Raw genomic sequence first — 112207 nt, 5'->3', positions numbered from 1 at the left:
CGACCTCGCCCGCCGGGGGCTGCTGCCCCACTCGGTGCGGCTGCTGTTCCAGCCGGCCGAGGAGGTGCTGCCGGGCGGCGCCACCGACGCCATCGAGGCCGGGGTGCTGGACGGCGTGGGGCGGATCGTCGCCGTGCACTGCGACCCCAAGGTCGAGGCGGGCCGGATCGGCCTGCGCGCCGGCCCCATCACCTCCGCCTGCGACCGCCTGGAGGTCTCCCTCGACGGCCCCGGCGGCCACACCGCGCGCCCCCACCTCACCACCGACCTGGTCACCGCGGCGGCCAAGCTCGCCACCGAGGTCCCCGCGCTGCTCTCCCGCCGCGTCGACACCCGCACCGGGCTCGCCCTCACCTGGGGACGGCTGGAGGTGGGCCACGCCCCCAACGTCATCCCGCAGCACGCCGAGCTGTCCGGCACCGTCCGCTGCCTGGACCTGGCGGCCTGGCGGATCGCGCCCGACCTGGTGCACGCCGCGATCGACGAGGTCGCCACGCTCCACCGGGCCAAGTTCGAGATCAACTACATCCGCGGCGTCCCCCCGGTCGTCAACGAGCAGACCACCGCCGAACTGCTGCGCGACGCCATGGTCGCCCGGCGCGGCGCGGGATCGGTCGAGGACACCGAGCAGAGCCTGGGCGGCGAGGACTTCTCCTGGTACCTGGAGCACGTCCCCGGCGCGATGGCCCGCCTCGGGGTGCGACCGCCGGGCGACCGCACCCCGCGCGACCTCCACCAGGGCGACTTCGACGTGGACGAGAGCGCGATCACCGCGGGCGTCGAGCTGTTCACCGCCGCGGCCCTGCTGGACGCGGAACGCGAATAACGCGAACGGCGCCGCGCCCGGGCCGGGCCTGCCCGGTCCGGCGTCCTCACGGTGTCCGGCGCCGACGGGCGGCGCGTTCCGCCGCGGCGTGCCACCAGCCGGGCGGGGACGGCCCGGTGACCCGCGCCGCCGGCTGACCGGGGTGGAGCCCCAGCCGCCACAGGGCGTCGGCCCGCACCCGCACCGCGTACCGGCCGTGCCAGTGACCGTCCTCGCCGACGCCGCAGGCCAGGTCCCAGCGGACCTCCTCGGGCGCGAAGGGCGCCCAGTCGATGCCGCGCTCGCGCAGTCAAGCGCGCAGGGCCGCCGCGGGACCGGGGCGCCCGGGCAGGTTCTCCCCGGACGCCACGGTGATCCAGTCGGTGGTTATGGCGGTGCTCGGGCCGGAGCGGGAAGAGTCCATGGCGCCATGGTGGCGCGGCGCCGCCCGCCTGTCACGGGGCGCGGCGCCGGACTCCGCCGCCCTCCCGCGCCCGCCGCGGCCCGTCCGCCGTGCTCGCGGACGGGCGGGTACGGGCTTCCGCCGTCTCCGTCAGCCCCCTCCGCGCTTTCCGTAGCGGCGCTCGAAGCGTTCGACGCGGCCGGCGGTGTCCAGGACCCGCTGGGTGCCGGTGTAGAAGGGGTGGCTGGCCGAGGAGATCTCGACGTCGACGACGGGGTAGGTGTTGCCGTCCTCCCATTCGACGGTCTTGTCGCTGGTCATGGTGGAGCGGGTGAGGAAGGCGAAGTCGGCCGCCCGGTCGCGGAAGACGACGAGGCGGTACGGCGGGTGGATTCCCTGCTTCATGAGCGCTCCTTCCGGGTTGTTCCCCTGCTTCCGATGGTTCCTCTTTCCTCCGGATTCCGGGAGGGGGCGGCGCTCCTCTTCGAGAGGGATCGAGCACGGGGATGCGGGCACCCCCGTGCCCGTCCGCCGCCGACCGGTCGGCGTGGAGCCGGGCTTCGGCTACCGCGCTCCCGCCCCCGTCGGCGGGCCTCCCGTCGGCTCCCGTACGAGCTGCGCCGCCGGTGCCACCCGGGCGCGGACGCGGCAGGACGTCCACGCCGGCCTCCCGGGACCGTCCCGGTGACGTTCCCACCGGGCGGAGTCGTTCCGCACGGCGGTCATCCGGCGGGCGACGGGTGTTCGCCCCCGGTCGGTGACGCGTTCCACGTCGTGCGGAGCCGGGGAGGCCAGACGTCCGCGGCGAGCAGCCCGGCGACGTAGGCCCTGGCCACCACGGCGGTGCGGCCGCGTACTCGCAGTTTCCGGCGGAGGCGGTCGATGTGGTAGTCCAGCCCCTGGCGGCTGAGATGGAGTCTCCGGCTCAGTTCGACGTTGGTGAGGCCGTAGGCCAGGCCCTCGACGATGCGCGCTTCCACGGTGGAGAGCCTGGGAGGCGCGGGGAGCGCCGGGGAGCCAGGGCGGGGTACGAGCGGCAGCAGGCAGCACACCGCCTCGGACTCGGGATCCCCGGGTACCGCCAGCCAGGCCACGACCCGTACCCGTACCCGTGCCCTGTCCCCGCCGACGGCGTTCCGGGCCGCGGTGCCGAGCGGGGTGGTGGCATGGAAGTACGCGCCGCGGTCGGAGCCGAGCCGACTCCAGAGCGTGACGCACAGTGCCTCCGGCAGGTGGTGGTGGGCCGGTGAACCGGTCAGTTCCCCGAGGGGGCGGCCGGTGAGCCGGGCCGCCGACGGATTGGCGTCGACGACGACGCCGGAGCGGTCGACGACGAGGAGCGCCATCCAGGCGCGCGCGAACAGCGTGCGGTGTGCCGACGTCCGGGCGGGCATCGCTCTCACCCGCGCCGTCGTGGTGCGATCAGGGGCCGGGGACCAGGGGGGTGCTGATGGTCGTGACGGCTCATGAGCACTTGTGTAGTGGAATTGTCCGGCATCGTCCGAAGAACATGAACTTCGCACACGAACAGGCCTGTTCTGAGATTGTCGTTCCATCATCTTTCCTGGTGAGCCATCAGATCGGCTTCTCGAGCCGCCTGTGCAGCGACGCGCGGTGGGGTCCGAGCCTGCGCAGCAGGGCGGGGCCCAATCGGTCCCCCTCGTCCCGTTCCAGCGCCGCCGTCACTTCGCGGGAGAGCTCGGGAGGCAGGTCGTGGACGACCCAGGTGCGTACGGCCCAGCGCAGCAAGGCGCGCTGCGCCAGCACGGCCGGATCGCCGTCCGTGTCCCCGGACGTCTCGACGGCGCCTTGTGCCGCCGCGTCCTGGTCCGCCGTGAGCAGGGACCGGCCCAGGACGACGGGGACCACCCCGCCCCTGGGGCTCACCCGGCGTGCGATGGCGAACCGTTCGGCCGGGGTCAGGGAGCGGCGCAGCCGCTGCGTCTCGGCCTCCACACGGGCCAGGTACGCGGAACGGGCCCGCCGCTCGCCGCGGGTCAGCGGGTCCGCGGCGCGGGCCGCGGTGCTCCAGGCGTTGCGGAGGCGGGCCTTCAGCAGCGCGGGCCAGACGTCGTACCGCTCCCAGTCCATACGGCGGACCGCCTGGAACACCTCCCACAGGACCTCGCTGTGCACCGCGTCCCGGTCGGCCCCCGGCGGCAGTCTGGCCGCGCACGTCCGGGCGGTGCGCAGGGCCCAGGGCCACAGCGTCTCCAGCAGTCGGTCGCGGGCCTCCCGGGGCGCCCCCCGCCGCGCTCTTCCGGCGAGGCCCCGCAACTCGGTCTCCACCCAGGTCCGGTCGAACGGATTGGCTTCTCGCGACGGGCCGGTCCCTCGGCGAGGTACCGGCCTCTTCCGGCGTTCCGACATGCGTCCCTCTTGATCACTCCGGAGAACCGACGTGTGTCGTCCTCGTGTCTCGATGGCGGATGTGTCGGGCGGGCGCCTGGCGGGGGAGGGCGCACGCCCTCCCCCGGGCGGTGACGGTGTCGTCGTGGTTCACGGCGTTCCGCGTGCCGCCGGATCCCGGGAGGGGACGATCAGCGAGTCGCGGAACGCGTCCAGGGGGATCGGGGCGGCGTAGGGTCCGTCCGCCGACCAGCCGGCGTTGATGTCGTAGCGCAGCCCGGCCGGGCAGGCCCGTTCCAGGTCGACCAGGACGGTGGGGCCGAGGACCCGGTCGACCGGGCTCCCCGCGTACAGCGGGCGGGTGGTGAAGGTCAGCGCGACCCTGGGCAGGGGCGCGACGAACACCAGGTTGTTGCCGTACAGGGGGAAGGCGCAGTACGGCGCCGGCGCCTCCCGGGCCGCCGGAGCGGACTGTGCCAGGCCGCAGGAGAACGGTGTGCCGGTCAGGTTCCGTACCGTGATGTACGGGGATTCGCCCTGAACGGGCGCGACGGAGGCGAGGGCGTTCGAGGCGACGTCCACGACCTGCCCGGGGCCGGCCTTGGCGAAGGACCGGCCGGTGACGACGGTGTCGCGCACCGGCTCGTCGGTCGAGGCGTACGCGTAGGTGGTCTCCTGCCACGACAGCGTCGTCGACGGGGCGTACGAGGCGGTCGTGGCCCAGACCAGCGGGCTGCCGCCGCCCTGGTCGCACTCGACCGCGTGGAACAGGCAGAGCCGGTAGTTCCCCTCGGCCAGCAGACGGACGGTCTCCTGCGGCATCGTCAGGTCGACCATCAGGGTCCGGGCGCTCCCCGCGCCGGGCGGCGGCATTCCGCACACCTCCTTCCGCGTGCCCGCCGGGTGCCGGGAGCGCCGCGGGGGACGTCCGACGGTCCCCCGCGGCGCTCGGCTCAGGGCGTGATCTTGCTGACCTTGGCGAACTGGTACGGGGTGGTGCTGTCGCCCGTCCGGGTGCACCTGACCTTCCAGAGTTCGGTGACCCGCGAGCTCTGGAAGGTGTAGGAGAGGTAGTACTCACCGTCCTGCCGGATCACGGGGGCGCCGCTCACCGGCGTCAGAGAGGCGCTCACGGTGCTCGGGGTGACGTCCCCGGCGTTGCTGTGGGCGAGGAGCGTCCTCGGCGTGTTCGCCCCCGTGAGGCTCTGGTAGACGGAGATGCTGTTGGCGGGGTCGCCGGAGCCCGGGGAGCGGAGGCCGCCGCCCTGGAGCTCGGGGGGTGCCACCAGGGTCTCGACGAAGGCGTCGTCGGGGATGTTGGTGGCCACGTTTCCGGCCCAGGACCAGCCGCTGTCCGCGTCATAGGACAGGTCGGCATGGCCGGTGCCGGTCAGGTCGACCAGGACCGCCGGGCCGATCGCGCTCTCGATGACCGTGCCGTCGTTGTGAGGGCTGGTGGCGAAGACGAGCGCCACCTTCTCCACCGGGGTGATCAGGTCACGGCTGGACCCGAAGAGGGGGAAGGCGCAGATCGGGGTCGGGGGCTTGGTGCTGCCCAGGGGGTTCGGCTGGGAGAGACCGCAGCTGAACCGGGTCTTGGTCCGGTTGTGGATCGTGACCGCGCCCGCCGTGCCGCCCTGGTTGCTGACCGAGACGACCGCGTTCTCCTCGACCTCGAGGACCTGGCCCAGGTCGATCTGGCTGTGGTCGCTGCCGGTGAAGTCGACTCCGTTCTCGATGGCGTGCATCGAGGCGTAGGCGTAGTACTTCTCCACCCAGTTCAGGGAGGTGTCGGGCGAGTAGTTCGCGGTGGACGCCCATACGGTCGGCCTGCCGCCGCCCATGGCGCTCTCCACGGCCTTGAACATGAACAGCTTGAACCCGCTGTCGTGCAGGGCCCGGACCGTGTCGCCGGACATGGTGAGGTCGATCGAGTAGTGGGTCCCCTCCACGTTGCGGAGCCGTGGTACCGGAACGGGGCGGGGGGACGGGTGTCGGCGGATCATGCCGCTCTCCTTCGGTGCGGGTCCGGGCCGGGTGCCCGGACGCTCTCCGCCTCTTCCAGTAGGCAGAGCCGCTCCGCCGCACCGTCCCCCGTTGCTCGCACATATGCTCGGTAAACCCCTGTCACCTGCGGTTTCACTGCCGCGTCCGCCCGTGGCCGATGCGCGGTACGGGCGGAGAACCAGGCAAACGCCAAAGAACCGCGCACCGGGAACGGCGATCGGGTCGTTCTGGGTGCGGACGCGTGGACGGGCCCACGCCGGTTTCCCGCTCGGAGTCCGGGTGCTCAGGGTGAGGCGCGTCACCTCCCGGACGGCCCGGGGGGTGCCCGGGAGGACGAGGGGAGGACGCCGGGACGGTGAGCGCGCAGGTCGCGGGCGGGCAGCCGGAACCTCCGCGTCACGGTGTAAAAGAGTGGGGACACACCGTGTTGACACCGAACTGATAACGGCTCCTCGCAAGGACTTTTCCTGGCATCTACGCGCGTTACGATGCGGCGGAAGCCAGCGCCAACGGAGGCGCTTCGAGCGAAGGGAAGTCCTCTTGCGCCGGGTAAGCAAGCTCGTCGCCGCGGCCGGCACCGCCGCGGCCCTCGCCCTCAGCGCCACCGCGTGTGGCAGCACGTCCACGGAATCCTCTTCCGCCTCCTCGGGCTCCTCGGAGAAGAGCAAGGGCATAGCCCTCGCCTATGACGTCGGCGGCCGCGGCGACCAGTCGTTCAACGACGCCGCCTACGCCGGCTTCGAGAAGGCCAGGAAGGACTTCGGCATCGGCGGCGAGGACGTCGAGCCGTCCGACGGCGAGTCCGACGCCGACAAGGTCCAGCGCCTCACCGACCTGGCCAGGCAGGGCTACAACCCGGTGATCGGGGTGGGCTTCGCCTACGCGCCGGCGATCAAGGAAGCCGCCGAGAAGTTCCCCAAGACCACCTTCGGCCTGATCGACGACGAGACCGTCAAGGGCGAGAACATCGCCAACCTCGTCTTCAGCGAGGAGGAGGGCTCCTACCTGGCGGGCGTGGCGGCGGCCAAGGCCACCGAGAGCAAGGTCGTCGGCTTCGTCGGCGGTGTCGAGGTGCCGCTGATCAAGAAGTTCGAGGCGGGCTTCGTCCAGGGCGTCAAGGACACCGACCCGTCCGTCAAGATCAAGACCCAGTACCTGACCCAGCCGCCGGACATGGGCGGCTTCTCCAAGCCCGACCTGGGCAAGGAGGCCGCGCGCGGCCAGCTCGACGCCGACGCCGACGTGATCTACCACGCCGCCGGCCTCGCCGGTCAGGGCGTCATCGAGGCGGTCGCGTCCAAGGACAAGTGGGTCATCGGCGTCGACTCCGACCAGTACAAGCAGAAGACGCTGGACAAGTACAAGGACAGCATCCTGACCTCCATGACCAAGGACGTCTCCGGCGCGGTCTACAACCTGGTCAAGTCGGTCCACGAGGGCGAGCCGAAGACGGGCGTGGTCCGCTTCGACCTGAAGTCCGACGGGGTGGGCCTGTCCGACTCCAACCCGGCCTTCGCCAAGATGACCGAGCTCCAGGAAGCCGTGGAGAAGGCCCGCGAGGGCGTCGTGAACGGCGACATCAAGGTCAAGACCGCTCCCTGATCCACCGGCCCTCCGGATCCGCGACCGGATCCGGTCCGGCGCGGTACGGCCGGAGCGGCGCCGGCCGCCGGACGTCCCCCTTCCCCGGGCGTCCGGCGGGCCGGCCGCCCGGTCCGGTCCCAGGGCCCGGCTGCGAGGACCTCACGAGGGTCCCGCTGCCCGGGCCCGACTTGCGGAGCGGGCTCTACGCGCGTAGCCGCCCGTCGACGCACCCCCTGACGCGATAGCGTCGCCTCCGCCCACCACGGCCCGGCGGCACGACCGGCCCACACCCGGCCGGCCCCCCGCCCCGCCGAGCCCTCCTACGAGCCACTCCTTAGCCCCGAGGAGAGTGCACCATCAACGCGTCCAGCCCTCCCGCCGTCGAACTGGCCGGGATCACCAAACGCTTTCCCGGAGTCGTGGCCAACCACGACATCCACCTGTCCGTCCGCAAGGGCACCGTCCACGCCGTCGTCGGCGAGAACGGTGCGGGCAAGTCGACCCTGATGAAGATCCTCTACGGCATGCAGAAGCCGGACGAGGGCACCATCGCCGTCGACGGGCGGGAAGTGAGCTTCTCCGACCCCGGCGACGCCATCGACCGGGGCATCGGCATGGTCCACCAGCACTTCATGCTGGCGGACAACCTCACCGTCCTGGAGAACACCGTCCTCGGCAGCGAGAAGCTGTACGGGATCGGCTCGCGCGCCCGCGCCAGGATCAAGGAGATCTCCGACGCCTACGGCCTGGGCGTCCGCCCCGACGCCCGCGTGGAGGACCTCGGCGTCGCCGACCGCCAGCGCGTGGAAATCCTCAAGGTCCTCTACCGGGGCGCCCGCACCCTCATCCTCGACGAGCCGACCGCCGTGCTCGTGCCGCAGGAGGTGGACGCGCTCTTCGCCAACCTCCGCGAACTGAAGGCCGAGGGCCTGACCGTCATCTTCATCTCCCACAAGCTGGGAGAGGTCCTCTCGGTCGCCGACGACATCACCGTCATACGCCGCGGCACCACCGTGGCCTCCGTGAAGCCGTCCGAGGTGACCGTCAAGCAGCTCGCCGAGCTGATGGTCGGCGCGGAGCTGCCCTCGCCGGAGACCCGCGAGTCCACCGTCACCGACACCCCGGTGCTGGAGGTGAAGGGCCTCACCCTCACCGAGAACGACGCGGTGGACGGCGTCCGCACCGTCCTGGACGACATCACCTTCACCATCCGCGAGGGCGAGGTGCTGGGCCTGGCCGGCGTCGAGGGCAACGGGCAGACCGAGCTGATCGACGCCCTGATCGGCACCCGCCGCCCCGACGGCGGCACCGTCGTCCTGGGCGGCGAGGACATCACCTCCTGGGCCACCCGCAGGCGCCGCGAGGGCGGCGTCGGCTACATCCCCGAGGACCGCCACCGGCACGGACTGCTGCTGGAGGCCCCGCTCTGGGAGAACCGCATCCTCGGCCACGTCACCGAGGCCCCCAACAGCAAGGGCGCCTGGCTCGACATCAAGGCCGCGCGCCGCGACACCGAGCGGATCGTCGCCGAGTACGACGTGCGCACCCCCGGCATCGACGTCACCGTCGGCTCCCTGTCCGGCGGCAACCAGCAGAAGCTGATCGTCGGCCGCGAGATGAGCCACACCCCCCGTTTCCTGATCGCCGCCCACCCCACGCGCGGTGTGGACGTCGGCGCGCAGGCCCAGATCTGGGACCAGATCCGCGCCGCGCGCCGGGAGGGCCTGGCCGTCCTGCTGATCTCCGCCGACCTGGACGAGCTGATCGGCCTGTCCGACACCCTGCGCGTGATGTACCGCGGCCGGCTCGTCGCCTCCGCGGACCCCGCCACTATCACCCCGGAAGCCCTGGGGTCCGCCATGACCGGCGCGGCCTCCGGCCACCTCGACAACGAGGGCCAGGACGGGGGAGAGGACCGATGAAGAAGTTCGACAAGGACCGGCTGATCCTGGCGCTCGGCGGGCCGGCGCTCGCCATCGTCGTCGCCGTGGCGCTGACGTCGGTGGTGCTGCTCGCCTCCGGCAGCAACCCCGTCCAGCCGTACGCCCTGATGGCCGAGTACGCGGTGCACTCGGACATCCAGGTGCTCATCGTCAACCAGGCCGGCACGTACTACCTGGCCGCGCTGGCGGTGGCCGTCGGCTTCCGGATGAACCTGTTCAACATCGGGGTCGACGGCCAGTACCGGCTCGCCGCGATGGTCGCCGCGCTGGCCGGCGCCTCGGTCGCCCTCCCCAAGCCGCTGCACATCCTGCTCATCGTGGTCGTCGCCATGCTGGTGGGCGCCTTCTGGGCCGGTGTCGCGGGCATCCTCAAGACCACCCGCGGGGTGAGCGAGGTCGTCTCGACGATCATGCTCAACGCCATCGCCACCAGCGTGGTCGCCTACCTGATCCTGCCCGCCCAGTTCGGCGAGCAGCGCGGCAACAACCTCACCACCGGCGAGATCCCCGAGTCGGGCTGGTTCCCCGGCATCGACCTCGGCGCCGCCGGCGAGATCTACGGCTTCGTCGTCGTCGCCGCGCTCTGCGGCGTCCTGTACTGGCTGATCCTCAACCGCACCCGGTTCGGCTTCGACCTGCGCGCCACCGGCGCCAGCGAGAGCGCCGCGATCGCCAGCGGCGTCGACGCCAAGCGGATGGTCCTCACCAGCATGCTGATCTCCGGCGCCGTCGCCGGCCTGACCGGCATGCCCGTCCTGCTCGGCGACTCCCACACCTACAGCCTCGACTTCCCGGTCGGCGTCGGCTTCATGGGCATCACCGTCGCCCTGCTCGGCCGCAACCACCCGGTCGGCATGGCCCTCGGCGCGCTGCTCATCGCCTTCCTCGAGAAGGCGTCCTCGACGCTCGACTACAACGGCTACGAGAAGGAGATCGCCACGATCATGCAGGGGCTGATCGTGATGGCGGTCGTCATCAGCTACGAGTCCGTACGCCGCTACGGCCTGCGCCGCCAGCAGCAGAAGGTCGGCGAGGAACTCGCCGCCGAAGCCGCGGCGGCGGGCGGCACCGACCCGAAGAACCGCAAGGAGGTGTCGGCGTGAGCGCCACCCTCGCCAAGCCGGCCGCGCAGCAGCCGAAGAAGACCGCCCGCCGCCGCCTCACCCTCGCCGAGTGGATGCTGGTCGTCGCCGGCTTCCTGGCGCTGGTCTCCGCCGTGCGGCTGATCACCGACGCCCACGGCATCACCTCCGTCGGGCAGACCTCCACCGCCCTGCGGCTGGCCGTCCCCATCGGGCTCGCCGGACTGGGCGGCCTGTGGGCCGAGCGGGCCGGTGTGGTCAACATCGGCCTGGAGGGCATGATGATCCTGGGCACCTGGTTCGGTGCCTGGGCCGGTGTCCAGTGGGGTCCGTGGGCGGGCGTGGTCATGGGCATCGCCGGCGGCGCCCTGGGCGGCCTGCTGCACGCCCTCGCCACCGTCACCTTCGGCGTCGACCACATCATCTCCGGCGTAGCCATCAACATCCTCGCCGTCGGCGCCACCCGCTACCTGTCCAGCTTCACCTTCGACACGATGGAGGGCGGCACCAGCAAGCAGTCCCCGCCGATCGAGTCGATCGCCCAGATCACCGTCCCCGGGCTGTCCGACGCGATGCGGGACCTCAACGACAAGCACTGGTTCCTCGTCTCGGACGTCGCCGGGCTCGTCGGCGGCCTGGTCACCAACCTCTCGCTGCTGACGGTGGTGGCCGTCGCCATGGTCCCGCTCAGCCACTGGGTGCTGTGGAAGACGTCCTTCGGCCTGCGGCTGCGCTCCTGCGGCGAGAACCCGATCGCCGCGGAGAGCCTGGGCGTCAACGTCTACAAGTACAAGTACATCGCCGTGATGATCTCCGGCGGCCTCGCCGGACTGGGCGGCGTCTTCCTCGCCGAGGTCGCCTCCAACATCTACCAGGAGGGCCAGACCGGCAACCGCGGCTACATCGGCCTCGCCGCGATGATCTTCGGCAACTGGATGCCCGGCGGCCTGGCCCTGGGCGCCGGACTCTTCGGCTACACCGACAGCCTCAACCTGCGCGGCGGCGGCCAGAACGTCCACGCCCTGCTCCTGCTGCTGGCGATCCTCCTCGTCCTGGCCACCGCCTGGGCGGTCTGGCGGAGGAAGCTCGTCACCGCGGCGGTCGCGGCGGCCGGCGGACTGCTGCTGTCCGTGTGGTACCTGTCGGTGGACGAGGTGCCCAGCCAGTTCGTCACCGCGGCCCCCTACGTCGCCACGCTGCTGGTGCTGGCGATGTCCGCGCAGCGGCTGCGGGCGCCGAAGGCCGTCGGCAAGTCCTACCGGAAGGGCGAGGGCAAGTGATGAGCGAGTCCCGTACGGCGGACGCCGTCGACTGGACGGCGCTGCGGGCGAGGGCCCGGGAGCTGATGTCCCGGGCCTACGCCCCCTACTCCGGCTACCCCGTCGGCGCCGCCGCGCTGGTGGACGACGGCCGCGTGGTCGGCGGATGCAACGTGGAGAACGCCGCCTACGGCGTCGCGCTGTGCGCCGAGTGCGGCCTGGTCTCGGACCTGGTCGCCACCGGCGGCGGCCGGCTCGTGGCCTTCACCTGCTGCGACGGCCAGGGCCGGGTGCTGATGCCGTGCGGCCGCTGCCGCCAGCTGCTGTGGGAGCACGGCGGCCCGGACATGGCCGTCGACACGGCCTCCGGCATCCGCCCCCTGTCCGACATCCTCCCGGACGCCTTCGGCCCCGACGACCTCGCGGACCGCTGACCCGTCCCCCACCCACCAAGGAGCCGCACCCCCCGATGGACGCCATCTCCGTCATCCGTACCAAGCGTGACCGGGGCCGCCTCGGCGACGACCAGATCGACTGGATCGTCGACGCCTACACCCGCGGCGAGGTCGCCGACGAGCAGATGTCGGCCCTGGCCATGGCGATCCTGCTCAACGGCATGGACCGCGGGGAGATCGCCCGCTGGACCGCGGCGATGATCGCCAGCGGGGAGCGGATGGACTTCTCCTCCCTGTCCCGCCCGACCGCCGACAAGCACTCCACGGGCGGCGTCGGCGACAAGATCACCCTGCCGCTGGCCCCGCTGGTCGCCGCCTGCGGGGCGGCCGTCCCCCAGCTCTCGGGCCGGGGCCTGGGCCACACCGGCGGCACGCTCGACAAGCTGGAGTCCATCCCCGGCTGGCGGGCGCTGCTGTCCAACGAGGAGATGCTCGGCGTCCTGCGCGACGTCGGCTGCGTGATCTGCGCGGCGGGCGACGGGCTGGCGCCGGCCGACAAGAAGCTCTACGCCCTGCGCGACGTCACCGGCACCGTCGAGGCCATCCCGCTGATCGCCTCCTCGATCATGTCGAAGAAGATCGCGGAGGGCACGGGCTCGCTCGTCCTGGACGTCAAGGTCGGCTCCGGCGCGTTCATGAAGAACCTCGACGACGCCCGCGAGCTGGCCCGCACCATGGTCGGACTCGGCACCGACCACGGCGTGCGGACCGTCGCCCTCCTCACCGACATGTCCACCCCGCTGGGCCTGACCGCGGGCAACGCCCTGGAGGTCCGCGAGTCGGTGGAGGTCCTGGCCGGCGGCGGCCCGGCCGACGTCGTGGAACTCACCCTGGCGCTGGCCCGGGAGATGCTCGACGCGGCCGGACTGCCGGACGCCGACCCGGCCAGGGCCCTCGCCGACGGCTCGGCGATGGACCACTGGCGCCGCATGATCGCCGCCCAGGGCGGGGACCCGGACGCGCCGCTGCCCGTCGCCCGCGAGCGGCACACACTGCGCGCCGAGACCTCCGGCGTCCTGACCCGGCTGGACGCGTACGCGGTGGGCCTGGCCGCCTGGCGGCTGGGCGCGGGCCGGGCCCGCAAGGAGGACCCGGTGCAGGCCGGGGCCGGGGTGGAGATGCACGCCAAGCCCGGCGACCGCGTCACCGCGGGCGCCCCGCTGCTGACCCTCCACACCGACACCCCCGAGCGCTTCGACTACGCGCTCGAAGCCCTCGCCGGCGACGCGGTCGAGATCACCGACACGGACTCCTTCGAGCCGGTCCCCCTGATCCTGGACCGCATCGCCTGACACCACCGCCGGACCGGGGAGGCCGGAGGCGCCGCGGCGCCTCCGGCCTCCGCCGTTCGGGCTCGTCCGGGCCCGCTCGGGGCCGTCCGGTCACCGGCCCAGCGACTGCCAGAGCGTCAGCGCCAGCGCCGCGCACGACGTGGCCGCGGCCAGGGACGGCAGCGGCCAGCGGGCGCGTTCCAGGGCGTCGAGGCGGGACTCGTGGTCGTCGAGGGTCTTGTCGGTCTGGTCGGCGCGCTGCAGCAGCAGGGCGAGATCCCCGCGGGTGGTGGCGAACCCCACGTCGACCGAGCGGCGCAGGCGCTCCAGCTCCAGGGCGACGCCCTCGGTCTCAGTCGCGGCCATCTTCGTCCCCCGCCGCTCCCGCCGCCCCCGCCGCCGTGCGGGCGGCGCGGGCCCGGAACCCCGCGCGCGGGGTTTTGCGCGTGGCATCGGTCATGGTGGTGCTCCTCGCTGTGTCTCGGCCGTGCCCCGGCGGCCGGCCGTCTCCGCGGGCCGCCGGTCCTCGCCCCCACCGGGGTCACCTCCGGCGCGGCACGCGCAGCCGGTCCCAGCTCGCCCGGCCCGGAACGCCGTCGGCCGCCGCGCCGGTGTAGCCGAGCCTGCGCTGCCAGGCCGCGTACGAGCGGATGTCGGCCCGGCCCCACACCGGCCCGGGGCCGACCGCGTACCGTCCGCAGCCCTCGGCGACCAGGCGCTCGCCGACGGCCGTGATCAGCTCGCTGCGCCGGCCGGGGACGAAGAAGGCGGCCCCCGGGAACGGCTCGTACGCCCCGGGGCGCGGCTCCGGCCGCGGAGCGGGAGCGGCACGGAGACGCGCGGCGACGCGGGCGCGCATCGGGGCCATCGGGAACGACGGGTCGATCTTGCGGCGGGTCCACTCCTTGTGGGCGATCACGCTCGCCGCCGTCCAGCCGTGGGCGCGGCAGATCGCCGCCGACAGCCGCTCGACGGCGTCGAGCTGGGCCGCCGGATACGGGTCGCGGCCGGTGCCGAGGTTCTCGATCTCGAAACCGTAGAACCGGGCGTTGCCGTCCACGGTGTCCGGGCCGGGCGGGGGCAGCGCGGACCGCTCGGCCCGGACGGCGTCCAGGACGGCGGCCGAGCCGGCCCCGGCGTGGTTGGTGCGGCCGTACCCCACCAGGTGCACCGTGCCGTCCTTGGAGACCAGCCCGGTGCACAGCGGGCCCGGCAGCGCCGCGGTGCCGTCACGGCACAGGCGGAGGCTGTCGGTGCCCGCGGTGTGGTGCAGCATCACGCCGTGGACGGGGCCCCACAGGCCCTTGTGGTTGCGGTTGCGGGAGCGCCAGGCGCCGTGTTCGGCGAGGGCGACGCCCTCGGCGCGCAGGGCGCGCACGAGGGCGTCGGCGGTCAGGGGCGTTGCCATGGGCGTCGGTTCCTCACAGGACGGGTGTGACGGTCACGAACCGGTTGGCGAAGGTCGCCGTGCTGCTGGTGACGGCCGACCGGTAGGCGGCGGTCGCGGTGCAGGTGCCGCCCGCGGTGAGCCCGGTGACCTGGAACTGCGTGGAGACCGAGCACTGGGCGGTGCCCACGCCGGTGGCGCCGCGGGCGTCGGCGGCGCCCAGGGCCACCGTGGTGCCCAGCCGCACGACCGCGGACAGGTGGCAGGCGGTGGCCGCGCTGCTGTTGACGCGCGCGCCGACGGTGACCAGCACGGTGCCGGAGGGCGGGGCGGTGAAGGACACGGCCAGGGGGTCGGTGGAGCCGGTGAGCGTCTCCACGTAGGAGGTGGAGGTGGTGGTGCCGGCCGTGGCGACGGCCTTGTGGGCCGGCCCGGGGGCGACCGGCGCCCAGTGGGAGCCGGTGTAGTAGTAGAGCCGCCCCGGCGTGGTGAGCCAGGCGAGCATCCCCGCGACGGGGGCGTTCACCCTGGCGTCGCGCGTCGCGGCGTCGGTGAAGCGCAGCACGGTCCGGCCGTCGACGGCCTCCGCCAGCGACTGGATGTGCAGCGGGACGTTGGCGGCGTCGGTGGGCTGGGGGTAGGGGAGACTGCCGAGCGGAGTGAGCAGGGCCATGGCGGAGAACTCCTCGGTGGGCGGGGATGGCGTCCGGGCGGGGTCAGCCGGCCGGCGGGGGCGGCAGGGTGTCCGGCGGTGCGCCCACGTCCCCGTCGCGGGTCAGAGGGCTGTCGACGGGGACGGGCGTCGCGACGTTCCCGCCGCCGGGCTCGCCGGATCCGCCGGCGCCGCCGTCCGGTCCGGACGGCGGCTCCTCCGGCGGTTCCGGGGGCAGTTCGCTCATGGGGCACCTCCTGCGGCGCTCACGCCGGGCCCGCGGCGGCCGTCAGCAGGCCGCGGTAGGTGAGCTTGGTGTTCGTCAGGTCGTCGAGGGTCGCGTACTGGGCGGTGACCTCGGTGTACCTGCGCTGCGTCCCGTACTGCGGGTCCAGCGGGGCGTCCGGGGTCAGGCCGGGGTCGCGCGGCACGCCGTTGTAGGCCGTGCCGCGCAGCGTCAGGGTCTGCTGGGGGGCCGAGCCGGCCTGGCAGGTGGTGCGGATGCCCACCACCCAGGCGAGGGTGTCCAGGGCCGCGCCGGTGGTGTCCACCACGCGGACGACGTCCCCGAGCTGGATGCGCGGGTCGTGCAGCACCTCCACCTCGCCCAGCAGCGGCACCGGGTAGCGGCCGGCGTCGAGCATCCGGTAGGCCAGGCCGGAGGCGGCTTCGGCGTCCTGCACCCAGCCGCTGGCGGGCGCCAGGTACTGCTGCTTGCCGTAGTGGAGCTGGCTGGTGGTGTTGTACCAGACCCGGGTGCGCTGCCGCGGATCGGCGGACCGCTTGATCGGCACGATCCGCACCGACGGCTTGCCGTCCTTGGTGACCGTCCACACGCTCGACGTGCCGTGGTTGACGAACCGCACGATGTAGTACGGCCCGTCGCGGCGCGAGCTGACGGTGACGCCGCCCTTGACCGACGTGCCCCCCTCCTTCGCGGACCCGAAGCGCACCTTGTGGCCGCTGATGGGCGAGGCGTCGTCGTCGATCTGCAGCGGTCCGATGTCGCTCTCGTCCTCGGCGAGGTTGTAGTACACCTCCACCGGGACGCCCGGCTTGATCTCCCGTACGACGGTGTCGACCACCGCCTCGCCGGCGACCGGGCCGATGCCCTTCCAGTCCTGGTAGGGCTGCTCGCAGTAGTTGCGGCAGGCGTCGATCTCCTCGGAGACGGTCAGGGCCGCGACGGAGCGCCGTGTGGTGACCGTCAGGTCGGGGGTCTGCGGCACCGTCGCGAACCGGCCGGGACCGCGCCAGCGGAACACTCCCTGCTCGTCGAACTCGGCCGTGGAGAGCGTGGCCTTGGCGATCTCGGTCAGCGCCTCCCACTGCGAGCCCGACACCTGCGGCACGTCGTACAGCGGCACCGTGGGCTCGTCGAGCACCGCGCCCTTGCGCCACCGGTCCCTCTGGTCCCACTCGGCGGCGGTGTACGAGTCCAGGTCCGGCCAGGAGCGGTCGGTGACCTGGAGGCACTCCACCGCCATGTCGGTCCTCAGGTCGACGCGGTACAGCTCCGACGGGGGCTGCGCCGCCACGGCCTCCGTGTAGGTGCCCGGGTTGGCCCCCAGGAACGTGCCGTCGGGGGCGGTCAGCCGCGGCTCCACGGACGCGAGGACGCCCGGGCCGCCGGCCCGGGTGTCGACCGTGAACCCCAGGTGCCAGGTGCCCCTGAGCGCGGCCAGCTTGCCGAACGTCCAGTAGAAGTACCAGTACCCGCCGTTCAGCGTGCCCGAGGAGATCCTCACCTGGCCGGTGGAGATGTCGAAGAGGCCGCTGTAGTAGCCGTACGCGCCCGCGCTGCGGTCGAAGACCAGCTTGATCTCGACCGTGCTGTCCCTGGCCAGCGCGGTGTTGACCCAGCACTCGGCCTGGAACACCCGGCCGGAGACGGGGAAGCGCGAGCGCGGCATCCACGACGCGGTCAGCCCGGCGGCCGCGGGCATCAGGGCCATCTCGTGCGGCGCGCCCTCCCGGACCCACGAGTACGACGCCGGGGCGGGCAGCGTCTCGGGCTGGCCGTGGGAGGCGTTGAACCCGCCGTGCAGCGAGGCGTACAGCACCGTGAGGGGCTGGTTCACGGCGTCGAGGTCCTTGACGTCGGGGACGTCCGGGGCGCGCGGCGGCGGGCAGGTGTGGATGCCGCCCTGGCGCAGCAGTTCGTCCACGCACCAGACCTCGGTGGCCACGGGCCTGCCGTGGTAGTAGCCGTGGTACGGGCGCGGCAGCTGGGCGGGGCCGCGCAGCCGCTCGGCGCCGTCCAGGGCCTGCACGGTCACCGTGTCGCTTCCCGACGCGGCCGTGCGGGAGCGCACGGTGCCGCGGAAGGCGGGGAGCGTCCGCCCGTCCACACCGGTCGCGTGGACGACCGACTGGCCCGGGCGCACGACGTCACCGGTGGCGCGCGGGGCCCACGCCGAGTACAGCTCGGGCGCGCTGACGCCGCCGGCTCCGCCGAGCTGCACCTCCAGCTGCGCCGACGCGCTGCCGTTGAAGGCGCGCAGGGCCTCCGGCACATCGGTGCTGTAGGCGCGTTCGACCTTCCAGGACTGCACCTGGCGGCCCAGTTCGACGCCGCCGAACCGGGTGGAGTGCGCCGGCGTGCGGTGCGGGGCGTCCAGCGCCGCCCCGAACTCCTCGTCAGACGTCTGCACCTGCCACCTCCACCAGGTCGATGCTCACGTTGCGGTACGGCAGGCGGGCCGCGGGGACGTCGCTGTAGCCGGTGACCGACATCGCCGGGCAGCCGTCGCCGAGGGCGAAGGCCGCCGGCGGCTCGCCGACGGTCAGGCACGCCCCGGCCAGCCCGATCATGCCGGTGGTGCCGGGGCCGCCGACGGGGGTGACGAAGGCGGCGCCGGCGGGGGCGGTCCCGGTGACGGCGGTGCCGCCGGCGCCGGTGGTGCTCAGGTAGGCGCCGTCGGCGTCCTTCCAGTCCAGCTGCGCGGTGGCCAGGCCCGGGCTCCAGTCCGGCGGCAGCAGCCAGGACACCTCCATGCCGGGCATCACGGGCCAGCCCGCCCAGGTGTTGTGCCGCCAGCCGATCCGGGTGGCCGGGTCCTGGCAGTCGCCCACGACGGCGTCGCGGACGAACGGGTTGATGGCGACGGAGCCCTGCACGGTGAACCAGTGGTCCGCGCCGCGTGCCGAGGTGCTCTGCCCGGCGGCCTGGTAGGGGTCCAGCAGGTTGACCGAGGCCGGGTCGAGCAGGGCGACCGGGCCGTGGGCCGTGCGGGGATCGCCCTGCATGCCCGGCCCGTCGACGCGCCGCGCGAGCCGTACCAGGTGCTGGGCGTCGCCGGGTTCCAGCCACTCCCACGACAGCTTCACCCGGCGGGCGGTGCGCCGGGGGGCGACCGTGGTGATCTGCCCCTCCAGCGACTTGAACTCGGTGACGTTCAGCTCGGCCGTGCGGTCCCAGCTCTTGGCGGCCTGGGTGATCTCGCGCAGCAGACCGGGCTTGCCGATCCACAGATTCCTGGCCATGGGGGCCTCACCTCCGGGCGAGCTTGCGCTGGCCGACGAACACGGCCCGCGCGATGGTCTGGGAGTCGACGTCGATCTGGACGGGCCGGTCGGCGAGGGCCTCGACGGCGGCGGCCAGGCGGCGCACGGGGCCGCCGGAGCCGAGCATCCGCTCCAGCTTCGACAGCGGGATGACGGCCTCGTGCTCGCCGGCCTCGCCGATGAGCGCGAGTGTGCCGCCGGTGCGGGCGCGCACGATGCCGCCCTGGGCGAGCTGCGGCACCGGGATGGTGGGCAGGTTGAACGCGAAGCCCTTGCCGCCGATGGCCGGCACCCAGTCCGGGACCTTGAACTTCACCCGGTTCAACGCGCCGATCAGCATGTTCAGCCCGCGGACCAGCATCCGCGAGGGCGTCAGGAAGCCGTTGACGACGCCCTTGAAGAGCGGGCCGAGCATCCTCGCGGCGGACGAGGAGGCGCTCTTGATGTGGTTCCACGCGGACGTGAGGCCCTTGCGGACCGTGGCGGCGACCTTGTTCATGTCGACGAACCGGGCGATGAGGGGCGCGAGCAGGGCCATCACCAGCCCGAAGGGGCTGGCGGCCATGGCGAGGTTGAGGCCCCGCTGCGCGACGGACGCGCCCTTGAGGCCCTTGCCGAGGTTGCCCATCGACTTGCCGCCGCGGTCGGCGTTCCGGCCGGCCTTCCCGACGGACTTCTCCACCGCGTCGGCCTGCCGCTTGACGTCCCGCAGGGCGTTCCTGGTCCGGTCGGCGGAGGACTTGAGCCGGTCGAGGGAGGACTTGAACCTGTCGGTGGCGGTCCTGGACTTGGCGAAGGCGCCGTCGGCGCCGCGCAGTCCGGTGCGCAGCCTGTTCAGCGCGCTGCTGCCGTTGACCGCGGAGGAGCGGAACCTGCCCATGGCGGAGTCGGCCTGGCCGACGCGCGTCCTGAGGGTGGCGACCGAGTTGCCGGTGGTACCTGCTGCGGAGCGGAAGCGGTTGACGGCGCCGGAGGCGCGGGCCAGTGAGGAAACGAGGGACACGGGATTCTCCGATCAGGCAGGCCCGCTCTAGCCGAGCGCGGCTATGAGCGTGTTGACGCGGTTCTCCAGGCGGTTGATGTGGGACGCGGCCTCCGAGAAACTCCCCAGGTTGGCGAAGTTCGCCGTACGCCCGGCGGCGACGTTGTTCCCCACCCGACTGCGCATCGAGCGCAGGGAGGATTCCACCGCGCCGACCCTGGGCTGTATCCGGTCGAGACGCTCGTGAGCCTTCCGGGCGGTCTGCCTGACCTCGGGAAGCTGGGTGTTCAGCCGGGCGACGACCGGATACAGGCGGTCGACGCTTGCCTTGATCTGTTCCGGGAGGAGGCCCCTGCGGCGGTCCAGCTGCTCCTTGAGGTCGAAGACCGTGTGTTCGGCGTTGAAGAGCTTGAGGCCCGCCGACGCGCCGGTGAACTCCCCGGAGATTCCGGTGGCCGTGGCGGATCCGCCGACGGCCGCGGCGGCGCCGCCCACGGCTTCGGCTTTACCGTAGCCGTATTCGAGTTTCTTCTGGAAGCTCTGCACCCACTTCTTCGAGTCTTCCATGTCGCTTTTCAATTTCTGAACGTCTTCGTTCAGCTTTTTGAGGTCGATTGCCATGGGTGTGTACTCCATCCCTGTTAACATGCGCGGCAGGCCGACGCGGGGGAGGGCGGGGATCGTGGCGGGCAGCCGCAGGTTCGGACGCTGGGAATTACTGAACGTCGTGGGCACCGGAGTGCTGTTCGCGGCCGTACCGGCCGGTTCCGTCGCCGTCTACCGGCTTGCGCAGAGGAGTTCCTGCGGCGGGCGGCTGCGGCACGGCTGCGATGCCGCCACGGGGAGTCTGGTCTTCACCGCGGTCGTCGCCGGGTTCCTCGTGATAGGACTCGGCATCTGGACCGTGGTCGCCTACCACGTGTTCTCCGGGCGGAGAATACCCGCCGGCCGGTTTGTGCCCACCTATGTCTCCCTCTGCGGCACGGCCCTGTGCACCGGAATCGCCGTCACGCGCGATTCCCCGGCGCCGCGGCTGGTCTTCGGTGCGGTGGCCCTCGTGGTCCTGGCCGTGGAGGTGACGAGGATCCTCCGGCTCCCGGACCGGAAGCGGGGCGCCGCCCTCCTGCGCGCGGCGAGCGTGCCGCTCCACGGCGGGGGCCAGGAGAACGAGCGGCCCTGGGAAGGGCCGCTCAGCGGTTTCGAGATCGCGCACTACGCGGCCATGGGGGTCGGCGCGGTGGCGGGTCTGCTGTCGGCCGTCTCCCTCTGAATCACTCGAAGAAGGCCGCCAGTTCGGCGTGCGTGGGGAGCCGGCGCGGAGGCGCGTCGTCCGGCTGTGCCGCCTCCCCGGGACCGGCGCCCGGAGGCCCGCCCGGCCGGGGGACCGGCTCGGGGTGGTCCAGCGGGTCGGAGTCCTCGTCGCGGTTGACGGTGGCGAACATCCAGTTGGACTCGGCGAGCTGGTCGACGACCGTGGCCAGCAGGTGGTCGGTCACCGACCAGTCCGCCGCCTCGCCGTGCAGCTCGCGGGCGAGCGCGCTGTCGCGCGGCAGGTGCCGGAGGAGCACCGCGAGCCGGCGCGAGGAGAGCCGGCCGCGGTGCCAGTCCAGCAGGTCGACGCCGTAGTGGCGGAGCAGGTCCGACTCCAGGGCCTCGGCGTGCTCGTCGACGAGCACGCCGAGGCTCAGTCTTCCCCCAGGCCCAGCCCCGTCTCCTTGCCGTAGGCCTCCAGGATCGCGGCGATGTCCTGCATGGTGACGTCGTGCCGCTCGAAGCGGGCGAACTGCCGCTCGCCCAGCAGCAGCCGCAGCAGTCCGTCGACGTCGTTGTCGTCGAGGTCGCGCAGCTTGCGCGCGGTGGTGCGGGTGAGTTCGGTCGGCAGCGTGAAGCTGTCGCCGTCCAGCTCGAAGGACCAGTCGCGGCCGAGCGCCTCCAGGCGCTGGGCGCGGGCGGCGTTGACGTTGAAGGCGGCCATGGGAACTCCCGGAGTGGTGGTCGTGGGGCGGGCGCCGTGCGACGGCGGCGGGGGCCGGGGCGGCGGGCGAGGGGAGCCCGCCGCCCCGGGGGACGGCACCGCGAGGGGAAGGGGGGCGGTGCCGCCGGAGGGGGTGGATCGGGGCCGCCCGGCCGGCGGGGCCGTACCGGGCGGGTGCCCTACGGCGGGTCAGAGCGCCGCGTACGCCTTGTCCTTCATGATCCACTTGGCCAGCTCGCGCTTGGCGGAGTCCGCCTCCAGCGCGGTGAAGGTGATGCCGAGCTTCACCGAGCCGGTGCGGGTGAAGCCCATCTCCTCGGTCTCGGTGACCTGGCCGCGCGGCAGGATGAACCGGTAGGTGGCGTCGGTGCCGTCGGTGAACTCGATGCCCAGGGCCCGCTCGTCCTTGACCGGGGTGCTCGAGATCAGGAACTCGTAGGTGTCCGCGACGGCGGTGCCGCTCACCGTGGTCTGGGCGATGTCGGCGGCCGGGATGCCCATGAAGAACGACAGGGTGCTCTTGTTCATCTGGAGCAGCTGGAACTTCACGGTCAGGTCGCGGTCGGAGTAGATGAACCGCGCCGGGCTGGCCGACTGCCAGGTGTCGACCGGGTCGATCTTGTCCTTCTTGTTCAGCTTGATGCCGTCGGTGGAGGTGTAGCCGAGCTCGACCCAGCCGGTCGGCCAGGGGTCGTCCGACTTGACCGGCGCGGTGGTTCCGGCCGGGGCCACCAGGACCCGTCCGGTACCGGCGACGCGGATCTCCTTGCCGTTGTTCGTAGCCATGCGAACTCCTAAGTGAGAGCGGTGGGTTGGGTGGGACGGGCGGCGGCTGCGGGGCTCATGCCAGGCGCAGCAGCAGCCGGATCGTGGACCGGTAGCGGTTGCCGGCCGGCCGGTTGTGGTCGGGCAGCCAGCGCGGCCCGTCGGCTTCGGAGACGTCGACGACGACCGCACCGCCGTACACGGTGTCGGCCAGCTCCAGGACGCAGGCACGGGCGGACAGGGCCACGGTGTGCGCCGTGGTCTTGTCCGGGCCGTAGACCTCCAGGTCGACCAGCGGCTCGTCGAGGTGCTGGTCGTCGACCCACGCGCCGCCCATCCGGGAGACGAGGACGGCCTTCTGCGTCCCGTCGAACCCGGCGGGCGGACGGTTGTCGACGACGACCCCGGCCAGTTCGGCCCGGTTCTCCAGGAAGTCGACGACGAGCCGCTCGACGTCGGGAAAGGTCAGGATGGCCACATGAACGCTCCCTTCGGTGAAGGCGGGAGCCGCCCGGATGAGTTTCCGGGCAACACGAAGCGGCAGATCCGACGCCCGGCGGTGCGGGCGCAGCTCTGCCGCTGCATCCAGTGTGACGGCGACCCCCGGAACCCGCAACCGAGGTCCGTACGGCCGGCGGCCGGGCCGCTTCGCCGGGGCGGACCGGACGCGCACCGGGCCCCGCCGCTGGTCGCGGCGGGGCCCGGTGCGGGTGGGGAGGGGGCGGGGGTCAGCGGTGGCGGGCGCGGTGGGCGGCGCGCTCGGCCGCGAAGACGTCCTCCAGGCGGTAGAGCCGTCGGCGGCCCTGTGCGCCCGCGGGACGGAGGTGGCCGCGCTCGACCCACTTGCGGATGGTGGCGGGCGTGACGCCGGCCTCGTCGGCGGCCAGTTCGGCCGTGATCAGCGGGGCGCCGGCGGGGGTGCTCGGTTCGGTGCTCACCGTGCGTTCCCCTCCGCGTCCGTCCCGGACGCCGGGCCCGCGCCCGGTTCCGGGTCCGGACCGGCCTCCGGGACGGCCCGGCAGGCCGGGTTGACGCAGCGCACCTCGGCCCGTTCGGGGAAGGCGCGCAGCGACACCGAGTCGCAGGCGGGGCAGCGGCCCGGGAGCCGCACCATCTGCTCGGGGTCGCCGAGCGCGCGGGCGCACCGGGCGGCCATCCGCCGGGTCTCGTCCTCGACGTGGGCGGCCAGGACGGGGTCGCCGGCGATCCGGTCCAGGAGTCCGGCGATGCGGCGGAGCCGCACGGGGACGGCGGCCGGCGGGACCGGGCGCAGTCCCAGCCGTTCGCGCACCGCCTCCTCGAGTTCCATCACGCCGTCGGTGATGTCCCGCAGGGCGTCGGAGACGTGCAGCCGCACGGGGGCGGTCGTCCCGCCGACCGGGCCGGAGCCCCGGTGCTCCCGCAGTCCTCCGCGGGGCGAGGGGGCCAGTTCCGCGACCAGGTCGGGGAATCCGCGGATGAGGGAGGCGATGGAGACGGCCGCTCCCTGCCGCCGCGCCGCCGTCACCGGGCCGCCGCTCGCGCCGCGCGTCCGGCAGTCCCGCTCCCGGCGTCCTCCCCGACGGCGACCTCGCGCCCGTTGCGCCACAGGCGGCCCCCGCTCACACCGTCGAACCAGGTGCGCTCGGGGTCGACGACGGCCTCGCACTCCCGGCGGATCGGGCACTTGTTGCACGCTCGCAATACCGTTGCGGCCTCGGACGGGTCGCGGGTGAACACGGAGCGCTCGGGAAGGTGGGCGCAGGCAGCGGCCCTGCGCCAGTCCAGCCCGCCGTCCCGCGTGTTGGGGAACACCTCGAAAGGCCAGTTCAGAAGCGAATCAGTAGTGGCGGAAGACGTGGTCGACTCGTAAGACACGTGCATCCCCTCCCCGTATGTGGGAACATGCGTTCGAAAGTTGCGAACGCGCGATCAGAGTCGCATGGTGCGAGTGCGCGCGCAAGTGACTGTGGATCGTGGAGGTGTGATGGGAGCCTTTTCCGCCGCTTCGCCCGCCGGTTCCCGGTGCGGGGGGCGGCCTCGCGGAATCTCCACCGTCACGCGCGAGCACGCACACATATGAGTGCGCGCGCGCTCGGTACGCTGTCCCCGCGACCGAGGGGAGAGTGCACACATGGGTTCCAGCGCACGGGCCGGTGCTCGCACCGAACACGGCTACCGGGCCGAAGGACTCGACGGGTTCGCCGCCTGGATCGAGGGCCTGCTCCGCGAACGCGGCTACGACATCGACAGCCCGCGCGGCGGCGGCCGCTCGAAGCTCGCGGACGACGCCGGGGTGCACCGGGCCGCCGTCAGCCGCCTGCTGCAGCGGCAGTCCATGCCGGACCTGGAGACAATGCGGCGCATCGCCGTGGTCCTCGGCGTCCCGCTGCGCGAGATGCTGATCCGCTCCGGGCGGCTGACGGCCGAGGACCTGCCTGTTCACGGGGTTCAACCGGATGCCGGAGGGGATGATCGTTCGAGGCTGAGCCCCGAGGAGGCGGCTCGCAGAATGGGGGTGCCGCCGGAACTGCGCGACCTGTTCGTGCGTGTGGCCAGACAGTTCCTGCCAGAGGACGGTTGACGGCGCGAGGACCCGCGGGACCTCGCACGACGGGGCCTTGAGGGAGTGGGTCATGGGAAAAACAGGGGGCGAGGACGAGGAGGCGGCGCGTGTCTCCAGGCTCGTGGGGGACCTGCTCGTCGGACTGGGCGAGAAGGTCCGGGCGGCGGGCGTCGACGGGGTGCGGATCCTCACGGAGGAGGAATTACAGCGTCACCAGCTGAACTGGTTCCGCACCGGCTGGGAGGAGCACGCCCGTGCCGCCGCCGCCGAACGTCCCGCCCCCGGAGCCGGGCAGCACCCCGACAGCGAGGACTTCCCGGCGCCGCCGTCCCGGCTCCTCCGCTTCCCGGACCGCCGGCCGCCCGCCGGGGCACGCCGTCCGGAGGCTGCCGAAGGCCCAGCGGAACACGGCCGTCCGGACGGGTCCCGGGGAACGTACCCGCTGCCCATCGTCGGCGCGGGGGAGGCCCGGGTCCGCGATCTGATGCCGCACCGCCCGCGCTCCGGCCACCGCCGGCGGCGCGAGTCCGAGGGCCCCGCGGGGCCGGGCGGCGCGAGCCGTCCCTCAGGCCCGCGGGACCCCGGCGAGGACTGACGCCGGGGGAGAGGGCGCGGTACGTCCTCCGGCCGCGGAGGCGGGTATTCCGGGTAGGCGGGGGCGCGCGGTCAGCGGATGTCCCCGACCCGGACGAGGGAGAGGCTGACGCGGCGGCGCCGGCGGTCCACCTCCGCGATCCGCACGGTGAGCCGGTCGCCCTCGCGCACCCCGCCTTCCGGCAGTCCGGACGTGTGCACCAGGCCCTCGATGCCGTCGGCGACGCGGACGAAGACCCCGAACGGGACGATCCTGGTGACGGGACCGGCGACGGTCTCGCCCACCCGTTCGGCGAGCCGGACCAGCGGATCCTCCTCCAGGGCCTTCAACGACAGCGCGACCTGCCCCCGGCGGGTGTCCGAGGCGAGGACCTCGGCGGAGACGCGCTGTCCCGCCCGGACGACCTCCGAAGGGCGGCCGACATGCCTCCAGGTCAGTTCGGGGACGTTGACGAACCCGGTGCACCGGCCGGGCGGTTCGCCGTCCAGGTGGACGAAGACGCCGAAGTTCCGGACGGCCGCCACCGTTCCGGTCCGGATCTCGCCCGGCCGGACGCCGAGGAGGAAGGCGCGCAGCTCCCGGTCCTCGCACGCCCTCGCCGACAGCGGGACGCGTCCGCGCCCCTCGAGGACGCCGATCACCTCGACCGCGATCTCCTGCCCCACCCGGACGATCTCGGAGGGGTGGTCGAACGGCTTCCGGGACAGTTCGTGCCGTGCGATGGATCCCGAGGTGAGCCCCGGGTCCACCGGAGCGTCGAGTTCCACGAGGACCTCCGTCTCCCCGACGTCGGTCACCGTGGCGGTGCGGGTCTCGCCGCCCCGCGCCAACGCGTCGCGGAGGGCCTCCAGCCGGGAGTCGGGAGAGGGTTCGGCCATGCCCGCGACCCTAGTGCCGGGCGCTCCGGCCGCGGAAGCGCCCGGCACGGGCCGCCGTTCAGAAGCGGGCGCCGACCGCCGCGCCGTTCGCCGGGACCAGGAAGCCGGACGGCCGGATGGAGCCGTCGGACGCGCGCGGGCCGGTGATCACCGACGGGTCGGTGCTGCGCACCGACGCGGCGTTCCAGGTACCGCCGAGCTGCCAGGAGTTGCCGGACGCGCTCACCGCGCCGCCCAGCGAGGCCGCGGTGCGGTCCTCGACCGACAGGTTGCCGGTCACCGTGGCGTCGGCGGTGCGGATGTCGAAGCCGGTGGCGCCGTTGCGGAACGCGGTGGTGCGGGTGATCTTCAGCGCGCCCGGGTTGCCGTTGTCGGTCACGCCGTCCGCCGCGTTGCCGAAGGAGGCGGAGTTGTGGAGGGTGTGGGCGGCCGGCGGGTCCTCGTCGCCTCCGCCGCCCATCTTGAAGCCGTTGCCGTCGCCGGCGAAGTCGGGGAAGTTCCAGCGGTTGAAGCCGTTGCCGTGGGCGACGGTGTTCTCCAGGCGGATCGGCGAGGTGAACTCCCAGGCGTCGAAGCCGTCGTCGACGTTGTTCCACAGCCGGGCGCCGACGACCCGGTTGCCCGTCCCCGAGCCCTCCTTGATCCCCAGGCCGTCCGCGCTCTCGCCGTTCTTGCGGGGGTCGCGGTTGCCGTAGGAGTCGAGGTTCCGGATGGTGTTGCGGCTGGAGGCGCCCTGGAGCTGGAAGCCGGTCTCGTAGTTGTCGCGGGTCACCAGCCGGTCGAAGACGTTGTCGCTGCAGCTGTCGGCGTAGACGCCGTACGGGCCCCGGACGATCTCCAGGCCGCTGATCCGCCAGTGGGACGCCTTCTCCAGGTGGATCGCGCCCCGCTCGGCGCGCGGAACGCCTCCGCCGACCGGGGTGTGGCTCGCGGGCAGCCGCTCGCCGTCGATGATCACCCGCTCGCCGTTGTGGGAGGTGAGGGTGATGGGGGCGCTCGCCGTGCCGGACTTGCCGATGGTGATGTTGTCCTTTAGGACGTAGGTGCCGCCCCGGACGGTGATCGTGTCGCCGGGGGCGGCGCGGTCCACCGCCTCCTGGACGGTGGCGAGCGGATCGGCCGCCGTGCCCGCGCCGGCGTCGTCGCCGTTCACGGCCACCACGATCACCGTCGCCGCGTGGGCGGTGGGGGCGGGCGGCAGCGCCGCCGCGGCGGCCGTCATCCCCAGCAGAACCGTCGCGGCCCTGAGTAATCTCATCCCGGTTTCTCCCGTCTCTCCGTTCCGTGCCGTCCGGCGTCCTCCCCCCTTGCGGCCGTGCCATCGGACCGCGGTCGCCGCGCCGCTGTGCGGCCCGCCGATGGTAAGCGTTTTCGAGCCCGATGAACCCCTCCTGTCGGCAACCCGGCGGGAGGGAGTCACCGATCCGGTACGACCGGACGGGTTTGACGTCATGGCACGGCGGCCCGCGGGAGCGCCGATCGGACCTGCGACTCAGGCGCCGCCAGAAAGCCTTTGCCGCGCGGGGCATTGACGACCCCTCCTGGCGTGCCTATCTTCGCGTTCGAAGTTCTGGTCAGTGTACGAGATTTCGAACATATCGAGTCCGGGAGCCTCATGCCGCGCACACGACCCAGATCAGCCCCCGCCATCGGCCTCCTCACCGGCGCCCTCCTCGCGGGCGCGCTCGCCGCCGCCCCCGCCTCCGGCGCCCCGGCGCCGGAGCCGGCCGACTACACCCTCGCCATCGACCCCACCCGCGCCGGCCCGGAGATCGACGACCGGATGTACGGCGTCTTCTACGAGGACATCAACCGCGCGGCCGACGGCGGCCTGTACGCCGAGCTGGTCCAGAACCGCTCCTTCGAGTACGCCCCCGTCGACAACCCCTCCTACACCGGTCTGACGGCCTGGACCGAGACCGCCGCCGGCGGCGGGGGCGGCACCGCGCGGGTCGTGGACGACGAACACCGCCTCAACGAGCGCAACCGCAACCACCTCCGGCTGGAACTGGACGGCACCGGCGGCGACGGCGCCCGCTACGGCGTCGTCAACGCCGGCTACAACTCCGGGATCGCCGTCGAGAAGGGCGGGAAGTACGACTTCTCCGTGTGGGCCCGCACCGACCGGAGGCAGGGCACCCCGCTGACCGTCACCCTCCACGACGCCTCGGGCGAGCCGCTCGCCACGCCACTGCGCCGCACCGTGCGCGGCGACCGCTGGACGAAGTACACCGGCACCCTCACCGCCCGCGCCGACAGCACGCGGGGGCGCCTGGCGGTGACCGCGGGCGGCGCCGGCACGCTCCGCCTCGACATGGTCTCCCTCTTCCCCCGCGACACCTTCAAGGGCCGCCCCAACGGGATGCGCAAGGACCTCGCGGAGAAGATCGCCGCCCTGAACCCCGGCTTCCTGCGCTTCCCCGGCGGCTGCCTGGTCAACACCGGCAGCCACGAGGCGTACGAGGCGCCGAACTGGGAACGGCGCCGCTCCTACCAGTGGAAGGACACCATCGGCCCCGTCGAGGAGCGGGCGGTCAACGCCAACTTCTGGGGCTACAACCAGTCCTACGGCCTCGGCTACTACGAGTACTTCCAGTTCGCCGAGGACATCGGCGCGATGCCGCTGCCCGTCGTCCCCGCCCTCGTCACCGGCTGCGGCGAGAACAAGGCCACCGACGACCCCGAACTGCTGGAGCGCCACGTCCGGGACACCCTGGACCTGATCGAGTTCGCCAACGGCCCCGCCACCTCCGACTGGGGAGCCAAACGCGCCGAGATGGGCCACCCGGAGCCGTTCGGCCTCACCCACATCGCCGTCGGCAACGAGGAGAACCTGCCCGACGCGTTCTACGAGCGCTTCGCCGCCTTCCGTGAAGCGATCGAGGCCGAGCACCCCGAGATCACGGTGATCGCCAACTCCGGCCCCGACGACGCCGGCGCCACCTTCGACCGCGCCTGGGAACTGGCCCGCGCCTCCGGCGTGGAGATGGTCGACGAGCACTACTACAACAGCCCGGGCTGGTTCCTGGAGAACAACGAGCGCTACGACTCCTACGACCGCTCCGGCCCCAAGGTGTTCCTCGGCGAGTACGCCTCCCAGGACAACCGCTTCCGCAACTCCCTCGCCGAGGCCGCGTTCATGACCGGCCTGGAGCGCAACGCCGACGTGGTGAGAATGGCGTCCTACGCCCCGCTGCTGGCCAACACGGACTACGTGCAGTGGAGCCCGGACCTGATCTGGTTCGACAACGCCCGCTCCTGGGGGTCGACCAGCTACGAGACGCAGAAGCTGTTCATGAACAACGTCGGCGACGAGGTCGTCCCGAGCCGCTCCTCCGCCACCCCCGTCGTCAGCGGACCGATCACCGGCGCCGTCGGCCTGTCCACCTGGGCCACCAGCGCCGCCTACGACGACGTGCGGGTGGTCTCCGCGGCCGGCGGGGAACTGTTCGCCGACGACTTCTCGGCCGGCGCGGGGAAGTGGACCGAGGCCGCCGGGCGCGGCGCCTGGACCGTCGAGGACGGCGCGTACGTCCAGACCGACACGGCCGCCGAGGACACCCTGGTCACCGCCGGCGACCCCGCCTGGCGCGACTACGACCTGCACGTGAAGGCCACCAAGCGGGCCGGCCGCGAGGGCTTCCTCGTCGCCTTCGGAGTGAAGGACACCGGCAACCTCTACTGGTGGAACCTCGGCGGCTGGGGCAACACCCGCTCGGCCGTGGAGAAGGCCACCGACGGCGGCAAGCAGACGATGATCGAGGACGGCACGGTGATCGAGACCGGCCGCGAGTACGACATCCGGATCGAGGTCCGCGGCCGTCAGGTGACCCTCTACCTCGACGGAGAGAAGTGGGGGAGCTTCACCGACGACAAGGTCGCCGAGCCCTTCCGCCAGGTCGTCACCCGCGACAGGGCCAGGGGGGAGCTGATCGTCAAGGTCGTCAACGCGCAGGAGACCCCCGCCCGTACGCGCATCGACCTGGGCGGCGGAACCCGGGTGGCGCCGACCGCGCGCCTGACCGTCCTCCAGGGCGACCCGGACGCCGTCAACACCGCCGACGGCCGGCCCGTCAGGCCGGAGCGCTCGATCCTCCGGGGGGTGGGCACCACCTTCACCCACACCTTCCCGGCCCACTCGATCACGTTCCTGCGCATCAAGGAACGCTCGTCCTGACACGGCGACGGGCGGGCGCGCCCCCGGACACCCGGGGACGCGCCCGCCCGGAGCGCTTTCCTCAGCTCTCCAGGTCGTAGAGGACGAACTCCTCCCAGGAGCCGCCGATCTCGGCGGACCGGGCGCGCAGCGCGTACTGGAGGGAGCCGGTGTAACCGTTCTCCATGGCGACGAAGAGGCCGTTCAGCGTGGACTGCAGGGCCCAGCGGTCCAGCTCCTCGCTGTAGTAGAGGACGAACCGCTCCCAGCCCCCGACACCGGTGGACCGGGCGCGCAGCAGGTTCTGCGAGCTGCCGGTGAAGTTCTTCTCCACGGCCACGTAGCGGTCGTTGGCCAGGGACCTGAGGGCGTAGGTCTGGGTGTCCTCGTCCCACTCGAAGGCGAAGCCCTCCCAGGAGCCGCCGATGTCGGCGGACCGGGCGCGCAGCGCGCCGGTGTTGGGAGAGGGGTAGTTCTTCTCGGTGGCGACGAAGTTGCCGTTGCGGACGGACTGCACCGCCAGGAGGACCGTCTCCTCCGCGGCCGGGTCCGCCGAGGCGGCCAGGGACCGCTCGCCGTCCGCCGCGCCGTTCTCCTCGCCGTTCATCGCCGCCAGTTCGGCACCGTCGATCCTCTCCCAGCCGGCCGGGACGGCGGCCGGACCGCCGTCCCGCGGGGCCGCCCCGGCCGCCGGAGCGGCCAGCGTGGAAGCCGTCATCAGGGCGCCCAGCGCCAGAAGGACGGATGTCGCGCGTCGCATGGGTGTTCCTCACCTTCGGTGGAGACGAATCCGGGGCGGCGGAGGAGCGGAATACCGGCCCTTGGGACGGGAGACCGCGGTACGGAATGCGATGCCCGCTTCCGCGTGCGCCGGATTCCGCGGTGCTCCACGCGACGACTCCCCCCTATCCCTCCGCCACACCCCCTGAAACCGCTGTCGGACCGCCTTTCCCCGAGGCGGTCCCGCGGCGGCCTCGCCATCGGCGAAGCGTCCACAGAGTAATCACGGAAGGCTCTCTTTCCGCGGCTCCGTTCCGCCGGAATCCCGAATCGGCGAAGAGTTCTCCCGGCGTGGGAGTTCCCGTCATCCCGAGTTAAGGGAAAAAGAGCCGGATGTTCTTCCGGTGGCCGTTCCGGGGATTCACGTGCCCGGCGCCGCGGTGAGGCGGCGAATGCGGAGTCGATGAGCGCGCGTGCGCGGTCCGGCGTCCGGAGCGGGCCGGGCGGGCGGACCACCGTGGTGCGCCCCGGCGAGGCCGAGCGCCCCGGATGTGAGGGCGCCCCGGTGCTCCTCCCGCCGGCCGTGCGTCCGCCCGCCGGTCATCGTGGGCCGGGGCGTGTCGGCGAAGGGCGTCGACGGGCGCCCGGCCGGTGCGGGAGCAGGCCCGTGCCCGGACGGAGTTTCCGCGGCTCGGAGCCCGGGTGCCGCTGTCCGGCGGGGGGACGGTGCGCGGGGGCACGGCCCTCCGACTCTCGCGCACAGCGTGACACTTCACCCACACAGGTGAATTCGACAGGACTGTCCCCCGATTGTCGATATACCTATCAAATTCCTTCTAGGGTGTGGTCCGGCCGTTCCGGCCGGTCGTGCCGCCCGCCGGAAGCGCGCCGCCCCCTCCGCCCGGCCCGACTCCGCGCTTTTCCCTGGAGGTTCCGTGGACACCGTAGCCCCGCAGAGCAGCGGCTCCGAGCCGCACGACGGCCCCGGCGCACCATCGGGGGACTTCGAGGAGGCGCTGCGCACGATGGTCCTCGGTCTCGCTCCCCGCCAGTTCGCGGTGGTCCAGACGTGGGAGGCGGGGGACGGGCAGCGGGACGGGTGCGTGGCGGCGTGGGGCGTGGCGTACGAGGACGGACACGCCCAGCTGACCAGCCCCGACGGCAGCCTCCGGTTCACCCTCGGCTCGCCCGAGGGCGCCGTGCGGTGGTTCGGGGTGCAGCCGGGCGTCACGGCCCGGATCGTCTGGCTCTCCGGGCCGGACCGGGTGGCCGCCGCGTGACGGGCGCGCCCCCGTCCGGGCGGACGAGGCCGGTGGACCCGTGTCGGTGCCGTTCGGCACGCTGGGACCGGTGATGCACCGATAAGAGGGACCGCCATGGGCGCACTCACCGTCGATCCGGGGCCGGGGCGCGCCCACGGCTGGGACGACCTGGTCCGGCTCTGGGAGGAGACGGACTGGCCCGAGGGCTGCAAGGTGGAGATCACCTCGCCGTCCAACGCGCGGCACGACCGGATCAGCGAGGCCGCCGGCTACGCCCGGGCCGGAGTGCCCCTGTACCTGATGGTCGACCGCTGGGCGCCCGGTGGCCCGACCGTGACGCTGTACGGGGAGCCTTGAGGGGGACGTCCACCGGGTGCTGCACGCCGGGAAGTTCGGGGACAAGGTCGGCCTTCCCGAGCCGTTTGACCTCGTCGTCGACACGGGGGTCTTTCCCGTCGACTGAACCGGCGGGAAAGACCCCCGTGACGTCGGAGCTCAGCAGCTCCGCACGGCCTCCAGGCGCCGCCGGACCAGCGCCCGGCGCGTGGCGTAGAGCGTGACGCCGGCCGCCAGGACGAGTGCGCCCAGCGCGAAGGCGACCGTCGCGCTCCAGCCCGCCGCGTGATAGGCGACCGCGCCCAGCGAGGCGCCCAGCGAGCTGCCCAGGTAGTACGCCATCTGGTACAGCGCGGAGGCCTGCGCCCTGCCCTCCTGGGCGGTGCGGCTCACCGAGCTGGAGGCCACCGCGTGTCCGGCGAAGAAGCCCGCCGTGATCAGCACCAGACCGGTCAGGACGGACGCCAGGCTCTCGCCCAGGCTCACCAGCAGACCCGTGGCGGTGGTGCCGATCGCCAGGTAGAGCGCGCCGCGCCGGCCCAGCCGTCCCACCAGGCGTCCGGCGGCGGCCGAGGAGACCGTGCCGACGAGGTAGACGACGAAGAGGGAGCCGACCAGCCCCTGGGAGAGCCCGAAGGGCTCCGCCACCAGCCGGTAGCCGATCACCGTGTAGACCGCGCCGAAGACCGTCATGAAGAGCAGGCCGAGCGAGTACAGGCGCAGCAGCAGCCCGTCGGAGAGGTGGCCGCGGACGGTCCGCAGCACCGCGGCGGGCCGGATCGAGGCCGGGGTGAAGTTGCGGGCCCTCGGGATCAGCAGCCGGTAGACGACCGCGCACACCAGGGACACCGCGGCCACCGACGCCAGACCGGCGCGCCAGCCCCAGCCCTCGGCCGCCCAGCCGGTCAGGACGCGGCCGGACATTCCGCCGACGCTGTTGCCCGCCACGAACAGGCCGACGGCCCCCACCAGCGCCCGGGGCGGCAGCTCGTCCGCCAGATACGCCATCGCCGACGCCGGGATGCCGGCGATCGCCGCGCCCTGGAGGGCGCGCAGCGCGATCAGGACCTCGATGTTCGGCGCGAGGGGCAGCACCAGCGCGACGGCGACGGCGACGGCCAGCGAGCACGTCATCATCGTGCGCCGTCCGAAGCGCTCGGAGAGCGCGGACAGCGGCAGGACGGCGACGGCGAGTCCGATGGTGGCGGCGGAGACGGTCCAGCTCGCCTGCCCCGGCGTCACGCCGAAGTCGGCGGTGAGGGCGGGCAGCAGGGGCTGGGTGGCGTACAGCAGGCTGAAGGTCGCCAGGCCCACGGCGAAGAGGGCCAGACTGATGCGTCGGTTCGGCGGGACGGAACGGTCGGAGAAGGCACCTGCGCGGGCAGGTGCCCCGGTATCGACGGAAGGCATGTCCCGAACGTACGATCACCCCTTCTGATGCGTCCAATGCACAGAACCGCGGAAGATGATGCATGGGCGCATAAGGTGAGGTGGGAGGGTGCCGTGTCACCGGTCGGCAACAGAAAAGACATCTCGGTTACATCGGACACAGTGCGTCGCGCCGCCGGGAGGGGCGACTTCGGGCCCGACATCGCCCCCGAGTCCTGGGCGGCCACGCTCACCCCGCGGCTGGCCCAGTTCGTGGCCGTCGCCCGCCACGAGCACGTCACACGCGCCGCGCTGGAACTGGGCGTTCCGCAGTCCACGCTCAGCCGCGCGATCGCCCGGCTGGAGGACGACCTGGGGGTGGACCTGTTCGCCCGGCGCGGCCGGACGGTCTCCCTCACCCCGGCGGGGCTGACGTTCCTGGCCTCCGTCGAACGGGCGCTGGCCTCCGTGGAGCAGGCGGCCGAGACCGTGCGCGCCGACGCCGACCCGGCCACCGGGAAGGTCGCGTTCGGCTTCCTCCACACCCTGGGCTCCGAGACCGTCCCCGGTCTGATCCGCTCCTTCCGGGCCGACCACCCGCAGGTGCGCTTCTCCCTGGTCCAGACGTACGGCGAGGCGATGATCGAGCGGCTGCGCGCCGGGGACCTCGACCTGTGCCTGATCTCCCCGGTGCCCGACGCGCCGGACCTGGCCGCGCGCCGCCTGGACGAGCAGCGGCTGCGGCTGGTCGTCCCCGAGGAGCATCCGCTCGCGCGGCGCCGCCGCGTACGGCTGGCGGAGGCCGCCGAGGAGCCGTTCATCACCCTGGAGCCGGGCTACGGGATGCGCCGCATCTTCGACGCGCTCTGCGCCGAGGCGGGCTTCCGGCCGAGGATCGCCTTCGAGGGGGAGGAGGCCGAGACGCTGCGCGGGCTGGTCGCGGCGGGGCTGGGCGTCGCCCTGCTGCCGCCCCCGGCCGTGCCCCGGCCGGGGGTGCGGGAACTGACGGTCACGGAGCCCCGCGCGGTGCGGGAGATCGGGGTCGCCTGGGTGGAGGGCCGCCCGGAGACCCCGCCGGTGACGGCCTTCAGGAAGTTCCTGCTCGGCCGCCGCGGCCGGCTCCTGGCATGAGGCGCGAGGCGCGAGGGCGCGGAGCCCCGGGGAGACGGGGCGTCACGGCCGCTCCCGCACCGGCCGGCGCGGTCAGTGGCGCAGGGAGCGGCCGAACCCCGCGGCCAGCGGCATCCGCAGGCCCAGCGGCGGCGGGGCCGCCAGCGCGTCGGCGACCGGGCGGGCGAAGTCGTGGTCGCACAGCGTGCCGAGGACGAAGTCCTGTGCCAGGGCGAGGACTTCGTCGCGGTGCTGCCGCAGCGCGTGGCCGTCGGTGTGGACCTCGAACCGGCAGACGTCCGGGTTGACCTTCTTGGCCCGTACGGCCAGGCGGTACGACAGCTCGGGATCGGTGTGCTCGTCGTCCGTGCCGTGCACCATCAGCACCTTCCGTCCGGTCAGCTGCCGCACCGGCTCCGGTTCGCCGTCCTCGCGAGGGTCCGGCAGCCAGGGGGCCAGCGCCAGCACGGAGACCACGGCCGGGTGGCCCGCGGCCCGCAGGGCGGCCCGGGCGCCCATGTCCCAGCCGGCCAGGCACACCGGTACGTCGCCGTAGAGTTCGGAGACCCGCTCCAGCGCCCACCGCGTGTCCTCCACCGGGTGGGCCTCCCCGCCGTTCCAGCCGCGGTAGCGGTAGTGGACGACGTGCGCGGCCAGCTCCGAACCGGCCCCCGCCCGTGCCAGCCGCCGCGCCAGCGGCAGTACGGCCGCCGCGGCCCTGGAGGAACGGCGGCGCGTGCTCGCCGCCCGCCCCCCGGGAAGCAGCAGAACAACCCCCTGGACCGACCGGTCCGCCCCGAACGCCCGCCCCAACCGCGCATCCCGCCGCGGCAACGCCTGCTGAGTCACGGCAAAACCATGGCAGAAGCCCGGGTGTACCGGCGGTGTCCTGCGGTCACCATTGGGTATCGAAGGGCGGAGCACGGCGGCCCGCGCGGCGGGAGCCCGGCTCCGGGGTGATATCTACGCGCGTAGGCGCTAGGGTGTCGCAATGACGAGCGAGACTGTCACCACCGTCCCCACCGCGGACCAGATCCGCCGCGCCCCCAAGGTGCTGCTGCACGACCACCTCGACGGCGGTCTCCGTCCGGCCACCGTCGTCGAACTCGCCCGTGAGACCGGCTACGACGGTCTGCCCGAGACCGACCCCGAGGCGCTGGGCACCTGGTTCCGCGAGGCCGCCGACTCCGGCTCCCTGGAGCGCTACCTGGAGACCTTCTCCCACACCTGCGCCGTCATGCAGACCCGCGACGCCCTGGTGAGGGTCGCCGCCGAGTGCGCCGAGGACCTGGCGGCCGACGGCGTGGTCTACGCGGAGGTGCGGTACGCACCCGAGCAGCACCTGGAGCGGGGACTGAGTCTCGAAGAGGTCGTCGAGGCCGTCAACGAGGGCTTCCGGCTGGGCGAGCGCCGGGCGCGCGAGCAGGGGAGGCGCATCCGCGTGGGCGCGCTGCTCACCGCCATGCGGCACGCCGCCCGCTCCCTGGAGATCGCCGAACTCGCCAACCGCTACCGCGACGCGGGCGTCGTCGGCTTCGACATCGCGGGCGCCGAGGCGGGCCACCCGCCCACCCGCCACCTGGACGCCTTCGAGTACCTCAAGCGCGAGAACAACCACTTCACCATCCACGCCGGCGAGGCGTTCGGCCTGCCGTCCATCTGGCAGGCGCTCCAGTGGTGCGGCGCCGACCGGCTCGGCCACGGGGTGCGCATCATCGACGACATCCACGTCGCCGAGGACGGCACCGTCAAGCTCGGCCGTCTCGCGGCGTACGTGCGGGACAAGCGGGTCCCCCTGGAGCTGTGCCCCACCTCCAACCTCCAGACCGGCGCGGCCCCCTCGTACGAGGAGCACCCCATCGGACTGCTGCGGAAGCTGCGCTTCCGCGCCACGGTCAACACCGACAACCGGCTGATGAGCGGCACCAGCATGAGCCGGGAGTTCGAGCACCTGGTGGAGACGTTCGGCTACACCCTCGACGACATGCAGTGGTTCACGGTCAATGCGATGAAGTCCGCCTTCATTCCTTTCGATGAACGTCTGGCCATGATCAATGACGTGATCAAGCCCGGGTACGCCGAGCTGAAGTCCGAGTGGCTGTTCCGGGAGGCGTCCGGCAAGGGGCTGTGACCAGCGGCTCCGCCGTCCCGTGGGGCTTGGGCGGGAGGACGGGGAGGAAGTCCGGTCTGCGCCGCTCGACCGTTTCAGGGTGTTTGCGGACGGTGTGACGGCCTGGCTACCTTCGCGACGCCGCTCAAGCACCCACACGAGGACGTGACAGCTGATGCTCCAGCGAACGATCAAGACCCTCGGCGTCGCCGCTCTCGGCCTCGCCATCGCCGCCGTCGGCGCCGGAACCGCGTCCGCCGCGAGCCTCCCCGGCACCGAGAAGATCGTCAGCGGCCTGTCGGACGCCATGAACGCCTCGCAGCCCGCCAGGACGCTGCCCGCTCCCGACCCCGCCCCCCAGGCCCAGCCCGCTCCGGCGCCCGCGCCGCAGGGCCGGCCCGCTCCCGCGCCGCAGCAGGACCAGGCGGCCGCCCAGGACCCGGTGCGCGCCCTGATCGGCGGCGTTCCGGTCGAGGAGCGGCTGAAGAAGGCCGCGCCCGTCGGCAAGCTCACGGGCGCGCTGCCCGTCAAGCTCCTGGGCTGACACCCCCCTCCCTCCTCCCGGGAGACGCCGAGGGCCGCGCACCGGATCCGTTCCGGTGCGCGGCCCTCGTGTGCGCGTGTGCGCGGTGTGCGTGCGCCGCCGTCTGTCACAGACCGGCGTGCCGGGTCTTCCGCTCGTCCGGCAGCAGGGCCCACAGCGCCAGGTAGAGCAGGACCTGCGGCCCCGGCAGCAGGCAGGAGACCAGGAAGATCGCCCGCATGGTGGTCGCGGAGGTCCCGAAGCGGCGGGCCAGCCCGGCGCACACGCCACCGATCATCCGGTTGTCGCTGGGGCGGACAAGTGCGGCCATGAGGACTCCTTCGTTCTGCCCGGATCACCACCGGACGGTGGCGACGAATCCACCGTAGGAGAACGAACCAGGAGGAAGCGTCGGTCTACGGGGCTATTCCGACCCTGGGAGTTCTCGGGGTCGCCCCCTGGTCCCCGTCGTCCGGACGGAGGTCCCCGGCGCCGGAGCCGTCCTCCGCGGCGCGCAGCCGGGCCCGGAGCGCCGGGTAGCACACCAGGTGAACCAGGGCCGCCCCGGTGGTGTTGAGCAGCAGCGCGTCCACGTCGGCGACCTGCCCCGGCACGGCGGGCTGCGCCAGCTCGATGCCGAGCGAGACCATCCCCGCGGCGAAGACCGTACGGGCCCACGAGCCCAGCCGCGACGCCGGCCGGCCCGCCACCATCGGCAGCAGCACCCCCAGCGGGGCGAGCAGCGCCAGGCCGCCTCCCACGCCCTCCAGGGCGGCCCGGGGGCCGCTCACCAGATCGGCGTGGATCGAGGCGAAGGGGCGGAGGTTCGCGGGAGCGACCCACGGCACGGACAGCGGCCGCAGCGTCAGCCAGCCCACGAACAGCAGATGGCAGCACAGGAGTACGAAGCCCGCTGTACGGATGCGGTGAACGGCGGAGCCGCCGCGGTGTCGACGCTGCACGGGGACACAGACGCACGCGGCGCGGGCCGCGGTTCCGCACGCCCCCGCGTCCGCCGGGTGTGCCGGGTCACTCCGGGAGGGGGGTGCCCGCCGTCCTCGCCGCCTCGGGGTCGCCGCGCAGAGCGCGGGTGCACGAGTACTCCAGCAGCCCCCCGCCGTCGCCGTCCCGCGCGGGCCCGCCGAGCGTCACCGTGCCGTCCCGCCCGGTGGCGGCCGTGCCCGCGAACGTGCACACGACCTGGGCCAGGGCGAAGGGCGGCAGTCCGCCGGGGTCCCGGTCGAGCCGCAGCGCCTCCTTGGGATCTCCCCCGGACGGACCGCCGACCTCCAGGTCCCCGGGGACGGCGCTGCCGAAGCCGGCCTCGTCCTCGGCCCGGGACGGGGCCTCGCGCAACTCCTCCAGCAGCGCCCGGGCCGTCCGCAGCCGCGCGTCCCGGCCCGTCTCCTCCCCGGGGGGCTCCTCCAGGGGCACGGCGCGCTCCACCGCGATCACCTCGCCGCCGCAGACGAGGAAGACGGCCAGTACGGTCCCGCCGCCGGCCCGCTCCCCGTCCGGGGCGGGCGGCGTGCACGACGCCCGGGACGGCGCCGGCCCGGCGTCCACCGGCACGGGCGTCGACCGGATGCCGCACCCGCCGATCGCGAGGGCGGCGAGCACGGCGGCGACCGTGCGGACGGTGCGGCGCGCGGTGGTCATCGTTCGTTCTCCTCGTCGGTCCCGGCGTCCGCCCGGACGCCGTCCCCGTCCCGCGCGACCCGGCTCGCGTCGCGCGGCAGCCGCAGGGTGAAGACCGCGCCGCCTCCGGGCGCGTTCTCCGCGGTGATCCGGCCCCCGTGGATGTGCGCGTTCTCCTGGGCGATCGACAGCCCGAGCCCGCTGCCCTCCGAGCGGGGCCGGGACGCGCTCGCCTTGTAGAAGCGGTCGAAGACGTGCGGGAGCACCTCCTCGGGGATGCCCGGTCCGTGGTCGGCGACCCGGATCACCAGCTCGTCCTCGCCGGCGGCCGACCGGTCCGTGCGCACCGACACCCGGACCGGGGAACCGCCGTGCTTGAGCGCGTTGCCGATCAGATTGGCCAGGATCACGTCCAGCCGCCGCGGGTCGAGCCGCGCCATGACGCCGCGGTCGGCGTCGAGCTCGACCGCGTCCAGCCACGCGCGGGCGTCGATGCAGGCCGTCACCTGGTCGGCGACGTCGACGTCGTCGAGCACCAGGCGGGCGGTGCCCGCGTCGAAGCGGGTGACCTCCATCAGGTTCTCCACGAGGTCGTTCAGCCGCCGGGTCTCGCTGACCACCAGCGTGACCGCGGGCGCGATCATGGGGTCGAGGGAGTCGATCTCGTCCTCCAGCACCTCCGTCACCGCGGTGATCGCGGTCAGCGGCGTCCGCAGCTCGTGGGACATGTCCGCGACGAAACGGCGGCTGGACTCCTCGCGGGCGCTCAGTTCCGCCACCCGCTTCTCCAGGGCCTCGGCGGCGCCGTTGAACGTCCGCGACAGTTCGGCGAGTTCGTCGGTCCCCGACACCCGCAGCCGGGTGTCCAGCTTCCCCTCGCCCAGCCGCCGCGCCGCCTCCCCCAGCCGCTGCACGGGCCTCAGCACCGTCGTGGCGGCGGCCTGCGCCAGCAGGGCGGAGCCGATCAGCGCCAGCGCGGTGGCGATGCCCAGCGACCAGGCCAGGGAGCTGAGGTCGTCCCGCTCGGGCGCCAGCGACTTGAACATGTAGCCCGTCGGCCCGCCGCCGATCACGGTCGCGCCGCCCACCAGGTACGGTTCGCCCCGCAGGGTGACCCGCTGCCAGTACAGGTGGTACGGGGCGGAGTTGGACGCGTCGACCCGGCGCTTCCTGTGCACCGCGGTGCGCAGTTCCACGGGCACGTCGTCCAGGGTGAAACGGGGGTCGGACGCCGCCTCGCACGCCGTGCCGTCGCCCTGCCGGCCGGTCAGGACGACCTCGTAGCGCTGGGTGCTGCCGGACATGGCGCCGGCCGCGCCGCGCAGCGCGTCGCACGCCGGCCGGTGCGGGAGGGAGTCGGCGTGGTCGCCCAGCGACTCGCGGAAGTCGTTGAGCGCGGCGTTCTGCGCCCGGGTGAGGACGGCGTCGCGGTTGATCCAGTACGCGATGCCGGACGCGGCCGTCGCGGCGATCAGCGCGACCAGCGCGAAGACCACCACGAGCCGCATCCGCAGGCTGGTCAGCCGCAGGGACTCCATGACTCTGCCGGGGGTCGCGCTCACGGTGCCTCTCCTGGTGCGCCTCGCCGCCCGCCGGAGGCGGGCACGGATATCGCGGACGCCGGGGAGGCCGCGGACGGCCGCGCCGGACGTGCCGCGGCGGCCCCGCGGGCGCGTCTCGCGCCGGGGGGCGTCACGCCGGGGGGTCCAGCCGGTAGCCGACGCCCCGCACCGTGCGGATCAGCGTCGGGGAGGAGGGCACGTCCTCGACCTTCGCGCGCAGCCGCTGGACGCACGCGTCGACCAGGCGGGAGTCGCCCAGGTAGTCGTGCTCCCACACCAGCCGCAGCAGTTGCTGCCGGGACAGAGCCTGCCCGGGGCGGCGGCTGAGCTCCAGCAGCAGCCGCAGTTCGGTGGGGGTGAGCTGGAGGTCCCTGCCGTTCTTGGTGACGGTCATCGCGGAGCGGTCGACGACCAGCGACCCGAAGACCGCCGAGTCGCTCGCCTCGCGCTCGCCGCGCCGCATCACCGCGCGGATGCGGGCGTCCAGCACCCGCACCTGCACGGGCTTGACCACGTAGTCGTCCGCGCCCGACTCCAGGCCGACCACGACGTCGATGTCGTCGCTGCGCGCGGTCAGCAGGACGATCGGGAGCTGGTCCGTGCGCCGGATGCGGCGGCACACCTCGAAGCCGTCGATGCCGGGCAGCATGACGTCCAGCACGATCAGGTCCGGGCGCTGTTCGCGCAGCAGTTTGAGGCCGTCCTCACCCGAGGCCGCGGTCACCACACGGTGGCCCTGCCGGGTCAGACCCATCTCCAGGGCCGTACGGACGGCTTCGTCGTCCTCGATCAGCAACAGGAAAGGCACGTGCGCCATTCTGGCGCATCGCCCGCCCGCCCTTCGAGTGGCATGTACACGGAGGCCGTTTCCGGGGCGGGTCACGGCCGTCCGGGTCCTGTGACAGCCCTGTGACAGACGGCGGACTTCGCCATGAAACTGCCGCGGCAATGTATTCGCCACGAGCAACGCACCGGTTGGCTCCACGAGGGGGGCGCGAGATGAACGCACTGCACCGCAACACCACCAGCGCAGTTGTCGACACGCGCCTGCACACCCCCGCGGTTCCCGACCGGGGCGGGGAGAAGTCCGGTGCCCTGGGGACGCGGGCCTGCGTCCGCGGCACCGGGCGCCGGCGGCCGGCGTACATCGCCGCCGTGGAGGAGCCGGCCGGGGGGAACGGCCGGCAGGGGGAGGACGCGTACGGGGAGGCACCGGGGGAGCGGCGCCGGAGCGTGTCGGAGGCGGAGTTCACCGCCTACGTGCAGGAGCGCCGCGCCTCCCTCTACGCCACCGCCTACCACCTGACGGGGGACCGCCACGAGGCCGAGGACCTGCTCCAGAGCGCGCTGTTCTCCACCTACCGCGCCTGGGACAGGATCAGCGACAAGGCGGCCGTCGGCGGATACCTCCGCCGCACCATGACCAACCTGCACATCAGCGCCTGGCGCCGCCGCAGGCTCAACGAGTACCCGACCGAGGAACTCCCCGAGTCGGCGGGCGAGAACGACGCCATGCGCGGCACCGAACTGCGCGCGGTCCTGTGGCAGGCGCTGGCGCGGCTTCCCGAACTCCAGCGCACCATGCTGGTCCTGCGCTACTACGAGGGCCGCACCGACCCGGAGATCGCCGACATCCTGGGCATCAGCGTCGGCACGGTCAAGAGCAGCATCTGGCGCTCCCTGCGCCGGCTGCGCGACGACGAGGCGCTCAGCCACGGCCGGGACCTGGAGGAGAGCTTCGGCGAGCTGGTCGCCTGACGGGCCGCCGGGGACGGGGGATCACGGGGGAGAGAACGGGGGATCACGGGGGAGGACGGGAGCGGGTCCGGCCGGCCGGGGGGTCCGGTCGGGCCCGCTCCTTCGCCTGTGCGCGTTCACCTGCGCGCGGCGGGCCTTCCGAGCGCGTCGCGCGGGGCCGGCACCCGCACCGCCGGGGACGCGTCCAGGGCCGCGATCCGCGCCAGGGCCTCGTCACGGCCGCAGGCGTGGGCGCCCAGGGAGACGTGGTGCGCGACGATCGCGCTCTCCCTGCGCATCAGGAACCAGCCGCGGCGCACCAGGACGGGCAGCGACTTGCGGCCCTCGCGCACGTCGCGGACCAGCCGCCGCCGGAAGGTCGTGACGGGGCGCCCGCGCAGGCACAGCGTGTCGGCCAGCAGCCCCGACTCGCGGCAGCGGCGGGCGACTTCGGCGGCGAAGATCCCCTCGGCGACGAACAGGCGCGCGCCGCGCAGGTCCAGCACGTCCTCGCCGACGCGCGCGCTCACGGAGATGTCGTACACCGGCACGGCCGCGCGGCCGTGCTCGCACAGGGCGGTGATCGCCGCCACCGCGGCCTCGGCGTCCCAGGAGGCGGGATCGTCCCAGTCCACCAGGCCGCTCCCGGGCAGCAGGGGCAGCGACGGGTCGCCGGCCTCCTTGTAGAAGTCGTCCAGGCGCAGGACGGGCAGCCCCGTGCGGGCTGCGAGCGAGGACTTCCCGGAGCCGGAGGGACCGGTCAGCAGGATCACGCGGGCGGTGTCGGCGGAGGTCACGGGACACCATTGTCCGTGATCCGCGAGGGGAGTTGCGCGCGTGTGCGTGTGACGGCGCCTTCATATACGCTGCGTCACCGTACGATCACGCACACAGACTCATCGGGTAGGTGTCCCATGACCGCTCAGCACCGCCGCCACGCACGGACGAGGCAGACGCGCACGGCCGGAAGGGGCCTCCCCCGCGCCCTGCTGCGGGCCGGGCTGGCCGTCTCCGCGGCGGGGGCCGCGGTGATCTCGGGCGCGGCCGCGGCGTCCGCCGCCCCGGCCCTCCCCGTGTCCGGCTCCGCCGTCGGCCTCTCGGCCACCGGGCCGCAGCCGGACCCGGAGAAGGCGCTGGAGGGCGGGGCGAGCGCGCTGGACGCGACGGGGATCGCGACGGCCGGTGCGCTGCGTCCGGCCAAGGACCAGCCGCTCCACCCGCTGGGCGGCACCCCGGTGGACCCGCTGAGCAACACGGTGGGCGCCCAGGTCGCCGACTTCAAGGGGGTGTCCACCGAGCCGGTCACGGCGCCGCTCTCCAACGGCGGCACCCTGCGCACCCTGCCCGCCGTGGGCACGGTGACGGGACTGCTGCCCGGATGACGGACGGAACCGGCCGTGCCGCGGCACCCGGGAAGCACCGGGAGCCGCGGCACGGCCGGCGGGCCGTCAGACGCCGATGGGGTGCCAGACGGTCTTGGTCTCCAGGAACGCCAGTATCCGCTTCATGCCGGGATCGGCGGACCAGTCCGCTCCGCCGGCCCCCGGCCGCAGCACCCGCTTGAGGTTCTCCGCGGCGGCCGTCTCCAGCTCCTTCGCCAGCTCCGGGTCCGCGCCCGCCAGGTCGACGGCGTTGACGTCCTGGTGGGCGGCGAGCGGGGCGGCGATCTCGGCCGTCCGCCCGGAGAGGACGTTGACCACGCCGCCCGGCAGGTCGGAGGTGGCCAGCACCTCGGCCAGGGAGAGCGCGGGGAGCGGCGCCCGCTCACTGGCCACCACCACGGCGGTGTTGCCGGTGACGATCACCGGGGCGACCACCGAGACCAGCCCCAGGAAGGACGACTCCTGCGGGGCCACGACGGCGACCACGCCGGTGGGCTCGGGGGTGGAGAGGTTGAAGTACGGGCCGGCGACCGGGTTGGCGCCGCCCGCCACCTGGGCCACCTTGTCCGACCAGCCCGCGTACCACACCCAGCGGTCCACGGCCGCGTCCACCTGGGCGGCGGCCTTCGCCCTCGACAGCCCCTCGGCGGCGGCGACCTCCGCGGCGAACTGGTCGCGGCGGCCCTCCAGCATCTCGGCGATCCGGTAGAGGATCTGGCCGCGGTTGTAGGCCGTCGCCCCGGACCAGCCGCCGAACGCCTTGCGGGCCGCGACCACCGCGTCCCGGGCGTCCTTGCGGGAGGCCAGCGGAGCGTTCGCCAGCCAGTTGCCGCGCGTGTCGGTCACCTCGTACACCCGTCCGCTCTCGGACCGGGGGAACTTCCCCCCGACGAACAGCTTGTAGGTCTTGAGAACGCTCAGCCGCGTTCCGGCGGTGCTGTCAGACATCGAGGTACGCCTCCAGACCGTGACGACCGCCCTCGCGGCCGAAGCCCGACTCCTTGTAGCCGCCGAAGGGCGAGGTCGGGTCGAACTTGTTGAACGTGTTGGCCCACACGACGCCGGCCCGGAGCCTGTCGGCCATCGCCAGGATGCGCGACCCCTTCTCCGTCCACACGCCCGCGGACAGGCCGTACTGCGAGTTGTTGGCCTTGGCCACGGCCTCGTCCGGGGTGCGGAAGGTCAGCACCGACAGCACGGGGCCGAAGATCTCCTCGCGGGCGATCCGGTGCGCCTGGGTGACGTTCGTGAAGACGGTCGGCGCGAACCACCAGCCGCGGTCGGGCAGTTCGCAGGCCGGCGCCCAGCGTTCGGCGCCCTCGGCCTCGCCGCTGTCGGCGAGCTCGGTGATGCGGGCGAGCTGCTCGGCGGAGTTGATCGCGCCGATGTCGGTGTTCTTGTCCAGCGGGTCGCCGACCCGCAGGGTGGACAGGCGGCGCTTGAGCGCCTCCATCAGCTCGTCGTGCACCGACTCCTGGACCAGCAGCCGGGAGCCCGCGCAGCAGACCTGGCCCTGGTTGAAGTAGATGCCGTTGACGATGCCCTCGACGGCCTGGTCGATCGGCGCGTCGTCGAAGACGATGTTGGCGCCCTTGCCGCCCAGCTCCAGGGTGAGCTTCTTGCGGGTGCCCGCGACCGTGCGGGCGATCTGCCGGCCGACGGCCGTCGAGCCGGTGAAGGCCACCTTGTCGACGCCCTCGTGCGCCACCAGCGCGGCGCCCGTGGAGCCGTCGCCGGTGAGGATGTTGACCACGCCCCGGGGCAGCCCGGCCTGACGGCAGACGTCGGCGAAGAACAGGGCGGACAGCGGCGTCGTCTCGGCGGGCTTGAGGACGACGGTGTTGCCGCAGGCCAGCGCCGGGGCGACCTTCCAGGCGAGCATCAGCAGCGGGAAGTTCCAGGGGATGACCTGGCCCGCCACGCCCAGCGGGCGCGGGTCGGGCCCGAAGCCGGCGTGGGAGAGCTTGTCGGCCCAGCCCGCGTAGTAGAAGAAGTGCGCGGCGACCAGTGGCAGGTCGGCGTCGCGGGTCTCGCGGATCGGCTTGCCGTTGTCCAGGGTCTCCAGGACGGCCAGCTCGCGCGAGCGCTCCTGGATGATCCGGGCGATCCGGAACAGGTACTTGGCGCGCTCGGAGCCGGGCAGCGCCGACCACGGCCCGAAGGCGCGGCGGGCGGCGGCCACGGCGGCGTCCACGTCCTCGGCGCCCGCGTGGGCGACCTCCGACAGGACCTCCTCGGTGGACGGCGAGACCGTCTTGAAGACCCGGCCGTCGGCGGCCTCGCGGAACTCGCCGTCGACGAACAGGCCGTAGGAGGGCGCGATGTCCACGACCGCGCGGGACTCGGGCGCGGGTGCGTACTCGAAGATGGGGCTCATCGGATTCAGTCCACCGTCACGTAGTCGGGGCCGGAGTAGCGCCCGGTGGTCAGCTTCTGGCGCTGCATCAGCAGGTCGTTGAGGAGACTGGAGGCGCCGAAGCGGAACCAGTCGGGGTGCAGCCAGTCGTCGCCGAGGGTCTCGTTGACCAGCACCAGGTACTTGATCGCGTCCTTGGCGGTGCGGATGCCGCCCGCGGGCTTGACGCCGACCTGGGGGCCGCCGGCGGCGCGGAAGTCGCGCACGGCCTCCAGCATCACCAGCGTGTTCGCCGGCGTGGCGTTGACCGCCACCTTGCCGGTGGAGGTCTTGATGAAGTCCGCCCCGGCGAGCATCGCCAGCCAGGAGGCGCGGCGGACGTTGTCGTACGTGGCCAGCTCGCCGTTCTCGAAGATCACCTTCAGGTGGGCGTCGTCGCCGCCGGGCCGGGCGCACGCCTCCTTCACGGCCCTGATCTCCTCGAAGACCTGCATGTAGCGGCCGGAGAGGAAGGCGCCGCGGTCGATGACCATGTCGATCTCGTCGGCTCCGGCGGCCACCGCGTCGCGGGTGTCGGCCAGCTTCACCGGCAGGGCGGCGCGGCCGGCGGGGAAGGCCGTGGCGACGGAGGCCACGTGGACGTCCCGGCCCCCGGCGGCGTCCAGGGCCTGCCGGGCGGTGGCCACCATGTCCGGGTAGACGCAGATCGCGGCGACCTTCGGGGTGGTGCGGTCGGTGGGGTCGGGGTGGACGCCCTTGGCGCACAGGGCCCGCACCTTGCCCGGGGTGTCGGCGCCTTCCAGGGTCGTCAGGTCGATCATGGAGATGGCGAGGTCGATGGCGAACGCCTTCGCCGTGGTCTTGATCGAGCGGGTGCCGAGCGCGGCGGCGCGGGCTTCGAGGCCGACCGCGTCGACCCCCGGCAGGCCGTGCAGGAAGCGGCGCAGCGCGGCGTCGGACGCGGTGGCGTCCGCGAGCGCGGGGAGCGGCGCGGGGGGTGGTGCGGCGGTCGTGGTGGGAGACGTGGCAGGCATGGTCACCAGACGAGCATATCTACGCGCGTAGCGGAATGTCACCCCCTCCCGTTCCCTCCCCTCCCGGCCGGGGCCACGGCCCGGGCCGGCGGCGGGAAGGGGACGGGGCGCGACCGGCCGGACGCGCCCCGGGCGGCATCGGGCAGAATCGGGGGCATGACGAGCGAGCAGCCCGGACAGGCCGACCACACCTACCGCTCCGCCTCGGGGATGGTGGGAGGCTCACTGCTGCTGTTGCTGGTCCTGCTGATGGCCGGCGAGGGAATCGTCAACGGAGAGGGCCGGATCCGATGGCTCTCCCTGGCCTGGCTGGTCTTCCTCACGCCGCTGATCACCGCCTTCTCCCTGCGGCCCGCGGTCTTCGCCGACCGCGGGCGGCTGCGGGTGCGCAACCCCTTCCGCACCATCACGCTGCCGTGGGCGTCGGTCGACGGCGTGCGGGCCGCGTACTCCAGCGAGGTCCTCGCCGACGGCAGGAAGTACCAGCTGTGGGCGATCCCGGTCTCGCTGCGCCAGCGCAAGAAGGCCCTGCGCAGGAGCGGCGGCCCGGGATCCTCCCCGGCCGCGCCCGGCGCCGGCCCCGCCCCGGGCGTCCCCGCGGCGGTCCACCGGGCCCAGGCCGACCAGGCGGTCGAGGAGATCCGCGCCCTGGCCGAGCGCCACGCCTCCGACGAGGCGGCGCAGGGCGCCCCCGCCGTCCGCTGGGCCTACGAGATCCTGGTCCCCGCGGCGGCCGGCGGGATCGCCCTGCTCTGCCTGCTGTTCCTGGGCTGACGGCCCCGGCGGCCGCCGGTCAGATGCCCACCGCGGCGGCCAGGTCCGCCCTGAGCGCCCCCAGTGCCCAGTCCGCGGTGGCGCGGGCCGCGGACAGGTCCGAGGCGTCCGCGACGGGGACGACCACCTCCAGGTAGCACTTCAGCTTCGGTTCCGTGCCGCTGGGGCGGACGACGACCCGGGCCCCGGAGATCCCCCGCCGGGAGTCGCCGGCCAGCCGGTAGCGGAGCGCGTCGGTCGGCGGGAGGGCGCCGCCCCGGCTCAGGTCCTCCGCGGAGGTCACGGTGAGGCCGGCCAGCGAGACGGGCGGTGTGGCGCGCAGCCGGCGCATCGCCGCCTCGATCAGCGACAGGTCCGCCACCCGCACCGAGAGCTGGTCGGTGGCGTGCAGGCCGTAGCGGGCCGCGATGTCGTCCAGCAGCTCGGTCAGGGTGCGGCCGGACTCCTTCAGCTCCGCGGCCAGCTCGGCGACGAGCAGCGCGGCCGTGATGCCGTCCTTGTCCCGGACGCCCTCGGGGTCCACGCAGTAGCCCAGCGCCTCCTCGTAGGCGTAGCGCAGGCCGTCCACGCCGGCGAGCCACTTGAAGCCGGTCAGCGTCTCGGTGTACGGCAGGCCCGCCTCGGCCGCGATCCGCGACAGCAGGGAGGACGAGACGACCGTGGTGGCGAAGGCGCCCCGCGCCCGCTTGTGCACCAGGTGGGTGGCCAGCAGCGCCCCCACCTCGTCGCCGCGCAGCATCCGCCAGCCCGTGTCGGCGCCGGGATCGGGGACCGCCACCGCGCAGCGGTCGGCGTCGGGGTCGTTGGCGATGATCAGGTCCACGCCCTCCGCCCGGTGGGCGGCGGCCGTGGCGAAGGCCAGGTCCATCGCCCCGGGCTCCTCGGGGTTGGGGAAGGCGACGGTGGGGAAGCCGGGGTCGGGTTCGGCCTGCTCGGCGACGGGCACGGGGGCGGGGAAGCCCGCGCGCCCGAAGGCGGCGGCCAGGGTGGCCCCGCCCACCCCGTGCAGGGCGGTGTGGACGACCCGCACGTCCCGGGGGGAGCCCGGGGTGAGGACGGTGACCGCCCGGTCCAGATAGGCCTCGACGACCTCCTCGCCGAGGACGTCCCAGCCCGACTCGGCGCGCGGGACGTCGGCGAGCGAGCCGATGGAGGCGATCTCGTCGGCGATCTCCGCGTCGGCGGGCGGCACGATCTGGGAGCCCCCGCCCAGGTACACCTTGTAGCCGTTGTCGCGGGGCGGGTTGTGGCTCGCGGTGACCATGACGCCCGCGACGGCGTCCAGCCGGCGGACGGCGAAGGCCAGCACGGGGGTGGGCAGGGGCCGGGGCAGCAGGGCCGCCCGCAGGCCGGCGCCGGTCATCACGGCGGCGGTGTCGCGCGCGAAGTCGGCGCTCTTGTGCCGCGCGTCGTACCCGATGACGACCAGGCCGCCGTCGTGCCCGTGCTTGCGGAGGTACGCCGCGAGCCCGGCGGCGGCCCGGATGACGACCGCGCGGTTCATCCGCATCGGCCCGGCGCCCAGTTCCCCGCGCAGCCCGGCGGTGCCGAACCGGAGGGTGCCGGAGAAACGGGCGGCCAGTTCGTCGAGGTCCCCGGAGTCGACGAGTCCGGCCAGTTCCTCCCGGGTCTCCGGGTCCGGGTCCTCGGCCAGCCAGGACCGCGCCCGGGCGGTCAGTTCCTCGTGCACGGTTGTCACGGTTGTCTCCGCTTCTACGTGTCGCCTCACGGGCGGGACCCCAGCGCCCGCCCGTGCTTCGCCGCCGCTCCCGCGCGCCGGGCGGGCGCGGCGCCTGCCACCCACGGGTACCCGGGAACGCCTCCGGATGCCGCCCGGCGGCCCGTCGCCGGACGCGGGGCGGCGGTCCGGGGCGCGTGCCGGGTCAGATGCGCCCGAGGACCCTCGCCAGGAGGGCGCCCATCCGGGCGGCCGAGTCGCGGCCCGCCTGGAGGACCTCCTCGTGGTTCAGCGGCTCGCCCGTCATGCCCGCGGCCAGGTTGGTGACCAGGGAGATCCCCAGCACCTCGGCCCCCGCCTCGCGGGCCGCGATCGCCTCCAGGACCGTGGACATGCCGACCAGGTCCCCGCCGATCGCCCGGACCATGCCGATCTCGGCGGGCGTCTCGTAGTGGGGGCCGGGGAACTGGACGTAGACGCCCTCCTCCAGGGTGGGGTCCACCTCCTGGCACAGGGTGCGCAGCCGCGGCGAGTACAGGTCGGTCAGGTCGACGAAGTTGGCGCCGACGATCGGCGAGACGCCGGTCAGGTTGATGTGGTCGCGGATGAGGACCGGCTGGCCGGGACGCATTCCGGGGCGCAGGCCGCCGCAGCCGTTGGTGAGCACGACGGTCTTGCAGCCCGCGGCGACGGCCGAGCGGACTCCGTGGGCGACGGGCGCGACACCGCGGCCCTCGTACAGGTGCGTACGGCCGAGGAAGACCAGCGCGCGCTTGTCGCCGATGCGGTACGAGCGGACCTTCCCCGCGTGGCCCTCGACGGCCGGGGGCGGGAAGCCGGGCAGGTCGGTGACCGGGAACTCGTGGTCCGGCTCGCCGAGCGCGTCGGCGGCCGGCACCCAGCCCGAGCCCATGACCAGGGCGACGTCGTGGCTCTGCGCGCCGGTCAGTTCGCGCAGGCGGGCAGCTGCGGCGTCGGCGGCGGCGTACGGGTCGCCCGAGTAGTCCGTGGTGGCAGATGCGTTCACGCGGACGAGGGTAGCCGGTCTTTGCCTACGCGCGTAGACGGGAGGGGTGGGAGCGCTCCATCCGGACTTCCGGAACCGGTTTCCGGACGGCCGGACCGCGGTCAGCAGGGGCGCTTGCGCAGCTCCGTCACATAGTCGTGGGGAGCCCCCGCGGACTCCGCGGCGTCGGCGATCTCGCCCAGGTAGCGGGCCGAGGGCAGGCCGCCCTCGTAGCCGTTGAGCACGTAGCACCACGCCGTCTCGTCGCCGTCCAGGGTGTGCACCCGCACCCGGACGCGGCGGTAGACGCCCATGCCGACCCCCTCCCAGCGGTCCAGGGAGTCCTCGTCCATCGGCGCGATGTCGTACAGCGCCACGAAGACCGCCGAGACGGGGTCCTCCACGAGGGTGGCCAGCGCCCCGTCCCAGCCCATCTGCTCGCCGCCGAAGGTGAGCCGCCACCCGCTGAGCCACCCGGTGCCGCGCAGCGGGGAGTGCGGGGCGCGGCGGGACATCAGCCGGGCGTCGAGGTTTCCGGCGTAGGCGGCGTAGAGCGACATGGGACGAAAGGGTAGCGCCGGCCGCGGCCGCCTCCCGGGCAAGCCGGACCGAACGGTCCGGCGGGGGGTGTCCGGTGGGTGGACGGCCCGTGCGAGACTGGAGGACGTGACTCGGATCGTGATCATCGGTGGTGGACCGGGCGGATACGAGGCGGCGCTGGTGGCCGCCCAGCTCGGAGCGGACGTGACCGTCGTCGACCGGGACGGTCTGGGCGGAGCGTCGGTACTGACCGACTGCGTGCCCTCCAAGACGCTCATCGCCACGGCCGAGGTGATGACGAACTTCGACTCCTCCTACGAGGAGCTGGGCATCATCGTCGAGGACGGCACCCCCGACCCGGAGCGGCCCGCCCGGGTCGTCGGCGTGGACCTGGGCAAGGTCAACCGGCGCGTCAAGCGCCTCGCGCTCGCCCAGTCGCACGACATCACCGCCGCCGTCACCCGCGCGGGCGCCCGCGTGCTGCGCGGCCGCGGCCGGCTGGAGCCGCAGCAGGGGCCGGACGGCACCCGCGAGGTCGTGGTGGAGACGCCGGACGGCGGCGAGGAGAGGCTGACCGCCGACGCCGTGCTCATCGCCACCGGCGGCCACCCGCGCGAGCTCCCCGACGCCAGGCCGGACGGCGAGCGCATCCTGAACTGGACCCAGGTGTACGACCTGGAGGAGCAGCCCGAGGAGCTGATCGTGGTCGGCTCCGGCGTCACCGGCGCCGAGTTCGCGGGCGCCTACCAGGCGCTCGGCTCCCGGGTGACGCTCGTCTCCTCGCGCGACCGCGTGCTGCCGGGCGAGGACCCGGACGCGGCGGCCGTGCTGGAGGAGGTCTTCCGCCGCCGCGGCATGAACGTCATGTCCCGCTCCCGGGCGGCCTCGGCCAAGCGGGTGGGGGACCGGGTGGAGGTCACCCTCTCGGACGGCCGGGTCATCACCGGCAGCCACTGCCTGATGGCCGTCGGGGCGGTCCCCAACACCGCCGGCCTGGGCCTGGAGGAGGCCGGCGTCAAACTGAGGGACTCCGGTCACATCTGGACCGACCGGGTCTCCCGTACGACCGCTCCGGGCATCTACGCGGCCGGGGACTGCACGGGCGTCTTCGCGCTCGCCTCGGTCGCGGCCATGCAGGGCCGGATCGCGATGTACCACTTCCTGGGCGAGCCGGTCGCGCCGCTGAACCTCAAGACGGTCTCGGCGAACGTCTTCACCGACCCGGAGATCGCCACCGTCGGCTACACGCAGGCCGACGTGGACGGCGGCCGGATCGACGCCCGGGCCGTGAAGCTGCCGCTGCTGCGCAACGCGCGCGCCAAGATGCAGGGCATCCGGGACGGCTTCGTGAAGCTGTTCTGCCGACCCGGCACGGGCATCGTGGTCGGCGGCGTGGTCGTGGCGCCGCGCGCCAGCGAGCTGATCCACCCGATCGCCATAGCGGTCGACAACAACCTGACGGTCGAGCAGATCGCGAACACCTTCACCGTCTACCCGTCCCTGTCGGGGTCGATCGCCGAGGTGGCGCGGCAGCTCCAGACGCGGAAGGCCGCCGAGGGGAGCTGACGACCGGTCCGGTTCGCCGGACCGGTCGCATATACCACGACAGGGGCGCGCGTACGGACAACTTCCGCTATTCAGCGGAAACAGCTGAAAGCAGATGGTCGTCCGCGTTACTGTCGGTTTCGTGTTCGCTGCAGAACGTCGCCAACTGATCCTCGAAATGGTGCGCGCCAACGGGGCGGTCTCGCTCCGGGAACTGGCACGCGTCGTCCAGACCTCCGAAGTGACCGTACGGCGCGATGTCCGGGCGCTGGAGGCCGAAGGGCTGCTGGACCGCCGGCACGGAGGCGCGGTGCTGCCCGGCGGCTTCACACGGGAGTCCGGCTTCCCCCAGAAGGCCCATCTGGCGACCGCGGAGAAGACGGCCATCGCCGACCTCGCCGCCGGCCTCGTCGAGGAGGGCGAGGCCGTCGTCGTCGGCGCCGGGACGACCACGCAGGAGCTGGCGCGGCGCCTCGCCCGCGTCCCCGGCCTGACGGTGGTCACCAACTCCCTGCTGGTGGCGCAGGCGCTGGCGCACGCCAACCGCGTCGAGGTGGTGATGACCGGAGGCACCCTGCGCGGCTCCAACTACGCGCTGGTCGGCAGCGGCGCCGAGCAGTCCCTGCAGGGACTGCGGGTCTCGCGCGCCTTCCTCTCCGGCAGCGGGCTGACGGCCGAGCGCGGCCTGTCCACCTCCAACATGCTCTCGGCGAGCGTGGACCGCGCGCTGGTCCAGGCCGCGGCGGAGGTCGTCGTCCTGGCCGACCACACCAAGCTGGGCGTCGACACGATGTTCCAGACGGTCCCGCCGGAGCTCATCACCCACCTGGTGACCGACGAGCCGCCGCCGCAGGAGGAGCGGGCGGCGGCCGAGCTCCAGGCCCTGGCGGACCAGGGCGTCCGGATCACGGTGGCCGGCGCGGGACGGGGCGCGGCACCCGGCCAGGGGGGCCAGGAGGACGGGAACGCCCAGGCCGCCGGCCCGGACGCGCTGCGGCAGTCCCGCCGCGAGGTGCCGCTGCCCGGGCAGCGCGGACGGCACCCGCACGGCGGCGGAGGCGGTGCGCAACTGCGCGCGGCTCCCCTGGCCGCGCAGGGCGAGGGGCAGCCGCCGGGCCGGATCGCGGACCTGGCCCCGCGCCGCCACTGAGGACGGTCCCCGAAGGCCGCCACCGAGGGGATGCGAACGGGGGCGGGACGGCAGCGCGCCGTCCCGCCCCCGGTGGCTTCCCGGTGGGGCCGGGGTCAGTCCTTGATCTCGCAGATGGGGGCGCCGGAGCTGATGGACGCGCCGACCTCCGCGGTCAGGCCCTTGACGGTGCCGGAGCGGTGGGCGTTGATGGGCTGCTCCATCTTCATCGCCTCCAGCACCACGATCAGGTCGCCCTCGGCGACCTCCTGGCCCTCCTCGACCGCGACCTTCACGATCGTGCCCTGCATCGGGGAGGCCAGGGTGTCGCCGGTGACGGCCGGGCCGGACTTCTTGGCCGCGCGCCGCTTGGGGCGGGCGCCGCCGGCCGCGGCGGTGCGGGCCAGCGTCATGCCCAGCGAGGCGGGCAGGGAGACCTCCAGGCGCTTGCCGCCGACCTCGACCACCACGGTCTCCCGGCCGGGCTCGTCCTCCTCGGCCTCCACGGCGGCCGGGTTCGCGAACGGGGCGATGTCGTTGGTGAACTCGGTCTCGATCCACCGGGTGTGGACGTCGAACGGGCCCTCGGGGCGGCCGTTGACCTCGGGGGCGAACGCCGGGTCGCGGACCACCTTGCGGTGGAAGGGCAGGGCGGTGGCCATGCCCTCGACGGTGAACTCGTCCAGGGCGCGGGCGGCGCGCTGGAGGGCCTGCTGCCGGGTGGCGCCGGTGACGATCAGCTTGGCCAGCAGCGAGTCCCAGGCGGGGCCGATGACGGACCCGGACTCCACCCCGGCGTCCAGGCGCACGCCCGGACCGGCGGGCGGGTCGAACTTCGTGACCGTGCCGGGGGCGGGCAGGAAGTTGCGGCCGGGGTCCTCGCCGTTGATGCGGAACTCGAAGGAGTGGCCGCGCAGCGGCGGGTCGTCGTAGCCCAGCGGCTCGCCGTCGGCGATGCGGAACATCTCGCGCACCAGGTCGATGCCGGTGACCTCCTCGGTGACCGGGTGCTCCACCTGGAGGCGGGTGTTGACCTCCAGGAAGGAGATCGTGCCGTCCTGGCCGACCAGGAACTCGCAGGTGCCGGCGCCGACGTAGCCGGCCTCCTTCAGGATGGCCTTGGACGCGCGGTACAGCTCGGCGTTCTGCTCGGCCGTCAGGAACGGCGCGGGGGCCTCCTCCACCAGCTTCTGGTGGCGCCGCTGGAGGGAGCAGTCGCGGGTGGAGACCACCACGACGTTGCCGTGCTTGTCGGCCAGGCACTGGGTCTCCACGTGCCGGGGGCGGTCCAGGTACCGCTCGACGAAGCACTCGCCGCGGCCGAAGGCGGCCACCGCCTCGCGGACGGCCGACTCGTACAGCTCGGGGACCTCCTCCAGGGTGCGGGCGACCTTCAGGCCGCGTCCGCCGCCGCCGAAGGCGGCCTTGATGGCGATCGGCAGGCCGTGCTCGCGGGCGAAGGCCACCACCTCGTCGGCCCCGGAGACCGGGTCCGGGGTGCCGGCCACCAGCGGGGCGCCGGCCCGCTGGGCGATGTGCCGGGCGGCGACCTTGTCGCCCAGGTCGCGGATCGCCTGCGGCGGCGGGCCGATCCAGATCAGCCCGGCGTCGATGACGGCCTGGGCGAACTCGGCGTTCTCCGACAGGAAGCCGTATCCGGGGTGGACGGCGTCCGCGCCGGAGTCGGCGGCGGCCTTGAGCACCTTGGAGATGTCCAGGTAGCTGGTGGCGGGGGTGTCACCGCCCAGCGCGAAAGCCTCGTCCGCCACCCGGACGTGCAGCGCGTCCCGGTCCGGATCGGCGTAGACGGCCACGCTCGCGATCCCGGCGTCCCGACAGGCACGGGCGACGCGGACAGCGATTTCACCGCGATTGGCGATGAGCACCTTGCGCACGATGACTCCCTCCTTGAAACAAGGTGAGTTTAGGTATCGGCGACATCGCACGCCGAGTCGCCCTGGGGGGTGAGCTTGCCCACACGGAATGTGACCCCTGGCGCTCGGCCGGGGCTCGAATCCCGTGCGGGTACACGTTACGCCGGGTTCTCCGGTGCGGCGGGAGATCTCCGGTGTGGTCAAGGTTACTGTCCCTGAACGCCGCGTGGGCTGCGGCGTATTTGTGGGATTCCTACGAACGGCGGGGTGAATCTTTGCCCGTGCGCGGGGGCTTTCCCCCTTTGTTACCCGCTAGTAGCATGCGCGCCGTCGCAGAGGACGCACCGGACGGGCGCGTCCTCCACGGGACGGCAGGGGGGCGGGACGCCATGGCGCGCGGACGACCGGTGGCCCTGGCGACGGCCGTGGTGCTCGTGCTGGAAGCCGTCGGCATCGGAGTGCTGTTCTGGGCCGTCGGAGTCATGGCCGACCGTCAGGAGATGTCCCTGGACGGACTCGGCCCGCACCTGGTGGCGGCCTCGGCACGGACCTGCGGCGCGGTCCTCGGCGTCCACCTGGTGCTGTGCGGCGCCCTGCTGCTCCGCGCGGCCCTGACCGGCCGGCCCGCGTCCTGCTCGTCTGCGCGGCCGTCGTGGACGGTGTGCTCGGCGCGGTCACCGCCGCCCTGGTGAGCTGGACGGTGTTCGCGGGCCTGATGGCCGTGCCGGGGCTCGCCGTGCTGTCCCTGGTCTTCTGCGCCCCGCCGCCGCGCCCGCCGCGGGCGAGCCGCCCCTCAGGCCCACAACTCCGTGATGCCCACGCCCAGTTCGGCCAGCAGGCGGCGCAGCAGCGGCAGCGAGAGCCCGATGACGTTGCCGGGGTCGCCGTCGATGCCGTCGACGAAGGGCGCCGACCGGCCGTCCAGGGTGAAGGCCCCGGCGACGTGCAGCGGCTCCCCGCAGGCGACGTAGGCCGCGATCTCCTCGTCGCTCGGTTCGCCGAAGCGGACGGTGGTGGCGGCGGTCGCGGAGACGCGGCGGCCGTCGGCCGCGTCGACCACGCAGTGCCCGGTGACCAGGACGCCCGCCCGCCCGCGCATGGCCTTCCAGCGGGCGGTGGCCTCCTCGGCGTCCGCGGGCTTGCCCAGCGGCCGCCCGTCCAGCTCCAGCACCGAGTCGCAGCCGATCACGAGCGCGCCGGCGGCCTGGGGGCGCTCCGCCACGGCCGCGGCCTTCGCCTCGGCCAGCCGCAGGGCCAGCTCCGCCGGAGTGGGAGCGGTGACAGCGTCCTCGTCCACCCCGCTGACGATCACCTCGGGAGCCAGTCCGGCCCGGCGCAGCAGCCCGAGCCGGGCGGGGGACTGGGAGGCGAGGACGAGGCGGCGCCCGGAGGCGGATCCGGGAGAGGTGCCGGGAGAGGTGCCGGGGGAGCCGGGAACGGTGTCGTGGGCCATGGGGCCCATCCTAGGAAGAACGCGGACGGCGCCCCGCGGCGGAGCCGTCACAGCAGCAGGAAGACCGCGACCATGGCGACGGCGAGCAACCAGCCGGTACGGCGGAGTCTGGCCTGGGCGGAGCGCAGCTCCTCGGGGGGTTCGTCGGCTGGATCGGACCAGAGCATGGAACCGATCCTGCGGCAGAGGACGGCCGGGACGCCTGAGTACCCGTACTCAGGCGCCCCGGCCGCCCGGCCCTCCTCCGCCGGAGCCCGGACGGGACCGGGGCCGCGCCGCCCGGCTCAGCAGGGCCAGTACGTCGTCCGCCACGCCCCCGGCCCCGGGTGGGGCAGGCGCCGGCCGGGCACGGTGCGGGCCGGGTCGGACCACTCCGAGAGCCGCTCGGAGGCGGCCGCGGCGGCTCCCGAGGCCGCCAGCGCCGCCGCACGCGTCCGCACCACCGCCAGGGCGGCGGCCAGCTCCTCAGGGGTCGGGTTGCCGCGTACGACCTTGATCACTTGACGGTCTCCTCGCTTGTCGGAGGCGGCCGGGCCCCGGGGCCCGGCCGCAGGGGGTCAGAGCGGGATGTTGCCGTGCTTCTTCGGCGGCAGCGACTCGCGCTTGGTGCGCAGCGCGCGCAGGCCCCGCACGATGTGGCGCCGGGTGTCGGACGGCATGACCACCGCGTCCACGTACCCGCGCTCGGCCGCCACATACGGGTTGAGGAGGGTGTCCTCGTACTCGGCGGTGAGCCGCGCCCGCAGCTCCTCCTGCTCCTCGGGCGTGGCGGCCGCCGCCAGGGTCTTGCGGTGCAGGATGTTGACCGCGCCCTGGGCGCCCATCACCGCGATCTGGGCCGTCGGCCAGGCGAGGTTGAGGTCCGCGCCCAGGTGCTTGGAGCCCATGACGTCGTACGCGCCGCCGAACGCCTTGCGGGTGATGACGGTGATCAGCGGGACCGTCGCCTCCGCGTAGGCGTAGATCAGCTTGGCGCCCCGCCGGATGATCCCGCCGTACTCCTGGTCGGTGCCGGGCAGGAAGCCGGGCACGTCCACGAAGGTCAGCACCGGGACGTTGAACGCGTCGCAGGTCCGCACGAAGCGCGCGGCCTTCTCGGAGGCGTCGATGTCCAGGCAGCCGGCGAACTGCATCGGCTGGTTGGCCACGACACCGACCGGCCGGCCCTCCACCCGGCCGAAGCCTGTGAGGATGTTCGGCGCGAACAGCGGCTGGGTCTCCAGGAACTCGCCGTCGTCCAGCACGTGCTCGATCACGGTGTGCATGTCGTACGGCTGGTTGGCCGAGTCCGGGATCAGCGCGTCCAGTTCGAGGTCGGCCCCGGACACCTCCAGGTCCGCCTCCTCGGGGAAGGCGGGCGGCTCGGAGAGGTTGTTGGACGGCAGGTACGACAGCAGCGCCTTGACGTACTCGACGGCGTCCCTCTCGTCGGAGGCCATGTAGTGGGCGACGCCGGAGGTGGCGTTGTGGGTGCGGGCGCCGCCCAGCTCCTCGAAGCCGACGTCCTCGCCGGTCACCGTCTTGATGACGTCCGGGCCGGTGATGAACATGTGCGAGGTCTGGTCCACCATCACCGTGAAGTCGGTGATGGCCGGGGAGTAGACCGCGCCGCCCGCGCAGGGGCCCACCACCAGCGAGATCTGCGGGATCACGCCGGAGGCGTGGGTGTTGCGGCGGAAGATCTCGCCGTACGCGCCCAGCGAGGCCACGCCCTCCTGGATGCGGGCGCCGCCGGAGTCGTTGATGCCGACGACGGGGCAGCCCGTCTTCAGGGCGAAGTCCATCACCTTGGCGATCTTCTGCCCGTAGACCTCTCCCAGCGCGCCGCCGAAGACCGTGAAGTCCTGGGAGAAGACGGCCACCGGGCGCCCGTCCACCGTGCCGTAGCCGGTGACGACGCCGTCGCCGTAGGGCCGGTTCCTCTCCAGCCCGAAGTGGGTGGAGCGGTGGCGGGCGAACTCGTCCAGCTCGACGAAGGACCCCTCGTCCAGGAGCAGGGCGATCCGCTCACGGGCGGTCAGCTTGCCCTTGGCGTGCTGCTTCTCCACGGCGCGCGCCGACCCCGCGTTGGTGGCCTCCTCGATGCGCCGCCGCAGATCCGCGAGCTTGCCCGCGGTCGTGTGACGCTCGTGGTCCTCGGGGGCTGGGCTCTGCTGCTCGGACACGGGCTGCGGCTCCTCGTCGTGAACGTCTGGCTACCGACTCGTAGCGTATCGGCGGCCGAGCGGTACGGAGGTGCGGCGTTTGCCACACCTACGCTGTCTTGCATGACGCCCAAGGACCCCTCGGACAACCCCTGGTCGGACCTGGACCGGCCCCCTCTGAACGCCGCCGCGCTGCGCCGCGCGCTGCTCCGCCCCGAATCGCTGTGGACCTCCCTGGAGGTGGTCGCCGAGACCGGCTCCACCAACACCGACCTCGCCGCGCGGGCGGCCAGGGGCGAGGCGCGGGAGGGGGAGGTGCTGGTCGCCGAGCGGCAGACCGCCGGGCGCGGGCGGCTGGAGCGGGCCTGGACGGCCCCCGCCCGTTCGGGTCTGTTCTTCTCCGTCCTGCTCACCCCGGCGGCGCCCGCACGGCGGTGGGGCTGGCTGCCGCTGCTCGCCGGGGTCGCGACCGCCGCCGCCCTGGCCCGTACGGCCGGGGTGGACACGGCGCTGAAATGGCCCAACGACGTCCTGGTACGGGCCGGCGGCGAGGAGCGGAAGCTCGGCGGCATCCTCGCCGAGCGGGTCGCGCACCCCGACGGGACCGCCTCCGTGGTGCTCGGCATCGGGCTCAACGTCTCGCTGCGCGAGGACGAGCTGCCGGTGCCCACGGCCGGCTCGCTCACGCTGGCGGGCGCGCCCGGCGCCGACCGCGACCCGCTGCTGAGGTCCGTGCTCCGGTCGCTGGAGGAGTGGTACGGCCGCTGGCACGCGGCGGACGGGGACCCGGAGGCGAGCCGGATCCGGGAGGCGTACACCGCCGGATGCGCCACCCTCGGACGACGGGTGCGCGCCCTGCTGCCCGGCGGACGCGAGCTGGTGGGCGAGGCGGTCGCGGTGGACGGCGACGGGCGGCTGGTCCTGGCGAGCGCCGAGGGGGTGCAGGAGCCGGTGGAGGCGGGCGACATCGTGCATCTCAGGCCCGCGCCGGAGGAGCCCCCGGAAGCGCGGTCGGGAGAGTGAGCCAGGGCACACCTGCCGTATCGTTGACTCGACCCAGCGCGGCGGGCGCGGCGGCAGTGAGTGGATCGGAAGGGCAGTGGACGACTCGGGCACCCCAGCCGAAGAGCCGACGGCGGCCGGAGGGCCGGCGGCGGGCGGTGCGGCGGCCGGCGACGCGGACCGGGCCGAGGAGGACCCCCTGGCGCTCCGCATCGAGCAGCTGATCCTGGGCGCCCCGCGGCAGTACACGCCCTTCCAGGCGGCCCGCGCGGCCGACGTCCCGATGGAGCTGGCGGCCCGCTTCTGGCGGGCGATGGGGTTCGCCGACATCGGCCAGGCCCGGGCGCTGACCGAGGCCGACGTGCTGGCGCTGCGGCGGCTGGCCGGCCTGGTGGAGGCCGGGCTGCTCAGCGAGGCGATGGCCGTCCAGGTGGCGCGCTCCACCGGGCAGACGACGGCGCGTCTGGCGGAGTGGCAGATCGACTCCTTCCTGGAGGGCCTGACCGAACCGCCGGAGCCGGGGATGACCCGCACCGAGGTGGCGTACCCGCTGATGGAGCTGCTCCTGCCCGAGCTCCAGGAGTTCCTGGTGTACGTCTGGCGGCGGCAGCTCGCCGCGGCCACCGGCCGGGTCGCGCAGGACGACGAGGAGATGGTGGACCGGCGGCAGGCGGTCGCCTTCGCCGATCTGGTGGGCTTCACCCGGCTGACCCGCCGGCTGGAGGAGGAGGAGCTCGGCGAGCTGGTCGAGGCGTTCGAGACCACCGCCGCCGACCTGATCGCCGCGCACGGCGGGCGGCTCATCAAGACCCTCGGCGACGAGGTGCTCTACGTCGCCGACGACGCGGGCACGGCGGCCGAGATCGGCCTGCGGCTGATCGAGACCCTGGCCAACGACGAGACGATGCCCGAGCTGCGCGTGGGCATGGCCTTCGGCACGGTCACCACCCGGATGGGGGACGTCTTCGGCAACACGGTCAACCTGGCCAGCCGGCTGACCTCCATAGCCCCCAAGGACGCGGTGCTGGTCGACGAGGAGCTCCGCGCCGAGCTGGTCTCCTCCGGCCAGGCGCCGGAGTCGGAGAAGGGGACGGACGACACCTCGGCGTACCGCTTCGCGCTCCGGCCCCTCTACCAGCGTCCGGTGCGCGGCCTGGGCGTCATCGAGCCGTGGCTGCTCAGCCGCCGCCCCTCCTGACACGCCCCCTTCCTCTCATCCCCCTCATCACCCTCGTCGCCCCCCTTCCGCCCTCCCCGTCCCCTGACCGAACGGGCGGTCGGATGGCATGATGCGCTCGACACCAGTGAGCGATCGTTAACCGGAAGGGCTGCGTGGACGACGTGAGCGAGGACGTGAGCGAGGAGCGGTTCGGCGAGTGGGTCGCGGTGCGCAGGGAGGCGGACGGCCACGTCGCCGAGCTGGTGCTGGACCGGCCCAGGGCGATGAACGCCGTCTCCACCGAGATGGCCCGCCGCATCGGGGAGGCGTGCGCCGCCCTCGCCGCCGACCGGCGGGTGCGGGCGGTGGTGCTCTCCTCCACCCACGAGAGGGCGTTCTGCGTGGGCGCCGACCTCAAGGAGCGCAACTCCTTCACCGACGCGGACCTGGCGCGGCAGCGGCCGCAGGCCCGCGCCGCCTACACCGGGGTGCTGGAGCTGCCGGTCCCCACGATCGCCGCCGTGCACGGGTTCGCGCTGGGCGGAGGCTTCGAGCTGGCCCTGTCCTGCGACCTGATCGTCGCCGACCCCACCGCCGTGGTAGGTCTGCCGGAGGTGTCCGTCGGGGTGATCCCCGGCGGGGGCGGCACCCAGCTCCTGCCGCGCCGGGTGGGAGCCGCCCGCGCCGCGGAGCTGATCTTCACCGCGCGGCGGGTGGAGGCCGCCGAGGCCCGTGAGCTGGGGCTGGTCGACCACCTGGTGGCCGAGGGCGAGGACCGTGCCGAGGCGCTGGCACTGGCCCGGCGCATCGCCGCCAACTCCCCGGTGGGCCTGCGGGCGGCCAAGCGGGCGCTGCGCACCGGCTGGGGCATGGACCTGCGCGCGGGCCTGGAGGTCGAGGACGCGGCCTGGCGCACGGTGGCGTTCTCCGGGGACCGCGCCGAGGGCGTGGCGGCCTTCAACGAGAAGCGGACCCCGCGCTGGCCCGGGGAGTGAGCCGGGAGCGAGTGGGCACGAGGCCCGAGAGCCGGTGTGATCAGGAGGGTGCACCGGAGGGAAGGCCCATAACCTGGGTCGTATGAATCGGGTGCGGCATGGGTGACGACGCGCGACTGAGGACCGTGGTGGCGCTGGCGCAGGCGATGGCCGCCGCCCCCGGCCTGCGCGACGTCGCCCGCGCCGCGGCCGAGGGCGCGCGGACGGCGATGGACGGCTCCTTCGCGGCCGTCTCCGTCTGGGAGCGTGAACGCGGGCGGCTGCGAGTGCTGGCCAACGTGGGGGAGCTGCGGGAGGACGAGGAGGAGTTCCCCGGGGACGAGTCGTACCCCGTTCACGACTTCCCGGAGATCACCGGGTTCCTCCACCGGCGCTGGGCGGACGGCGGCGAGCCGCGCGCCTGGCTGGAGACGGCGGACGGCCCGGGGGACGTGCCGGGCACCCGGCGCGCGGCCGCGCTGCGCCGCCGCGGGCGGGGCTGCTGCGTGGTCGCCCCGATCGTGCTGCACGGGCGGGCGTGGGGCGAGCTGTACGTGGCGCGGGAGGCGGGCCGGCCCGCCTTCGGCCGCGCCGACGCCGACTTCGCCACCGTGCTGGCGTCGGTGGTGGCCGCCGGGATCGCCCAGACCGAGCGGCTGGAGGAGGTGCGCCGGCTGGCCTTCACCGACCCCCTCACCGGCCTGGCGAACCGGCGGGCGGTGGACGTGCGCCTGGACGAGGCGCTGGAGAGGCACCGGGCGGACGGGACGGTGGTGAGCCTGCTGGTCTGCGACGTCAACGGGCTCAAGGCGGTCAACGACCGGCTGGGCCACGAGGCGGGCGACCGTCTGCTGGAACGTTTCGCCTCGGTGCTGTCGCTGTGCGGCGCGATGCTCCCGGAGACGCTGGTCGCCCGGCTGGGCGGGGACGAGTTCTGCCTGCTGGCGGTCGGGCCGTCGGCGGACGAGGTGGTCCGGGTCGCGGACGAGGTGTGCCGCCGGGCCGCCGAGCTGGAGCTGGGCGAGGGGGTCGCCTGCGGGCTGGCCTCCACGGGCGACCCGATAGGCCCGGTCCGCTCGGCCCGCCGGCTGTTCCGCCTCGCGGACGCCGCCCAGTACCGGGCGAAGGCCGCCCGTACGGCCAAACCGGTGGTGGCCGGGCGCGAGGGGGCGGAGGACGGCGAGGAGGCCGAGGACGCCGTGATCCGGCTGGCGGACGAGGCGGAGGCGGCCCGGATCTCGGGCGACCGCCGCCGCATCCGCGGCCTGGACGCGTGAGCCGGCGCGCGGTCCCGGCGTGTGATCCGGCGTGGTCCCCGCTGTGCGGTGCCGCCGGGACGGTGACAGAACCCGATTCACTCCCTAGTGTTCCTGAATATGGATATGCAGCACCGTGTAGTGGTCGGCTCCTCCGGCACCACCGCCGGGGACGTCGTGGCCGTCGCCCGCGGCCTGGCCCCCGTCGAACTGTCCGCGGAGGCGCTGGACGCCCTCGCCGCCGCCCGGCGGACCGTCGAGGACCTGGCCGCGGGGCCGGACCCCGTCTACGGCGTCTCCACCGGCTTCGGAGCCCTCGCCGTCCGGCACATCCCCGCCGGCCTGCGCGTGAGGCTCCAGCGCAACATCGTCCGCTCGCACGCCGCCGGGATGGGCCCGCGCGTGGAGCGCGAGGTGGTGCGGGCGCTGATGTTCCTGCGGCTGAAGACCCTCGCCTCCGGGCACACGGGCGTGCGGCCGGAGGTCGCCCGGGCCATGGCGGGCCTGCTCAACGCGCGGATCACCCCCGTCGTCCACGAGTACGGCTCCCTCGGCTGCTCCGGCGACCTCGCCCCGCTGTCGCACTGCGCGCTGGCCCTGATGGGCGAGGGCGACGCCGAGGGACCGGACGGGCGGGTGCGCCCCGCGGCCGAACTGCTGGCCGAGCACGGCCTGGCCCCCGTCGAGCTGCGGGAGAAGGAGGGCCTGGCGCTGCTCAACGGCACCGACGGGATGCTCGGCATGCTGGTGCTGGCCTGCGACGACCTCGCCCGCCTGTTCACCTGCGCGGACGTCACCGCCGCCCTCGCCCTGGAGGCGCTGCTGGGCACGGAGAGGGTGCTCGCCCCCGAGCTGCACGCCATCCGCCCGCACCCCGGCCAGGCCGCGTCCGCCGCCAACATGCTGAAGATCCTGGCGGGCTCCGGCATGACCGGGCACCACCAGGACGACGCTCCCCGGGTGCAGGACGCCTACTCCGTGCGCTGCGCGCCCCAGGTCGCCGGCGCGGGCCGCGACACCCTGGCGCACGCCCGCGCCGTCGCCGAGCGGGAGCTGGCCGCGGCCGTGGACAACCCCGTGGTGCTGCACGACGGCCGCGTGGAGTCCAACGGGAACTTCCACGGCGCGCCCGTCGCCTACGTGCTGGACTTCCTCGCCATCGCCGCCGCCGACCTGGCCTCGGTCGCCGAGCGCCGCACCGACCGGCTGCTGGACAGGAACCGCTCCCACGGGCTGCCGCCCTTCCTCGCGGACGACGCGGGCGTGGACTCGGGCCTGATGATCGCCCAGTACACCCAGGCCGCCCTGGTGAGCGAGATGAAGCGGCTGGCCGTCCCGGCCTCGGTGGACTCGATCCCGTCCTCGGCCATGCAGGAGGACCACGTCTCGATGGGCTGGTCGGCCGCCCGCAAGCTGCGGACCGCCGTGGACGCCCTGACCCGTGTGCTGGCCGTCGAGCTCTACACCGCGGCCCGCGCGATCGAGCTGCGGGCCGCGGAGGGGCTGGTCCCGTCGCCCGCCGCCTCGGCCGTGGTGGCCGCGCTGCGCGAGGCGGGAGCGGCCGGACCGGGCGAGGACCGCTTCCTGGCACCGGAGTTGGCGGCGGCCGAGGACTTCGTCCGGGGAGGAGGGGCCGTGGCGGCGGCCGAGACCGTCACCGGACCGCTGGCGTGAGCCCTTCGCGGCCGGAGCGGATGCGGGCGTGGGCCAGCAGGGCGGCGCCCGCGCCCAGGAAGCCGAGGCCGCCGACGAAGTAGGGGGTGGTGTCGAAGCTGCCGGTGTCGGCCAGTTCGACCCCTGCCGGGGCGGCGTTTCCGGACGCGGCCGGCGTCTGCCCCTGGACCTGTGCCGCCGAGGCGCCGGGCCGGTCGGCGGCGCCGGCCTCGCCGGTGGCGTTCGCGGACGGGACGAACCACAGGCCGAGCAGGAGGCCGCCCGCGACGGCGGCGGTCACCAGCGGTCGGCGGTGTGCTCGCACGGAAGAGCCTCCTCGGTGCTGCGAGTCGACGGTGCGGATCACGATGCTAGTCACGGAGGGGGGCCGCGGGAAAGGCGGCCGGTAGGACGATCGTCCTTCCGCCGCCGCTCTCCACAGGTCCGTCACACTGCGATCCGGATCACACCGGCACATACACTGTGCGATGCGCGGAAAACGGTCCGGTGTGCTCGGGCGCCGTCGGTGGTGGGCGTCCGGTAACGATCCGGAACGGTGGGGGAATTCCCGCCCGGCGCTGCAACCTCCGGCCGTGAACGGGTGTCTTATCCCACAGTCTTACCCTGGGTGGAACGGGTCACAGCTTCCTTGCGTTCTCCTACGTGCGGCTGTGGGGTTGGATATCCCGTTTATCCTCACTGGACGGCGTGGGACGCGGAGCGGGAGCCAGAGGTTCGTGAGCGGATGGAGAAGCGTGTGATGACGGACGGCAAGCGCCGCAGGAGTGTTGCGGCGGTGGCCGCGTTGCTCAGTGGGGTGCTCACCCTGTCGGCGTGCGGGGGCGGCGGTGACGGCGGCGGCTCCGGCGAGGACGCGGCGAAGAAGCCGGAGAAGGGGCAGGCGCAGGCCGACAAGGCCGCGGCGGAGAAGGCCTCCAGCGCGCGAATAGTCATCAATCCGAAGGACGGATCGGACAATTCCACCATAAACGGCGTCAAGGTCACGGTGAAGGGCGGCAAGCTCACCGAGGTGACCATGAAGGCCACCGCCACGGGCCAGGAGGTGGCGGGCACGGTCTCGGCCGACGGGAAGAGCTGGCAGCCCGACGGCCAGCTCGAACGCGCCACCGAGTACACGATCTCCGCGAAGGCCGAGGACTCCGAGGGCCGGAAGGCGCACGAGAACTCCACCTTCACCACGGTCTCGCCGTCCAACAGCTTCATCGGCTACTACACGCCCGAGGACGGTTCGACCGTGGGCGTCGGCATGCCGGTCTCCATCAACTTCGACAAGGGCATCACCGACAAGAAGGCCGTCGAGGCCGCGATCGAGGTCAACACCACCAGCGGCCAGGAGGTCGTGGGCCACTGGTTCAGCGACACGCGCCTGGACTTCCGTCCCGAGGAGTACTGGAAGGCCGGCTCCAAGGTCACCGTCGACCTCAACCTCGACGGTGTCGAGGGCGCGCCGAACGTCGTCGGCGTCCAGGACAAGACCATCACCTTCACCGTCGGCCGCTCCCAGGTCAGCACGGTGGACGTGAAGGCCAAGCAGATGAAGGTCGTCCGGGACGGCAAGACCATCCGCACCATCCCGATCACGGCGGGCAGCCCCGCGACCCCGACCTACAACGGCCAGATGGTGATCTCCGAGAAGTTCAAGGAGACCCGGATGAACGGCGCCACGGTCGGCTTCACCGACGACGACGGCAAGGGCGAGTACGACATCAAGGACGTGCCGCACGCCATGCGCCTGTCGACCTCCGGCACCTTCATCCACGGCAACTACTGGGCGGCCGACTCGGTCTTCGGCAACGCCAACACCAGCCACGGCTGCATCGGCCTCAACGACGTCCAGGGCGCCAACGACGCCGACCAGGACGGTGCCTGGTTCTACGACCAGTCGCTCCTCGGCGATGTCGTCATCGTGAAGAACTCGCCGGACAAGCAGATCACCCCGGACAACGGCCTCAACGGCTGGAACATGTCCTGGGACAAGTGGAAGGCGGGTTCCGCTCTCTGACGTTTCCCGGTCCGGCGGTCCGCGACCGGCCGGCCGCACCGTGATCCGTCCCACCAGGCGGCGGGCGCCGCGCAGCGCCCGCCGCCTCGGCGTGTCCGGGCCCGGGAGGACGCCCGCGCGGGGCGGGCCGGACTTCTCGCCGTCCTCTCATGAGCCGCTCAGCGAACCGTGAGCGGGCGTCCCTACGTTCTCGCCCATGTTCCTCACCTGCCTCCGGCGGGAATCGCGCCGCCGCAGGAAGACGGCGCTCGTCGTCGCCTCCGGACTCGCGCTCGGCATCGCGCTGGTCATCGGGAGCACGACCTGACGTTCGCGCTGGTCACCCACGACAGTTCCGTAGCCCGCCGCGCCGGCCGGGTCGCCGCCGTCCGCGGGGGGCGGCTCACCGTCGGGGAAAAAAGAGGCGCGCGGGGCAACCGGACGGGGGACTGACACGTCTACTCCATCGCGAAGGCCGTCACCCGGGGGTGGCGCTCCGGTGGGGAAGGGGCGCAATCACCCGGGGCACGCGTAGAACCCCAGTCCCATATGTCGTCATATGGCGCTGGTGCGACGGCCTCCCGCATACTGCTCGCGCGGGGGGCCGCTGGGGTCCCCCACGCATGGTGATGAGATCACCAGGGGGAACATTGACACAACAGAAGAGAGTGGGCGTCGTCGCGATAGCCACTGCCGTGGCCGCCGCACTGACGATGGGGCTGACCACCGCATCGTCCGCCGCCCCGACCGACCGGCCGTCCGAGACCGGAGCCCGCCAGGGCGCCGACCGGACGTCCCAGGACCGACGGGTCATCACCCTCATCACGGGCGACAAGGTCGTGCTCGACCGGCAGGGCGAGGTCGCCGGGATGATCCGCGCCAAGGGGCGCGAGGACGTACCCGTCCAGGTCGTCCGCAACGAGGGGCACACCTACGTGCTCCCGAGGGACGTCACCCGCCTCATACGCGAGCGCAAGCTCGACAAGCGGCTGTTCGACATCACCGAACTCGCCCGCGAGCGCCACCGCAGGACCGCCGGGAACGGCGTCCCGGTCATCGTCACCTACCGGGGCTCGAAGCCCGCGGCCAAGGCCGAACTCCACGCCGAGGCCGACCCGACCGTCCGCGCCGCCTTCCGCTCGGTCAACGGCGAGGCGCTGACCGTCGCCGAGGACGCCGCGGCCGACGCCTGGGCGGCCCTGACCCGGCCGTCCTCCACCGCCGGGCAGCTCGCGGCGGCCTCCGGGGTCGCCACCGTCTCGCTCGACGGGATCCACCGGGCCACGCTGGACAAGAGCGTGGCGCAGATCGGCACCCCCGCCGCCTGGGAGGCCGGATACGACGGCAAGGGCGTCACCATCGCCGTCCTGGACACCGGCATCGACACCACGCACCAGGACTTCGCCGGGCAGATCGCCGGGGAGAAGAACTTCTCCGCGGCCAAGGACACCAAGGACCGCTTCGGGCACGGCACCCACGTCGCCTCCATCGCGGCCGGCTCGGGCGCCAGGTCCAAGGGGAAGTACAAGGGCGTCGCCCCCGGGGCCAGGCTGCTCAACGCCAAGGTTCTGGACGACGACGGCTACGGCACCACCTCGGAGATCATCGAGGGCATGGAGTGGGCCGTGGCGCAGGGCGCCAAGATCCTCAACCTCAGCCTCGGCGACTACGACACCCCCGAGATCGACCCCATGGAGGAGGCCGTCAACCGGCTGTCGAAGGACAGCGGCGCCCTCTTCGTGATCGCGGCGGGCAACGACGGCCCCAGCCCCTCCACCATCGGCACCCCGGGCAGCGCGGACGCCGCGCTGACCGTCGGCGCCGTGGACAAGCAGGACAAGCTCGCCGACTTCTCCTCCATCGGCCCGCGGATCGGCGACGGCGGGCTCAAGCCCGACCTGACCGCCCCCGGCGTGGACATCGGCGCCGCCGCGGCCAAGGGCAGCATCATCGAGCAGGAGGGCCAGAAGGTCGCCGACGGCTACGTGGCGATTTCGGGAACCTCCATGGCGACCCCGCACGTCGCGGGCGCCGCGGCACTGCTGGCCCAGCAGCACCCCGACTGGAGCGGTGAGCGGATCAAGGCCGTGCTGACGGCCTCCACCAAGCCGGGCCCGGGCTACACCGCCTTCCAGCAGGGCTCCGGCCGGGCCGACGTGGCCAGGGCGATCGGGCAGACGGTCGTCGCCGAGCCGGTCTCGCTCTCCTTCGGCACGGCCCAGTGGCCGCACGGCGACGACAAGCCGATCACCAAGCCCGTCACGTACCGCAACCTCGGCACCGAGGACGTCACCCTGGACCTGGCCATCGCCGCCACGGACCCCAAGGGCGAGCCCGCCCCGAACGGCATGTTCACCCTCGCCGCCGACAAGGTCACCGTCCCCGCGGGCGGCACGGCCACCGTCGACGTCACCGCGGACACCCGCCTCGGCGGCAACCTGAACGGCGCGTACAGCGCGGCGATCACGGCGACCGGCGGCGGGCAGACCGTCCGCACCGCGGCCGCCGTCGACCGCGAGGTGGAGTCCTACGACCTGACCGTGCGGGCCATCGGCCGCGACGGCAAGCCCGCCAAGCTGTGGGACACCACCCTGGCCCCGTACAACGAGGGCGACTTCCACGAGCTGTACGGCGAGAACGGCACCGCCACGGTCCGGCTGCCCAAGAGCAGCTACGTCCTGTCCACGGTCATCGACCTGCCGGGCAAGGACAAGGACTCCATCGAGGGCGAGGACTGGATCCTCGCGCCGGAGGTGAAGCTCACCAAGAACACCACGCTCACCTTCGACGCCCGCAAGGCCAAGAAGATCTCGATGACGGTGGACGACAAGAAGGCCAAGCTGTCCGACCTGACCGTGGAGTTCTCCGCGGAGGGCAACGACGGCTACGCCGGCTTCTCCGTCGAGACGGGCAACCTGAAGCAGGGCTTCCGCACCGCCCAGCTCGGCACCGCGTCCAGCGTCGAGATCGAGGCGACCGCCAACGCCTTCTGGACCAACGGCAACACGGAGTACCGCACCGCCCACCACCGCAAGGGCAGCTTCTACACCGGCCTGAGCACGCACACCAAGCAGTCGGAGATGGCCAGGATCACCGTCGGCCAGGGCGCGACGGCCTCCGGCCGCACCGGCGTCCTGTCCACCACGCCGGCCACCGTGTTCTGGGCCGTCGGGATGGAGCGCAAGCTCCCGAACACCACGACGGTGTACGTCAAGGCCAAGGGCCTGGAGTGGTCCCAGGACTTCCTGCAGGTCAACAAGAACGGCGAGTTCGAGGCCTCCTACTTCGCCGAGGCAGAGAAGTTCACCGCGGGCAAGAAGTACAGCCGCACCTTCAACGGCGGTGTCTTCGGCCCCAACCTGACCAAGACGGACGGCATCTTCCGCCAGGGGGACAGCCTCTACGGCATGGTCAACCCGCTGGCCGACAGCGCGGGCCACTACGGCGGCAGCGCGTACGAGTCGGCGAAGACGACGCTGTACCGCAACGGCGAGAAGTACGCCACGCACAACGACGTCCTGGACTACGTCGAGTTCACCCTGCCGAAGGGCAAGGCGTCCTACAAGCTGGTCACCACCCTCGACCGCGCCAAGACGTCGAAGCTGAGCAGCAAGGTGAGCGCCACCTACACCTTCACCTCCGCCCGCACCGAGGAGGAGACCAGGCTCCCGGCGACGGCGGTGCGCTTCACGCCGAAGCTGTCCCTGGAGGGCACCTCCAAGGCGAAGGCCACGGTGTCGGTGCCGGTGAAGGTGCAGGGCTCGGCCGCGGGCAAGAACCTGAAGTCGCTGAGCGTGTACGTCTCCTACGACAGCGGCAAGAACTGGAAGAAGCTCACGGTCAAGAACGGCAAGGTCCTGGTCAAGAACCCGGGCACGGGCAAGACCGTCTCCCTCAAGGCGAACGTCAAGGACAAGAAGGGCAACAGCCTCTCCCAGACGATCATCGGCGCCTACCGCGCCAAGTGACACACCCCGGCGTACGGAGCGTCTGACCACGGGAGCCGCAGCACCGCCAAGCCCCCGAGTCGCCGACGCGCCGCACGCCGGGCGAGGACGGCCCGCCGGAGCACCCGCTCCGGCGGGCCGTCCGTCTGCGGAGCCCGGGGCGCCCGGGCGCTCCCGGCCCGGGCGCCCCGGAAGGTCCGGGAGGCCCGGAAACAGGGTGAACGCGGAAAACCGGCATAAGAGGGCCCAGGGCGGGGAGCCGAACCGGTACGGGGGAGTACGTACGAGGACCGAACTGCCGAAAGGACGTGGCAGAAGTGAAGGTCGCCTTTCTCGTGGCCCCGGAGGGCGTGGAGCAGGTCGAGCTGACCGAACCGTGGCAGGCCGTGAAGGACGCCGGAGGGACGCCGGTCCTGCTCTCCACGCAGGGCGGGCGGATCCAGGCGTTCGACCATCTCGACAAGGCCGACACCTTCCCGGTGGACCAGCAGGTCGCCGACGCGCGGATCGAGGACTTCGACGGCCTGGTGCTGCCCGGCGGCGTCGCCAACCCCGACGAGCTGCGGACGGACGAGAAGGCCGTGGCCTTCGTCCGGGAGTTCTTCCACACGGGCAAGCCGGTCGCCTCGATCTGCCACGGCCCGTGGACGCTGATCGAGGCGGACGTGGTCCGCGGCCGGATGCTCACCTCCTGGCCCAGCCTGCGGACGGACATCCGCAACGCGGGCGGCAACTGGGTCGACAAGGAGGTCGCGGTCTGCACGGACGGGCCGAACGCCCTGGTCACCAGCCGTAAGCCGGACGACCTGAAGGCGTTCTGCCAGGCGTTCCTGCGGGAGTTCTCGGCCGTCTCGGCCTGAGGACCCCGCCCCGCGCGGCTCCCGCCCCCGGCTCCGGCCGGGGGCGGCCGTTCCTCCCCCGGACGCTCCTCCCCCCGGCGGCTTCTTCCGCGGCGACATGACCTCACGGGTAATCGACCCCCGCACCCGGCCGCGGAAGCATGGTCACCACCGGGCCCGCCGGGCCCGCGCACCGGCGCCACCGCACGCCGGGCGGCGGAACCAGACGCCAGGAGAAGCCATGACCGCCTACGCCATCGCCCACCTCCGCAACCACCCCGGCCCCCACCCGGACGTCATCGCCTACATAGAGCGCATCCAGGACACCCTCGACCCCTACTCCGGCCGCTTCCTCGTCCACGGAGGAGCGAAGGAGGTCCTCGAGGGCCAGTGGCCGGGGGACGTGGTGATGATCGAGTTCCCGGGGATGGACGAGGCGCGCGCCTGGTACGACTCGGAGGCGTACCAGGAGATCCTGCCGCTGCGGACCGACCACATCGACGGCGACGTCCTCCTCGTCGAGGGCGTCGGCCCCGGCTACCACCCGAAGCGGAAGATCGACAGGCTCCGCCGCGCGGCGGACGCCTGATCCGGCCCGCCGGCCGTGCCGGTGCGCGCGTGGGAGTGACCGTGCCCGTACGCCGCACGGGGGCGGGATGCGGTGGCCGTACCCCCGTGCCGGCCACCGCACCGGTGTGCCTCTCGGACCGCGCGGACCCCCGCCGCGGCCCGGCCGTCGCCCGGCGGCCCCCCGGCCGCCGGAACCGGCCTCCCGGGGATCGTCCCGCCGACGACTGTCCCGGAGCCAGTGATTTGAGCCACTTCTGAGGTGTGCGCCCTCAGCGGTAGCGGACGAGATGGAGGCTGCGGGCCCCGATGGCGTTCAGATCGGTGACCGGGTGCTCCGAACCGTCGATGATCGCGTTCCCGTCGGCCGTGCGCAGCGCGGTGAGGACCAGGCCCACGGTCTCCCGGCCCTTGCCGTCGACGCGGCGGGCCCAGACGAGAGCGCGCGCCCCCGCCGGCATGGAGGAGAGCTCCGAGAGCAGGGTGTGCCACTCCAAGTGTTCGGAGGAGGACAGCGGACGGCCCAGCTCGTCCAGGGTGGCGGGCAGCCAGGCCGCGGGGCCGGGACGGGGCGGCGGCGGGAGCGTCCCGGTGGTCCAGTCCTCGCCGCGCTCCCACGCGCCGAACCACGACCACGGGTCGGAGTTGGGCAGGCCGAAGGGCTCGGCGGCGGACTTGGGAACGACGAGCGCCGCGTCCAGCATCGCGCGGCTCCAGTCGCGGTCCTCCAGGAACGCCCTGGTGTTGCAGGCGAACAGCCAGCAGCGCTCCCGCTCGTCGTCGGGGCCGGGGCTGACCAGGACCACCGGCTCGTCGTAGGTGTGCGCGAGCCACGCCTCGGCCTTCGCCACGGCCTCGGCGAACCCGCTCGCGGGCCGCCGCCACGGGGCGGCGGGCGCGGTGGGGGCGGACTCGGAGGGCAGGCACCGCGCGAAGACCAGCCCCCGCACGCCCTCGGCCTCCATCCGGGCGAGCCCGCCGGCCATGCCGTCCAGGAGCACGACGTTGCCGTTGTTGTTGTGCACGTAGAGCAGGTGCCCGCTCGCCTCCGCGCCGCCGGCCTCACGGCGCAGCCACACCACCCCCTGGGTGCCGGGCCCGGGCTCGCGCGCGGCGGCGATCACCTCGTTCCAGTCGGCGCACCGCAGCACCTCCGCGCTCCGGAAGTACCGGCGCAGCAGCAGGTTCCACCACCCGGGCGCCTCGTGGACGGGCGACCACGGCAGGGGGCTGGAGGGAGCGCCGCCGACCGCCGCGGCAACGGTGACGGCGCAGCCGCGGGCGTTGAGCCTGCGGGCCTGGACGTCCAGGGTCCGGGGCGAGGGGGCGCGCAGGAACTCCTCGACGTCCCCCCGCGGGTCGTTCGAGGCGGGATGGAAGGGGACGCTCCCGTCCTTCGGCACGACGACGGTCGCCGCCAGCATGGGCGTCGCGGGGTACCCGGGCTGGGGCCTGGTCCGGCAGGAGAACCACCAGGTGCCGCGGTCCTCCGCCACCGGCTCGGGCACGGCGAGCTCGACGAGCCCGTGGTAGGTGGCGTCCAGCCAGGCCCGCGCCCGCTGCCGGGGGTCGCCCTGGGGGTTCCGGGAGGTGGGGGGGAAGGACATGTCGCGTCAGGCTCCGGTCGGCGGGGTGGTCCCGGAGAGCTCGGCGACGAACTCCTCGACGGTCTGGTGGCTCGGGGGGAAGCGGGGGCCGCTGCCGTCCTTGGGGACGACGACCACCCGGACGAAGGGCGAGCGCCCGAGGTCCCCGGTGTCGAGGTACTCCTGGGAGTCGAACCGGACCGCCCACGCCGCCGGGTACTCCGTCGACTTCTCGGGCTGCAGGACGATCGTGTACTGCCCCGCGTACGCCTGGGTGAGGTACTCGAGCGCGGAGGCGAATGCCTCGTCCCGTGAGAGCACTGAATTCTCCTTGATTTCTTCCACCTGTTTTCCCGCCGCGGTCGCGGAATGTCAACGATAGGGTATGTGTCCGATGCTCGACACGTTTCCCTCCAGTCTCCCCAACGTTCCCGACTGGCCGTCCAGGAAGACCACGCCGTGCCGTGTGTTGACCGCGTTGAAAACATGGGCGGTGCCATCGGGCCGGGATATGTAGACCACGCTCCGCGAGCCCTCCCCGCGGGCCTGGAGGTCCTTGATCAGGTCGTCGTAGCTGTTGACGTAGTCGTACTGGCCGACCGGCCGGTTGGGCGCCCCCAGTTCGGCGGGGTTGACGTGGGCCGGCTGCTGGAGGGGTTCGGCCGTGGCCTCGTGGCCGTCGAGCCTCCGGTCCACGGCGATCACGTTCCTGGAGCAGTTGACCGTGTATCCGGGCTCTCCCGTCCTGTTGACGTCCTTGAGCCACGGATACTGGTCCTCGATGAATTCCCGTGCTTTCCTCGACGGCACCGAATCGGCGTGGATCGCCTTTTCCGAAACGTGTTTCGCGGGTTGCGCCAGATCGCTCCAGTCCTTGGGCGGGGGCGGCGCGTCGGGCTTGTTGTGGGGGAGTTTCCCCGCGGTGATCAGCTTCTTGACGCTGCCCGCGCCGCGCGTGCCCAGCAGCTCGGGCACCAGGCGGCCCAGCCCCTCCGAGGGGTCCTGCCTGAAGCCCTCCCAGGCGTTCTGCAGCGTGCCCATCGGGTCGTTGACCGTGCGGACCAGCCCGGCCGCGGTGCTGTTGAGGTTGGTGAGGTACTCGGCGGGGTGCGTGAGGTTGTACGGGTCGGTGGGGTTCAGGCCCCGGGCGAAGTTGATCACGCCCGCGGTGCCCTTGAAGACGCCGCCGTAGAAGTGCGACGCGTTCAGGTGCATGCCGACGAGCCCGTCCACGAACTGATCGCCGTAGGAGGGCTTGGCCGGGGCCGTGTCGCGGGCCGCCGCGACCGCCGAAGCGGCCTCCGCCTCGGCCTCGTCGCGCTGCCGGCGGGCCTCGTCCAGGATCTCCTGGGCGGCCCGCATCTCGGAGGCTCCGGGGTCCTCGGAGGGAGGCCTGTCCGGCAGGGGACCGTCGCCCCCCAGACCCGTCCGGCGGAGCATGACGGCATGGTTGTACGCGTCGACCTTCTCGCGGTACGCGTCGGACGCCTCCTCGCCCCGTCTGTACCTGTCGATGGCCTCCTGCGCCTGCCGCTGGGCCCACTCGACCGTCCCGGCGAAGTCCCTCAGCGCCTTGGCCGCCTTCTCGCACGCGTCCGCGGCCTTGAACCACCGGGGAGGTTCGAGCGCGGCCTTCTCCCGGAAGGCGTCGGCGGCCTCGCCCTTCAACTCGGAGGAGTCCAGGCCCTTCAGCCCCCGCCCGACGTTGTCGAACGCCTTCCGGAAGTCGTCGAGGTGACCCGCCGTGGAGCGCAGCTTGTCGGGGCTGCCGTGGATCAGCTTCTTCGGGTCGTCGGTCTGGCCCAGCCGCATCTCGCCGACGTCGGCGCCCAGCCTGTTGGCGACCGAGTCCCCCTTCTCCCTGACGAATCCGGCGCCCCGGTCCCAGCCGGCGCCCTCCAGTTGGTCGGCGGCCCAGTCGGTGCCCTTGTCGACGTACCCGCCGACGTCCTCGACCCTGTCCTCGATCCAGTCCTCGGCACTGTCGGGGGTGAGCGCCGAGACGACGTCCTTGAAGCCCATCAGCTACCGCCCTGCCCCGCCTGCTGCGCCCGCTCCTCCGGCGAGGGACCGAACGCTTCGTCCAGACCCCGCTCGAACGTCTGGTCGTCGATGCCCGCGGCCTGGTTCATCAGGTTCGCCTGGAACCCGCCGAAGCCCTCGGTCGCCAGGCTGCGCCCGGTGTCCTTCCAGACCTGTCCGGCCTCCTGGCCGGCCTGCCGGAACGACTCCGCGCTGTAGTCGGGGGCGTCCGGGGTGAGGATGTCCCTGACCCCCTGCCCGACGACCTCGTCCTCCGTGGCGTGCGGGTTGCCCACCAGGGAGTTGAGGCCGATCTTGAAGGTGCCCTTCCAGTACTGCTCCTCTTCCCAGAGCATCCCGGCCGCGAGTCCCAGCCGCGCCGCCAGTCCGTTGGCGTCCTGCACCAGCGCCCGCACGCCCCACTCCCAGCGCTCGCAGAACCCCTCGAAGGCGTCGGCCAGACGCCCGCCGCCGGCCTCCATCTTCGTCAGCGACATCTCGGCGAAACCGCTGCCCTGCAGCGCGCCCGTCGAGTTCCCGACGTCCTTCAACTCGCCGATCGCGGCGCGCAGTCCACTGGTGATCTGGTCCAGGGCGTGCCGGCTGAGCCCGAGGTCCCCGTCGGAACCCATCAGCGAGATCCCCCTTCCCCTCAGCTCCCGTCTCGAACGTCCACCGCGGCGTCGTCCGGCACGATGCCCCTGACGGGCGGGAACATCATCGACCCGTCCTCGTCGGCCACGTTCACCGCCACACCCGCCGGGCCGTCCATCCGCGGGACCAGCACGTCCAGCAGACGCTCGCCCAGCAGCGCCGCGTACTCCCATGCCTCGCCGGGGGCCGCCCCGCGCTCACGCGCGAAACGCGCCAGCGCCTCCTCGTCGGTGAAGGCGTAGAACCAGCGGATGCCCCCGTACTCGGCCGCCATGAAACGGCCGCCGGACAACGGGACCAGCACCGCCGTGCGCCGGAACTCCTCGACCATCGCGGCCGGATCGCCCGTTCCCGCGCGCACCGCGGCGATCTGATCCGCCAGGCCCACCGAAACCCCCAGAGGCAGTGATGTCCGCACCGGCCGCCCCCCGTGGCGGCCACGTCAGGATAGGCAGGAACGGCCACGCCTCCGAGCCCGGGTGCCGGTCCGTCACAAGGCCTTCGCACACTCGTCCCGGTACGTCCGGGATCCGGCCCGCACCACGGTCCGTCACGTTCTCGCCCGCCTTCTCCGTCCCGCCGTCCGGCGGCGGGATTCGAGACGGAAAGGGCCGGAGGGATCGGCCCGGACGACGGGGGCAACGGCCTCCATGGGGGATCCGGACGAGTGAGGAGGAGCCTGAGGAGCCTGCCCGGGCTTCGGCGACCGCGAGATCAGCCGCGAGGAACGGACGGCCGCCCGCCAGCCGGCCGAGGAGCGGATGGAGCACAACCGGGCGAAGCCGCCGAAGACGCGGCGACGCCCCCACATCCTGTTCCGGTGGGATGTGGGGGCGTCGCCGCGTCAATGCGGTGCCCGAACGGCCGATGGACCGCCTACTTCAACGCCAGACCAGGGATGAAGGCGATGAGCCCGGAGAGGAAGCTCCCCACGCCCGCGAGCGTGACGACAGCCGCCTTGCCGTCCGAGAACAGACCGGAGCAGAACTCCCTGATCTGCCGGCGGAGAATGATCATCTTCAACTTCTGCCACCGGTGCTGCCGTATGCGGCAGCCCAACAGCAGGCCGTATGCGTTGTTCCGGCAGCCGTCCCCGTGCCCCCGTACCGGGGCGCCGCATGTGACGGGTGCCTGGAAGAAACACCACACGACCGTGGCGGCGGAGAGGAGGACCACGATCGCCGGTCCGACGGCCCGGTCGATCCATGCCGCAATGAGCAGGGCGCCCGTGAGGACGCCCCACCAGCGTTCCAATCCGCCGAATCTGCTACGTGCCGAGCGAGCCATGCCCGAAACCTGTGTCCGGGAGGGCCGTGGTGTTCGGCGCTGATTGATATTGGCCGGATCCGTATCACGGAGCCGATGTCGTGCTCCCGGCGCGGCGCCGGGGGCGGCTCACCGCTGGGACGGGCGGCGGGTGCGTCGTCCAGGACGCGGCCCATCCCGGAGGCGGCCCGGCCGGGACTGGCCGGCGGCCTGGCCCGGTTCCCGGGGGAAGGCGGGCGGGACCGCCGGTGCGGTCCGGGCGACGGCCCGCCGCGGCGGCGGGCGACCGGGGAACGAGCGGTCGGCCCGTGGCGGGGACGGCCATGGCGGCTCCCACGGGCGGGGATCCTGCTCGCCATGGGCACAATGCCCGGCCGGGGCCGCCCGCCGTCCTTCGGACGAGTGATGGCGACGGGCGGGCGGGCCGGTCACTCCGCCTTCGCCACGCCGACCGGGCAGCTCACCCCCGTGCCGCCGATGCCGCAGTAGCCGCCCGGGTTCTTGTCCAGGTACTGCTGGTGGTAGGGCTCCGCCGGGTAGAAGGGGCGGGTGTCGGCGGGGAGGATCTCCGTGGTGATCCTCCCGTAGCCGGAGGCCTCCAGGACCGACTGGTAGGCGTCGCGCGACGCCTCCGCGGCGGCCTGCTGGGCCGGGGAGTGGGTGTAGACCGCCGAGCGGTACTGGGTGCCCACGTCGTTGCCCTGCCGGAAGCCCTGCGTGGGGTCGTGGGACTCCCAGAACAGCTTCAGCAGCGCCTCGTACGAGACCTCCGACGGGTCGAAGACCACACGGACGACCTCCGCGTGACCCGTCAGGCCCGAGCAGACCTCCTCGTACGTGGGGTTCTCGGTGTGGCCGCCCTGGTAGCCGGCCAGGGTCGTCCACACGCCCGGCGTCTGCCAGAACTTCCGCTCGGCGCCCCAGAAGCAGCCCAGGCCGAAGTCCGCGACCTGAAGACCCTCCGGGTAGGGGCCCAGCAGGGGGTTGCCCAGGACCGTGTGGGCCTCCGGAACGGGGAAGGGACGCTCGGGGCGGCCCCTGAGGGCCTCCTCCGGGGTGGGGAGGGAGGTCTTGTGGTAGCCGAACAGCATGCTCACCTCTCGTCAGTGTGCCGGCGGCGTGTGCGCCGCGTCGCCGCCCCGGCTCTCGTAGCCGGCGACCGCCAGGGCGCGGTACGCCGCGTACTCCGCCGCGGGGTCGCCGCTGTCGACCCACGGCACCGCACCCACATAACCGTCCACGGCCCGCACCTGTTCCATGGCCTCCGCGTACCGCTCGGCGCGCACCAGGAAGCACAGCAGCAGATGGCGCACGTGCGGGGCGACGGGGTGGTCGGCGGGGGCGTGGTGGAGGGCGTACTGGGCGCCGGCGACGGCCTGCTCGACGACCGCGCTCCGGTACAGGCCGCTCACCATGTTGGCCTCGGGCAGGTGGTCGTAGACGGCGAAGAGGGGGAGCGCCGGGAGCAGGGTGCCCTCGGGGGCCTGGCCGGCGGCCCGCTGCGCGAAGGCGTAGGCCTCCTCGCGGGAGCCCTGGCCCTTGGCGGACCAGTACGGAAGCGCCACCAGATGCGCGCCCATGTGGTGCGGCGCCCGCCGGCGGACCTCCCCCCACAGCTCTTCGAACTCGGGGCCGCGCACCCCCATGGCACGGGCGGCGAACAGTTCGACGATGCGCGAGGTGGGGTCGGCCGGGGCCAGCCGGGAGGCCTCCCGGGCGATGTCGCGTGCCTCCTCCAGGACGATCCTCCGGTCCGCCGAGCCGGTGTCGCCGAGGGCCTGCCAGACCAGGAACTGCGCGTACACCTGGGCGCAGCCGGCGTCCCGCGGGGACGAGGAGCGCCAGTCGCGCAGCCAGCGCGCGCCGGGCGCCGCGACCGGGGCGGGAGGCGTGTCGGCGTCCTTGACGAGGGAGGGGCCGGAGGACGGGGAGGGGGCGGCCGGGGCCGTGCGCGAGCGCGCCAGCTCCACCGCCGCCGCGCCCGCCAGGGACTGGACCCGCTGCCAGCGCAGCTCCCACTCGTCGGTCAGGGCGAGCAGCCGGGCGACGGGCTGCCAGTCCTGGGTCCGCTGGGTCTCCTCCAGCGCCTCGACCAGCTCCCGGTCCGGCCCCGGCAGCCGGACGTCGAGCCGTTCGGGTGGTGTGAAGCCGTACCGGTCGGGCTCGGCGGCCCGCACCGGGAACCCCACGTCGTCCTTCAGCCCCCTGCGGCGGCGGACCGCGGGCACGACCAGGAGGCCGACGGCGGCGGCGATGGCGATGAGGAACAGCAGCGCTTCCATGCGTCCACCGTACGGCCCGCCCGTTACGCTCGTGACCATGAGCGACCAGCACACGGACCGGAACGCGGTACAGCGCTTCGAGACCCTCGCCATCCACGCCGGACAGGAACCCGACGCCGCGACCGGGGCGGTGGTGCCGCCGATCCACCAGGTGTCCACCTTCAAGCAGGACGGGGTGGGCGGCCTGCGCGGCGGCTACGAGTACAGCCGCAGCGCCAACCCGACGCGCACCGCGCTGGAGGAGAACCTCGCCGCGCTGGAGGGCGGCCGGCGCGGCCTGGCCTTCGCCTCCGGGCTGGCCGCCGAGGACTGCCTGCTGAGGACCCTGCTGACGCCGGGCGACCACGTCGTCATCCCCAACGACGCCTACGGCGGCACCTTCCGGCTCTTCGCGAAGGTCGCCGAGCGGTGGGGCGTGCAGTGGTCGGTCGCCGACTCCTCCGACCCGGCGGCCGTCCGCGCCGCCCTGCGGCCGCGCACGAAGGCCGTGTGGGTGGAGACCCCCAGCAACCCGCTGCTGGGCATCACCGACATCGCCGCCGTCGCCGACGTGGCCCGGACGGCGGGCGCCCGGCTGGTGGTGGACAACACCTTCGCCAGCCCCTACCTCCAGCAGCCGCTCGCGCTCGGCGCGGACGTCGTGGTCCACTCCACGACCAAGTACATGGGCGGCCACTCCGACGTGGTCGGCGGCGCGCTGATCACCGCCGACACCGCTCTCGGCGAGGAGCTGGCCTTCCACCAGAACGCGATGGGCGCCATCGCCGGGCCGTTCGACTCCTGGCTGGTGATGCGCGGCATCAAGACCCTGGCGGTGCGGATGGACCGGCACTGCGCCAACGCCGCCCGGATCGCCGAGCTGCTGGCCGCCCACCCGAAGGTCACCCGGGTCTACTACCCGGGCCTGGACTCCCACCCCGGGCACGAGACCGCCGCCAAGCAGATGCGGGACTTCGGCGGCATGGTGTCCTTCCAGGTCGCCGGGGGCGAGGAGGCAGCCGTCGAGGTCTGCAACCGGGCGAAGCTGTTCACGCTCGGCGAGTCGCTGGGCGGGGTGGAGTCCCTGATCGAGCACCCGGGCCGGATGACCCACGCCTCGGCGGCGGGCTCGGCGCTGGAGGTGCCGTCGGACCTGGTGCGGCTGTCGGTCGGCATCGAGGCGATCGACGACCTGGTGGAGGACCTGACCCGGGCGCTCGGCTGAGCACCGGCCCCGGCGGGACGGATCCGCCGGGGCCGGAGGAGGGGACCGCGGCGGGCCGCCGCGGTCCCCTTCCGCGTCTCCGGGGCCTCCGGCGCGTCTCCGGCGCGTCTCCGGGACGTCTCAGCGGCGCCCCCGCGAGGTCCGCCCGGGGCGTCAGCGGGGAGCGTCGCGGCGGTCGCGGCAGGGGACGAGCGCGGGGTGGCCCTCCTCGGCGCTCAGGGCGGCCGCCGCGCCCCGCACGGCCGCCGTGTGGGGCGCGGGCGCCGGCTGTATGGGGGCGCGCAGCCGCCGGGCCAGGTGGTGCACGATCTCCGGACGCAGCGCGCCGCCGCCGGACAGCAGCACGCCGCGCTCCAGCGCGTCGAGCGTCCACGGGGCCAGGTCGCCGCACAGCATGCCGGCCACCGTCTCGGCGACCGACCCGGCCAGCGCGGCGGCGGTGGTGATCTCACCGAGGTCGAGGGTGCCCAGCGGGGTGCGGTGGGCGGCGGACACCGCGCCCCCGACCAGCAGCGCCACCTCGGTGAGGTGGGCTCCGACGTCCACGATCAGCAGCGGTTCGGACAGGTCGGCGCTCGTGCCCAGGGCGACGGCCCGGACGCTGTCGATGGTCAGGACCGTACGGGGCCGCAGGGCCTCCAGCGCGGCCAGCGCGGCGGCGCGGTGGCCGGCGTCGCACAGCACAGGGGTGGTGAGGACGACCACGGGCCGCCGGCCGACGAGCGCCGGATGGTCGGCGGGCAGCCGGCCCAGCAGCCGCGCGGCGCCCTCGGCGTCCACGACGCTGCCGCGCTGGACGGGGTGGGTGCAGCCGGAGCCGGGCGGGACCACCGTGGGGGCGTCGACGATCAGTCCCCGGCCGGGCAGCCACACCCGGGTGCGGGCGCTGCCGAGGTCGACCGCCAGCCCCGGGAACGGCCGGCGCACCGGCCACGCCTTCTCCCGCAGGGGAGGGAGCGGCGGAGAGGGAGTCACCGTCCGGCCTCCCGCGCCTGGCGGCAGGGCGCGCAGTACCGGGCCTGCGGGACGATCTCCAGCAGGTGGAGGGGGACGGGGCGGTCGCACCGCAGGCAGACGCCGTACCGGCCCCGGTCCATCCGCTCCAGGGCGTCCTCCACGTCCGCGAGGACCATGCGGGCGGACGCCGTGAGCCGGGTGTCGACCTCGGTTCGCGCGGCCGTGCGCGTCCCGCCCGGGGCGCGGGAGAACCCCCGCAGCTGGTCGAGGCGGAACCGGCGCTGCTCCTCCAGGTTCTCCCGCAGCGCGGCCAGTTCCCGGGGGGTGAGTCCGGCGCCGACGGCACCGGCGGCCTGGTTGTTCACGTGCTTCACGTCCTCTGCGGAGCGCGGGGAAGGGGATGGGGGAGTCGGGGAGCGCGGACGGGCGGGAGGCGGCCGTCCGCGCTCCGGCGCGGCGCTCCGTCAGTCCGTGCGCCGCTGGCAGCCGACGCAGCAGCGCGCGTACGGAAGGATCTCCAGCCGCTCCACCGGAATGGCGGTCCCGCAGCCCTCGCACGTCCCGTAGGTGCCGTTGTCCAGCCGGGCGAACGCGAGGTCGATCTCCTTCAGCACCCGGCGGATGGCGGTGGCCTGGACCGCCATCAGGTCGTCGGCCGCGTGGTGGTCGCTGTTCTCCACCGCGGACAGCTGGGAGAGGCGGGAGTTGCGCTCGTGCTCCAGGCGCTGGCGGGCGTCGTGGGCGGTGAGGCGTGCGGGAGGGTCCCCGGGGCGGGCCGCGTCGATCGTCATCGCGGTGGTCCTTCCGTGCTGCAGGGCGAGGGTCGGAATACGGGAGGGCGCGCGGCCCCGCCGTGGCGAGGGGCCGCGCGCCCCTGTGCCTCCACCATGAACGGCCCGCCGGCCGGTGGCCATGGGGGGCGGCACCCATCTGCGAGGGGGGCGGGGCTGTATCTCCTCCGGGGGAGCGGCAGCCGTGGCCGCCGCGGATGGCGGACGCCCCCGATCGACCCGGGCGCCGCCGCCCCGGCACGCTGATCCGGGTCCGGCCGCCGGGGGCGGCCGGACCCGGACATGGCGGATAGTGATGGGGACAAGGTGAACGAGGAGGTCGTACGCGCCGTGTCCCTGTTCTGGCGGATCTTCGGGCTCAACGCGGTGGTGCTCGGCGCGGCCACGGCGCTGCTGCTGTGGGCGCCGGTGACCGTCTCGGTGCCCGTGCTCCTCACCGAGGCCGTCGTCCTGGTGGGCGGCCTGGCCGTCATGCTGGTGGCCAACGCCGCGCTGCTGCGCATCGGCCTGGCCCCGCTGGACCGGCTGACCCGTCTGATGACCACGGTCGACCTGCTCCGCCCGGGGCAGCGGCTGCCGGTGGCCGGGCAGGGCGGGGTCGCCGAGCTGATCCGCGCCTTCAACGACATGCTCGACCGGCTGGAGGCCGAACGCGCCGCCAGCAGCGCCCGGGTGCTCTCCGCGCAGGAGGCCGAGCGGCGCCGCATCGCCCAGGAACTCCACGACGAGGTCGGCCAGAGCATGACGGCCGTCCTGCTGGAGCTGAAGCGGGCCGCCGACCGCGTCCCCGACGGGGAGCTGCGCGCGGACCTCCTCCACGCCCAGGAGACCACGCGCGAGAGCCTGGACGAGGTCCGCCGGATCGCCCGCCGGCTGCGTCCCGGCGTGCTGGAGGACCTCGGCCTGGTCAGCGCGCTGACCGCGCTGGCCGGCGACTTCGCCACCCACACCGGGCTGGTCGTACGGCGCCGCTTCGACACCGGCCTGCCACCATTGGACCGGGAGAGGGAACTGGTGCTCTACCGCGTCGCACAGGAGGGCCTGACCAACGCCGCCCGCCACGCCGACGCCGAGCACGTCGAGCTGGGGCTGCGGCGCACCGCCGGCGGTGTCGTGCTGAGCGTGGCCGACGACGGACGGGGGGTCGGGCTGGCCCGCGAGGGCGCCGGCATCCGGGGCATGCGCGAGCGCGCGCTGCTCGTCGGCGCCTCCCTGGAGATCGAGTCCTCGCCGGGCGGCGGCACCCGGGTGCTGCTGTCCGTGCCCACTGCCGGCGACGAGCCCGCCGAGGAGGGCGCCGAAGAAGCCGGACGCCCCGGGAAGGAGAGCGGAACCGCATGACCGGCACCACCGCGCGGAGGGCGGACGGCCCCACCCGCATCCTGCTCGCCGACGACCACGCGCTGGTCCGCCGCGGCGTGCGGCTCATCCTCGACGGCGAACCCGACCTGAGCGTGGTCGCCGAGGCGGGGGACGGCGCCGAGGCGGTCGCCGCCGCCCGCGAGCACCCCGTCGACCTGGCCGTCCTCGACGTCGCCATGCCGCGCATGACCGGGCTGCAGGCGGCCCGCGAGCTGTCCGCGCGCCACCCGGGCCTGCGGATCCTGATGCTGACGATGTACGACAACGAGCAGTACCTCTTCGAGGCCCTCAAGGCGGGGGCCTCGGGGTACGTGCTGAAGTCCGTCGCCGACCGGGATCTGGTCGAGGCGTGCCGGGCGGCGATGCGCGGCGAGCCGTTCCTCTACCCTGGCGCAGTCACCGCGCTGATCCGCAGTTACCTCGACCGCGTCCGGCAGGGCGAGGACGTCCCCGACCGGGTGCTCACCGCCCGTGAGGAGGAAGTGCTCAAACTGGTCGCGGAGGGTCATTCCTCCAAGGAGATCGCCGAGACACTGGTGATCAGCGTCAAGACGGTCGAGCGCCACCGTGCGAACATGCTGCACAAGCTCGGACTGCGGGACAGGCTGGAACTGACCCGCTACGCCATCCGGGCGGGACTGATCGAGCCCTGACCGGCGGACGCGCCCGCGTCCGCACCCGACCGCCCGGGAAGGAGCGGCATGGCCCAGCGGACCACCGCGTCCCCCGTCCGGTCGTCCCCCGTCCGGTCGTCCCCCGTCCGGCCGGGGCGGTGCCGGGCGGGCGCGCACGCGTCGGGCGGGGCGTCCGGCGTGCTCCTGGCGGTGGTGACCCTCCTGCTGGGAGTCCTGTCCCCGTCCGCCGCGGCCGCCGTCGGCGCCTCCCGGACGGAGGGAGCGCACGGCGCCCCGTCCGCCGGCGGCTCCGCCCCCCACCCCTCTCCCGTCTCCCTGCCGCACACCGTCGCCGCGCCGTGCACGGCCGGATGCGAGCGGCCGTCGCTGCTGCACCGGGAGGCGGCCGGGGACAGGTACGCGGCGCACCCGGGCGGCGCCGCCCTGCCGGGCGCCCGGGCCCGACTGCCCCTGCCCGCTGCGGGCACGCGCCCGGCCGGGGCGCCCCCGGACGCCGCCGGCGGCCTCCGGCACACCGCCCGCCACCCGGGCCGGGCGCCCCCGCCTCCGCCAGGAAACTGACGTTCCCGTCCCGTATCCCACCGCGGCCGGTCCGGCCGCGGTGCCCTGCTGGAGGCTTCTCCGTGAAACGCGCCAATCTGGTGAGGGCGCTACTCGCCCTCGCCGTCGTCGCCCTATCCGTCTATCTCACCGTTTCCACGTCCCCGCGCCTCGGCCTCGATCTGCGCGGCGGCACCCAGATCGTGCTGGAAACCCGCGACTCGCCCACGGCCGAGGCCGACCGGGAGGCCACCGACCGCACCCTTGAGGTGCTCCGCCGCCGGGTCGACGCGCTCGGCGTCGCCGAGCCCGGCATCGCCCGGTCCGGGGACAACCGGATCATCGTCGAACTGCCCGGCCTCCAGGACCCGCGCGAGGCCGCCGAAGTCCTCGGCCGCACCGCCCAGCTCTCCTTCCACCCCGTCCTCGGCATCGCCGAGGAGGGCCAGAAGGCCAAGGGCAAGGAGCGGGTGCTGCCCGACGAGTCCGGGCAGCGGCTGCGGCTGGGCCCGCCCGAACTCACCGGGGCGGAGGTGGAGGACGCCGAGGCCCAGATCGACCAGCAGACCGGCGGCGGCTGGTTCGTCACCATCGACCTGCGCGGCAAGGGCAAGGACGCCTGGGCCGAGCTGACCGGCCAGGCCGCCTGCTCCCCGGCCGGCGACCCCAAGCGCCGGGTGGCGATCGTCCTGGACGACAAGGTCATCTCCTCCCCGCAGGTCGACCCCTCGGTCGGCTGCGACGTCGGCATCACCGGCGGCTCCACCCAGATCACCGGCAGCTTCAGCCAGGAGGAGGCCAAGGAGCTGGCCCTGCTCGTCGACGGCGGCGCCCTGCCGGTGCCGGTGGAGCTCATCGAGCAGCGGACCGTCGGCCCGACCCTGGGCAAGGAGGCCATCGAGGCCAGCGCCTGGGCCGCCGTCATCGGCACACTGCTGACCGCGCTGTTCATCGTCTTCGTCTACCGGCTGCTGGGCTTCCTCGCCGCCGTGGCCCTGGCCTGCTACGGGCTCATCTCCTACGCCGCTCTGGTCGCGCTGGGCGCCACCCTCACCCTGCCCGGCCTGGCCGGTTTCGTGCTGGCGATCGGCATGGCGGTGGACGCCAACGTGCTGGTCTTCGAGCGGGCCCGCGAGGAGTACGCCGCACGCGGCGGGCGGAGCCTGCGCACCGCCGTGACGGAGGGCTTCCGCAACGCCCTCAGCGCCATCGCCGACTCCAACATCACCACGCTGCTCGCCGCCGGCCTGCTGTTCTTCTTCGCCTCCGGCCCGGTGCGCGGCTTCGGCGTGACGCTGTCCATCGGTGTGCTGGCCTCCATGGTCAGCGCCCTGGTCATCACCCGGGTGCTGGTGGAGTTCGTCACCGCCCGGCAGGCGATCCGCAAGCGCCCCGCGGTCACCGGCGTCGCCGGCGTGGGCAGGGTGCGGGAGTGGATCACCGAGCGGCAGCCGGACCTGATGCGTCACGGCCGGCGCTGGCTGGCCGCCTCCGTCGCCGCCGTGGTCCTGGCCGTCTCGGGCATCGCGGTCCGCGGTCTGGACTTCGGTGTGGAGTTCACCGGCGGCCGGCTGATCGAGTACTCCACCGCCGCCCCGGTCGACCCCGAGGAGGCCCGCTCCGCGCTGGCCGAAGCGGGCTTCCCCCGCGCCGTCGTCCAGGCGTCCGGTGAGGACGACATCACGGTGCGCGTCGACGAGCTCTCCAACGCCGAGGCGGCCGAGGTCGCCGAGACGATCGAGGAGCTCGGCGGGGACACAGAGAAGGTCCGCGACGAGCTGATCGGCCCCAGCCTCGGCGACGAGCTGCGCCGCAACGCCCTGATCGCCCTCGGCGTCGCCCTGGCCGCGCAGATGCTCTACCTGGCCATCCGGTTCCGCTGGACCTTCGGTGCGGCGGCGGTCGCCGCGATGGCCCACGACGTGCTGGTCCTCATCGGCGTCTTCGCCTGGCTGGGCAAGCCGATCGACGGAGTGTTCCTGGCCGCGCTGCTCACCGTGATCGGCTACTCGGTCAACGACTCGGTGGTGGTCTTCGACCGGGTCCGCGAGCTGTGGGGAGCCGACCGGAAGACCCCCTTCGCGAAGGTGGCCAACACCGCGATCCTCCAGACCGTGCCCCGCACCGTGAACACCGGTCTGGGCGCGCTGTTCATCCTGGCCGCGCTGGCCGTGCTGGGCGGCGACACCCTGACCGACTTCGCCCTGGCCCTGCTGATCGGCATCGTGGTGGGCACCTGGTCCTCGATGTTCACCGCGACTCCCCTCGCCATCGAGCTGGAGGCCCGCAGCAGCGCCCCGCCGCCCCGGAAGAGCGGGAAGTCGTCCGTCGCGGTGGTCCGTCCCGGACGCCGGGCGGAGGGCAGGCGGGTCAAGGACCACGGCGCCCAGGTGTGACGGGCGTCCGGGTTCCCCGAGGGCGGCCCCCGGGGAACCCGGACGCCCCGGGACCGGGGGCGAACACCCGAGACGGCGCGCCGCCGCACACCCGGTGGGTGTACGGCGGCGCGCCGTCGCCGCACGGTGCGGCGGGTGACGCCGGGTTCAGGACCGGTTCGGTTCCCCGGCGGAGGAGTCCTCGAAGTCGACCTTCCCGATGTGGCGGTTCATCGACTTCATCAGCATCCAGACGGCCAGGCCCAGCACTGCGAAGACCAGGAAGCCGAGGATGCCGGGCGTCACCTTGTTCTTGTCGAACTCCTCGGCCAGGTTGACGAGACCGGAGGAGTGGGCCAGCGCGAGGGAGGTGGACGGGCTCATGGCGTCAATTCTCGCGGATGCCCGCGAAGAGGTCGTCCTCGGGTAGGGAAGTGTCCACCAGCGACTTCGCCAGCTCGTACTCCTCCGTCGGCCAGACCTCCTTCTGGACCTCCAGCGGGACCTTGAACCAGCCGCCGTCGGGGTCGATCTGGGTGGCGTGGGCGATCAGCGCCTTGTCCCGGATCTCGAAGAAGTCCGCGCAGGGCACGAACGTCGTCAGCGTGCGCTCGGGGCGCTGGAACTCCTCCCAGTGCTTGAGCCACTCCCCGTAGGGCGACTCCAGGCCGCGCTCCAGCATCGCCTCGTGGAGGGCGAGGGTGCGGGGGCGGTTGAAGCCCTGGTTGTAGTAGAGCTTCAGCGGCTGCCAGGGCTCGCCCGCCTCCGGGTACCGCTCGGGGTCGCCCGCGGCGTCGAAGGCCACCATCGTGATCTTGTGGGTCATGATGTGGTCCGGGTGCGGGTAGCCGCCGTTCTCGTCGTAGGTCGTGATGACCTGCGGACGGAAGGAGCGGATCAGCTTCACCAGCCGCCCGGCGGCCTCCTCCACGTCCTGGAGGGCGAAGCAGCCCTCCGGCAGCGGCGGCAGCGGGTCGCCCTCGGGCAGGCCGGAGTCGACGAAGCCCAGCCACTCCTGCTTCACGCCCAGGATCTCGCGGGCCTCGGCCATCTCCTTGGCCCGCACCTCGTGGATGTGCTCCTCGATGTAGGCGTCGCCCTGGAGCTTGGGGTTGAGGATGGAGCCGCGCTCTCCGCCCGTGCAGGTCACGACCAGCACGTCCACCCCCTCGGACACGTACTTCGCCATGGTCGCCGCGCCCTTGCTCGACTCGTCGTCGGGGTGAGCGTGCACGGCCATCAGTCTGAGCTGTTCGGTCAAGGCTCGATCCTCGTTGGCTGGTCGGTGGAGACGGCTTCTATAGTGACGGAAACGGCATCCGCTTGTATTCCCGATAGGACCGACAGGACGTGGCTCGATGACCCCGGCGACTCCCGCACACGACGGGCTCACCCGCGAGCGGTACGGACGCTCCGCGGACGAGCGCGCGGACCGCGTGCTGAAGCTGGTCGGCGCGGTGCTGGGCGTGGCCTTCCTGGCGCTCGTCGGGTGGTTCGGGGTGTCGTACGTCACCGGGACGAAGGTCAGCGGCGAACTGATCAAGTTCGACGTGGCCTCCGACCGGGAGGTCGTCGTCCACCTGGAGGTCCGCAAGGACGAGGGCGTCACCGGGGTGTGCACCCTCAGCGCCCTCGCCCGGGACGGCGGGGAGGTCGGACGGGCGGACTTCACCTTCGACCAGAAGCGGGACCGGATCGACGAGGTCGTCACCGTACGGACCACGGACCGGGCCGGCACCGCTCAGCTCGTCGGCTGTACGGCGGTCGACGGAAGCTGATCTTCCACCCGAGCCTCCGGCGGTTGACCTTCTTCCCTTTTCCGTCGGAATTGTTAGGCTCGTGGTTTCGCCCACCCGTGAAGGCGCACCCTTCGGGTAGGGCGTTGCTTTATATCCCGAGTACCTACGAGGAGCACCTGTGACCCAGACCAGCGACAACGTCACCTGGCTCACCCAGGAGGCGTACGACCAGCTCAAGGCCGAGCTGGAGTACCTGTCGGGTCCTGCCCGCGCCGAGATCGCGAAGAAGATCGAGGCGGCCCGCGAGGAGGGCGACCTCCGTGAGAACGGCGGTTACCACGCGGCCAAGGAGGAGCAGGGCAAGCAGGAGCTGCGGGTACGACAGCTCACCCAGTTGCTGGAGAACGCCAAGGTCGGCGAGCCTCCGGCGGACGACGGCGTGGTCGAGCCCGGCATGGTGGTCACCGTCGCCTTCGACGGCGACGAGGACGACACGCTGACGTTCCTCCTCGCCTCCCGCGAGTACATGAGCTCGGACATCGAGACCTACTCGCCGCAGTCTCCACTGGGCTCGGGTGTGAACGGCAAGAAGGTCGGGGAGGACGCGCAGTACGAGCTGCCGAACGGCAAGGTGGCGTCGGTGACGATCCTGAACGCCAAGCCGTACCGGGGCTGACCGGCGAGGACGGCGCGGTCCCCGGTCCCCGCGGAGAACCCGCGGGGACCGGGGACCGCTGTGGTGGGGCCGGTCAGCCGGCCGAGCGGTACCTGCGCACCGCCAGCGTGCGGAAGACCGCGATGATCAGCACCGACCACAGCAGCGAGGCCAGGACCGGGTGCTGCATGGGCCAGGCGTCCGGGGTCGGGTAGTTCGCCGGAAGGTTGCCGAACAGCTCGCGGCACGCCAGCACGGTCGCGCTGAACGGGTTCCACTCGGCGACGGGCTGCAGGGACGACGGCATGTTCTCCGCGGGCACGAAGGCGATCGAGACGAAGGTCAGCGGGAACAGCCAGATCAGCCCGCCGGAGGTGGCCGCCTCCGGGGTGCGCACCGACAGGCCGATCAGCGCGCCGATCCAGGTGAAGGCGTAGCCCAGCAGGAGCAGCAGGCCGAAGCCCGCCAGCGTCTTGAGGATCCCCTCGTGGGCCCGCCAGCCGACGATCAGCGCCACCGCCGCCATCACCACCAGGGTCAGCGCGGTCTGGACGAGGTCGGCCAGCGTACGGCCGGTGAGGACCGCGCCGCGTGCCATCGGCAGGGAGCGGAAGCGGTCGATGAGGCCCTTGTGCATGTCCTCGGCGATGCCCGCGCCCGCGCCGGCCGTGGCGAAGGTGACCGTCTGGGCGAAGATGCCCGCCATCAGGAACTCACGGTAGGCGTCCGCGTCCACGCCGGCGCCGGGAATCGTGATCGATCCGCCGAAGACGTAGCTGAACAGCACCACGAACATGATCGGCTGGATCAGGCCGAAGATGATCATCTCCGGGATGCGGAGCATCCGCAGCAGGTTGCGCTGGGCGATCACCAGCGAGTCCGTCAGGGACTGGCCGATGCCGCCGCCGCCCGACGCGGGGGCCTGGGTCCTGGACGCCAGGTCGGTGGTGGTGCTCACTTGACGCGCTCCTTCCGCCCGGTGGTCTCTTCGGTGCCGTCGGTGCTGTCGGCGCCGTCCGTGCCGCCGGCGCCCTCGCCGGTCCCCTCGGCGGCGTGGCCGGTCAGCGAGATGAACACGTCGTCGAGGGTCGGACGGCGCAGGCCGACGTCGTCGATCTCCACGCCCCGGGCGTCCAGCTCGCGGATGGCCTCGGCGAGCAGCTTGGCGCCGCCGGCCACGGGGACGGTCAGCCTGCGGGTGTGCTCCTCGACGGCGACCGCGCCCCTGCCCAGGACGCGCAGGACCTCCTCGGCGGTGCCGATGGCGCCGCGGTCGTGCACGACCACCTCGATGCGCTCGCCGCCGATCTGCGCCTTGAGCCGGTCGGAGGTGCCGCGCGCGATGACCCGGCCGTGGTCGACGACCGCGATGTCGTGGGCGAGGCGGTCGGCCTCCTCCAGGTACTGCGTGGTCAGCAGCAGCGTGGTGCCGCCGGAGACCAGTTCCTCGATGACCTCCCACAGCGCCTGGCGGTTGCGGGGGTCCAGTCCGGTGGTGGGCTCGTCCATGAACATCACCGGAGGGCTGACCACCAGCGCGGCGGCGAGGTCGAGCCGGCGGCGCATGCCGCCCGAGTAGGTCTTGGCGGTCCGGTCGGCGGCGTCGGCGAGGCCGAACCGCTCCAGCAGCTCGTCCGCCCGCCGCTTCGCGTCGCGCGCGGACAGCTGGTAGAGGCGGCCGACCATCCGCAGGTTCTCGCGTCCGGTCAGGTACTCGTCGACGGCCGCGAACTGGCCCGACAGGCCGATGGAGCGGCGCACCTGGTGGGGGTGGGCGAGGACGTCGATCCCCGCCACGACCGCGCGTCCGCTGTCGGGCCGCAGCAGGGTGGTCAGCACGCGGACGGTGGTGGTCTTCCCGGCGCCGTTCGGCCCCAGCAGGCCCAGCACGGTGCCTTCGGGGACGTCGAGGTCGACGCCGTCCAGAGCCCTGACGTCGCCGAAGGACTTGACCAGCCCCTCGGCGTAGATGGCACCTGGCATGGAGGTCTCCCATGGGTGTGGGTGGTCGGAAAACTGACGGAAGCAGATGGAACCGATGAAAGCCCACATAAGGGGTTGCCCGCCGCCGGGCGCCTCCGGCGCGGCGAACGCGGGGACGCACCGGGTGCGGTGGTGACTCAGCACTATGCAGCAACGCGATATATCGCGTCAACTCACTCGCGATACCCGGCGATTCGCGCCGTCCGCTCCCCACCGCCCGGCGTGCGCCGGGCGCGCGCCTCAGCCCATCACCGTGTAACCGGCCCGGCGGAGCGACGCGGTCACCTCGGCGCAGTGCTCCGGCCCCTTGGTCTCCAGGTGCACCTCCACCTCCGCCTCCGTGAGCCCGAGCCGGGGATCGGTCCGCACGTGGCTCACGTCCAGGACGTTGGCGTCCGCCACCGACAGCTCCCCCAGCAGCGCGGCCAGGGCGCCCGGGCGGTCGGTCAGCCGCAGCCGCAGCGACAGGTACCGGCCCGCCGCCGCCATGCCGTGCCGCAGCGTCCGCTGGAGCACCAGGGGATCGACGTTGCCGCCGGAGAGCACGGCCACCACCGGCCCCTCGAAGGACTCCGGAGCGGACAGCAGGGCCGCCACCGGGCTGGCCCCGGCGGGTTCGACGACGAGCTTGGCCCGCTCCAGGCAGAGCAGCAGCGCGCTGGAGAGCGCGTCCTCGGACACCGTGCGGATCTCGTCGACCAGTTCGCCGACGATCCTGAACGGCACGTCGCCGGGCCGCCCCACCTTGATGCCGTCCGCCATCGTCGAGACCGACTCCAGCGCCACCGGGTGCCCGGCGGCCAGCGAGGGCGGGTACGCCGCCGCGCCCTCGGCCTGCACCCCGACCACCCGTACGTCCGGGCGGAGCGTCTTCACCGCCAGCGCCACCCCGGCCGCCAGCCCGCCGCCGCCGACCCCCACCACGATCGTGCGGACCTCCGGGCACTGCTCCAGGATCTCCAGCCCGACCGTGCCCTGCCCGGCCACTATGTCGGGGTGGTCGAAGGGGTGGATGAACACCGCGCCGGTCTCGGCCGCGTACTCCTGCGCCGCCCGCAGCGTCTCGTCCACCACCTGCCCGTGCAGCCGCACCCGGGCCCCGTAGTCGCGGGTCGCCGCCACCTTCGGCAGCGGCGCGCCCACCGGCATGAAGACGGTCGACCGCACCCCGAGCAGCGAGGCGGCCAGGGCCACCCCCTGCGCGTGGTTGCCCGCACTGGCCGCGACGACGCCGCGGGCACGCTCCTCGGCGGACATCGCGGCGATCCGCACGTACGCGCCGCGCACCTTGAACGAACCGGTGCGCTGGAGGTTCTCGCACTTGAAGTGGACCGGCGAGCCCACCAGTTCGCTCAGGTGGCGGCTGCCCTCCAGCGCCGTCACCCGGGCCACCCCGGAGAGGGTCTTCTGCGCGGTCCTTATGTCGTCGAGGGTGAGGGGCGGGGTCCCGGCGGAACCGGCGGGACCGCCGCCGGGGACGGATCCGGGCGCGGCGTCGGAACCGGTGCCGGGACCGGTGTGCTGGGCAGGACTGGCAACCATGCCGCCAGTCTGGCAGCCCGGCGGCCCCGGGGGCGCCACGCGGCCGGGCCGAAGCGCCCGCCCGCGGCGCGGCGGACCCGGCCGCACCTATTCGTACGGCACCCGTACGGGGCGCTCCCGGGCCGCGTACGCTGTGGCAGACCCTCAGACCGTCGTAGCCCTTACTTCCGAAGAAGCGAGCAACCGGCCATGCCCACGCACCCGGACATGACGACCGCCCACCCCCACGACGAAGCGAGCGAACCAAGCGCGCGGGCCGGCACGCCCCCCGCGGCGGAACCCCGGGACCGGGACGGGATCCCGGAAGGGGCCGAAGGGCTCCTCGACGCCCTCCAGCACCAGGTGGCCCTCTTCGCGCGCCGCGCGGAGCAGACCCGGCTCGGCGGCGTCGGACAGGCCCGCAACTCCATGGACCGGGCGGCCTACCTCCTGCTCAACCGGCTCGACCAGGACGGGCCCACGGGCGTCAAGGCGCTCGCCGCGGGCATGGGGATCGACTCCTCGACCGTGACCCGCCAGGTGGCGCCCCTGGTGGAGTCCGGCCTGGTCAAGCGCACCTCGCACCCCGACGACGGGCGCGCGGTCGTCCTCCGGCTCTCCCCCCGGGGCGCCTCGCGGCTGGAGCAGGTGCGCGCCTCGCGGCGCGAGCTGATGGCGCTGCTGACGGAGGAGTGGAGCGAGGAGGAGCGCACGGTCTTCTGCGCCCTGCTCACCCGGTTCAACCAGGCGCTGTCGGACCTCCAGGCGGCGAACTCCTGACCCTCGCGGCCCCGTTCCGGGCCCCTCCCGGAACGGGGCCGGCGCGCCCTCGGACCGGCGTTTCCCTCCGCGCCCCCGCGTCGCGGTTCCCGGTGCGGGGCGCGGAAGGGGCAGGATGGGGACATGGCCAACCGACTCGCCGCCGAGACGTCCCCCTACCTCCTCCAGCACGCCGACAACCCGGTCGACTGGTGGCCCTGGTCGCCCGGGGCGTTCGAGGAGGCGCGCAGGCGCGACGTGCCGGTGCTGCTCAGCGTCGGCTACAGCTCGTGCCACTGGTGCCACGTGATGGCGGAGGAGTCCTTCGCCGACGAGGCCACCGCCGCCTACCTCAACGCCCACTTCGTGTCCGTCAAGGTGGACCGCGAGGAGCGCCCGGACGTCGACGCCGTGTACATGGAGGCCGTCCAGGCCGCCACCGGGCACGGCGGCTGGCCCATGACCGTCTTCCTCACGCCCGGCGGCGAACCCTTCTACTTCGGCACCTACTTCCCGCCCGCCCCCCGGCACGGCATGCCGTCCTTCCGGCAGGTGCTGGAGGGCGTCCACGCCGCCTGGACCGACCGCCGGGAGGAGGTCGACCAGGTCGCGGGGCGGATCGCGGAGGAGCTGGCGGGACGGAGCATCGGGCACGGCGGGGACGCCCGGCCGCCCGGCCCGGACGAGCTGGGCGCCGCGCTGCTCGGCCTGACCCGGGAGTTCGACCCCGTGTACGGCGGCTTCGGCGGCGCGCCCAAGTTCCCGCCGTCGATGGTGCTGGAGTTCCTGCTGCGGCACCACGCCCGCACCGGCTCCGAGGGCGCGCTGCAGATGGCCGAGGCCACCTGCGAGGCCATGGCCCGCGGCGGCATCCACGACCAGCTCGGCGGCGGCTTCGCCCGCTACTCGGTGGACGCCGAGTGGACGGTGCCCCACTTCGAGAAGATGCTCTACGACAACGCCCTGCTGTGCCGGGTCTACGCCCACCTGTGGCGCGCCACCGGCAGCGAGCGGGCGCGGCGGGTCGCGCTGGACACCGCCGACTTCATGGTCCGCGAACTGCGCACCCCCCAGGGCGGGTTCGCCTCCGCGCTGGACGCCGACAGCCCGGTGCCCGGCGGGGAGGACGGCGCCGGACGCCACAAGGAGGGCGCGTACTACGTCTGGACGCCCGCGCAGCTCCGCGAGGTGCTCGGCGAGGAGGACGCCGAACTGGCCGCCGCCCACTTCGGGGTGACGGAGGAGGGCACCTTCGAGGAGGGGGCGTCCGTCCTCCGGCTCCCCGACACCGGCGGGCCCGTGGACGCGGGCCGGATCGAGTCCGTCCGCCGCCGGCTGCTGGCCGCCCGCGAGGAGCGCCCGCGCCCCGGACGGGACGACAAGGTCGTCGCCGCCTGGAACGGGCTGGCCGTCGCGGCGCTCGCCGAGGCGGGCGCCTACTTCGACCGCCCCGATCTGACCGAGGCGGCCGTCGCCGCCGCCGACCTGCTCCTCGCCGTCCACCTCGACGACCGCGGCCGCCTGGCGCGCACCTCCCGCGACGGGACGGCCGGCTCCGGCGCCGGGGTGCTGGAGGACTACGGCGACGTGGCGGAGGGCTTCCTCACCCTGTACGCGGTGACCGGCGAGACCTGCTGGCTGGAGCTGGCCGGCTCCCTGCTGGACACCGTGCTGGACCGCTTCGCCGCCCCCGACGGCACCCTGTACGACACCGCCGACGACGCCGAGCGGCTCATCCGCCGCCCCCAGGACCCCACCGACAACGCCGCCCCCTCCGGCTGGACGGCGGCCGCCTCCGCCCTGCTGACCTACGCCGCCCACACCGGCAGCGCCCGCCACCGCGAGGCGGCGGAACGGGCGCTGGGCGTGGTGCGGGCGCTGGCCCCGCGCGTACCGCGCTTCATCGGCTGGGGGCTGGCCGCCGCCGAGGCCGCCCTCGACGGTCCGCGCGAGATCGCGGTCGTCGGCCCGGCCGGCGACCCCGCCACCGCCGCGCTGCACCGCACCGCCCTGCTGGCCGGCGCGCCCGGCGCCGTGGTGGCCGTCGGGGAGCCGGGGGCCGAGGAGGCCGGTCCGCTGCTGCGGGACCGGCCGCTGCTGGACGGCCGCCCGGCGGCGTACGTCTGCCGGAACTTCGTGTGCGGCCTCCCCACGGCCGATCCGGGGGAGCTGGCCGAGGCGGTGGGGACGGCGGAGGCGGTCCGGGGGTGACGGCCGCCCGGCGGGGCGCGGCCGTCACCCGCGTGGGGAAGAACACGGGGCGTTCCGCGCGACCCCCCCGTACAGTGACCGGTATGCAGGTGATCCAGTCGACGAAGCTCGCGAATGTCTGCTACGAGATCCGGGGTCCGGTCCTCGAGGAGGCGATGCGGCTTGAGGCGGCGGGTCACCGCATCCTCAAGCTCAATACCGGCAACCCGGCGCCCTTCGGCTTCGACTGCCCGCCGGAGATCCTGGAGGACATGCTGCGCAACGCCGGGTCGGCGCACGGCTACGGCGACGCCAAGGGGCTGCTGTCGGCCCGGCGCGCGGTGACGCAGTACTACCAGACCAAGGGCATCGAGCTGGACGTCGAGGACGTCTACCTCGGCAACGGCGTCTCCGAGCTCATCCAGATGTCGATGCAGGCGCTGCTCGACGACGGGGACGAGGTCCTCGTGCCCGCGCCGGACTACCCGCTGTGGACGGCGTCCGTCTCCCTGGCCGGCGGCACGGCGGTGCACTACCTGTGCGACGAGCAGTCGGACTGGATGCCCGACCTCGCCGACATCGAGCGCAAGGTGACCGACCGCACCAAGGCGATCGTCGTCATCAACCCCAACAACCCCACCGGCGCCGTCTACGACGACGAGATGCTGCGGGGGCTGACGGACATAGCCCGCCGGCACAACCTGATCGTCTACTCCGACGAGATCTACGACAAGATCCTCTACGACGGCGCCGTCCACACCCCCACGGCGGCCATCGCCCCGGACCTGCTCACCATCACCTTCAACGGACTGTCCAAGTCCTACCGGGTGGCCGGGTACCGCTGCGGCTGGATGGCGGTCTGCGGCCCCAAGGCCCACGCCGCCAGCTACATCGAGGGCCTGACGATCCTGGCGAACATGCGGCTGTGCGCCAACATGCCGGCGCAGTACACGGTGGCCGCCGCGCTGGGCGGACGGCAGTCGATCAACGACCTGGTGCTGCCGGGCGGACGGCTGCTGGAGCAGCGCAACACCGCGTACGACCTGCTCACCAGCATTCCGGGCGTGACCTGTGTGAAGCCCAGGGGCGCCCTCTACCTCTTCCCCCGGCTGGACCCCAAGGTCTACAAGATCAAGGACGACCGGCAGATGGTCCTCGACCTGCTGCGGGCGGAGAAGATCATGGTCGTCCACGGCACGGGCTTCAACTGGCCCGAACCGGACCACTTCCGCATCGTCACGCTGCCGACCTCGCAGGACCTCGCCGACGCGGTGCGGCGGATCGGCACCTTCCTGGACGGGTACGGCCAGTACTGACCGAAGGCCCCGGGCCCCGGGGATCCCGCGTTCCGGCGGGATCCCCGGGGCCTTCGCCGTCGTCCCGCGTGTCTCCGTCGTCCCGCGTGTCTCCGTCGTCCCGCGTGTCCCCGGCGGTCCGCGCGTGTCCCCGGGTGCGGTCCCGGGCCGGCGGGAATCGCCGGGCGGCGACTACTTTAGACTCTGTCTAAGTTAAGATGTACTCCTGTAGTTGCCAGGAGGCCATCCATGTACGAACCGATCCGCACCCCGTCGGTCCACGCCATGGCCGATCCCGCCAGGACCGAGAGCAGCATTCCGCGCCGCTCGCGCGAGGAGGAACTGGACAACCGGCTCGCCGGTCATCTGACCGCCCTGCTGACCGTGACCGACGAGCTGCGCGCGTACGCACCCGGCGAGGAGCTGGACGCCGCCGCCCAGCGGCTGGAGTCGCAGATCACCCGGCTGTGCGGAGGACGGGCCCCGCTGCGGGCGACCCCGTCGGCCGACGCGGGCGGTCCCTCCCGCGTCACCGCCCTCCACCAGCGGGCGCACACCCTCGCCGGGCAGGCGCTGGTCGTGGCCACCTCCCGCTCGAACGACGAGGCGGCCGGGCTGGCCGCCGAGCGGATGGAGGCCCACGCCCGGGAACTCGGCCTGGCCGGGGTCGGCTGAGCCGGCGCCCGGAGCGCCGGAAAACCCGCCGGCCCCCGTTCCGGCGTTCCGCGCCGGGACGGGGACCGGCGGCCGGGTCCGGGGGCCCGGCCCGGGACGGGGCTCAGCCCAGCCGCTCCACCAGGGCGCGGTACTCGTCCCACATCTCCTTCGGCGTGTGGTCGCCGAAGGTGTTCAGGTGCTCGGGGATGAGCGCGGCCTCCTCGCGCCAGACGTCCCTGTCGACCGTCAGCAGCAGCTCCAGGTCCTCCTCGGGCAGGTCCAGGCCCTCGGTGTCCAGCGCCTCCTTCGCCGGGAGGATGCCGATGGGCGTCTCGACGCCCTCGGCCTCGCCGTTCAGGCGCCCGACGATCCACTTCAGCACGCGGCCGTTCTCGCCGAAGCCCGGCCAGACGAACCTGCCCCCGTCGTCCTTGCGGAACCAGTTGACGTAGTAGATCCGCGGCAGCTTCTCCGGGTCGGTCTTCCTGCCGACCTCCAGCCAGTGGCCCATGTAGTCGCCCATGTTGTAGCCGCAGAACGGCAGCATGGCGAACGGGTCGCGGCGCAGCTCGCCGACCCTGCCCTCGGCGGCGGCGGTCTTCTCGGAGGCCACGTTGGCGCCGAGGAAGACGCCGTGCTGCCAGTCGAAGGACTCCGTCACCAGCGGGACGGCGGTGGCGCGGCGGCCGCCGAAGAGGATCGCCGAGATCGGCACGCCCCGGGGGCCCTCCCACTCCGGCGCGATGATCGGGCACTGCGAGGCCGGCACGGTGAAGCGGGCGTTGGGGTGGGCGGCAGGGGTGCCGGAGTCGGGGGTCCAGTCGTTGCCCCGCCAGTCCGTCAGGTGCGCCGGGGGCTCCTCCGTCATGCCCTCCCACCACACGTCGCCGTCGTCGGTGAGGGCGACGTTGGTGAAGATCGCGTTGCCCCACAGGGTCTTCATCGCGTTGGCGTTGGTGTGCTCGCCCGTGCCCGGCGCCACGCCGAAGAAGCCCGCCTCGGGGTTGATCGCGTAGAGGCGGCCGTCCTCGCCGAAGCGCATCCAGGCGATGTCGTCGCCGATCGTCTCGACCGTCCAGCCCGGGATGGTGGGCTCCAGCATCGCCAGGTTGGTCTTGCCGCACGCACTGGGGAAGGCGGCGGCCACGTACTTCGACTCCCCGCGGGGCGGCGTGAGCTTCAGGATCAGCATGTGCTCGGCGAGCCAGCCCTCGTCGCGGGCCATCACCGAGGCGATGCGCAGCGCGTAGCACTTCTTGCCCAGCAGCGCGTTGCCGCCGTAGCCCGAGCCGTAGGACCAGATCTCCCGCGTCTCGGGGAAGTGGGAGATGTACTTGGTGGAGTTGCACGGCCAGGGGACGTCCTCCTGCCCCGGCTCCAGGGGCGCTCCGACGGTGTGCACCGCCTTGACGAACGTCCCGTCCTCGCCCAGCTCCTCCAGCACGGCGCTGCCCATGCGGGTCATCGTCCGCATGGAGACGGCCACGTACGCGGAGTCGGTGATCTCCACGCCGAGCGCCGAGAGGGGGGAGCCGAGCGGGCCCATGCAGAAGGGGACGACGTACATGGTCCGGCCGCGCATGGAGCCGCGGAAGATGCCGCCCTCGCCGCCGGAGCCGGTGAAGATCTCCCGCATCTCGGCGGGGGCCATCCAGTTGTTGGTCGGGCCGGCGTCCTCCTCCTTCTCGGAGCAGATGAAGGTCCGGTCCTCGACGCGGGCCACGTCGGTGGGGTCGGAGGCGGCGTAGTACGAGTTGGGGCGCTTGACCGGGTCGAGTTTCCGGAACGTGCCCTTCTCGACCAGCTCTTCGCACAGGCGCTCGTACTCCGCCTCGGAGCCGTCGCACCAGACCACGCGGTCGGGCCGGGTGAGGGCGGCGATCTCGTCGACCCAGGCGATCAGCTCCTGGTGCCGGGTGGGAGTCGTGCTGCTGGGAGCCGCAGTAGTGCGCGCCACAATCGCTCCAGAGGTTGAGGGTTTTGTTCCGGATACTGCACATGTATCCGGTTCCGTTGTCCGTATCTCAGGCACGACCCCTTGGGGGCTGCGGCCCGGATGCTGCGGCGTTGCTCATCCGGTGCCGACCACGCTCATTTGATAGTCACCCCTCCGCGGCACTTCTGTCCAGATGGTGAGAAGTGAGCAACGCCACGATGAGCTGTAACCTACGGTCGCGTAGGTACGATGAAGCGTATGACCGCAGCAGTGCCCGATGTGCCACGTGCCGTATCCGAGACCGAATCCGCCCCCGGCCCGTCAGCCCATCCGGCCAAGCCCCGGCTGAGGGGCTGGCTGCACGCCGGGATGTTCCCGGCGGTGCTGGTCTCGGGCCTCTTCCTGACCGCGTTCGCGCAGACGCCCCGCGGCCGGGTCGCCTGCGCGATCTACACCCTGACGGCCTGTCTGCTGTTCGGTGTGAGCGCCCTGTACCACCGCGGCAACTGGGGACCGCGCGCCAACGCGGTCCTCCGCCGCCTGGACCACGCCAACATCTTCCTGATCATCGCGGGCACCTACACGCCGTTCGCGATACTCCTCGTCCCCGGCGGACGCGGCCAGGCGCTGCTCTGGGGCATCTGGGCCGCCGCCCTCGCCGGCATCGCCTTCCGCGTCTTCTGGGTCGGCGCGCCGCGCTGGCTCTACACCCCCTGCTACATCGCGATGGGCTGGGCCGCGGTGTTCTTCCTCCCCGACTTCCTGCGCGCGGGCGGCATCGCCGTGCTGGTGTGCGTGGTCGTCGGCGGCCTGCTCTACAGCGTGGGCGGCGTCGTCTACGGCATCAAGCGGCCCAACCCCTCACCGCGCTGGTTCGGCTTCCACGAGGTCTTCCACTCCCTGACGCTGGCCGCCTTCGCGGTGCACTACGTGGGGATCTCGCTGGTGGCCTACGAGGCCTCCTAGACCGTTCCGTTCGGACCGACCGACCGGCCGGCGCGAACGGAACGGCCCGGGTCCCGGCGTCGGTGTCGGTCAGTCCGCGCGGGGCTTGCCGAACTCCTCGATCAGCACGGGGTACTGCTCCCCGCCGTGTCCGGCGGCGATCGAGCGGTCGGCCATCGCCTTGATCAATCTCGGCAGCTCGGCGTTGACACCCACCGCCTCGCTCTCCTCGATCAGGTGTGCCATGGCCCGCGCGTCGGTCTCCAGGGCCGACACCTCGGCCGGGAAGGAGCCGCTGTCGATCTGCTTGGCGTACCCGGGCAGCCATTCGGCCACCCCGGCCGCGATCCGCCGTGCGAACGGCGCGTACGTCGCGGCGTCGACTCCGGCCGTCCTGAGCAGGGCGGTGCCCTGGAGCCAGGCGTTCAGGACGCTCCACATCATGGCCAGGCCGGCCACGTCGTACAGGGACGCCAGGCCATGGTCCGCACCGAGGTGGGTGACGGTGCCGAGCGCGGCGAGTGTCGACTCGTGCGCCTCGAAGTCCGCCCGTGGTCCGCTGTTCAGGATCACCGCCTCGGCGGTGCCGATTGTCGAGGGAATGGCCATGATGGCGCCGTCGATGTAGTGGGCACCGCGCTGTTCGGCCCACCGGGCGGTCTGCCGGGCCTGAGTCGAGTCGCCCGAGGTCAGGTTGATCAGTGTCGTGCCGTCGAGTTCGACATCGCTCGCGCCGAGCAGCTCGTGCACGGCCCGGTAGTCGGTGACGCAGACGACCGTCAGGGAACTCGCCTTGAGCGCGTCGCCGACCGTCGGCGCCGGCCGCGCGCCCTCGGCCACCAACTGGTCGGCCTTGGAGATCGTACGGTTCCACACGGTTGTGGGATGGCCGGCTCCCAGGAACGCGCCGGCGAGCGCCCGGCCCATCAGCCCGAGCCCGATGACCGTCACGGGTGTATCGGTTCTGTTCATGGCAGCATCGTCGACGTTGATACCGGTGTGAAGGTCAAGCGAGGTTGTCATGCGGATCGGGGAACTGAGTCGTCGGACGGGCGTCAACGCCCATCAGCTGCGCTACTACGAGGCCCAGGGCCTGCTGAACGCGGATCGAGGCGCGAACGGTTACCGCGAGTACGACGAGAGTGCCGTACTGCGGGTGAAGCAGATCCGCCACTTGCTGGGCGCCGGGTTGTCCTCCGAGGACATCGCGTACCTGCTGCCCTGTGCGGTCGGAGAGGCCCCGGAACTGCTGGGGTGTCCCGAATTACTGGCCGCGATGCGGTCACGGCTGCGGCGGCTGGACGACCAGATGGACAGACTCGCCCGATCCCGCGCCGCTCTTGCCGACTACATCGACGCGGCCGAGCAGGTGAGCAGTCGGACCTATCCGCTCTTCGACGGCACCGACCCGGAGCCCGCCCCCGCCTGAGCGGCCCGGGCCCCGGCGCGCCGCACCGAACGGCCCGCCGTCACGCCCGTGCGGCGCCCGTCCTCGACCGCGAACAGGCCGTCGATCAGCACGTGCGGGATGCCCGTCGGCGCGGTGCGCGGCTCGGTGAACGTCGCGCCCGCCGCCACCGTCTCCGGATCGAAGAGCACCAGGTCGGCGCGGTACCCCTCGCGCACCAGCCCCCGGTCCGGCAGCCGCGGCCGGGCGGCGGGCCGCCCGGTCAGGTGCGCCACGCACTCCTCCAGCGACAGCACGCCCGTCTCGCGCACCCAGTGACCGAGGTAGTGCGGGAAGGTGCCGTACGCCCGCGGATGGGGCCGGTCACCGACGAGGATGCCGTCGCTGCCGCCGGTGTGGGCCCGATGCCGCATGATCGCCCGGACGTTCTCCTCGTGTCCGACGTGCTGGAGGACGGTGGTTCCCAACCGGTCCGCCAACAGCAGCCGCCGTGCCACCTCGAACGGCTCCTCGCCGCGCTCGGCCGCCGACCGCGCGACCGTCCGGCCGACGTACTCGGCCAGGGCCGGATCGGCGGTGCCGGAGACCTCCACGGTGTCCCAGTCGACGGGCACCCCGTGGCAGCCGTCCGAACCCTCCACCTCCAGCGCGTGCCGGAGGCGTTCGCACGTCCCGGGGTCCCGCAGCCGGGCGAGGGTGGCCTCCGGACCGCCGACGGATGCCCAACCCGGCAGCAGCGCCGCCAGGGTGGTGCAGCCGGGCAGGTACGGACATCTGTCCAACGTCAGGTCCACACCGTCCGCCGACGCCTCGTCCAACAACGCCAGCAGCTCGGGCGCGCGACCGGCGTTGACGGGGAAGTCGAGGGTGGCGTGCGCCAGGTGCAGCGCGCAGCCCGACTCCCGCGCCACCTCGGCCATCCGCGCGTACGCCTCCAAGGCGCCCGCGCCGTAGGAGCGGTGGTGCGGGCAGTGGTACCCGCCGTGGGCCGCCACCACCCGGCACAGCTCCACCGGTTCGGCGTCGGGGGCGTACATCCCCGGCGCGTACGTCAGGCCGGACGACATCCCCACCGCGCCCTGCTCCAGGCCCTCGGCGACCAGGCGCCGCATGCGCCGCAGCTCGCCGTCCGTGGCGGGCCGGTCCTCCCAGCCGACCACGAGCGCCCGCACCGTGCCGTGGGGGACGAGGTAGGCGGCGTTGACGGCGTTGACGGCGATGCCGCGGTCGAGGCGGTCCAGGTACTCGCCGACGGTCCGCCGGCCGGCGTCGACGTCCCCGCCGTCCCCGTGCCAGCCGGTGATCGCCCGCCGCACCTGCTCCAGCGTGCTCTCGTCCACGGGCGCGTACGAGAGCCCGTCCTGCCCGATCACCTCCAGCGTCACGCCCTGGGCGACCTTCGCCCAGTGGTCGGGATCGCGCAGCAGCGCCAGGTCGCTGTGGGCGTGCATGTCGACGAAACCGGGCGTGAGGGCCAGCCCGTCCGCCTCCACCACGCGCCGTCCGCCGGGGCGGGGCCCGACGTCCCCCTCCCGGTGGACCACCGTGATCCGCCCGCCGTCGATCCCGACGTCGGCCCGGTACGAGGGTCCGCCGGTGCCGTCGACGACGCGCGCGTCACGCAGGACGAGGTCCATGGCGGCTCCCCGGGGCGAGGGGTCAGAAGAACGTGCGGACGAAGTCCGTCACGGTGCCGTCCGGCTCGGTGACCGGGACGAGCTGCCAGCGGTCGAAGACCGTGCACGGGTGCGACAGGCCCAGCGCCACCCAGTCGCCCACCTCCAGGGCAGCGCCCGGCGCGACGGTGACGAACGCGTGCTGGTCCGCCAGCCGCACCACCTCCAGTCCCTCCGCGCCGCGCACCTCCCCCTCCGGGGTGCGGACGGCCACCGGCTGGGGCAGGCCCAGGTCGTAGGAGGCGTCCCGCTTGCCCGCGTTGAGGAACGCCAGATGCGGCTCGGGCCGGGAGACGACCTGGGTCCACAGCCGGAACGCGGGCAGCAGCGACCCGCCGCCGGGCATCCGGTTGAACGGCGTCAGCCGGCGGTAGTGGCCGTCGTCGTGCGAGACGTACGCGCCCGAGCGCAGCAGCCGCAGCACCGGCCGGGAGAGCTCGGGCAGGGCCGCGAACTCCTCGGCCACCACGTCGAACCACGCGCTGCCGCCCGCGCTCACCACGATCTCCTCGTCCGGCCCGAGCGCGGCGAAGCGGCCCGCCGCGTCCAGCTCGGCGGCCAGCGCGGTCAGCGAGCGCAGCCACGCCCGCACCCGGCCGGCGTCGGCGTCCGGCACCTCGCCCTCGTAACCGGCGACCCCGACCAGCCGCAGCGCCGGCACGGCCGCCACCGCGTCCGCCACCCGCGCCGCCTCCGCGGCCGTGCGGACGCCGGTGCGTCCGCCGGGCACGCCGAGCTCGACCACGACGTCGAGGGGACGGACGGGGGCCGGGGAGGCCAGCGCCGCGCCCATCAGCTCCACGCCGCGCACCGAGTCCACGTAGCAGACGAACCGGACCCCGGGGTCCGCCGCCTGCTCGGCGGCCGTCCAGCGCAGCGCGGCGGCGTCCACCACCTCGTTGGCCAGGAAGATCCTCCGGACGCCGAAGGCCCGGTAGACGCGGGCGTGCCAGGGCACGGCCGCCGTGATGCCCCACGCGCCCAGGGCGAGCTGGCGGGCGAAGAGCGCGGGCGCCATCGAGGTCTTGCCGTGCGGGGCGAAGGCCAGGCCGTGGCGGGCGCAGAAGTCGCCGAGCTGCCGCAGGTTGTGCTCCAGGGCGCCGGCCGACAGCGTCAGCACCGGGGTGGTGAAGCCGCCGGTGAACACCGAGCGCCGCTGGGCGGCGAGCGCGCCCACGGTCAGCCCGGCCGCGTCCGGCGGCAGGCCCTTGAACCGGTGGTCGACGACCTCCCCGGCGAGCCGGGCGACGGGCTCGGGAACGTGTTCGGCGGCCATGGGAACTCCGACTCCGTGGTGGGCGCGGCGGCCCCGGCGCCGAGCCGGGGTCCGCAGGTGTCTAGCACCCCGGCCGGAGCCCGGTCAACGGAACACCGGGGCGGCCGCCGGCCCGGTGTGCCGCCGGAGCCATTCCCGGCGCCGCGGCGGGTAGGTCCTCTTGTGCCGGCCGGCGGCGCGCTGTTGGATGCGCCACGCCGATCACGGGACGACACGGAGGTCGCACATGGCCGCTGAGGGCGGGACGGACGGGAAGGCCCCCGGAGGGAGCGGGGCGGGACGGGAGGACGCGGCGGTCGCCGGCGCGGCGCCGCCCGCCCGCGGGACGAGCTGGAAGCTCATCGGACCCGGCATCGTGGTCGCGGCCACCGGTGTCGGCGCCGGGGACCTGGTGGCGACCCTGCTGGCGGGGAGCGAGTTCGGCTACACGCTCATGTGGGCGGCCGTCATCGGCTGCCTGGTGAAGATCTCGCTCGCCGAGGCGACCGGCCGCTGGCACCTGGCCACCGGCCGGACCCTCCTCGACGGCTGGCGCGGCCTGGGCGCGTGGACCACGGTCTACTTCGCGGTGTACGTCGTCCTGTGGGGCTTCGTCTACGGGGCGACCGCCATGTCCTCCAGCGCGCTGCCGCTCGCGGCGCTCTTCCCCGGCACGCTGTCCCTGCGGGCCTGGGCGATCCTGTGCGGGCTGGCGGGCCTGGCGTTCGTCTGGTTCAACCGGTACGCGATCGTCGAGAAGATCATGATGGTCTTCGTCGGCGTGATGTTCGCGGTCGTCGTCTACGTGGCGATCCGCGTCACGCCCCGCCTCGGCGACGCCTTCGCCGGGCTGCTGCCCGTCCTGCCCGACGGCTCGCTGTTCTACACGCTCGGGCTGATCGGCGGGGTCGGCGGGACGATCACGATGGCCGCGTACGGCTACTGGGTCAACGCCAAGGGCTGGACCGACAGCGGCTGGATCCCGATGATGCGGCTCGACAACCGGGTCGCGTACGCCACCACCGGGATCTTCGTGGTGGCGATGCTGATCGTCGGCGCCGAGCTGCTGCACTCCGCGAACCTCGCCCTCGCCTCCGGCGACCGGGGCCTGCTGGACCTGAGCGGGATCCTGGAGGACCGCTTCGGGGCCGTCACCGCGAACCTCTTCCTGGTCGGCTTCTTCGCCGCGTCCTTCTCCTCGGTGGTGGGCGTCTGGCACGGCGTCAGCCTGCTGTTCGCCGACTTCGTGGAGCGCACCCGCGCCGCCCGGGCGCAGGGCACCGGCGGCGAGCCGCCCGTCCTGGAGGTCGCCCGCGGGCAGCGCGAGCGGTCCTGGCCGTTCCGCGGCTACCTGCTGTGGCTGACGTTCCCGCCGATGACCCTGCTGTGGCTGGACAAGCCCTTCGGCCTGGTCGTCGCCTACGGCGTCCTGGGCGCCTTCTTCATGCCGTTCCTCGCCGCGACCCTGCTGTGGCTGCTCAACTCCGACCGCACCCCGCGCGAGTGGCGCAACGGCGCGCTGAGCAACACCGTGCTGACGGTGGCGGGGCTGCTCTTCGTGGTCCTGTGCGTCCACGAGCTGTACGAGCTGCTCTGAGCGCGGCGCGGGCCCGGCGGGGGAGGGGTTCCCCCGCCGGGCCCGCGCCGCGGCCCGGCCGCCTCAGGGCAGCGCGTGGACGTGCGGGCCGACCGTGTCCGACCACCGGTTGCCGTTGAGGGCGTCCCAGTTGGTGGACCAGGTCATGGCGCCGCGGATGCCCGGGTAGGTCTTCGCGGGCTTGAACGAGCCGCAGTTCGTGCCCCTGGCCAGGCAGTCCAGGGCGGCGTTCACCACGGACGGGTCGACGTACCCCGAGCCCGCGCCCCGGGTGGAGGCGGGGGTGCCGAGCCCCACCTGGGACGGGTCGAGGCCGCCTTCGAGCTGGATGCAGGCGAGCGCGGTGAGGAAGTCGACCGAGCCCTGCGAGTACACCCTGCCGTCGCAGCCCAGCATCGACCCGCTGTTGTAGTACTGCATGTTGACGACCGTGAGGATGTCCTTCAGGTTCAGCGCCAGCTTGAAGTACTCCGTCGACGTGGACTGCATGTCGATCGTCTGCGGCGCCATGGTGAGCACCATCCCCGGCCCGGCCTTCTCCGACAGCGAGCGCAGCGCCTGGGTGAGCCAGGTGGAGTTGATGCCGTGCTCCAGGTCGATGTCCACCCCGTCGAACCCGTACTCCTCCATCAGCCGGTGGGCGCTGTCGGCGAAGCGCGCGGCGGAGGCGGAGTCGTTGACGACGACGTTGCCCTTCTCGCCGCCGACCGAGATGATCACCTTCTTGCCGTCGGCCTGCTTGGCGGCGATGTCGTCCTTGAACTCCTGGACCGAGCCGTAGCCGAGGGCCGGGTCGAGGTTGAAGGTGATCTCGCCGGGCCTGGCCGTGGAGTCGGCGAAGGAGACGGCGATGATGTCGTACCGGTCCTGGACGTCGCGGAGCTTCTGCACCCGCGCGCCGTTGTCGAAGTTCTGCCAGTAGCCCGTCACGGCGTGCTTGGGCACACCCGCGCCGGGGCTGCCGCCGCCGTCCTCGCCGCGGGTCCTGCCGGTGACGGGGGCGGACCGCGCCGACTCGCCGGCGCCGTTGACCGCGCTGACGGCGAACTCGTAGGAGGTGGCGGGCCGCAGCCCGGTCACGGTCGCCGAGGTGCCCTGGACGGACTGGACCCTCTGCCCGTCCCGGTAGACGTGGTAGCCGGTGGCGCCGGCGACGGTGTTCCAGTTGAGGGTGACCGAGGAGGACGTGGCCGAGCCGACCGTGAGCCCGCCCGGCGCGGCCGGGGGCTCGGGGTCGGGGTCGCCCGGTCCGCCGTCCCCGCCGGGCCCGGTGAGGGAGACGTCGTCGGCCAGGTAGGCGCTCTGGCCGTACCAGCCGTGGGTGTGGACGGTGACCGAGGTGGTGTTCGGGCCGGTGGTGAAGGACGTGCTCAGCTGCTGCCAGCCGGATCCGCCCGGGGTCCAGGTGGAGACGTCGGTGGTGCCGGTGCCGGACGCGCCGAGATAGACGTAGGAGCCCTGCACCCAGGCGCTCAGCCGGTACTCGGAGCCCGGCCGGACGGCCACGGTCTGGGAGCAGCGGGCGTTGTCGGCGGCGGTGGGCGTGGCCTTCAGGGCGGACGCGCCGCTGCGCACCGGGGAGCCGACGGCCGTGCCGCTGCCCGCGGAGCAGGTCCAGCCGCTCAGGCCGGACTCGAAGCCGGGGTTCCTCAGCAGGTTCGGCTCGGCGGCTCCGGCGCTGCCGGCCGTCCCGCCGAACGCCACCGTGCCGGCCGCGACCGCGGCCGCGCCGAGCACTGCGGCGATCCGTGTGCGGATCCGGCCCCGGCGTCCTCGTCCGGCCCGTCCGGCTCTCCCGTCCCTGCGGACTCTTCGCGTCGTGCCTTCCACTACTGCCTCCGTGCGTTGGGGGGTGGGCGCGCGTGGGGAGACGGTGGCCACCGTATGGGCCGGAAGAATGGTTCAGACCAATGGGGATGTCAAGGGGCGCGGAAGGCTGCGCGCGGGCACGGGGCGGGGCGGGGGCGGGGTGCGTGGGCCCCTGGACCCAAGGGCGGGTCCGAAGGGCCGTCCGGTGACGGAAAGTGGCGGATTCCGGGGGCGGGCCGGCGGTACGGCCCGGTGCCGCACCGGGGACCTGGATTTTCGTCCGGGGAGGGTCGGAGCCGGGGATGATCGACGTGACCGACCGTATAAATTCACGGTTCAACTTTTTTCCGTCCGGCGGGAGAGCCGCGAAAAAGGATCTTCGCGGAATTCCCCGGGATCCCTCGCCGGGGGAGCGTGAAGTGGCCGCTCCGCGCGGCATTCTGTCGCCCTATGTCCACCTTTGCCGGGCGCGAGCCGCAGGAGCGCCCCCACCGCTTCCCAATGAGTATTCTCTGCCGCTTAAGGCGTGGATAAGCTGCTGAGTTGACGGGTCGTTGCAGGGCTCGGCAAACCGAAGCAGTTTTGAACGGGGAACTCGGATGCCCACCGTGATAGCTGTCACCAGTGCCGATCTGGTGCTGCCGCCGCCGGACGAGCACACGCCGACAGCGCATGTGCTCTCCTCTCCCGACCAACAGCCGCTGGACGCCGCCCTCGCCGAGATGCAACTCCTCACGGAGCAGCACGGCTACGTCGTCGTGCTGTACCCCTCGTCCACCCCGGCCTCCTTAGTACGGCGGCTGCACACCGTCCGCTCGATGCTGGAGAGCGACCGCATCGCCCTGCTGGAGACGGACCTGCCGCCGCTGGCGACCGCCATCCTGGTCCTCCAGCTGCGCCGGCTCTCGGTCTGCGGGTTCAGCCCCGGCGTCCTCGGCGCCACCGCGCGCCTGCTGGCGCACTACATCTACGCCGGGGCCCTGCTGAACTCCGTCACCAGGCTCGACCACGTCCCGGTCGGCCTCAAGTCGCACGCCAAGTCGTGGGTGCCCGGCTCCCAGTTCGGAGTGCTCGCCGCCCCCGCGCCCCGGCTGATCAGGATCGGCGGCACCGACACGCTGCCCGGCCCGGAGTTCCCCACCCGGCTCCTCTGCGCCCCCGGCCGGCTCGCCTCGGACTGGGTGACCGGCACGCTCGCCCCGCAGTGGCGGGTGACGGGAGTGGACGAGGCCCGCCTCCCGGAGGACTCGCCGCGCTGGTGGGGCACCGGCAAGCTGATCGAGTTCGCCGCGGCCATCCCGGAGATCTCCGTCCTGTACCAGCTCGTCGGCTCGGTACGGCGCGACGAGTGCCGCTGGTGCGGCCTCGAACTGATAGGTGACCGCTGCGTGTTCTGCTCCTCGCCGGTGATGCCCCCGGAGCACCCGGACACTCCCGCCGCCGACCGGGAGGCATCCGCGTCCGGCCGGGCGCACTGAGGTGCGCCGCCACGGGAGGCACACCCGAAGCCCGTGGTCAGGCCGCGCGCGGCCCGCACGACCCGCTCAACGCCAACGTCTCCGAACGAGGTAGTCCGCAACCATGAACTCACGCCAGCGCCGCGGCGTCATCCTCCTGCTGCTGTCCGTCCTGTGCGCCCTCGGCGCCTTCGCGGGCGTCCTGTCGGTGATCAGCGACGTGGAGTCGAAGGTCGGCCCGGAGGTCACGGCATACCGGCTGGCGAAGGAAGTGCCGGCCTACCGCGCCCTGGACGAGAGCGTGGTGGAGAAGGTGCGGATACCGAAGCGCTGGCTGCCTCCCACCGCGGTCACCGACCCCGGCGAGTTCA

At 73.3% G+C, this 112207-nt stretch carries 111 protein-coding genes and 1 pseudogene (2 of these 112 running past the window's edge); 47 read left to right on the top strand and 65 right to left on the bottom strand.

The features are described 5' to 3' along the window. Nucleotides 1-826 carry the 3' portion of an amidohydrolase gene (locus tag ABD358_RS11030; RefSeq protein ID WP_344630735.1) on the top strand. Its footprint begins 422 nt before the window's first position, so the window shows 826 of its 1248 coding nt (coding positions 423-1248); the start codon falls outside the window, past its left edge; it ends in the stop codon at nt 824-826. Between the two features lie 46 nt (nt 827-872). On the opposite strand, the gene ABD358_RS11025 is transcribed toward ABD358_RS11030, so the two are convergent. The 6 genes from ABD358_RS11025 to ABD358_RS11000 all read right to left on the bottom strand — a co-directional run bounded on the left by ABD358_RS11025 (nt 873) and on the right by ABD358_RS11000 (nt 5563). After that, entirely contained in the window at nt 873-1100 is a 228-nt protein-coding gene (locus ABD358_RS11025) for a hypothetical protein (RefSeq protein WP_344630771.1), read from the bottom strand. Nucleotides 1101-1358: 258 nt separating this feature from the next. After that, complete coding sequence (locus ABD358_RS11020) at nt 1359-1613, bottom strand: type B 50S ribosomal protein L31 (RefSeq protein ID WP_344630734.1); 255 nt, start codon at nt 1611-1613, stop codon at nt 1359-1361. A gap of 317 nt (nt 1614-1930) precedes the next feature. Next, nucleotides 1931-2602 carry a helix-turn-helix transcriptional regulator gene (locus tag ABD358_RS11015; protein ID WP_344630733.1) on the bottom strand — a complete coding sequence of 224 codons (672 nt, stop codon included), beginning with the start codon at nt 2600-2602 and terminating at the stop codon, nt 1931-1933. A 181-nt stretch (nt 2603-2783) separates the two neighbouring features. After that, entirely contained in the window at nt 2784-3497 is a 714-nt protein-coding gene (locus ABD358_RS11010; RefSeq protein WP_344630732.1) for a hypothetical protein, read from the bottom strand. Nucleotides 3498-3707: 210 nt separating this feature from the next. Further along, nucleotides 3708-4430: a hypothetical protein gene (locus tag ABD358_RS11005; protein ID WP_344630731.1), complete on the bottom strand. Its 723-nt coding sequence runs from the start codon at nt 4428-4430 to the stop codon at nt 3708-3710. 80 nt (nt 4431-4510) lie between these two features. Further along, the gene (locus ABD358_RS11000) at nt 4511-5563 is read right to left on the bottom strand and encodes a hypothetical protein (protein ID WP_344630730.1); all 1053 of its coding nucleotides are present in this window, start codon (nt 5561-5563) and stop codon (nt 4511-4513) included. Between the two features lie 541 nt (nt 5564-6104). Here ABD358_RS11000 and ABD358_RS10995 point away from each other — a divergent pair. From ABD358_RS10995 to ABD358_RS10970, 6 genes are all read left to right on the top strand, one after another. After that, a complete protein-coding gene (locus tag ABD358_RS10995; protein ID WP_344630729.1) occupies nt 6105-7166 on the top strand; it encodes a BMP family lipoprotein in 1062 nt (353 codons plus the stop codon). Nucleotides 7167-7504: 338 nt separating this feature from the next. Beyond that, nucleotides 7505-9070 (top strand): ABC transporter ATP-binding protein, encoded by a 1566-nt coding sequence (locus ABD358_RS10990; RefSeq protein WP_344630770.1) that lies wholly within the window; start codon nt 7505-7507, stop codon nt 9068-9070. Further along, nucleotides 9067-10194, top strand: coding sequence for an ABC transporter permease (locus tag ABD358_RS10985; RefSeq protein ID WP_344630728.1), 1128 nt, complete (start codon nt 9067-9069; stop codon nt 10192-10194). Before ABD358_RS10990 ends, ABD358_RS10985 begins: the two co-directional genes overlap by 4 nt. Further along, nucleotides 10191-11453, top strand: coding sequence for an ABC transporter permease (locus ABD358_RS10980; RefSeq protein WP_344630727.1), 1263 nt, complete (start codon nt 10191-10193; stop codon nt 11451-11453). Before ABD358_RS10985 ends, ABD358_RS10980 begins: the two co-directional genes overlap by 4 nt. Continuing rightward, a complete protein-coding gene (locus ABD358_RS10975; protein WP_344630726.1) occupies nt 11453-11866 on the top strand; it encodes a cytidine deaminase in 414 nt (137 codons plus the stop codon). The genes ABD358_RS10980 and ABD358_RS10975 overlap by 1 nt, the downstream gene beginning before the upstream one ends. A gap of 35 nt (nt 11867-11901) precedes the next feature. Then, nucleotides 11902-13179: a thymidine phosphorylase gene (locus ABD358_RS10970; RefSeq protein WP_344630725.1), complete on the top strand. Its 1278-nt coding sequence runs from the start codon at nt 11902-11904 to the stop codon at nt 13177-13179. A 90-nt stretch (nt 13180-13269) separates the two neighbouring features. Here the strand turns inward: ABD358_RS10970 and ABD358_RS10965 are convergent, their stop codons facing one another. The 8 genes from ABD358_RS10965 to ABD358_RS10930 form a co-directional block, all read right to left on the bottom strand. After that, entirely contained in the window at nt 13270-13524 is a 255-nt protein-coding gene (locus tag ABD358_RS10965; RefSeq protein WP_344630724.1) for a hypothetical protein, read from the bottom strand. Between the two features lie 175 nt (nt 13525-13699). After that, nucleotides 13700-14566 carry a peptidoglycan-binding protein gene (locus tag ABD358_RS10960; protein WP_344630723.1) on the bottom strand — a complete coding sequence of 289 codons (867 nt, stop codon included), beginning with the start codon at nt 14564-14566 and terminating at the stop codon, nt 13700-13702. Between the two features lie 13 nt (nt 14567-14579). Continuing rightward, nucleotides 14580-15218 carry a hypothetical protein gene (locus ABD358_RS10955; RefSeq protein ID WP_344630722.1) on the bottom strand — a complete coding sequence of 213 codons (639 nt, stop codon included), beginning with the start codon at nt 15216-15218 and terminating at the stop codon, nt 14580-14582. Nucleotides 15219-15261: 43 nt separating this feature from the next. Further along, a complete protein-coding gene (locus ABD358_RS10950) occupies nt 15262-15444 on the bottom strand; it encodes a hypothetical protein (protein ID WP_344630721.1) in 183 nt (60 codons plus the stop codon). A 19-nt stretch (nt 15445-15463) separates the two neighbouring features. After that, nucleotides 15464-17851: a hypothetical protein gene (locus ABD358_RS10945; protein ID WP_344630720.1), complete on the bottom strand. Its 2388-nt coding sequence runs from the start codon at nt 17849-17851 to the stop codon at nt 15464-15466. Then, a complete protein-coding gene (locus tag ABD358_RS10940; protein WP_344630719.1) occupies nt 17838-18683 on the bottom strand; it encodes a hypothetical protein in 846 nt (281 codons plus the stop codon). The genes ABD358_RS10945 and ABD358_RS10940 overlap by 14 nt, the downstream gene beginning before the upstream one ends. Before the next feature lie 7 nt (nt 18684-18690). Further along, the gene (locus ABD358_RS10935; protein ID WP_344630718.1) at nt 18691-19707 is read right to left on the bottom strand and encodes a hypothetical protein; all 1017 of its coding nucleotides are present in this window, start codon (nt 19705-19707) and stop codon (nt 18691-18693) included. Between the two features lie 27 nt (nt 19708-19734). Continuing rightward, nucleotides 19735-20307: a hypothetical protein gene (locus ABD358_RS10930; protein WP_344630717.1), complete on the bottom strand. Its 573-nt coding sequence runs from the start codon at nt 20305-20307 to the stop codon at nt 19735-19737. A 61-nt stretch (nt 20308-20368) separates the two neighbouring features. On the opposite strand from ABD358_RS10930, the gene ABD358_RS10925 reads away from it, so the two are divergent. Beyond that, nucleotides 20369-20956, top strand: a complete 588-nt coding sequence (locus ABD358_RS10925) for a hypothetical protein (protein WP_344630716.1) — start codon at nt 20369-20371, stop codon at nt 20954-20956. A 1-nt stretch (nt 20957) separates the two neighbouring features. Here the strand turns inward: ABD358_RS10925 and ABD358_RS10920 are convergent, their stop codons facing one another. From ABD358_RS10920 to ABD358_RS10890, 7 genes are all read right to left on the bottom strand, one after another. Beyond that, nucleotides 20958-21362, bottom strand: a complete 405-nt coding sequence (locus tag ABD358_RS10920; RefSeq protein ID WP_344630715.1) for a hypothetical protein — start codon at nt 21360-21362, stop codon at nt 20958-20960. A gap of 8 nt (nt 21363-21370) precedes the next feature. Then, the gene (locus ABD358_RS10915; protein WP_344630714.1) at nt 21371-21661 is read right to left on the bottom strand and encodes a hypothetical protein; all 291 of its coding nucleotides are present in this window, start codon (nt 21659-21661) and stop codon (nt 21371-21373) included. Nucleotides 21662-21850: 189 nt separating this feature from the next. Beyond that, nucleotides 21851-22447, bottom strand: coding sequence for a phage tail tube protein (locus ABD358_RS10910; protein ID WP_344630713.1), 597 nt, complete (start codon nt 22445-22447; stop codon nt 21851-21853). A 55-nt stretch (nt 22448-22502) separates the two neighbouring features. Beyond that, nucleotides 22503-22904 (bottom strand): hypothetical protein, encoded by a 402-nt coding sequence (locus ABD358_RS10905; protein ID WP_344630712.1) that lies wholly within the window; start codon nt 22902-22904, stop codon nt 22503-22505. A gap of 250 nt (nt 22905-23154) precedes the next feature. Further along, on the bottom strand, nt 23155-23364 hold the full coding sequence (locus ABD358_RS10900; RefSeq protein WP_344630711.1) for a helix-turn-helix domain-containing protein: 210 nt from the start codon (nt 23362-23364) through the stop codon (nt 23155-23157). Beyond that, complete coding sequence (locus ABD358_RS10895; RefSeq protein WP_344630710.1) at nt 23361-23933, bottom strand: hypothetical protein; 573 nt, start codon at nt 23931-23933, stop codon at nt 23361-23363. Before ABD358_RS10895 ends, ABD358_RS10900 begins: the two co-directional genes overlap by 4 nt. Further along, complete coding sequence (locus ABD358_RS10890; RefSeq protein WP_344630709.1) at nt 23930-24289, bottom strand: WhiB family transcriptional regulator; 360 nt, start codon at nt 24287-24289, stop codon at nt 23930-23932. Before ABD358_RS10890 ends, ABD358_RS10895 begins: the two co-directional genes overlap by 4 nt. A 250-nt stretch (nt 24290-24539) precedes the next feature. Here ABD358_RS10890 and ABD358_RS10885 point away from each other — a divergent pair, with 250 nt between their 5' ends. Both ABD358_RS10885 and ABD358_RS10880 read left to right on the top strand, forming a co-directional pair. Continuing rightward, complete coding sequence (locus tag ABD358_RS10885) at nt 24540-24989, top strand: helix-turn-helix domain-containing protein (RefSeq protein ID WP_344630708.1); 450 nt, start codon at nt 24540-24542, stop codon at nt 24987-24989. Nucleotides 24990-25041: 52 nt separating this feature from the next. Beyond that, nucleotides 25042-25566, top strand: a complete 525-nt coding sequence (locus tag ABD358_RS10880; protein ID WP_344630707.1) for a hypothetical protein — start codon at nt 25042-25044, stop codon at nt 25564-25566. Between the two features lie 71 nt (nt 25567-25637). Here ABD358_RS10880 and ABD358_RS10875 read toward each other — a convergent pair whose 3' ends face one another. Then, nucleotides 25638-26444, bottom strand: coding sequence for a S1 RNA-binding domain-containing protein (locus ABD358_RS10875; RefSeq protein ID WP_344630706.1), 807 nt, complete (start codon nt 26442-26444; stop codon nt 25638-25640). Nucleotides 26445-26502: 58 nt separating this feature from the next. Continuing rightward, nucleotides 26503-27702: a right-handed parallel beta-helix repeat-containing protein gene (locus tag ABD358_RS10870; RefSeq protein ID WP_425576294.1), complete on the bottom strand. Its 1200-nt coding sequence runs from the start codon at nt 27700-27702 to the stop codon at nt 26503-26505. Between the two features lie 357 nt (nt 27703-28059). Here ABD358_RS10870 and ABD358_RS10865 point away from each other — a divergent pair, with 357 nt between their 5' ends. Next, the gene (locus ABD358_RS10865) at nt 28060-30621 is read left to right on the top strand and encodes an alpha-L-arabinofuranosidase C-terminal domain-containing protein (protein WP_344630705.1); all 2562 of its coding nucleotides are present in this window, start codon (nt 28060-28062) and stop codon (nt 30619-30621) included. Between the two features lie 61 nt (nt 30622-30682). Here ABD358_RS10865 and ABD358_RS10860 read toward each other — a convergent pair whose 3' ends face one another. Further along, nucleotides 30683-31360, bottom strand: coding sequence for a fascin domain-containing protein (locus tag ABD358_RS10860; protein ID WP_344630704.1), 678 nt, complete (start codon nt 31358-31360; stop codon nt 30683-30685). Between the two features lie 895 nt (nt 31361-32255). Between ABD358_RS10860 and ABD358_RS10855 the strand changes: the two genes are divergently transcribed. Together ABD358_RS10855 and ABD358_RS10850 are read left to right on the top strand one after the other, a co-directional pair. Beyond that, nucleotides 32256-32600, top strand: coding sequence for a hypothetical protein (locus ABD358_RS10855; protein ID WP_344630703.1), 345 nt, complete (start codon nt 32256-32258; stop codon nt 32598-32600). 96 nt (nt 32601-32696) lie between these two features. Further along, nucleotides 32697-33045 (top strand): annotated as a pseudogene (locus ABD358_RS10850) (Uma2 family endonuclease). Nucleotides 33046-33077: 32 nt separating this feature from the next. Here the strand turns inward: ABD358_RS10850 and ABD358_RS10845 are convergent. Then, nucleotides 33078-34328, bottom strand: a complete 1251-nt coding sequence (locus ABD358_RS10845) for an MFS transporter (protein ID WP_344630702.1) — start codon at nt 34326-34328, stop codon at nt 33078-33080. A 36-nt stretch (nt 34329-34364) separates the two neighbouring features. Between ABD358_RS10845 and ABD358_RS10840 the strand changes: the two genes are divergently transcribed. Further along, on the top strand, nt 34365-35417 hold the full coding sequence (locus ABD358_RS10840; RefSeq protein ID WP_344630701.1) for a LysR family transcriptional regulator: 1053 nt from the start codon (nt 34365-34367) through the stop codon (nt 35415-35417). Nucleotides 35418-35489: 72 nt separating this feature from the next. On the opposite strand, the gene ABD358_RS10835 is transcribed toward ABD358_RS10840, so the two are convergent. Continuing rightward, complete coding sequence (locus ABD358_RS10835; protein WP_344630700.1) at nt 35490-36245, bottom strand: alpha/beta hydrolase; 756 nt, start codon at nt 36243-36245, stop codon at nt 35490-35492. Nucleotides 36246-36387: 142 nt separating this feature from the next. Between ABD358_RS10835 and ABD358_RS10830 the strand changes: the two genes are divergently transcribed. After that, nucleotides 36388-37527, top strand: coding sequence for an adenosine deaminase (locus ABD358_RS10830; protein ID WP_344630699.1), 1140 nt, complete (start codon nt 36388-36390; stop codon nt 37525-37527). A gap of 154 nt (nt 37528-37681) precedes the next feature. Beyond that, the gene (locus ABD358_RS10825; protein ID WP_344630698.1) at nt 37682-38050 is read left to right on the top strand and encodes an ATP-binding protein; all 369 of its coding nucleotides are present in this window, start codon (nt 37682-37684) and stop codon (nt 38048-38050) included. A 106-nt stretch (nt 38051-38156) separates the two neighbouring features. Here ABD358_RS10825 and ABD358_RS10820 read toward each other — a convergent pair whose 3' ends face one another. The 5 genes from ABD358_RS10820 to ABD358_RS10800 form a co-directional block, all read right to left on the bottom strand. Beyond that, complete coding sequence (locus ABD358_RS10820; RefSeq protein ID WP_344630697.1) at nt 38157-38360, bottom strand: PspC domain-containing protein; 204 nt, start codon at nt 38358-38360, stop codon at nt 38157-38159. An 85-nt stretch (nt 38361-38445) separates the two neighbouring features. Beyond that, on the bottom strand, nt 38446-38991 hold the full coding sequence (locus ABD358_RS10815) for a VanZ family protein (RefSeq protein ID WP_344630696.1): 546 nt from the start codon (nt 38989-38991) through the stop codon (nt 38446-38448). Between the two features lie 67 nt (nt 38992-39058). Beyond that, nucleotides 39059-39688 carry a hypothetical protein gene (locus ABD358_RS10810; protein ID WP_344630695.1) on the bottom strand — a complete coding sequence of 210 codons (630 nt, stop codon included), beginning with the start codon at nt 39686-39688 and terminating at the stop codon, nt 39059-39061. Beyond that, a complete protein-coding gene (locus ABD358_RS10805) occupies nt 39685-41205 on the bottom strand; it encodes an ATP-binding protein (RefSeq protein ID WP_344630768.1) in 1521 nt (506 codons plus the stop codon). Before ABD358_RS10805 ends, ABD358_RS10810 begins: the two co-directional genes overlap by 4 nt. A gap of 154 nt (nt 41206-41359) precedes the next feature. Next, on the bottom strand, nt 41360-42037 hold the full coding sequence (locus tag ABD358_RS10800; RefSeq protein WP_344630694.1) for a response regulator: 678 nt from the start codon (nt 42035-42037) through the stop codon (nt 41360-41362). A 191-nt stretch (nt 42038-42228) separates the two neighbouring features. Here ABD358_RS10800 and ABD358_RS10795 point away from each other — a divergent pair, with 191 nt between their 5' ends. Then, nucleotides 42229-42987 carry a SigE family RNA polymerase sigma factor gene (locus tag ABD358_RS10795; protein ID WP_344630693.1) on the top strand — a complete coding sequence of 253 codons (759 nt, stop codon included), beginning with the start codon at nt 42229-42231 and terminating at the stop codon, nt 42985-42987. A 116-nt stretch (nt 42988-43103) separates the two neighbouring features. Here the strand turns inward: ABD358_RS10795 and ABD358_RS10790 are convergent, their stop codons facing one another. Further along, nucleotides 43104-43763, bottom strand: a complete 660-nt coding sequence (locus ABD358_RS10790; protein WP_344630692.1) for an ATP-binding protein — start codon at nt 43761-43763, stop codon at nt 43104-43106. Between the two features lie 117 nt (nt 43764-43880). Here ABD358_RS10790 and ABD358_RS10785 point away from each other — a divergent pair, with 117 nt between their 5' ends. Beyond that, nucleotides 43881-44348, top strand: a complete 468-nt coding sequence (locus ABD358_RS10785) for a hypothetical protein (protein WP_344630691.1) — start codon at nt 43881-43883, stop codon at nt 44346-44348. 66 nt (nt 44349-44414) lie between these two features. Here ABD358_RS10785 and ABD358_RS10780 read toward each other — a convergent pair whose 3' ends face one another. From ABD358_RS10780 to deoC, 3 genes are read right to left on the bottom strand one after another with little or no spacing between them, the layout of a single operon-like run. Next, on the bottom strand, nt 44415-45296 hold the full coding sequence (locus ABD358_RS10780) for an aldehyde dehydrogenase family protein (protein ID WP_344630690.1): 882 nt from the start codon (nt 45294-45296) through the stop codon (nt 44415-44417). Beyond that, on the bottom strand, nt 45289-46725 hold the full coding sequence (locus ABD358_RS10775) for an aldehyde dehydrogenase family protein (RefSeq protein WP_344630689.1): 1437 nt from the start codon (nt 46723-46725) through the stop codon (nt 45289-45291). The genes ABD358_RS10780 and ABD358_RS10775 overlap by 8 nt, the downstream gene beginning before the upstream one ends. A gap of 5 nt (nt 46726-46730) precedes the next feature. Beyond that, nucleotides 46731-47738, bottom strand: coding sequence for a deoxyribose-phosphate aldolase (gene deoC / locus ABD358_RS10770; RefSeq protein WP_344630767.1), 1008 nt, complete (start codon nt 47736-47738; stop codon nt 46731-46733). 156 nt (nt 47739-47894) lie between these two features. On the opposite strand from deoC, the gene ABD358_RS10765 reads away from it, so the two are divergent. Then, a complete protein-coding gene (locus tag ABD358_RS10765) occupies nt 47895-48512 on the top strand; it encodes a PH domain-containing protein (protein WP_344630688.1) in 618 nt (205 codons plus the stop codon). Between the two features lie 19 nt (nt 48513-48531). Here the strand turns inward: ABD358_RS10765 and ABD358_RS10760 are convergent, their stop codons facing one another. The 3 genes from ABD358_RS10760 to ABD358_RS10750 form a co-directional block, all read right to left on the bottom strand. Further along, on the bottom strand, nt 48532-50211 hold the full coding sequence (locus ABD358_RS10760; protein WP_344630687.1) for a phospho-sugar mutase: 1680 nt from the start codon (nt 50209-50211) through the stop codon (nt 48532-48534). Between the two features lie 184 nt (nt 50212-50395). Beyond that, nucleotides 50396-51217: a purine-nucleoside phosphorylase gene (locus ABD358_RS10755; protein ID WP_344630686.1), complete on the bottom strand. Its 822-nt coding sequence runs from the start codon at nt 51215-51217 to the stop codon at nt 50396-50398. 101 nt (nt 51218-51318) lie between these two features. Continuing rightward, entirely contained in the window at nt 51319-51756 is a 438-nt protein-coding gene (locus ABD358_RS10750) for a gamma-glutamylcyclotransferase (protein ID WP_344630685.1), read from the bottom strand. Between the two features lie 97 nt (nt 51757-51853). Between ABD358_RS10750 and ABD358_RS10745 the strand changes: the two genes are divergently transcribed. Further along, the gene (locus ABD358_RS10745) at nt 51854-53302 is read left to right on the top strand and encodes an NAD(P)H-quinone dehydrogenase (protein WP_344630766.1); all 1449 of its coding nucleotides are present in this window, start codon (nt 51854-51856) and stop codon (nt 53300-53302) included. 157 nt (nt 53303-53459) lie between these two features. Next, entirely contained in the window at nt 53460-54431 is a 972-nt protein-coding gene (locus tag ABD358_RS10740; protein WP_425576297.1) for a DeoR/GlpR family DNA-binding transcription regulator, read from the top strand. A 95-nt stretch (nt 54432-54526) separates the two neighbouring features. Here the strand turns inward: ABD358_RS10740 and ABD358_RS10735 are convergent, their stop codons facing one another. Beyond that, nucleotides 54527-56305 carry an acetyl/propionyl/methylcrotonyl-CoA carboxylase subunit alpha gene (locus tag ABD358_RS10735; RefSeq protein WP_344630683.1) on the bottom strand — a complete coding sequence of 593 codons (1779 nt, stop codon included), beginning with the start codon at nt 56303-56305 and terminating at the stop codon, nt 54527-54529. Between the two features lie 299 nt (nt 56306-56604). On the opposite strand from ABD358_RS10735, the gene ABD358_RS10730 reads away from it, so the two are divergent. Then, on the top strand, nt 56605-56976 hold the full coding sequence (locus tag ABD358_RS10730) for a hypothetical protein (RefSeq protein ID WP_344630682.1): 372 nt from the start codon (nt 56605-56607) through the stop codon (nt 56974-56976). 101 nt (nt 56977-57077) lie between these two features. Here ABD358_RS10730 and ABD358_RS10725 read toward each other — a convergent pair whose 3' ends face one another. The 4 genes from ABD358_RS10725 to ABD358_RS10715 form a co-directional block, all read right to left on the bottom strand. Then, on the bottom strand, nt 57078-57737 hold the full coding sequence (locus tag ABD358_RS10725) for a Maf family protein (protein ID WP_344630681.1): 660 nt from the start codon (nt 57735-57737) through the stop codon (nt 57078-57080). 47 nt (nt 57738-57784) lie between these two features. Continuing rightward, nucleotides 57785-57904 carry a morphogenic membrane protein MmpB gene (gene mmpB / locus ABD358_RS28415; RefSeq protein WP_425576293.1) on the bottom strand — a complete coding sequence of 40 codons (120 nt, stop codon included), beginning with the start codon at nt 57902-57904 and terminating at the stop codon, nt 57785-57787. 117 nt (nt 57905-58021) lie between these two features. Beyond that, on the bottom strand, nt 58022-58237 hold the full coding sequence (locus ABD358_RS10720) for an acyl-CoA carboxylase subunit epsilon (protein WP_344630680.1): 216 nt from the start codon (nt 58235-58237) through the stop codon (nt 58022-58024). A 57-nt stretch (nt 58238-58294) separates the two neighbouring features. Then, nucleotides 58295-59902, bottom strand: coding sequence for an acyl-CoA carboxylase subunit beta (locus ABD358_RS10715; protein ID WP_344630679.1), 1608 nt, complete (start codon nt 59900-59902; stop codon nt 58295-58297). Nucleotides 59903-60004: 102 nt separating this feature from the next. Between ABD358_RS10715 and ABD358_RS10710 the strand changes: the two genes are divergently transcribed. From ABD358_RS10710 to hutH, 5 genes are all read left to right on the top strand, one after another. Then, a complete protein-coding gene (locus ABD358_RS10710) occupies nt 60005-60904 on the top strand; it encodes a biotin--[acetyl-CoA-carboxylase] ligase (RefSeq protein ID WP_344630678.1) in 900 nt (299 codons plus the stop codon). Nucleotides 60905-60980: 76 nt separating this feature from the next. Continuing rightward, nucleotides 60981-62081, top strand: coding sequence for an adenylate/guanylate cyclase domain-containing protein (locus ABD358_RS10705; RefSeq protein ID WP_425576292.1), 1101 nt, complete (start codon nt 60981-60983; stop codon nt 62079-62081). A 155-nt stretch (nt 62082-62236) separates the two neighbouring features. Beyond that, entirely contained in the window at nt 62237-63037 is an 801-nt protein-coding gene (locus ABD358_RS10700) for an enoyl-CoA hydratase/isomerase family protein (protein ID WP_344630764.1), read from the top strand. A 98-nt stretch (nt 63038-63135) separates the two neighbouring features. Then, nucleotides 63136-64293 (top strand): GGDEF domain-containing protein, encoded by a 1158-nt coding sequence (locus ABD358_RS10695; RefSeq protein WP_344630677.1) that lies wholly within the window; start codon nt 63136-63138, stop codon nt 64291-64293. Nucleotides 64294-64392: 99 nt separating this feature from the next. Next, on the top strand, nt 64393-65946 hold the full coding sequence (gene hutH, locus ABD358_RS10690; protein WP_344630676.1) for a histidine ammonia-lyase: 1554 nt from the start codon (nt 64393-64395) through the stop codon (nt 65944-65946). On the opposite strand, the gene ABD358_RS10685 is transcribed toward hutH, so the two are convergent. After that, nucleotides 65927-66250 (bottom strand): hypothetical protein, encoded by a 324-nt coding sequence (locus ABD358_RS10685; protein ID WP_344630675.1) that lies wholly within the window; start codon nt 66248-66250, stop codon nt 65927-65929. The two genes, hutH and ABD358_RS10685, sit on opposite strands and share 20 nt — an antisense overlap. A gap of 420 nt (nt 66251-66670) precedes the next feature. On the opposite strand from ABD358_RS10685, the gene ABD358_RS10680 reads away from it, so the two are divergent. From ABD358_RS10680 to ABD358_RS10665, 4 genes are all read left to right on the top strand, one after another. Then, entirely contained in the window at nt 66671-67948 is a 1278-nt protein-coding gene (locus ABD358_RS10680) for a L,D-transpeptidase (protein WP_344630674.1), read from the top strand. A gap of 647 nt (nt 67949-68595) precedes the next feature. Beyond that, complete coding sequence (locus tag ABD358_RS10675) at nt 68596-71895, top strand: S8 family peptidase (protein WP_344630673.1); 3300 nt, start codon at nt 68596-68598, stop codon at nt 71893-71895. A 296-nt stretch (nt 71896-72191) separates the two neighbouring features. Continuing rightward, a complete protein-coding gene (locus ABD358_RS10670; protein WP_344630763.1) occupies nt 72192-72734 on the top strand; it encodes a type 1 glutamine amidotransferase domain-containing protein in 543 nt (180 codons plus the stop codon). Between the two features lie 220 nt (nt 72735-72954). After that, complete coding sequence (locus ABD358_RS10665; RefSeq protein WP_344630672.1) at nt 72955-73302, top strand: DUF1330 domain-containing protein; 348 nt, start codon at nt 72955-72957, stop codon at nt 73300-73302. Nucleotides 73303-73552: 250 nt separating this feature from the next. Here the strand turns inward: ABD358_RS10665 and ABD358_RS10660 are convergent, their stop codons facing one another. The 8 genes from ABD358_RS10660 to ABD358_RS10625 all read right to left on the bottom strand — a co-directional run bounded on the left by ABD358_RS10660 (nt 73553) and on the right by ABD358_RS10625 (nt 81090). Further along, a complete protein-coding gene (locus tag ABD358_RS10660) occupies nt 73553-74887 on the bottom strand; it encodes a YrhB domain-containing protein (protein WP_344630671.1) in 1335 nt (444 codons plus the stop codon). A gap of 6 nt (nt 74888-74893) precedes the next feature. Next, the gene (locus ABD358_RS10655) at nt 74894-75187 is read right to left on the bottom strand and encodes a YrhB domain-containing protein (RefSeq protein ID WP_344630670.1); all 294 of its coding nucleotides are present in this window, start codon (nt 75185-75187) and stop codon (nt 74894-74896) included. Between the two features lie 51 nt (nt 75188-75238). Further along, nucleotides 75239-76888 carry a putative T7SS-secreted protein gene (locus tag ABD358_RS10650; RefSeq protein WP_344630669.1) on the bottom strand — a complete coding sequence of 550 codons (1650 nt, stop codon included), beginning with the start codon at nt 76886-76888 and terminating at the stop codon, nt 75239-75241. Then, nucleotides 76888-77520: a hypothetical protein gene (locus ABD358_RS10645; protein ID WP_344630668.1), complete on the bottom strand. Its 633-nt coding sequence runs from the start codon at nt 77518-77520 to the stop codon at nt 76888-76890. Before ABD358_RS10645 ends, ABD358_RS10650 begins: the two co-directional genes overlap by 1 nt. A 20-nt stretch (nt 77521-77540) precedes the next feature. Next, nucleotides 77541-77930, bottom strand: a complete 390-nt coding sequence (locus ABD358_RS10640) for an SseB family protein (protein ID WP_344630667.1) — start codon at nt 77928-77930, stop codon at nt 77541-77543. A 488-nt stretch (nt 77931-78418) separates the two neighbouring features. Continuing rightward, nucleotides 78419-78796, bottom strand: coding sequence for a hypothetical protein (locus tag ABD358_RS10635; RefSeq protein ID WP_344630666.1), 378 nt, complete (start codon nt 78794-78796; stop codon nt 78419-78421). 440 nt (nt 78797-79236) lie between these two features. After that, a complete protein-coding gene (gene msrA, locus ABD358_RS10630) occupies nt 79237-79899 on the bottom strand; it encodes a peptide-methionine (S)-S-oxide reductase MsrA (protein ID WP_344630762.1) in 663 nt (220 codons plus the stop codon). 12 nt (nt 79900-79911) lie between these two features. Then, a complete protein-coding gene (locus ABD358_RS10625) occupies nt 79912-81090 on the bottom strand; it encodes a hypothetical protein (protein ID WP_344630665.1) in 1179 nt (392 codons plus the stop codon). Nucleotides 81091-81127: 37 nt separating this feature from the next. Between ABD358_RS10625 and ABD358_RS10620 the strand changes: the two genes are divergently transcribed. Then, nucleotides 81128-82294, top strand: a complete 1167-nt coding sequence (locus ABD358_RS10620) for a cystathionine gamma-synthase (protein ID WP_344630664.1) — start codon at nt 81128-81130, stop codon at nt 82292-82294. 153 nt (nt 82295-82447) lie between these two features. Here the strand turns inward: ABD358_RS10620 and ABD358_RS10615 are convergent, their stop codons facing one another. The 3 genes from ABD358_RS10615 to ABD358_RS10605 all read right to left on the bottom strand — a co-directional run bounded on the left by ABD358_RS10615 (nt 82448) and on the right by ABD358_RS10605 (nt 84042). Next, nucleotides 82448-83269 (bottom strand): rod shape-determining protein, encoded by an 822-nt coding sequence (locus ABD358_RS10615; RefSeq protein ID WP_344630663.1) that lies wholly within the window; start codon nt 83267-83269, stop codon nt 82448-82450. Then, the gene (locus ABD358_RS10610) at nt 83266-83616 is read right to left on the bottom strand and encodes a TraR/DksA family transcriptional regulator (RefSeq protein ID WP_344630662.1); all 351 of its coding nucleotides are present in this window, start codon (nt 83614-83616) and stop codon (nt 83266-83268) included. The genes ABD358_RS10615 and ABD358_RS10610 overlap by 4 nt, the downstream gene beginning before the upstream one ends. 99 nt (nt 83617-83715) lie before the next feature. Continuing rightward, nucleotides 83716-84042, bottom strand: a complete 327-nt coding sequence (locus tag ABD358_RS10605) for a TraR/DksA family transcriptional regulator (RefSeq protein WP_344630661.1) — start codon at nt 84040-84042, stop codon at nt 83716-83718. A 282-nt stretch (nt 84043-84324) separates the two neighbouring features. Between ABD358_RS10605 and ABD358_RS10600 the strand changes: the two genes are divergently transcribed. The 4 genes from ABD358_RS10600 (at nt 84325) to secD (ending at nt 88975) form a co-directional block, all read left to right on the top strand. Continuing rightward, complete coding sequence (locus tag ABD358_RS10600; RefSeq protein WP_344630660.1) at nt 84325-85383, top strand: HAMP domain-containing sensor histidine kinase; 1059 nt, start codon at nt 84325-84327, stop codon at nt 85381-85383. Then, nucleotides 85380-86057: a response regulator gene (locus tag ABD358_RS10595; RefSeq protein WP_344630659.1), complete on the top strand. Its 678-nt coding sequence runs from the start codon at nt 85380-85382 to the stop codon at nt 86055-86057. The genes ABD358_RS10600 and ABD358_RS10595 overlap by 4 nt, the downstream gene beginning before the upstream one ends. Before the next feature lie 48 nt (nt 86058-86105). Beyond that, nucleotides 86106-86600, top strand: coding sequence for a hypothetical protein (locus ABD358_RS10590; RefSeq protein ID WP_344630658.1), 495 nt, complete (start codon nt 86106-86108; stop codon nt 86598-86600). A gap of 62 nt (nt 86601-86662) precedes the next feature. Next, nucleotides 86663-88975 carry a protein translocase subunit SecD gene (gene secD, locus ABD358_RS10585; protein WP_344630657.1) on the top strand — a complete coding sequence of 771 codons (2313 nt, stop codon included), beginning with the start codon at nt 86663-86665 and terminating at the stop codon, nt 88973-88975. A gap of 147 nt (nt 88976-89122) precedes the next feature. Here the strand turns inward: secD and ABD358_RS10580 are convergent, their stop codons facing one another. Together ABD358_RS10580 and mca are read right to left on the bottom strand one after the other, a co-directional pair. Further along, nucleotides 89123-89338 carry a hypothetical protein gene (locus ABD358_RS10580; RefSeq protein WP_344630656.1) on the bottom strand — a complete coding sequence of 72 codons (216 nt, stop codon included), beginning with the start codon at nt 89336-89338 and terminating at the stop codon, nt 89123-89125. A 4-nt stretch (nt 89339-89342) separates the two neighbouring features. Then, a complete protein-coding gene (mca, locus tag ABD358_RS10575) occupies nt 89343-90215 on the bottom strand; it encodes a mycothiol conjugate amidase Mca (RefSeq protein WP_344630655.1) in 873 nt (290 codons plus the stop codon). A gap of 97 nt (nt 90216-90312) precedes the next feature. Here mca and ABD358_RS10570 point away from each other — a divergent pair, with 97 nt between their 5' ends. Both ABD358_RS10570 and greA read left to right on the top strand, forming a co-directional pair. Further along, complete coding sequence (locus ABD358_RS10570; RefSeq protein WP_344630654.1) at nt 90313-90732, top strand: DUF4307 domain-containing protein; 420 nt, start codon at nt 90313-90315, stop codon at nt 90730-90732. A gap of 139 nt (nt 90733-90871) precedes the next feature. Beyond that, nucleotides 90872-91369, top strand: a complete 498-nt coding sequence (greA, locus tag ABD358_RS10565) for a transcription elongation factor GreA (RefSeq protein ID WP_344630653.1) — start codon at nt 90872-90874, stop codon at nt 91367-91369. Between the two features lie 73 nt (nt 91370-91442). On the opposite strand, the gene ABD358_RS10560 is transcribed toward greA, so the two are convergent. From ABD358_RS10560 to ilvA, 3 genes are all read right to left on the bottom strand, one after another. After that, on the bottom strand, nt 91443-92306 hold the full coding sequence (locus ABD358_RS10560; protein WP_344630652.1) for an ABC transporter permease: 864 nt from the start codon (nt 92304-92306) through the stop codon (nt 91443-91445). Then, nucleotides 92303-93331 (bottom strand): ATP-binding cassette domain-containing protein, encoded by a 1029-nt coding sequence (locus ABD358_RS10555; RefSeq protein ID WP_344630651.1) that lies wholly within the window; start codon nt 93329-93331, stop codon nt 92303-92305. The genes ABD358_RS10560 and ABD358_RS10555 overlap by 4 nt, the downstream gene beginning before the upstream one ends. Before the next feature lie 240 nt (nt 93332-93571). Next, on the bottom strand, nt 93572-94873 hold the full coding sequence (gene ilvA, locus ABD358_RS10550) for a threonine ammonia-lyase (protein WP_344630650.1): 1302 nt from the start codon (nt 94871-94873) through the stop codon (nt 93572-93574). A 189-nt stretch (nt 94874-95062) separates the two neighbouring features. Between ilvA and ABD358_RS10545 the strand changes: the two genes are divergently transcribed. The 4 genes from ABD358_RS10545 (at nt 95063) to ABD358_RS10530 (ending at nt 99771) form a co-directional block, all read left to right on the top strand. After that, complete coding sequence (locus ABD358_RS10545; RefSeq protein ID WP_344630649.1) at nt 95063-95632, top strand: MarR family winged helix-turn-helix transcriptional regulator; 570 nt, start codon at nt 95063-95065, stop codon at nt 95630-95632. A gap of 123 nt (nt 95633-95755) precedes the next feature. Beyond that, the gene (locus ABD358_RS10540) at nt 95756-97822 is read left to right on the top strand and encodes a thioredoxin domain-containing protein (RefSeq protein WP_344630648.1); all 2067 of its coding nucleotides are present in this window, start codon (nt 95756-95758) and stop codon (nt 97820-97822) included. 83 nt (nt 97823-97905) lie between these two features. Then, on the top strand, nt 97906-99117 hold the full coding sequence (locus ABD358_RS10535; RefSeq protein ID WP_344630647.1) for a pyridoxal phosphate-dependent aminotransferase: 1212 nt from the start codon (nt 97906-97908) through the stop codon (nt 99115-99117). Nucleotides 99118-99345: 228 nt separating this feature from the next. Further along, the gene (locus tag ABD358_RS10530) at nt 99346-99771 is read left to right on the top strand and encodes an SCO4983 family protein (protein WP_344630646.1); all 426 of its coding nucleotides are present in this window, start codon (nt 99346-99348) and stop codon (nt 99769-99771) included. 103 nt (nt 99772-99874) lie between these two features. Here the strand turns inward: ABD358_RS10530 and ABD358_RS10525 are convergent, their stop codons facing one another. Then, a complete protein-coding gene (locus tag ABD358_RS10525) occupies nt 99875-101710 on the bottom strand; it encodes a phosphoenolpyruvate carboxykinase (GTP) (protein WP_344630645.1) in 1836 nt (611 codons plus the stop codon). A gap of 237 nt (nt 101711-101947) precedes the next feature. Between ABD358_RS10525 and trhA the strand changes: the two genes are divergently transcribed. Beyond that, nucleotides 101948-102655, top strand: a complete 708-nt coding sequence (gene trhA, locus ABD358_RS10520) for a PAQR family membrane homeostasis protein TrhA (RefSeq protein ID WP_344630644.1) — start codon at nt 101948-101950, stop codon at nt 102653-102655. A 69-nt stretch (nt 102656-102724) separates the two neighbouring features. Here the strand turns inward: trhA and ABD358_RS10515 are convergent, their stop codons facing one another. Beyond that, nucleotides 102725-103606, bottom strand: coding sequence for an NAD(P)-dependent oxidoreductase (locus ABD358_RS10515; RefSeq protein WP_344630643.1), 882 nt, complete (start codon nt 103604-103606; stop codon nt 102725-102727). 49 nt (nt 103607-103655) lie between these two features. On the opposite strand from ABD358_RS10515, the gene ABD358_RS10510 reads away from it, so the two are divergent. After that, entirely contained in the window at nt 103656-104063 is a 408-nt protein-coding gene (locus ABD358_RS10510; RefSeq protein ID WP_344630642.1) for a MerR family transcriptional regulator, read from the top strand. Here the strand turns inward: ABD358_RS10510 and ABD358_RS10505 are convergent. Together ABD358_RS10505 and ABD358_RS10500 are read right to left on the bottom strand one after the other, a co-directional pair. Then, on the bottom strand, nt 104018-105679 hold the full coding sequence (locus ABD358_RS10505; RefSeq protein ID WP_344630641.1) for an N-acyl-D-amino-acid deacylase family protein: 1662 nt from the start codon (nt 105677-105679) through the stop codon (nt 104018-104020). The two genes, ABD358_RS10510 and ABD358_RS10505, sit on opposite strands and share 46 nt — an antisense overlap. A 22-nt stretch (nt 105680-105701) precedes the next feature. Beyond that, nucleotides 105702-106994: an amino acid deaminase gene (locus tag ABD358_RS10500; protein ID WP_344630640.1), complete on the bottom strand. Its 1293-nt coding sequence runs from the start codon at nt 106992-106994 to the stop codon at nt 105702-105704. A 226-nt stretch (nt 106995-107220) separates the two neighbouring features. Here ABD358_RS10500 and ABD358_RS10495 point away from each other — a divergent pair, with 226 nt between their 5' ends. Then, the gene (locus ABD358_RS10495) at nt 107221-108570 is read left to right on the top strand and encodes an Nramp family divalent metal transporter (RefSeq protein ID WP_344630639.1); all 1350 of its coding nucleotides are present in this window, start codon (nt 107221-107223) and stop codon (nt 108568-108570) included. A 63-nt stretch (nt 108571-108633) separates the two neighbouring features. Here ABD358_RS10495 and ABD358_RS10490 read toward each other — a convergent pair whose 3' ends face one another. Continuing rightward, nucleotides 108634-110316 carry a chitinase gene (locus tag ABD358_RS10490; RefSeq protein WP_425576296.1) on the bottom strand — a complete coding sequence of 561 codons (1683 nt, stop codon included), beginning with the start codon at nt 110314-110316 and terminating at the stop codon, nt 108634-108636. Between the two features lie 662 nt (nt 110317-110978). On the opposite strand from ABD358_RS10490, the gene ABD358_RS10485 reads away from it, so the two are divergent. Together ABD358_RS10485 and cpaB are read left to right on the top strand one after the other, a co-directional pair. After that, nucleotides 110979-111857, top strand: coding sequence for a hypothetical protein (locus ABD358_RS10485; RefSeq protein WP_344630637.1), 879 nt, complete (start codon nt 110979-110981; stop codon nt 111855-111857). A gap of 103 nt (nt 111858-111960) precedes the next feature. Continuing rightward, a protein-coding gene (cpaB, locus tag ABD358_RS10480; RefSeq protein ID WP_344630636.1) for a Flp pilus assembly protein CpaB crosses the window boundary here: on the top strand, nt 111961-112207 show its beginning. Its footprint extends 452 nt past the window's final position; 247 of the gene's 699 nt are visible here — the first part of the coding sequence; it begins with the start codon at nt 111961-111963; the stop codon falls past the right edge of the window.

Source organism: Streptomyces glaucosporus (assembly GCF_039533345.1).
Taxonomy (GTDB): domain Bacteria; phylum Actinomycetota; class Actinomycetes; order Streptomycetales; family Streptomycetaceae; genus Streptomyces; species Streptomyces glaucosporus.
Note: the sequence above shows the minus strand (reverse complement) of the source record. Positions and strands in the feature narration are given on the sequence as shown.

Bases quoted from the DNA above. Each gene is read 5' to 3' on its own strand.
- ABD358_RS10780 (WP_344630690.1), bottom strand. From the start codon at position 45,296: ATGTCTGACAGCACCGCCGGAACGCGGCTGAGCGTTCTCAAGACCTAC.
- mmpB (WP_425576293.1), bottom strand. From the start codon at position 57,904: ATGCTCTGGTCCGATCCAGCCGACGAACCCCCCGAGGAGCTGCGCTCC.
- ABD358_RS10545 (WP_344630649.1), top strand. From the start codon at position 95,063: ATGCCCACGCACCCGGACATGACGACCGCCCACCCCCACGACGAAGCG.
- ABD358_RS10590 (WP_344630658.1), top strand. From the start codon at position 86,106: ATGGCCCAGCGGACCACCGCGTCCCCCGTCCGGTCGTCCCCCGTCCGG.
- ilvA (WP_344630650.1), bottom strand. From the start codon at position 94,873: ATGGTTGCCAGTCCTGCCCAGCACACCGGTCCCGGCACCGGTTCCGAC.
- ABD358_RS10540 (WP_344630648.1), top strand. From the start codon at position 95,756: ATGGCCAACCGACTCGCCGCCGAGACGTCCCCCTACCTCCTCCAGCAC.
- ABD358_RS10960 (WP_344630723.1), bottom strand. From the start codon at position 14,566: ATGGCAACGCCCCTGACCGCCGACGCCCTCGTGCGCGCCCTGCGCGCC.
- ABD358_RS10915 (WP_344630714.1), bottom strand. From the start codon at position 21,661: ATGGCCGCCTTCAACGTCAACGCCGCCCGCGCCCAGCGCCTGGAGGCG.
- ABD358_RS10805 (WP_344630768.1), bottom strand. From the start codon at position 41,205: ATGGAGTCCCTGCGGCTGACCAGCCTGCGGATGCGGCTCGTGGTGGTC.
- ABD358_RS10510 (WP_344630642.1), top strand. From the start codon at position 103,656: ATGCGGATCGGGGAACTGAGTCGTCGGACGGGCGTCAACGCCCATCAG.
- ABD358_RS10775 (WP_344630689.1), bottom strand. From the start codon at position 46,725: ATGAGCCCCATCTTCGAGTACGCACCCGCGCCCGAGTCCCGCGCGGTC.
- ABD358_RS10955 (WP_344630722.1), bottom strand. From the start codon at position 15,218: ATGGCCCTGCTCACTCCGCTCGGCAGTCTCCCCTACCCCCAGCCCACC.
- ABD358_RS10910 (WP_344630713.1), bottom strand. From the start codon at position 22,447: ATGGCTACGAACAACGGCAAGGAGATCCGCGTCGCCGGTACCGGACGG.
- ABD358_RS10570 (WP_344630654.1), top strand. From the start codon at position 90,313: ATGACCCCGGCGACTCCCGCACACGACGGGCTCACCCGCGAGCGGTAC.
- ABD358_RS10710 (WP_344630678.1), top strand. From the start codon at position 60,005: ATGACGCCCAAGGACCCCTCGGACAACCCCTGGTCGGACCTGGACCGG.
- ABD358_RS10970 (WP_344630725.1), top strand. From the start codon at position 11,902: ATGGACGCCATCTCCGTCATCCGTACCAAGCGTGACCGGGGCCGCCTC.
- ABD358_RS10555 (WP_344630651.1), bottom strand. From the start codon at position 93,331: ATGCCAGGTGCCATCTACGCCGAGGGGCTGGTCAAGTCCTTCGGCGAC.
- msrA (WP_344630762.1), bottom strand. From the start codon at position 79,899: ATGCTGTTCGGCTACCACAAGACCTCCCTCCCCACCCCGGAGGAGGCC.
- ABD358_RS10580 (WP_344630656.1), bottom strand. From the start codon at position 89,338: ATGAGCCCGTCCACCTCCCTCGCGCTGGCCCACTCCTCCGGTCTCGTC.
- hutH (WP_344630676.1), top strand. From the start codon at position 64,393: ATGGATATGCAGCACCGTGTAGTGGTCGGCTCCTCCGGCACCACCGCC.
- ABD358_RS10725 (WP_344630681.1), bottom strand. From the start codon at position 57,737: ATGGCCCACGACACCGTTCCCGGCTCCCCCGGCACCTCTCCCGGCACC.
- ABD358_RS10600 (WP_344630660.1), top strand. From the start codon at position 84,325: ATGGCGGATAGTGATGGGGACAAGGTGAACGAGGAGGTCGTACGCGCC.
- ABD358_RS10795 (WP_344630693.1), top strand. From the start codon at position 42,229: ATGAACGCACTGCACCGCAACACCACCAGCGCAGTTGTCGACACGCGC.
- ABD358_RS10765 (WP_344630688.1), top strand. From the start codon at position 47,895: ATGACGAGCGAGCAGCCCGGACAGGCCGACCACACCTACCGCTCCGCC.
- ABD358_RS10940 (WP_344630719.1), bottom strand. From the start codon at position 18,683: ATGGCCAGGAATCTGTGGATCGGCAAGCCCGGTCTGCTGCGCGAGATC.
- ABD358_RS11005 (WP_344630731.1), bottom strand. From the start codon at position 4,430: ATGCCGCCGCCCGGCGCGGGGAGCGCCCGGACCCTGATGGTCGACCTG.
- ABD358_RS10985 (WP_344630728.1), top strand. From the start codon at position 9,067: ATGAAGAAGTTCGACAAGGACCGGCTGATCCTGGCGCTCGGCGGGCCG.
- ABD358_RS11020 (WP_344630734.1), bottom strand. From the start codon at position 1,613: ATGAAGCAGGGAATCCACCCGCCGTACCGCCTCGTCGTCTTCCGCGAC.
- deoC (WP_344630767.1), bottom strand. From the start codon at position 47,738: ATGCCTGCCACGTCTCCCACCACGACCGCCGCACCACCCCCCGCGCCG.
- ABD358_RS10870 (WP_425576294.1), bottom strand. From the start codon at position 27,702: ATGAGATTACTCAGGGCCGCGACGGTTCTGCTGGGGATGACGGCCGCC.
- ABD358_RS10930 (WP_344630717.1), bottom strand. From the start codon at position 20,307: ATGGCAATCGACCTCAAAAAGCTGAACGAAGACGTTCAGAAATTGAAA.
- ABD358_RS10660 (WP_344630671.1), bottom strand. From the start codon at position 74,887: ATGTCCTTCCCCCCCACCTCCCGGAACCCCCAGGGCGACCCCCGGCAG.
- ABD358_RS10820 (WP_344630697.1), bottom strand. From the start codon at position 38,360: ATGGCCGCACTTGTCCGCCCCAGCGACAACCGGATGATCGGTGGCGTG.
- ABD358_RS11015 (WP_344630733.1), bottom strand. From the start codon at position 2,602: ATGCCCGCCCGGACGTCGGCACACCGCACGCTGTTCGCGCGCGCCTGG.
- ABD358_RS11000 (WP_344630730.1), bottom strand. From the start codon at position 5,563: ATGATCCGCCGACACCCGTCCCCCCGCCCCGTTCCGGTACCACGGCTC.
- ABD358_RS10530 (WP_344630646.1), top strand. From the start codon at position 99,346: ATGTACGAACCGATCCGCACCCCGTCGGTCCACGCCATGGCCGATCCC.
- ABD358_RS10680 (WP_344630674.1), top strand. From the start codon at position 66,671: ATGGAGAAGCGTGTGATGACGGACGGCAAGCGCCGCAGGAGTGTTGCG.
- ABD358_RS10860 (WP_344630704.1), bottom strand. From the start codon at position 31,360: ATGCGACGCGCGACATCCGTCCTTCTGGCGCTGGGCGCCCTGATGACG.
- ABD358_RS10840 (WP_344630701.1), top strand. From the start codon at position 34,365: ATGCACAGAACCGCGGAAGATGATGCATGGGCGCATAAGGTGAGGTGG.
- ABD358_RS10485 (WP_344630637.1), top strand. From the start codon at position 110,979: ATGCCCACCGTGATAGCTGTCACCAGTGCCGATCTGGTGCTGCCGCCG.
- ABD358_RS10890 (WP_344630709.1), bottom strand. From the start codon at position 24,289: ATGCACGTGTCTTACGAGTCGACCACGTCTTCCGCCACTACTGATTCG.
- ABD358_RS10505 (WP_344630641.1), bottom strand. From the start codon at position 105,679: ATGGACCTCGTCCTGCGTGACGCGCGCGTCGTCGACGGCACCGGCGGA.
- ABD358_RS10830 (WP_344630699.1), top strand. From the start codon at position 36,388: ATGACGAGCGAGACTGTCACCACCGTCCCCACCGCGGACCAGATCCGC.
- trhA (WP_344630644.1), top strand. From the start codon at position 101,948: ATGACCGCAGCAGTGCCCGATGTGCCACGTGCCGTATCCGAGACCGAA.
- ABD358_RS10515 (WP_344630643.1), bottom strand. From the start codon at position 103,606: ATGAACAGAACCGATACACCCGTGACGGTCATCGGGCTCGGGCTGATG.
- ABD358_RS10665 (WP_344630672.1), top strand. From the start codon at position 72,955: ATGACCGCCTACGCCATCGCCCACCTCCGCAACCACCCCGGCCCCCAC.
- ABD358_RS10875 (WP_344630706.1), bottom strand. From the start codon at position 26,444: ATGGCCGAACCCTCTCCCGACTCCCGGCTGGAGGCCCTCCGCGACGCG.
- ABD358_RS10595 (WP_344630659.1), top strand. From the start codon at position 85,380: ATGACCGGCACCACCGCGCGGAGGGCGGACGGCCCCACCCGCATCCTG.
- ABD358_RS10605 (WP_344630661.1), bottom strand. From the start codon at position 84,042: ATGACGATCGACGCGGCCCGCCCCGGGGACCCTCCCGCACGCCTCACC.
- ABD358_RS10950 (WP_344630721.1), bottom strand. From the start codon at position 15,444: ATGAGCGAACTGCCCCCGGAACCGCCGGAGGAGCCGCCGTCCGGACCG.
- ABD358_RS10495 (WP_344630639.1), top strand. From the start codon at position 107,221: ATGGCCGCTGAGGGCGGGACGGACGGGAAGGCCCCCGGAGGGAGCGGG.
- ABD358_RS10885 (WP_344630708.1), top strand. From the start codon at position 24,540: ATGGGTTCCAGCGCACGGGCCGGTGCTCGCACCGAACACGGCTACCGG.
- ABD358_RS10620 (WP_344630664.1), top strand. From the start codon at position 81,128: ATGAGCGACCAGCACACGGACCGGAACGCGGTACAGCGCTTCGAGACC.
- ABD358_RS10500 (WP_344630640.1), bottom strand. From the start codon at position 106,994: ATGGCCGCCGAACACGTTCCCGAGCCCGTCGCCCGGCTCGCCGGGGAG.
- ABD358_RS10845 (WP_344630702.1), bottom strand. From the start codon at position 34,328: ATGCCTTCCGTCGATACCGGGGCACCTGCCCGCGCAGGTGCCTTCTCC.
- ABD358_RS10650 (WP_344630669.1), bottom strand. From the start codon at position 76,888: ATGGGCTTCAAGGACGTCGTCTCGGCGCTCACCCCCGACAGTGCCGAG.
- ABD358_RS10975 (WP_344630726.1), top strand. From the start codon at position 11,453: ATGAGCGAGTCCCGTACGGCGGACGCCGTCGACTGGACGGCGCTGCGG.
- ABD358_RS10645 (WP_344630668.1), bottom strand. From the start codon at position 77,520: ATGGGTTCCGACGGGGACCTCGGGCTCAGCCGGCACGCCCTGGACCAG.
- ABD358_RS10625 (WP_344630665.1), bottom strand. From the start codon at position 81,090: ATGGAAGCGCTGCTGTTCCTCATCGCCATCGCCGCCGCCGTCGGCCTC.
- ABD358_RS10880 (WP_344630707.1), top strand. From the start codon at position 25,042: ATGGGAAAAACAGGGGGCGAGGACGAGGAGGCGGCGCGTGTCTCCAGG.
- ABD358_RS10810 (WP_344630695.1), bottom strand. From the start codon at position 39,688: ATGACCACCGCGCGCCGCACCGTCCGCACGGTCGCCGCCGTGCTCGCC.
- ABD358_RS10535 (WP_344630647.1), top strand. From the start codon at position 97,906: ATGCAGGTGATCCAGTCGACGAAGCTCGCGAATGTCTGCTACGAGATC.
- ABD358_RS10740 (WP_425576297.1), top strand. From the start codon at position 53,460: ATGGTGCGCGCCAACGGGGCGGTCTCGCTCCGGGAACTGGCACGCGTC.
- ABD358_RS10965 (WP_344630724.1), bottom strand. From the start codon at position 13,524: ATGGCCGCGACTGAGACCGAGGGCGTCGCCCTGGAGCTGGAGCGCCTG.
- ABD358_RS10750 (WP_344630685.1), bottom strand. From the start codon at position 51,756: ATGTCGCTCTACGCCGCCTACGCCGGAAACCTCGACGCCCGGCTGATG.
- ABD358_RS10865 (WP_344630705.1), top strand. From the start codon at position 28,060: ATGCCGCGCACACGACCCAGATCAGCCCCCGCCATCGGCCTCCTCACC.
- ABD358_RS10730 (WP_344630682.1), top strand. From the start codon at position 56,605: ATGCGCGCCGTCGCAGAGGACGCACCGGACGGGCGCGTCCTCCACGGG.
- ABD358_RS10825 (WP_344630698.1), top strand. From the start codon at position 37,682: ATGCTCCAGCGAACGATCAAGACCCTCGGCGTCGCCGCTCTCGGCCTC.
- ABD358_RS10785 (WP_344630691.1), top strand. From the start codon at position 43,881: ATGACCGCTCAGCACCGCCGCCACGCACGGACGAGGCAGACGCGCACG.
- ABD358_RS10695 (WP_344630677.1), top strand. From the start codon at position 63,136: ATGGGTGACGACGCGCGACTGAGGACCGTGGTGGCGCTGGCGCAGGCG.